This window comes from Bacillus sp. 22190 (assembly GCF_052045575.1).
Lineage (GTDB): Bacteria > Bacillota > Bacilli > Bacillales > Bacillaceae > Bacillus > Bacillus altitudinis.
In genome coordinates, this window is record NZ_JBQEPF010000002.1 from 171816 (window position 1) to 285006 (window position 113191).

Here is a 113191-nt window from a genome sequence, read left to right on the forward strand (position 1 = left end):
TGCTTCGTTAAATGGAGTCCACATTATATGTACAGGCTGTACACTAGGTGAAAAAAAGGTGGCAGAAGCTTTTTTAGAAACAGGGGCGATCTCCTATACAGCGCCCGATGACTACATTGATGGAAATGCGTCATTTATTTTTGTTCTCACCATGCTGTATGAGCTGGTGAACAACTCAAAAACAGTCAGAGCAGCTTTTGACCAGGCACGCTCTATTGATGAAGAAACAAAGTTATTCCAACTGTATATGCAAAAATAAGGGCTGAGCGATCAAGCCCTTTTTATATGTCTCTTGTAAAATATGTCGAAAATGTGACAAGTGTGTTTTTCGCAAACTAAAAAGGGGCTGCGAAAAGTCTATCCTACAAACACACGCCATTTAGACATGACGGCATCACGAGAGGAGAATCATTGTGTCAATGAAAGGGAAGGTCAGTCTCGTCCTATGTGTACTTGCGATCGTCATCGGTATCGCTGCGTTTTATCATAACCAGCAAGCAAGCGGGACAGAGAGGAAAAAAGTAGAACAAGATGCGAGCTACAAACAAGTTGAAATTGTCACACTTGTGAATGACGGGAAATTCATGAGATATGCTGTCAACTATCCGCTGTTTCATCAAGAAAAACTAGATCAGGAGATCAAAAGATTTGCAGAGACAGCGTTAGAAAAGTTTAAAACATCATTTAGTCAAGCGAGTGATGTCAATGAAGAAAAACGATACGAATTAAACATCGATTATGAGATCATTCATTATGCCAAGCAAACCGTCGCAATCAAATTCAATACATATGAAGTGAAGGGCGGAAAGCAAGGCGTCAATCAAACGAAGGTGATGAACTTTGATTTCAAGAAACAGACATTTTTATCAATCAACGATATCTTTCTATCAAAGAAGGACAATCTTCAAAAATTATCTCATATGACTTTTGAGGAATTAAAAAAAGATCGAACGCTAGCTGAAAATCAGCCGCTGCTCAAACAGGGAACGTCTCCTGTGGCGAAGAATTATCAGTATTTTGCCATCAAGGATCGCTATATCGAATTCTACTTTCCAAGAGGACAAATCGCTCCAAATCATCAAGGCCCTCAAGTGTTAGCGATTAAGAAAACACTACTGACAGGAATATTAAAACCTGAATATATTAAGAAAGAATTGAACAAAAACGAGAAAAAAGAACCGATTCCAACAAGAAAGATTGTGAAATTGCCAAAACCATCCACATTTCATCCAAATCAAAAAGCCATTGCACTCACATTTGATGATGGGCCCAATCCATCAACGACCTCAAAAATTTTAACAGCATTAAAAGAGAACAAAGGACATGCTACATTTTTTGTATTAGGCAGCAGGGTTCAGTATTATCCCGATATGTTAAGTGAAATCAGAAAGGGTGGAAATGAAATTGGAAACCATTCCTATAACCACCCTTTGCTTACAAGACTTCCTTTAAAACAAGCGGTCAAACAAGTAGAAGACACGCAGCAAATCATTGAAAAAGCGAGCGGGTTCACACCGACTCATTTTAGACCACCATATGGCGGGACAAACGGGCAAATCAACGAAGCTCTTCACATGAAAGTGACCCTTTGGGATGTGGATCCTGAAGACTGGAAATATCGAAACAGCCAATACGTCGCAGACTACATTCTAGCCCATGCATCTAGCGGTGAAACGGTCTTAATGCACGACATCTATGACACTTCAGCCAACGCAGCCGTCACGATTATCAAAGAACTCACCAAACAGGGATATCAATTATTGACGGTATCTGAGCTTGAGCAGTGGAAGGAAGCGCGTGAGAAGAGAAATGAGCCGAATAGGTAATACCCCTTTTGGTGTGAATCTTAGTGGATTCGCATCTTTTTTTAAGCAGGTCATGAAAATAAAGGGAAAATCTGTTAAGGTGAATATGAAGGGGGACTTCAAGTGGTATTGATAAGGTTTATTAGCCTCATTATGCTGACAGTAGTTGGTTTGGCTTTTGTCATAAACAATGTACCTGGTTTGATGCTGCCTATCTATATTCTCGCGATGATCGGGCTTATGTTCTGTCTCGGTCATATTGCGCTCCATTATCTACAGCGGATCAGATATATGTTATGTGATGAGAAACAATTGAAAGAGAATCAAATAAACAAACCTCCCGCTAAATGAAGGAGGTTTTTTACTTGTCGTTTTTCAATGATTTTCTCGTTTGACTCCTTGAATTGTCTCAAAAGAGAGACGATGTTCCTCGTAAAGCTGATTTGGACAATCAGCAAGAGCATAATGATCCACGAGCTAAGCCCTCCAATCTTTCGTAACAAGGATACAGTATAATGAGAAAAGATTGATATGAACAGCTCGTTTTATATTTTCGACAATGGGTGAGGAGGATTCAGTTGAAGAGAGTAGACGTGGTGTCAGCTTTGATTTATGACATGGATGAACATATTCTCATGGTGAAAAATGTGAAAGGTTATTGGGAGTTTCCCGGTGGTGCAGTGGAAAAAGGAGAACATCTGCAGCAAGCTGTGATCCGTGAGGTGAGAGAAGAAACAGGATATGTGATTAAAGTAAATGAACTTCATTCTGTTAGAGAAATACTTTTTCAAGATAACATGCATCATGCACTTATTTTTACGTTTTTTGCGGAAATCATCGGGGGAGAGATGAATATTCTAGATCCTGATCATGATATTGAAGAAGTAAAATGGGTAAGCACCCAAGATGCTGAAAAATTAAATCCACAGTTATTCAGCATGCTAAAATTAAATAAACAGACGCATGCATTTTACACATTTGAAGGAAAGAGAACAAGGGATCAATAAAACAAGGAGAGAATGGAATGTTTTTGTATTATGGACCAACCGGTGCTCCAGTGGAAAATCCGGGAGAAGAATGGATGAAAGAAATCTTCTTCCATAAGGATGAAGACTATTGGAAACAAGGGAATGGAGAATCTTCTATTGAAGTGGATGAAGATTGGGAAACGGAAAGTCTTGTTTTCTTTTATCATAAACCTTATGGCTTTTTTCTCATGAGATATCCAGATTTTTTGGTTCCTTTTAAAAAAGTAGAGAAGATAGAAACGATCAAGCATGTCGTTGCAGGCGCACCATTGTATGTACCTTCATGCAGCTACGTCGATCGACATCAAGCTTATGAAATCGTTCAACATTTTCTAAAAACAAAATCGATACCTGATAGTGTTGAATGGGTGGAGTTGAGGGCGATTGATTTTCAGCAAGGTCTGTAAAGTTTTACGAGGAACGAGAAGGAGAATAAAATGTGTCGTTTAGATGATACCATGCATGTACATGTTGGCTATTACGAACATGGTCTTGATTTTGAAGGGGTGTTTTTTAAGAGTTTAGAAACAGGAAAGTGGCAATTATTTTTTGATCATACATGGTATGGGATCACGCTTTTAAAGCAGTATGAACAATATGAAGATTTAGGGCTGTTGATTGGCGAGTATTCTATTGAAGATGACAAAATTGAAGGTGAAGGAAATCAGTTGTTTGAGCGTTTTTTAAAAGAAAACGGGATATTGAAGTCAATGGAGTGAACAGATATCTCTTAGCCTTTAGAGTATTTTTAAATCTAATAAGGGTCAGTCTTATATAAGAAACAAAGAATGGTCAAAATAAAAAAACAGACCTAATGTGGTCTGTTTTTTTATCAACCCAAAATGAATGGATTTTTTTACATCTTTCAAATCATTTCCCCTTCTCCCGCTTCCGTTTCTCCTTCTCCGCCCGGTAAAACTCATGAAACATCTTCATCAGCGCTCGCTTCTCAATCCGAGAGACATAACTCCGCGATATGCCAAGTTCTTTGGCTATTTCCCGCTGCGTTTTCTCTTTCTTTAAGTCCAAACCGAACCGGCCGACGATGACTTCTTTTTCCCGGCCGTCGAGAATGTCGATATATTCTTTTACTTTTTCAAGCTCCATGTTGAGCTGAATGGTATCAATCACGTCTTCATTTTCTGATTTTAAGACGTCAATTAATGAAATTTCATTACCTTCTTTATCCTGACCGATGGGGTCATGCAGAGAGACGTCCTTTTTTGTTTTTTTAAGTGCGCGTAAATGCATGAGGATTTCATTTTCAATACACCGCGCCGCATAAGTTGCCAGCTTTGTTCCTTTTCCAGAGGAATAGCTTTCGATGGCTTTAATGAGTCCGATCGTCCCGATGGAGATGAGGTCTTCAGCGTCTTCCCCGGTATTTTCAAATTTCTTGACAATATGGGCGACGAGCCGAAGGTTATGTTCAATCAGCATGTTTCTTGCGTGTTCATCGCCCTCTGCCATGAGGGCTAAGTATTTTTTCTCATCATCTCCCGAAAGGGGTTGTGGAAAGGCATTGTTTTTGACATAGGACACTAAAAACACCAATTCTTTGACCATCAATCCCATCGCTGTAAATACTCCTGCCACGATTTTCACCTCCACCATGTTTAGGCCGCTGCCTATATCCTCAAATGTATGTGAAGGAAGGATTGTCTGTGTCTGTACGATGAAAAAATCATCTTATTTGAAAGAAACGTGCTTCTGTGGGTATGTTTTTGCTGCACATCTCATATGTTTGCGGTTTCTTTGCGGTGCTTGGCGGTCTAGAAGCGTGCTAAAATATGTAATATTAGACCGAAAAGGAAGGGGTTTTTTCGGAACATGGGGAAGGTTCTTTCTTCACATGTCGGTATGAAAATTAATGAATGGTATCGAATGATACGGCAGTTCAGTGTTCCAGATGCGGAAATCTTGAAAGCAGAAGTAGAAGCGGAAATTGAACGTATGGAAGAGGACCAGCATTTACTGATTTATTATCAGCTCATGTGTTTTCGACACCAAATTATGCTCGACTATATACACCCTTCAAAATATCAACCTTTCTCAGTATCTAACCTTGTCGATAAAATCGAAAATTCCAATCATGAGTTATCTGATATGCTGCATTATTACCATGCATTTTTTCGTGGCATGCATGAGTTCAGTCAAAAAGAATATTTGGAGGCCGTCAAATATTATCGTATGGCAGAAAAACAGCTGTCTATGGTATTTGATGATATTGAGCAGGCCGAGTTTCATTTTAAAGTAGCAGAAGCCTACTATATAATGAAACAAACGCATGTCTCCATGCACCATATTTTAAAAGCGCTTGAAATATACGATCAGCATGATGCATATTCCATTCGCATTATTCAGTGCCTCTTTGTCATCTCGGGAAATTATCAAGATTTAAAACGTAAAGATCGAGCACTGCCTCACTTGAAAAAGGCGAAACAACTCGCATCCGTAATTGATCACCCGCGCATTTATAGCTCAGCGCTCTATAATTTAGGGAAATGTTATGGGGAGTTAGGTTATCGAGAAGAAGCAGAACGATATTTAACCGAATCGGCTGACCTCGCCAAAAAAGAGCTGCTTCCCACGCTGCCTCATACACTTTATACACTGGCCAAGCTGCTTTTTAGACAAAATGAGCAGACTGAAGCAAGGCGCATATTAGAGGATGGGAAATTGGCCGCAAAGAAGCATGAAGACCAGCTGTTCTGTCATATGTTTGAGTATCTGGATGCTTTATATGTTCAGGAAATCAATGAAGAACAACTGCAAAAAACCATTGATTATTTGGAAAAACTTAGCCTATACTCTTATATAGAGGATATCTCACTAGAAATTGCGACAGCCTTAGAAACCTCTCAACAATACCAGAAATCCAACCAGTATTATCAAAAATTGCTATGGGCTCAAAATCAAATCCAAGAAGGAGAGTGTCTGTATGAATTCTAAGCAACGTTCGACAGTTGAAGAGAGAAACCAAACGTGAGACAAAAAGCGGGCCTAATGGGCCGGCTTTTTTTATGTGAAAAAGAAGCGTAAACGATCACGAAACTTGAATGAATTCATCAGAAAGCGGGCAATTTAATGTGTAATGATGTTCTGTGGAGGCGGTCTGATGAAAGGGTTGCATATCTTGTTATGTATATTGGTATTATGCGCTTTTGTTCCTGATAACATAGAGGCGCGTACATTAAAAAGAATCGACCTAGAAAAAACGGGACGAGCCTTTTGGGACATGAGAGAGGAACGGAAAAAGATTGCGTTAACCTTTGATGATGGGCCTCATCCGGTATACACAAGTCAAATACTAGATGTACTAAGAGAGCATGAAGTGAATGCCAGCTTTTTTGTCATCGGAAGCCGTATTCATGCATATCCCCTCCTCGCAGAGCGGATTGTGAGCGAAGGAAATGAGCTTGGCAATCACACGATGAACCATACGTATTTTGACCTTTTGTCATCGAAAGAAATCAAGCGAGAATTAAAAGAATCAGCGGCTCATATCGCTTCTCTCCAGCCTGGCGGACCCTTATTATTTCGTCCTCCGGGCGGGCGCTTGACGATGAAGTCATTCCGCATTCTTTCTAAGCAAGGATACGATGTCGTGATGTGGTCCTTTACGCAAGATCCGAAGGACTGGTCAAGGCCAGGTGCACACAAAATTGCCAGCCGTATTATTGAGAATATTCAGGGCGGTGATATCATCCTTTTACATGATGGCGGAGGAAATCGTAAGCAGACAGTAGAAGCGCTGAAACAAGTCGTACCTGAACTAAAGAAGAGGGGCTATGAGTTTGTGAAAGTGAGCGAACTGCTGCACCATGACAGAGATTATCTGCCGGTTCAATTACAATAAGAAACAGTCATTCATTGAAACCAAAAGTCTTGTCGTTTACTATATGAAGAGGGCTTTTGGAGGTGAATGTTGTGAAGAAATTTGTTTTCCTTTTTATCCTGATATGTGTTGCTGCTGGGTGCTCGAAGCAGGCGCAGGAAAGTGTCATTGCATTTGGTGACAGTAACACAAGAGGATCGAACTGGGATTTTCGAGATTATCCCACATCTGAAAAATGGGTGAATCTCATGAAAAATGTCGAGCGCGGCCAAATCAAGGTACAGAATGCTGGAATTGGCGGGCAGACAACGGAAGATGCGAAGCTGCGCTTTGAGCAGGATATTTTAAAACCAAAACCAACTTACGTCCTCATCATGTTCGGTACAAATGATGCGGCGATTCTAGACGGGAAACATCCCCGTGTGACCAAAAAACGATTTAAAGAAAACTTATCCTACTTCATTTCTGAAAGTAGAAAAGAGGGAATTACCCCGATCCTCATGACGTGCGTGCCTGTGGTGGAAGGAGGCAAAAAGGGCTTGTATTATTATTCTAGATATAAGTCATCTTATTTTGCTGAGAGAGGCGGGGCGAGAGCTTGGCAAAACTCATACAATGACATCACAAGACAAGTAGCTGAAAAACAGCAAGTGCCGCTTGTCGACAATTGGAAAGCGTTCATCCGAGAAGCAGGTGAAGATAGTGACAACGCCTTGATTCAGTCTGGCCTCATTGACCCTTCTGGCAATCATATGACACCAAAAGGGGCAAGAATCATTTATAACGAAATCAAAGAGCGTGATGTCATTAAACATTTTTAAATGCAGGCCATCTGCCTAAACAAGACGATCCATCCAGCATAGTCTAACAGTATATCTTCTTAGAAGGAGGTAACTGATATGTGGGGATGTCCTTATCCTTACCCTGCGTGTTCGCCTTATCCAGCTCAAGGAGCAGGAATCGGTTACGCTTTTCTTGTTGTGTTCCTTGTCGTCATTTTGGTCGTAGGTGGAGGGTTATGGTTTTGGAATGAACAGCCTTGCAAATAAGACACCTCTTCTTTGATCAGAAGGGGTGTTTTTTACGGAAAATAGTAGTAAGCCTATAGCGCAAGTGATATAATATCAGTCACCTGAGTTTAAAAAAGGAGAGTGCTCGGGAGGCATGGTTCCTGGATATATGGAATTAAGAGGAAACAGAGAGCATATGCCCGAGCGAACGTCTTTTCATTTCTGTCTCAATTAATTCAATGAAGTCGCGATTTAAGTTCATTTCATTTGCTTTATAATACGATTCTATAAGTAAATCATCTGACAGCTTTTTCATACTAGAAACCCATATGATGGGAAAAACACCTCCCCTGAAAAAGTTGGCATAAAACTTGAGGAAAAGACATATCATCATAGGTTGATCGAATGTCTTTGAAGTACCTTTAATCTACCATGAATGGGAAACAAGAACAATCGTTCTGTTATCCACATGGTTAAGTGGATAACTTGTGGGTAGAGTGTTTATAATTGAATGAAAGCGTGATGAAATATAGGTGGATAATGTGTGTAAAATTATCCACACCTGTTGAAGGTCCTCATCATATGTCGAAAACTTTTTCATTGTATTCGATAGACAGACAAATTGTGATTTGATTCGACACAATCGCTGAAAAACCAATGGAAGAAAGGGTGCAAATTGTGCTAAAGAAGTATTTCTTACCGGATGAATTTGTGAAAAGTATTTTCCACATTTCGCCGCAAAAACTAAAAGAACGAAATGTAAAAGGAATTATTACGGATTTAGATAACACACTAGTAGAATGGGATCGTCCAAGTGCGACCCCGCGTTTAATTGAATGGTTTCAAGAGATGAAAGATCACGGGATACAGGTGACGATTGTATCGAACAATAATGAAAAAAGGGTCAAGCTTTTTTCTGAGCCGGTTCATATCCCGTTTATTTATAAAGCGAGAAAACCGATGGGAAGAGCCTTTAATAAGGCCGTCGCTGATATGCAATTGAAGAAAGAAGATGTGGTTGTCATTGGCGATCAGCTTATGACAGATGTGCTTGGCGGAAACAGGCATGGCTTCCATACCATTTTGGTTGTACCTGTTGCGGCATCGGACGGATTTTTCACGAAGTTTAACAGGCAGATTGAACGCAGAATTTTAGGAGCCTTAAAGCGTAAGGGCCACATTCAGTGGGAGGAAGAGTAATAATGGAAAAGGTTGTTTGTATTGGCTGCGGTGTAGCCATTCAGACGGAAGATAAAGATCAATTAGGATATGCGCCGGCAGCATCTCTATTGAAAGAAGATGTGATCTGTCAGCGCTGTTTTAGGTTAAAGAACTACAATGAAATTCAGGATGTATCTTTAACAGAAGACGACTTTTTAAATATTTTACACAGCATTGGCGAGACTGATTCTTTGATCGTCAAGCTCGTTGATATTTTTGACTTTAACGGAAGCTGGATTAATGGACTGAGCCGTATTGTTGGTGGTAATCCCATTTTACTGGTCGGCAACAAGGTAGATATTTTACCGAAATCCGTGAAAAAAGACCGTCTTGTTCAATGGATGAAGCGGGAAGCAAAAGAAAATGGGCTCAATCCGATTGATGTGTTTTTAATCAGTGCGAGCAGAGGACAAGGTGTGCCTGAGGTTATGGAGGCCATTGATCATTACCGTGAGGGCAGAAATGTCTATGTTGTCGGCTGTACAAATGTTGGGAAATCAACATTTATTAACCGCATTATCAAAGAGGTGTCTGGAGAAGAGAATGTGATCACCACATCCCAATACCCAGGGACAACACTTGATGCGATTGAAATCCCGCTTGATGACGGGTCTGCTTTATTCGATACACCGGGGATCATCAACCGCCATCAAATGGCGCACTATGTCGGCAAAAATGACTTAAAGATTTTAACGCCGAAAAAAGAATTGAAACCGAGAACGTTCCAGTTAAATGAAGCTCAAACGCTTTACTTTGGCGGACTGGCTCGATTTGATTATGTAAAAGGCGGCAGAACATCCTTTGTTTGCTACATGCCTAATGAACTCAACATTCACAGGACAAAGTTGGAGAATGCAGATGAGTTATATGAAAAGCATGCAGGTGAGCTGCTTTCACCGCCATCAAAAGAGGGAATGGAAGATTTCCCGCCGCTCGTTCCGCACACTTTCACCATCGATCAGCCAAAAATGGACATTGTCTTTTCAGGATTAGGCTGGGTGACGGCAAATGATGCTGGGAAACAAATCAAAGTGTATGCGCCAAAAGGTGTGCACGTGTTTATGAGACGTTCGTTAATTTAAATGTTCAGAGGGGGAGAGACCTTGAAACCTTTATACGGAGTAATCGGTAACCCTGTTGGCCATTCAATGTCTCCAGATATTCATAATGCAGCATTAAAGGATGCTGGAATTGATGGACATTATCATGGCTTTCAAGTAGAAAATGATGACCTGAAAGATGCGATTAGCGGCATGAAAGCGTTAGGAATCAGCGGCATTAACGTCACTGTTCCGCACAAGGTAGAAATCATGAAGTACCTCGACAAAATTGATGTGACAGCTGAACGCCTTGGTGCCGTCAATACGGTGCGTCTCGAAGGAGATCAGCTCGTTGGGTACAATACAGATGGAGAAGGCTTTCTTCATTCATTGCTTGAAGCGTTGGATCAGCCGTTATCAGAGCTGTCATTTCTCCTGCTTGGTGCTGGTGGAGCAGCAAGAGCGATTTACACGACAATTGCTGAGTATGCACCGAAACAATTTGATATCGCCAACCGCACGATTGAAAAAGCTGAGGCTTTAATTGAAAGTGCCGATGGGAAAATCACATCTCGTGCCATTGCATTAAATACAGCAGAAGAGCGGCTTGGGGAATATGATGTCATCATCCATACGACCTCAATTGGTATGTATCCGAATGTTGAAGAAACCCCCATTTCTTTAGCGAACGCAAAAAAAACAGCGGTCGTTTGTGATATTGTGTATAATCCAATAGAAACAAAGCTGCTAAGCGAAGCAGCCGGGTTAGGTTTGAAAACAGTCGATGGCGTCGGCATGTTTGTTGGTCAGGCGGTAAGAGCCTTTGAACTGTGGACGGGCATTACACCTGACGCCCGAAAAATGAAGTCAATTGTCATAGAGAAATTAGGAGGAACACCATGTTAAAAGGTAAGCAAAAACGTTTTTTACGTGCGCAAGCACATCATTTATCACCTATTTTTCAAGTTGGAAAAGGCGGGGTAAATGACAATATGGTCAAGCAAATTTCCGAGGCGCTTGAAGCAAGAGAACTTTTGAAAGTCAGCGTATTGCAAAACTGCGACGAGGACAAAACAGAGGTTGCAAAAGCACTTGTAAAAGGTGCAAAAGCTGAACTCGTTCAAACGATCGGAAATGTGATTGTCCTTTATAAGGAATCAAAGGAAAATAAACAAATTAAGCTGCCGTAAAGGTGGATATGATATGAAAAAAATAGGATTGTTCGGCGGTACGTTTGATCCCCCGCACAATGGGCATTTGCTGATGGCAAGTGAGGTGCGTTTCCAAGTAGGGCTTGATGAAATTTGGTTTATCCCAAATCACAAGCCCCCTCATAAAACGGGCCGAAAACGAGCAGAGAGTCATCACCGCATAAAAATGGTGGAAAAAGCGATTCAGACAAATCCTCATTTTCGAGTTGAGCTTATTGAAATGGAGCGGGAGGGCCCATCTTATACAGTAGATACGGTTGAGCTGTTGAAGAAGCGCCATCCTGAAGATGAGTTCTTTTTTATGATTGGAGCGGACATGGTCGAGTATTTGCCGAAATGGCACAGAATCGATGATTTGCTTCAGATGATCACCTTTATTGGGATGAAAAGACCAGGTTATGAAGGAAATACGGCGTATCCTCTTTTGTTTGCAGATGTTCCGGCTTTTGATGTATCATCGACATTGATTAGGCAGCGAATGAAGCAGGGGCAACCTGTTGATTATTTGATTCCGAAAGCGGTTGAGTGTTATATAAAGGAGCATCATTTATATGAATCGTGAAGAAGCTTTAAACTGTGTCAAACAGCAGTTAACAGAGCATAGATATACACATACAATTGGGGTAATGGAGACGGCCATTTCATTAGCTGAACGTTTTGGTGCAGATGTGAAAAAAGCAGAGGTCGCGGCTATTTTCCACGATTATGCTAAATTTAGACCGAAAGAAGAAATGAAGGGCATCATCCAGCAAGAACAGATGAACCCTCTATTGCTTAAATATTCACCTGAGCTTTGGCATGCCCCAGTTGGTGCCTATTTGGTCAAAAAAGAAGTTGGAATTGACGACCAAGATATTTTAACAGCCATTGAATTCCATACGTCCGGCAGACCGAACATGACATTGCTTGAAAAAGTTATTTATGTCGCCGACTATATAGAGCCAGGACGCCATTTTCCTGGTGTAGAGGAAGTAAGAGAGTTAGCAGAGCAGGATTTGGACCTTGCCTTGATTCAATCTTTAAAAAACACCGTCAGCTTTTTAATGAAAAAGAATCAGCCAGTTTTCCCAGATACACTTGCTACTTATAACTCACTTGTGCAAAAGAACAACTAAGGAGGAATTTTGATGGATGCATCATCAATTTTAAACATCGCAGCAGGAGCGTGCGATGATAAACGGGCAGAGGACATTATTGCCCTGAATATGCAAGGGATCTCACTTGTTGCAGATTATTTTCTCATTTGTCACGGGAATTCTGACAAACAAGTACAGGCCATTGCAAGAGAAGTGAAAAACCTTGCAGAAGAAGGCGGCATCGAAGTTAAAAAGATGGAAGGCTTTGACGAAGCAAGATGGGTCTTGATTGATTTAGGAGATGTCATTGCTCATGTGTTCCACAAAGAGGAAAGAGGATACTATAACTTAGAGAAGCTTTGGGGAGATGCGCCGAGAGAAACGCTTTCGCTTGGCATTAACTCATGATTTATCAAGGGTTTGCAGGTGTGTATGATGAGCTCATGACACATGCCCCTTATGATGAATGGGTTCAGTGGATACAGCGGCATATCAAGCCGAATAGTGCGATTATCGATGTAGGTTGTGGAACTGGAGAGATCTCTCTTCGGTTAGCTGCAAAAGGCCACATGGTCACAGGAATTGATCTAAGTGAAGAGATGCTGGCATTTGCGCAGCAAAAAGCACAGGCTCATAAGCAGTCTATTCAATTTTTACATCAAGATATGAGAGAACTTGAGGGGTTTGAACAAACTTTTCAAGCAGCGGTTATTTGCTGTGATTCTTTGAATTATCTAAAAAACGAAAATGACGTCAAAAAAACCTTTAAAAACATGTTTCAGCTTTTAGAGACAGGTGGGGTTTTATTGTTTGATGTTCATACCCCTTATAAAATGGAAGAGGTATTTCCTGGTTCTACTTATGCCGATCAAGATGAAGAAATCAGCTATATTTGGCAAAGTGATATAGGAGATCGTCCATTTTCGGTCATTCATGATTTAAGCTTTTTTGTAAAAGACGGAGACGTGTATGAGCGTTATGATGAAACGCACGAACAACGTACATTTCCTTTTGAGACATATGCAGCGTTCCTTGAGTCCGCTGGCTTTGAACAGATTGAAGTGACCGCTGATTTTACAAATGAAGCACCTCAGGAATGTGCAGAAAGATATTTTATTTCAGCGAAGAAACCAAAAACCATCGTTTAATGGACGATGGTTTTTTTAAAACCCTTTTTTCGCTTGTTGCGAAGATGTTTAATTTCTGAGATCATCAGTAAACACACTCGGTGGATATTGATGCGCAACCGCTTCTACATCCTCATCGAACTTGTCATGAGTGTTCTGGAAAAGCTGATGGAACATATCTTGAACACCTGCTTCAAGTGCTTTAATACCCTCGCCGGTGACGCCGCCTTTTACACACACCTTCTCTTGCAGTGTAGGCAGGGTATACACCCTTTTTTCAATCAAACGGCCAAGTCCTACAAGCATATCTTCTGATAAGGTGGTGGCTTCTTCTTTTGAAATATCTGTTTCTTCAACGGCGGCTTCGATCATTTTCTGAACAAGAAAGCTAATAAAGGCAGGACCGCAGCTGACAATATCTGAGGCTGCCCGTGTGATTGAATGATGAATTTCGATTGGTGTTGAAATGCGGGAAGCGAGTTGTCTGAGCGCTGCTTTTGTCGTGACATTGCATGATGAACCAAATGTTAAAAGTGATGCGCCTGATAATGCGCGGTTGGTGATGCTTGGGATCAGTCTGGCTGTTTGACAAGGAACAATATCTTGAAGCTGTTCAGGATGAACCGGACTTGTAATGATGACAATGGTTTGCTGTTCTTTTAAAAGTGGGCTCAGCTCTTTTAAAAGCGGATAAATATCAAGTGGTTTGACACAAACAAAGATGAAATCTTTATCCGTTACAGCTCCTGAAAGCTGTTTCGTCACTTCGACCTCTGGGTGATTCTTTTTTATATTGAACGCTTTTTCGATGGTCCGATTTGTAATGGTGATGGATGAGGGATTGACTGCTTTTGATTCAATAAATGCCTCAGTAAGTATGGTACCCATGTTTCCTGTACCGATTAACCCTATATTCAAACGTTCTCCCTCCTTAGACGCATAGGATCTGTTATCTTCTAAACAGTATGTGAAGCAGCGTGAAAATATGATTGAAAGAAGCGTGAACAAGTGAAGCAGCTCATTTCGTTGAAAAAATACAGTCTCTATCTGATAGCGGGAATCATCATCCTCCTCATCATCTGTTTCTGCTTTTTAGTAGGAAAAGAGAAAGACAGCGCCGAGCCAGGTGTATTGAAAGAACAACATGAAACGCAAGTCACATTAGAAGAAAAACAAGAGAGTGCAGAAAAAGAGCCAACATCCATCGTAGTAGAGGTCAAAGGAGCTGTACGGAAGCCGGGCGTTTATGCATTTATGGCTGAGGACAGAGTTGAAGAAGCCATTAAAAGAGCAGGTGGTTTTACGAGCAAGGCAGATACAGTTGACATCAATCAAGCAGCAAAATTAGAGGACAGTATGATGATTTATGTACGAAAGAAGGGGGAAGCTGACAAGCAGGGACAAACAGCAGCGGCTAATGCGCCGCCGGGAAATGAACAGAGTCAAGGGGTGAATGTCAATCAAGCTGATGCAGCGGAATTGCAGACCATTAACGGAATAGGCCCAGCCAAAGCGGAAGCCATCATTACGTATAGAGAAGAACATGGAGAATTTCAGCAAATTGAAGATTTACGGAATATTTCGGGTTTTGGAGAGAAGACCATTGAACGGCTGAAAAATCAACTGACGGTCAAGTAGAATTGACGGTATAGAAGAAAGGCATGTACACTTAATACCAACCATCATTCTGGAGGGATCAGCTCGTGGAGAGAATTTCATGGAATCAATATTTTATGGCTCAAAGCCATTTGCTTGCCTTGCGAAGCACCTGTGAGCGGCTAGCTGTTGGGGCAACGATCGTAAGAGACAAGCGCATCATCGCAGGTGGATATAATGGATCCATTGCCGGTGACGTGCATTGTGCAGATGTAGGATGCTATGTGATAGATCATCACTGCGTTCGTACAATCCATGCGGAGATGAACGCTATTTTACAATGTGCCAAATTTGGTGCACCAACGGCTGATGCTGAAATATATGTGACGCATTTTCCTTGTTTGCAGTGCTGTAAAGCGATTATTCAAGCAGGTATTCGAACAGTGTATTATGCGAAGGATTATAAAAATCATCCATATGCTGTTGATTTATTCGAACAAGCCGGAGTTCAAATAGAACAGGTTGAACTAGATGAGATGATTATTGACTTAAAAAACCAAGAAAAATTAGCCTTTGTTGCGGATTTAATAGGCAAACTAAGTGAATCAGGACGTAGCGAAACAGAGATTCGTCAAATGCATGAAAAGGCGAATCAATTATTTACTTCCTATGTCTAAGTATTTGCCGTTCGGGGCGATTTCAGCAGCTGCTGGAATTGCTCTGGCCGCATATCATCTTCATTTGTATTTTCTCCTTTTTCTTCTTGTATGTCTTCTTTTCAGTCTGCTGAAAAAAACACCCCAGCTCTTTTTAATGGTCAGTTTGTGTGGAACGATCTATATGCTCATTTTTATGGTGCATCAGTTTTTTGAAACGGATCATCCCATACAAGAAAAAGTATTTTCTCATTCGGTTGTGATTGAAACGATTCCGAAAATAGATGGCAATCGCTTTTCAGCGACTGTTTCATCAGAGAATGGTCGACTAGCGGCATTTTATACGATTCAAACGGAGCGTGAAAAAGAAGCGTTAAAAGATGTTGAGCCAGGTATGAGCTGTCATATGACAGGTGAGGTTCGGTTACCTAAACATGCTACCATACCGAATGGCTTTCAATATGATCAATTTCTAAAAACAAAAGGCATTGATGCTATTTTCTTAACGCAGTCTATGAAAAGCTGCACGAAACATGACAGTCCTTCACATGACCTTTCATCTATTAGGCAGAAGGGGCTGAAATTTCTAGAAGATCATGTCCCGAAGAGTTCTGTTGGGATTGTGCAGGCACTTATTTTTGGCGATCGTGATTTAATAGACCCTGATACATTAAGAGATTATCAAATGCTTGGCATCATTCATTTATTAGCCATTTCAGGACTTCATGTTCAAACATTGCTCGCTTGTCTATTTTGGTGTCTACTTCGCGCTGGCGTGACAAGAGAGACAGCGCGTATTCTTTTATTATCCTTTTTGCCGGTTTATGCTTGTTTAACAGGTGCTGCACCGTCTGTGTTAAGAGCCTGTCTCATGGCTGGAATTTATTTAGTCATCACAAGTCTGCCAAAAGAAATGAAACAGCCTTCTGCGGTCGTGTTAAGTGCAGCGTTCTTGCTTTTATTAGCCATTCAACCACTTTATATATTTGATGTCGGTTTTCAACTGTCATTTGTGGTGACCTTATTTATTTTGCTATCCACTAGTATTTTATCAAAAGCAAAAAGTTCGGTGATGCAGTTATTCCTCATTTCCTTGATTGCACAGCTTGCTTCGCTTCCTGTTCTTTTATATTATTTTCAACAATTTTCCTTGCTGAGTGTTCCTTTAAATATGATGTTTGTTCCTTTTTATACAATGGTTGTCATGCCTCTGTCCTTATTCTTTTTTCTTTTATCTATCATTTATCTTCCGCTTGGACAAACACTGTTTCAGCTGCTTGATTGGGTGATCCAGTTTAGTCATCAATTGTCTGCACACATGGCTGCTTACGATAGTCTTACTCTCATTTTTATGAAATCGACATGGTGGCATGTGCTCCTAGAGGTTTCCTCCATTGTTTTTCTATTCATTGTGATGGAATGTAAAACTTCTATCAAATCTTATCTTGTGCCGATTTTGATTCTCGTTTGTGTGCTGTCTGTACACTATTTCACGCCGAATTTTCTTCAAAAAGGAGAGGTCACGATGTTAGATGTAGGACAAGGGGATAGTTTGTTTATTCAGCTACCTTATCGAACCGGGCATATATTAGTTGATACAGGAGGCAGGCTTTCTTTTGAAGAAGAGCCATGGAAAAAAAGACGTAAAGTATCTACAATTGGGGATCAAACCCTTATTCCATTTCTGCATTCTAAAGGCATAGCAAAACTTGATGTCCTCATCCTTACCCACGCAGATCAAGATCACATGGGAGAAGCGATGCGGTTAATAAAGCGAAATAAAGTCAAACGCCTTGCAATCCCAAAAGGCTTTGCTCGAAATCCAGAGGATGCGCAGCTTTTAAAGGAAGCGGCTGATCAACGGATTCCTGTAGATGAGTTGGAAAGAGGGGATCAGCTGAGAATTGGAGGACAAAAATTTGACGTTCTGCATCCAGCTCGTGACCAGGTGACGAGTAAAAATAATGATTCACTGGTCCTCACCTTTACGCTTGGCGGCAAGCGTTTTATGCTGACTGGGGATCTTGAACAAGAAGGGGAACGAGACATCATTCAAGCTTACCCCAAGCTACGAGCGGATGTCTTGAAGGTTGGGCATCACGGGAGTAAAGGATCAACAAGTGAAGAATGGCTTCAGCATTTGAATCCGTCATATGCACTGATTTCAGCAGGTGAACGAAATCGGTATCTGCATCCTCATCAAGAAGTTTTGAAAAAATTAAATGATCATCAAACAAGGGTGTATCGTACAGATATCGATGGAAGTGTGACCTATGAATTTCTTGAAGAGGATGGAACATTTTACGCTCATCCTCCATATGATATCTTACAAAATCAATAAAAAAACTGCCAAAACGGCAGTCATCTTGCATTCATGTAGTTAAGATCCAACGAGGTGTATCACAGTTGCCAAAATAAACATTGAGGCGAAAAATCCGAATGTGACGATAAAACCAACAGCTGAGTCGGTCACATCATTCCGCTTGCTTTGAACATTCTTTTCAAATTCATTCATTTTCATCCCTCCTGGCTATTTTTAGTATACTTGAACTCATTTGGAATTGCTAGAAGGTAAAGTAACCGTTTTCCATTTTCATGATCATTTTGTGAATATCGTCTGACTGTAAGCTGACCCGGGAGCTTACGTGAGACGTTTACTATAAATGAGGAGGCGGCACTTTCAGCTTCCTCTTTACTAATGTCTCTACACACTTTAGGATAGAGGAGGAAGTGAAAGAGAGGGATTTAAGCGAATGGTCTTTGAAGTATGGAACAATTTAAAAAAAGGGGATATTCACCCCGTTTATTGCTTATATGGAAAAGAAACGTATTTACTTCAAGAGACAGCTGCAAAATTGAGACAAGCTGTCGTCGACGAAGAAACAAAGGATTTTAATTACTCTGTCTTCGATATGGAAGAGGTGCCGCTTGAGCAGGCTGTGACGGACGCAGAAACATTTCCGTTTATGGGAGAGCGGCGTCTCGTTGTGATCAAGAACCCTTATTTCCTCACTGCAGAAAAGAAAAAAGAAAAGATCGAGCATCAGCTTTCTGTGTTAGAAGCTTATTTAGAAAAGCCAGCACCCTACACGATTCTCGTGTTATTGGCCCCATATGAAAAACTGGACGAACGTAAGAAAATCACCAAATTGTTAAAAAAGAAAGCGGCTGTAGTTGAGGCGAAAGAGTTAAATCCGAAAGAAACAACAGATTTCACCATCACGCTGGTGAAAACAGAAGGAAAAACAATCTCGGCTGAAGCGGCAGAACAGCTTGTCATGTTATGTGGCGGGAGCCTGTCCTCACTTTTTCAAGAGGTTCGAAAGCTAAGTACATATATTGGGCAGCGAGAGGAAATTGAGCTGGCGGATGTCAATCAGCTCGTTGCACGAAGTTTGGAGCAGAATATTTTCGAACTGATTAACCAAATCGTGAACAGGCGCCGGTCTGAAGCGATGCAAATGTTTTATGACCTCCTAAAGCAAAATGAGGAACCCATTAAAATATTGGCACTCATTTCAAATCAATTTCGGTTGATATTGCAGACAAAGTACTTTGCTCAGCAGGGATACGGGCAAAAACAAATTGCGTCAAACCTGAAAGTCCACCCTTTTCGGGTCAAACTCGCGATGGATCAGGCAAGACTGTTTTCAGAAGAAGAGCTAAAGTACATCGTCAAAGAGCTCTCCACGATTGATTATGAAATGAAAACGGGTAAAAAGGACAAGCAGCTATTATTAGAATTGTTCCTGCTTCGGTTATTAGGGGCTTGAACATAAAAAAACGACCTTCTCAAAAGAGGGTCGTTTTTGTTTAGATGTATAATTGCCAGTCTGTCCTTATGGCTGAGCCGTTCAGGACGGACGTACAGTTAAACAGGTGCCTCATCACTGAGGCGTTGCAAACATTATGCAGAAAGTCCGTTTACTTGTTTCGCAAGTCTTGATTTGTAACGCGCAGCTGCGTTTTTGTGTACAAGACCAGTTTTAACGGCTTTGTCAATGCGTTTTGCAGCAGAAGAAAGAGCAGCTTTTGCTTGCTCAGCATCGTTGTTAGCTACAGAAACTTCAACTTGTTTAATCGCAGTACGCATCGCAGACTTGATTGTTGCGTTGTGTGCACGGCGTTCGTTATTCGTTTTTGTACGTTTGATCGCTGATTTAATATTTGGCATGTGTTTCACCTCCTAAGATACAACCTAAACACAATTGTCTTAAGGTTAAATCTTCACAATAGAACAAATTGTATTCTATCAAACACACCTTTAGAATGCAATATAAATGTAAAGTATTTTTCATTGATGAAGCGCTCGAATGTTTCTTGAACGAGATGGAAAGACTACTGTTAATTACTTGATGGAAGGAGCCTTTTCATGAAGAAACAGAAACTCGATTTAAGCGCTTATCAAATCCGGACCGATTTGGCCGTTGAAACAAAAGAGATACTAGAACAAGAGAACGATCCGAATGTGGTCAAAAAGGACGGTATTCAAGGAATTGTTGAGAATGAGAAGGAAGAGCACGGCATCCGCATCCGCACTGTGGAGATTACGACAGAAGGAGAAGAGTTGACCGGAAAAAAGGCAGGGACATACTTGACGCTTGAGGCGCAAGGAATTCGTGAGAAAGACTCTGAGATGCAAGAAAAAGTGGTCGAAGTTTTTGCCCATCATTTTGCTCAGTTTTTAAAAGATCACGGCATTCAGGCGGATGCGAGCTGTCTTGTCGTAGGACTCGGAAACTGGAATGTCACGCCGGATGCTTTAGGGCCGCTCACAGTTGAAAATTTGCTGGTGACACGCCACTTATTTGAATTACAGCCTGAGAATGTGCAGGAAGGCTATCGCCCAGTGTCTTCATTATCGCCTGGAGTCATGGGACTGACTGGTATAGAAACAAGTGACATTATACAAGGTGTCATTGAACGATCTAAACCAGATTTTGTGATCGCCATCGATGCACTAGCTGCACGTGCAGTAGAACGGGTGAATACGACAATTCAAATTTCTGATACAGGTATACATCCAGGATCGGGTGTCGGAAATAAACGAAAAGAATTAAGCAAAGAGACCTTGGGGATTCCAGTCATTGCCATTGGTGTACCGACAGTGGTCGATGCAGTCACGATCGCAAGTGACACGATTGATTACGTGTTAAAGCATTTTGGTAGAGAACTGAAAGATGATAGACCTTCCCGATCTTTAGTACCAGCGGGTCTGACATTTGGGAAGAAAAAAGTGCTGAATGAAGAGGATTTACCAGATGATGAAACGCGTCAATCCTTTTTAGGAATCGTCGGAACGCTTCCTGAAGAAGAAAAAAGACAGTTGATCCATGAGGTGCTTGCACCGCTTGGACAAAATCTAATGGTCACACCGAAGGAAGTGGATACATTCATTGATGACATGGCGAACGTACTCGCCAATGGGTTAAATACAGCACTTCATCAAAAAATCTCTCAAGACAACATGGGTTCCTATAATCATTAAACAGTTCTACTTTCTCTAGCTCGCTCATAGTGTAATTACTAGAAAGCGTGCTGGAGGGAGTAAATCATGAAAAAAAGACCTCGCCGTCCTCGACAGTTGGTCGTTGCGATTAATGGAACAAAAGTAGTGAAGAGTATTTTTTTGTTTATTGTCTCTCTGGTGGTTGTGTTTGTCATGTCAGGGGCTTTGACGTCTTTAAAACCTGAGCTTAGGCCTCAAGCATCATTATATGGTGTGGCAGATGAGCTGTCAGGGGCATTCTTTGCAACTCTAATGGGGATGGAAAATCAATATTTTTCCTCAGCAGTCCCTGAAGATCAAAAAGGATTTCATTTCTCCGGGCTGTCACTCAAACTTGCCACAAGTATCAATTTAGAAGACCCCCGCAGTTTTCTAGGAAGAGAGCTGCCAGGCTTTGAACATTTTGATACAAAAATCATCCTAGCAGGTGAAGGTACAGACTATACGAATATGCCAATGGAATCGCCGCCTCCAAGTGAAGTCATCAAAGATGAAAAAGAAGCAAATCTAGCTGAGCTGGACAAGCTTGATGAAGATGAACCGAAAACGCCTGCAAAAGAGCCGGACCAGTCGACAGGAAAACGAAAAGCTGTATACATTTATCACACACATAATACGGAATCATATTTACCATTTTTAAAAGGAGAAACAAACCCAAACAATGCGCGCCACTCAAAAGTGAACGTCACCCTTGTCGGGGAGATGTTTGGTAAAGCGCTCGATCAGCAAGGAATCGGCAACACAGTGGATAAAACAGAAATTGAAAAAAGACTGCTGAAAAAAGGGTTGAAGTATCCTCAATCATATAATGAATCCAGATTGGTTGTAAAAGAGGCTCTCGCTAAAAATGATGACCTAGATTACTTAATCGATATTCACCGGGATTCAAGAAGAAAGAAAGATACGACAGTAGAAATCAAAGGCAAGAAATATGCGAGAATCGCGTTTGTTGTAGGGAAGAAGAATCAAAGCTATGAGAAAAACTTAAAGCTGGCGACAGAGTTCCACCATTTGATGGAGAAAAAATATAAAGGACTTAGTGTCGGTGTGTTTGCCAAAGGAGAAATTGGTGATAATGGAATCTATAATCAAGATTTATCTGACAAAGCCCTCCTATTAGAATTTGGCGGTGTGGATAATAATATGGAAGAACTGAAAAACGCATCCAATGCAGCAGCTGATGTGTTCAGTGAAATTTTCTGGGACGCAGAAAAGGTAGACGGCAAAGCAAAGGATGAGAAAAAACGGTCTTAAGGTGGTGGAGGACATGGGCTCATTTATCGGAAAAACCATTATTTTATCGCTCGTATTGCTATTCGGTGTCTTTTTAGGAATGCAGCAAGCTAATAATGGCATGCTTCAAATGAAAGGGTATCATGATCCGCAATTAAAAGGGGCCTTCACTGTCCAAACGAATGATGATCAAGAAAAAGAAGCTTCTATCCTCGGAACAGCTGTCACACAAAAAGACTTAGCAGAAAAACAAAAGCAGCTAGAAGAAATGGAGAGCTTTAATGCCTTCTCTAAGGCCGGAAAAGCATTATCAGAAGGTATGACGCATGCAGCCCGTACACTTTATGATTGGGTGAATGGTAAATAAACTGTTGTAAGCATCATGTTGGATGTTATTTCATAAGATATCACACCTTTTCGTGAAAGCCGCTAACCGATGAGCGGCTTTTCTTGATTTCGATTGAATCTTTACAGCCCTATTGATATAATCTAACCTAGCGCAACCCGCGTTTTATAGTAGGAGTGATAGATTGTGACAGATAAAGAAAAACGATTAGAACGGCAATCAAGAATTCGAAATTTCTCCATTATCGCCCATATTGACCATGGGAAATCCACATTGGCTGACCGTATTTTGGAAAAAACAGCGGCGATTACGCAACGAGAAATGAAAGAACAATTACTTGATTCCATGGACTTAGAGCGTGAACGCGGCATTACGATCAAATTAAACTCTGTCCAGCTGAAATATCAGGCGAAGGATGGAGAAGAATATATTATGCACCTGATTGATACACCAGGGCATGTCGACTTCACCTATGAGGTATCTCGAAGCCTAGCTGCCTGTGAAGGTGCAATTCTTGTGGTGGATGCAGCACAAGGCATTGAAGCACAGACACTAGCGAACGTTTATTTAGCTCTTGATAACAACTTAGAAATCCTGCCGATCATTAACAAAATTGATCTGCCGAGTGCAGAACCTGAACGTGTAAGACAAGAAATTGAAGATGTCATCGGGTTGGATGCATCTGAAGCTGTTCTTACCTCTGCTAAGGCGGGCATCGGGATCGAGGATATTTTAGAACAAATCGTCGAAAAGGTGCCGGCACCAGCTGGAGATCCGGAAGCACCACTTCAAGCCCTCATTTTTGATTCTCTCTACGATGCGTATCGTGGCGTCATTGCTTACATACGAATTGTCGAAGGAACCGTCAAACCGGGTCAAAAAATCAAGATGATGGCGACAGGCAAAGAATTTGAAGTGCTTGAAGTCGGCGTATTTACACCGAAAGCAATGCCAACAGACGAACTCACTGTTGGAGATGTTGGCTATTTAACAGCTGCCATTAAAAACGTTGGTGATACACGAGTAGGGGATACGATCACAAGTGCGGTAAACCCTGCGAAAGAAGCTCTGCCTGGATATAGAAAGCTGAACCCAATGGTGTACTGCGGCCTTTATCCAATTGACACAGCGAAATATAACGACTTGCGTGAAGCGTTAGAAAAGCTTGAATTAAATGATTCTTCACTTCAATATGAGGCAGAGACATCCCAAGCACTTGGCTTCGGCTTCCGCTGCGGCTTCCTTGGCATGCTTCATATGGAAATCATCCAAGAACGGATTGAACGTGAATTTAAAATCGACCTTATTACGACAGCGCCAAGTGTTATTTACGATGTGTATATGACAGACGGAGAAAAAATCGTCGTAGATAACCCATCCAATTTGCCTGATCCGCAAAAGATTGAGCGAATTGAAGAGCCATACGTGAAGGCAACAATGATGGTGCCAAATGATTATGTTGGTTCTGTGATGGAGCTTTGCCAAGGAAAGCGCGGCAATTTCATTGATATGCAATATCTTGATGCAAACCGCGTAAGTATTGTGTACGAAATTCCTCTGGCAGAGATCGTATACGAATTCTTTGATCAATTAAAGTCCAATACAAAAGGGTATGCATCCTTTGATTACGAGCTGATCGGCTATCGCCCATCCACTCTAGTGAAAATGGATATCATGCTTAATGGCGAAAAAATCGATGCGCTTTCCTTTATTGTTCACCGCGATTATGCATATGAACGCGGAAAGATCATTGTAGAAAAGCTGAAAGAACTGATTCCGCGCCAGCACTTTGAAGTACCAGTTCAGGCAGCGATCGGTCAAAAGATTGTTGCACGGTCTACCATTAAAGCAATGCGCAAGAACGTACTAGCGAAGTGTTATGGTGGAGATATTTCCCGGAAAAGAAAGCTTCTTGAGAAGCAAAAAGAAGGGAAAAAGCGCATGAAGCAAGTGGGTTCTGTAGAAGTCCCACAAGAAGCATTTATGGCCGTGCTGAAAATGGACGACAGCACACCGAAAAAATAACATCCTCAAGGCAACCTGCTTTACAATGCTCGCCTTGACGTTTATAGTCGAAAACAAACGAAGAGGCCGCAGCGATAAACTGCGGCTCTTTACCTGTAAAGAAGGTGTCAATAATTGAAAGCAGCATACATTCACATTCCATTTTGTGAGCACATTTGTCACTATTGTGATTTTAATAAATTTTTCATTAAAACCCAGCCGGTCGATGAATACTTAGCCGCTCTTGAAAAAGAAATGCAGCACACGATCGATCAAAAAGGGGAGCAAGAACTAAAGACGATCTTTATTGGCGGAGGAACCCCGACATCACTCACAACCAGCCAGTTAGATCAGCTTATGGACAGTATTCACCGCGTATTAAAACCAACCAAAAACTTAATCGAGTTTGCAGTAGAAGCAAACCCAGACGAACTATCGCTTGAGAAATTGAATGTCTTAAAATCAGCAGGCGTTAATCGGCTGAGCTTTGGTGTTCAAACATTTGAAGATGACCTGCTCAAAAAAATCGGACGGGTTCATCAAAAGAAAGATGTTCTCACATCTTTCGAGCGAGCAAGAGCAGTTGGGTTTGACAACATTAGTCTTGATCTTATGTTTGGTTTGCCTCATCAAGAGAAGCATCATGTCATGCATTCACTACAGACCGCTTTTTCATTAGGTGCAGAACATTATTCGGTTTATTCGCTGATTGTCGAGCCAAAGACGGTCTTTTACAATTTGATGCAAAAAGGGAAACTGCATTTACCACCGCAAGAACGTGAGGCTGAAATGTATGAGCTCGTCATGGATGAAATGGAGCGGCATGGACTCAAACAATATGAGATTAGCAATTACGCCAAACCAGGTTTTGAAAGCCAGCATAACCTCACCTATTGGAGCAACGAAGATTACTTTGGTTTTGGCGCAGGAGCGCACGGGTATGTAGATGGCGTCCGTAATGTGAACGCTGGACCAGTGAAGCACTACTTAGAGCTCATTGAACAAACAGGGTTTCCATATAAGGAAACGCATCAGGTGACAAAAGCAGAACAGATTGAAGAAGAAATGTTCTTAGGTTTGCGGAAAATTGAAGGCGTGAAAAGTGCTCACTTTCAAGCGAAATTTGGAGCATCACCAGTAGCACTCTTTCCCGCCATTCTTGAAGAATTAGCAGAAAAAGGTCTCATTGAACAGGATGAGATTGGCATTCGTTTAACAAGAAAAGGAAAATTGTTAGGGAATGAAGTATTTCAAGCGTTTCTCGGTGAGTTATAATTGACATTTTAATTTGAGTTTGGTAATTTTGTTTATACAATTAGCACTCGTTGAAAGAGAGTGCTAACAGGGGTGATGATGATGTTAACAAATCGTCAGCTTTTGATTCTACAAGTCATTATTAATGACTTTATTCGTTCGGCGCAGCCAGTTGGATCAAGGACTCTTTCCAAAAAAGAAGACATTACATTCAGCTCTGCGACGATTAGAAACGAAATGGCTGATTTGGAGGAACTCGGTTTTATTGAAAAGACCCATTCTTCATCAGGAAGAATTCCTTCCGAAAAAGGATATCGTTATTATGTAGATCATTTGCTCTCTCCGCGAAAACTGTCATCTAAAGAGCTTGTGCTCATCCAGTCAGTATTTCAGGAGAAAATTTTTGAGCTGGAAAAAACAGTTCAAAAATCGGCGGAAATTTTATCAGATCTCACAAACTACACATCGATTGTCCTTGGTCCAAAGCTAAGTGAAAATCGATTGAAGCAAATTCAGCTTGTCCCTGTCCAGCCTAATAAAGCAGTAGCGATTATGATTACAGACAGCGGGCATGTTGAAAACAAAACCATTACCTTCTCTGAGCATCTTGATGTCTCCGATATTGAGAAGCTAATGAATATTTTAAACAGCCGCTTAGCCGGAGTCCCGATGGATCAGCTGAAGGACAGGATGTATAAAGAAGTAGTGATGCTCCTTCGCACGCATTTAAAAGACTATGATCATATTTTAGATGCACTTGGTAACACATTCACTTCAACACAAAATGAATCAAAACTTTTCTTTGGCGGGAAGATTAATATGTTGAACCAGCCAGAGTTTCATGACATTGACCGCATTCGTTCACTCATGATGCTGATTGAACAAAAGAACGATGTCATGCAGCTGTTTCATCCAAATCAGCAAGGAATCACCATTAAAATCGGTTCAGAAAACAATTTGGAAGCAATGGAGAACTGCAGTTTAATCACAGCAACTTATGCGATTGATCAAAAATCACTCGGCTCCATCGCTGTCATTGGTCCAACCCGTATGGATTACGGGCGAGTCGTTAGTCTTTTGCATCATGTATCAAAAGACTTGTCAAACGCACTTTCCAATTTGTATGATGAGTAGGGTGATAAAAGGTGGGGGCACAGCCCCTTCGTATAATTGAATCTTTTGAGGGAGGTGAACACAATGTCAGAAGAAAAACAGACACCTGAGCAAGCAGCAGAGGTTGAAGCACAAGAAGAAGCAGTTCAAGCAGAAACTGAGGAAGTAAAGCACGATGAACAGTCTGCCTTCCAAGAGAAGATTGATGAATTGCAGCAGCTTCTAGATGAAAAAGAAAACAAAATTCTGCGTGTTCAAGCAGATTTTGAAAACTATAAACGCCGTGCTCGAACTGAAGTGGAGACCGTGCAAAAATATCGTTCTCAACATGTTGTCAGCGACCTTCTCCCAGCTCTCGACAACTTTGAAAGAGCGCTTGGAATCGATCCAGACAATGAGCAGACGAAAAGTTTGTTAGAAGGTATGCAAATGGTTTACCGCCAGCTGGTAGAAGCGTTGAAAAATGAAGGCGTTGAACCAATTGAAGCTGTCGGCAAAGAGTTCGATCCAAACCTTCATCAAGCCGTCATGCAAGTTGAAGATGAAAACTACGATTCAAACATCGTTGTAGAAGAATTGCAAAAGGGCTATAAACTCAAAGACCGAGTTATTCGTCCATCAATGGTAAAAGTAAATCAATAACTACATAATGGGAGGTCATCGAATATGAGTAAAATCATTGGTATTGACTTAGGAACAACAAACTCATGTGTTGCAGTACTCGAAGGCGGCGAGCCAAAAGTTATTGCAAACGCTGAAGGAGCACGTACAACACCATCTGTTGTCGCTTTTAAAAATGGAGAGCGCCAAGTAGGTGAAGTAGCGAAACGTCAATCAATTACAAACCCGAACACCATCATGTCTGTTAAAAGACATATGGGTACAGATTATAAAGTAGAAGTTGAAGGCAAGAACTACACGCCGCAGGAAATCTCTGCAATCATCCTTCAACACCTTAAATCTTACGCTGAAGCTTATCTTGGCGAAGAAGTAACAAAAGCGGTTATTACAGTTCCTGCTTACTTCAACGATGCAGAGCGCCAAGCAACAAAAGATGCTGGTAAAATTGCTGGTCTTGAAGTAGAACGTATCATCAACGAACCAACAGCAGCTGCACTTGCTTATGGTTTAGATAAAACAGATGAAGATCAAACGATCCTTGTATATGACCTTGGTGGCGGTACATTTGACGTATCGGTCCTTGAACTTGGAGACGGCGTCTTTGAAGTACGCTCAACTGCTGGGGACAACCGTCTAGGTGGAGACGATTTTGACCAAGTCATCATCGATCATCTAGTGGCTGAATTCAAAAAAGAAAACGGCATTGATCTTTCTAAAGATAAAATGGCGCTTCAGCGTTTAAAAGATGCTGCTGAAAAAGCGAAAAAAGATCTTTCTGGTGTATCATCTACACAAATCTCACTGCCATTTATCACAGCTGGAGATGCAGGTCCTCTTCACCTAGAATTAACGCTAACGCGAGCTAAATTCGAAGAGCTTTCTGCAGACCTTGTAGAGCGTACAATGACACCTGTACGTCAATCACTGAAAGATGCTGGTCTATCTGCTAGCGAGATTGATAAAGTCATCCTTGTTGGTGGATCAACTCGTATTCCTGCAGTACAAGAAGCAATCAAAAAAGAAACAGGTAAAGAGCCTCATAAAGGCGTAAACCCTGATGAAGTAGTTGCACTTGGTGCGGCAATTCAAGGTGGAGTTATCACTGGAGATGTCAAAGACGTTGTTCTTCTTGACGTCACACCACTTTCTTTAGGAATTGAAACAATGGGCGGCGTATTCACAAAGCTGATTGAACGTAATACAACCATTCCAACAAGTAAATCTCAAGTATTCTCAACGGCTGCTGACAACCAAACTGCTGTAGACATTCACGTCTTACAAGGTGAGCGTCCAATGGCAGCAGACAACAAAACATTAGGTCGTTTCCAATTGACTGATATCCCGCCAGCACCACGCGGCGTACCACAAATCGAAGTATCTTTTGATATCGATAAAAACGGTATTGTCAACGTACGTGCGAAAGATATGGGTACAGGCAAAGAGCAAAACATCACAATCAAATCTTCTTCAGGTCTTTCTGATGATGAGATCGAAAAAATGGTCAAAGAAGCAGAAGAAAATGCTGAAGCAGATGCAAAGAAAAAAGAAGAAATCGAAGTGCGCAATGAAGCAGATCAATTAGTGTTTACAACAGAAAAAACATTAAAAGATCTTGAAGGCAAAATCGATGAAGAGCAAGTGAAAAAAGCGAATGATGCAAAAGATGCACTAAAAGCTGCGATCGAAAAAGGCGAGCTTGAAGACATCAAAGCGAAAAAAGATGAGCTACAAACAATCGTTCAAGAACTAACGACAAAGCTCTATGAAGAAGCTGCAAAACAAGCACAAGCTCAGCAAGAAGGCGCTGAAGGTGCTCAAAAAGCAGATGACAATGTAGTGGATGCAGAATACGAAGAAGTAAACGACGATCAAGAGAAAAAATAATCACCTTTACTTTTGAAAAAGACTGCTGAAACGTACTCGTCAGAAAGTCAAAGTCAGGATCTCTTGGCTTTGACTTTTTTCTTTTCAACGATGAAAAGGAATTGAAAAAGATCAATTTAAAATGATACAATCGTATTTATGTGAGAAAATCGGGAGTGTGAAGAGATGAGTAAGCGTGATTACTATGAAGTGCTTGGCGTGAGTAAGAGCGCCTCAAAGGACGAAATCAAAAAGGCATACCGCAAGCTTTCAAAAAAGTATCACCCTGATATTAATAAAGAAGCTGGCTCAGATGATAAATTCAAAGAAGTAAAAGAAGCCTATGAAACCCTTTCTGACGATCAAAAACGTTCACATTATGACCAGTTCGGTCACACCGATCCAAACCAAGGATTTGGTGGCGGCGGATTTGGCGGTGGAGGAGACTTTGGCGGCTTCGGCGGCTTTGATGACATCTTCTCTAGTATTTTTGGCGGCGGAGCCAGAAGAAGAGATCCAAATGCACCGCGTCAAGGAGCGGACCTTCAATATACAATGACCCTTTCATTTGAAGAAGCGGCATTTGGGAAAGAAGCAACGATCGAGATTCCCCGCGAGGAATCATGTGAAACGTGTCATGGATCAGGTGCAAAACCTGGAACACAGGCGAAGACATGCTCACATTGCGGCGGATCAGGTCAACTAAATGTCGAGCAATCCACGCCATTTGGTAAAGTAGTCAACCGCAGAGTATGTAACTACTGTAGCGGAACTGGTAAACAAATTGAACATAAGTGTTCAACATGTGGTGGATCTGGTAAAGTGCGTAAGCGTAAGAAAATCAATGTGACGATCCCAGCAGGTGTGGACGATGGTCAGCAGCTTAGAGTATCTGGTCAAGGTGAACCAGGTGTAAATGGAGGACCTCCAGGCGATCTATTTGTTGTTTTCCATGTGAGGGCGCATGAATTCTTCGAACGAGATGGAGATGACATCTACTGCGAAATGCCGCTTACCTTTGCGCAGGCTGCACTAGGTGATGAAATTGAAGTGCCGACATTACATGGGAAAGTCAAATTAAAAGTTCCCGCGGGCACACAAACGGGTACGAAGTTTAGACTCAAAGGAAAAGGTGTAAAAAATGTACGCGGTTATGGTCAAGGCGATCAGCATATCGTTGTACGCGTCGTAACACCGACGAATTTAACTGAAAATCAAAAAGATATCATTAGAAAATTTGCTGAAGTGAGCGGAAATAAACCGGACGAACAAGAAATGAGCTTTTTCGATAAGGTGAAACGCGCATTTAAAGGCGAGTAAGACGGATAAGGAGTTGGTAGTATTGAAGTGGTCAGAAATTAGCGTCCATACAACAAATGAAGCGGTGGAACCGATCACCAATATTTTGCATGAAGCAGGTGCAAGTGGTGTCGTGATTGAGGACCCGCTTGATTTAGTCAAGGAACGTGAAAATGTATACGGTGAGATCTACCAGCTCGATCCGAATGATTATCCTGAGGAAGGGGTTATCGTCAAAGCCTACCTTCCGATGAATAGCTTTTTGATGGAAACGGTAGATGAGATCAAAGAAGCCATCAACAATCTTCTTCTATACGATATTGACCTTGGACGAAATACACTGTCAATTTGTGAAGTAAACGAAGAAGAATGGGCGACTGCATGGAAGAAATACTATCATCCTGTGAAAATCTCTGAGAAATTTACCATCGTCCCAACATGGGAAGAGTACACACCCGTTCATTCTGATGAATTGATCATCGAAATGGACCCTGGAATGGCATTTGGAACCGGTACACATCCAACAACGGTTCTTTGCATTCAGGCGCTTGAGCGCTATGTGAAGGAAAACGACACGGTGATTGACGTTGGAACAGGATCTGGCATTTTAAGTGTTGCCGCTGCAATGCTCGGTGCAAAAGACATTCATGCATTTGATCTCGACACCGTTGCAGTGGAAAGTGCAAAGCAGAACATCGAATTAAATGGTGTGAGCGACCAAGTAACGGTAAAACAAAACAATTTACTTGATGGGATTTCAGGTGAACGCGATGTGATTGTGGCCAACATCCTTGCAGAGGTCATCTTGCGCTTTACAGATCAAGCGTATGATCTATTGAAGAAAGACGGTTACTTTATTACATCAGGCATTATCGGACAAAAGAAATTACAAGTCAAAACGGCTTTAGAAGAAGCCGGTTTTGAGATTGTTGAAGTGCTGTCAATGGAAGATTGGGTCAGCATTATAGCGAAAAAATAAAGCGAGTAGGTGTCAGGACACGTATGCAACGATATTTTATCGACCTCACAAAAGAAGAAGTGACGGAAAAGGGACACATCGTCATAAAGGGTGAAGATGTTCATCACCTTGCAAACGTCATGCGGATGAAAGCAGGAGAAGACATCCTTTGCTTAACGACAGACGGCTTTGAAGCGCTCAGTAAAATTGATACAATAACAAAGGAAGAAGTGATTTGTCACTTGGAAGGCTGGACGAATCAGAATCGAGAACTTCCGATCAAGGTGACGATTGCAAGCGGTCTGCCAAAAGGGGATAAGCTTGAATGGATTATCCAAAAAGGCACCGAGCTTGGCGCAAGTGCTTTTATTCCGTTTCAAGCGACTCGTTCGATTACAAAACTTGACCAAAAAAAGTCATTAAAAAAACGAGATCGCTGGGAAAAAATTGCGAAAGAAGCTGCCGAGCAGTCTTACCGGAATATCATTCCGCGCGTTCATCCAGTATCAACATTTAAAGAGCTGATTCAACTGGCCGGTGAATTCGATAAATGTGTCGTTGCATACGAAGAATCATCGAAAGAAGGCGAGCAAAGCCGGTTTCAAACGGTGCTCCAACAGATGAAGGGCGGACAAACCTTATTAGTGGTTTTTGGTCCAGAAGGCGGTTTAGCAGAAAAGGAGATTGAAGAACTTGAAGCGCATGGTGCAGTCATTTGCGGGCTTGGACCACGCATTTTAAGAACAGAAACAGCTCCTCTTTACGCGCTTTCTGCTATATCTTATCAAACAGAGTTATTAAGAGGTGAATCATGATGGGAACAGTAGCGTTCCATACACTTGGCTGTAAGGTCAATCACTACGAAACAGAAGCCATCTGGCAACTGTTTAAAGAAGCTGGCTATGAAAGAAAAGATTATGAATCAAAAGCAGACGTATATGTCATTAATACATGTACTGTCACCAATACAGGCGATAAAAAAAGCCGCCAAGTCATTAGAAGAGCCATTCGTCATAATCCGGATGGTGTCATATGTGTAACTGGCTGTTACGCACAAACGTCTCCGGCAGAAATCATGGCGATTCCTGGTGTTGATATTGTGGTTGGCACACAAGACAGACATAAACTGCTTGGTTATATTGAAGAATACAGAAGAGAAAGACAGCCGATCAACGGAGTTGGCAATATCATGAAAGCACGGGTCTTTGAAGAACTAGATGTTCCTGCGTTTACTGACAGAACACGTGCTTCATTAAAAATCCAAGAAGGCTGTAACAATTTCTGTACATTCTGCATTATCCCTTGGGCTCGCGGATTACTGCGTTCTCGCGATCCAGAAGAAGTCATCAATCAAGCGCAGCAGCTTGTCGATGCTGGCTACAAAGAAATTGTATTAACAGGTATTCATACAGGTGGATACGGTGAAGATTTAAAGGATTATAACTTTGCTAAGCTTCTGAAAGAATTAGATGAACGTGTGGCGGGATTAAAACGAATCCGCATTTCATCCATTGAAGCAAGTCAAATTACAGACGAAGTGATTGAAGTGCTCGATCAGTCAGATAAAATTGTGAGACACTTGCACATTCCGCTTCAATCTGGCTCTAATACTGTACTGAAAAGAATGCGCCGTAAATACACAATGGAATTCTTTGCAGAGCGTTTAACGAAGCTCAAAAAAGCATTGCCAGGTCTTGCTGTCACTTCAGATGTGATCGTTGGATTCCCAGGAGAAACAGAAGAAGAATTTATGGAAACTTACAATTTTGTCAAAGACCATCAATTCTCTGAGCTCCATGTGTTCCCTTACAGCAAACGGACAGGTACGCCTGCTGCAAGAATGGAAGATCAAGTAGATGAGAATGTGAAAAACGAACGCGTTCACCGTCTAATCGCTCTTTCTGATCAGCTTGCGAAAGAATATGCATCGGCATATGAAGGCGATGTCTTAGAGATTATTCCAGAAGAATCTTTCAAAGAACAAGACGGAACGCACAATCTGTATGTAGGATATACTGATAACTACATGAAGGTCGTATTTGAAGGAACAGAGGACATGATCGGCCGTTTGGTGAAAGTGAAGATTACGAAAGCAGGTTATCCTTATAACGAAGGACAATTCGTCCGTATAAGTGATGACGTGCAGACGGATCAAGTGAGAATGACCTCATAATGAATGAAAAACCGGCAGCCATTAGGCAAGCCGGTTTCTTTTATGTTGACCGATTCGGAAGAAGGAACAAAATCAAGGCGTAAAAAGGGCGGATGAACGGGAAAAAGAGGAGAGAACTTGCAACATTAAACAGCAGACTAAAGTGCGCAATCTGCTGGGCAGGAGAGCTTGCTAAAAGCGCAACAAACTCTGTGATAAAGGCGAGAAAAGGAAGACATAAAAGAACACCTAGAACATTAAACACGACGTGTGCATACGCGGTTTGGCGGGCTGCATAACCGCCAGAGATAGCAGCCATCACGGCAGTGATACATGTTCCGATATTGGACCCTAAAACAAAGCTAATGCCTTCTTTTAGAGCGACAGTCCCTTCATTCATAAATCCCATCAAAATACCGATACATACAGAGCTTGAATGAACAATCGCGGTGAGAACTGTACCAGAGAGAAGAGCTGTCCAATCGGAGTTCTGCATCATTTCAAGAAAACGCAGTGTCTCTGGCTGACTGGTCATCATACCTGCAATTTTTGAAAAACCTTGAATACAAAAAAAGATCATGCCAAGCCCAAATAAACTTTTTCCTGCATATCGAAAAGACTTCCTGCCCAAAATGATACATAAAAGACCAGCTGCAATCAGAACCCACATAAACACGTCCATCTTAATGGCAATAAATTCTGTCGTAAATGTTGAGCCGATATTCGTTCCAAGAATCATGGGTATGGATTTTTTAAACGTGAGAATGCCTGTACTCACAAAGCCGATAACGATGACCATAAACGCCGAACTGCTTTGAAGAACCCCTGTAAACACAATACTGACCAAGAATGCTTTGACTGGATGATCTGTAAAGAGAAGAAGAGATTTCTCAATACGAGACGACGTGAGCGTCATTAATCCTTTCCTAAGCAAACCCATTGCCCATAAAAAAATGAAAATAAGTGCACAAAAATAAATGATCGCCATCATAGAAAAGTCCTCCTCTTACCAATGAATATATGGACTTGTCTACCTGCTCATGACGAAAATATATTTCCAAATCACTTAGTTGACCTCAACCTAGGCTTATATTATAATGTCTAGGTACATGTTTTGCATGTATATCTTTTTTTAATGCAGTCGATTGGTGTATTCGGAGGGAGGGAAAGAGAATGTCAAAAACGGTCGTTAGAAAAAACGAATCGCTTGAAGATGCTCTTCGTCGCTTTAAACGCAGTGTATCCAAAACTGGAACATTGCAAGAAGCAAGAAAGCGTGAATTTTATGAAAAGCCTAGCGTAAAGCGTAAGAAAAAGTCTGAAGCTGCTAGAAAACGTAAATTCTAAAGAGGGTGGATTTTATGAGTCTTCTTGAGCAATTAAATTCTGATATGAAGCTTTTTATGAAAAACCGAGAGAAAGACAAGCTTCTTGTCATTCGTATGGTAAAGGCTTCACTGCAAAATGAAGCAATAAAGCTTAAGAAAGACAGTTTGACCGGAGATGAGGAACTAACCGTCCTTTCCCGCGAGATTAAGCAACGTAAAGACTCCCTCCATGAATTTTCGAAAGCTAATCGCTTAGATTTAGTAGATAAAGTTCAAAAAGAGATTGACATTTTAGACGTTTATTTACCTGAACAGCTTTCTGAAGAAGAACTGCAGGCGGTTGTGAAAGAAACAATCGCCGAAACCGGTGCTTCATCGAAAGCTGATATGGGTAAAGTGATGAGCGCTATTATGCCAAAAGTAAAAGGTAAAGCTGATGGTGCTGTGATTAACAGACTTGTCAGCGAGCAACTGTCTCAATAAAAAAGTATCCTTCTCATGTTAGAAGGGTACTTTTTTTATGCCTCCATAAACCTGTCATATAAAAATGAAACCTATGATACATTTGTAACGTATGTAAAGGAACGGTAAAATGAAAGAAAGAGAGGGGGGATCACCAAATAGATGAAAAAAATGAAAATTTCTATTGCTCTCTTCAGTTGTTTTATAATATGCTTGTTATTAGGGGTTCAATTGACCGCGAAATCAGCAGATCAGAAAGTTCATGTTATCCCAATTGAAGATACAGTAGAAAAAGGACTTTCTAAATTCATTGAACGATCATTTGAGCAGGCAAAGTCGGAACGGGCGAAGCACATCATTCTCGACATCAATACACCAGGTGGTGCAGTCGATGCGGCGCTTGAAATAGCCGATACCATTCGTGCATCCGATATCCCAGTGACAGCGTTTGTGAATCATAGAGCGCTTTCAGCCGGGGCATTCATTGCCTTAAATGCCGATCAAATTTATATGACCCCAAACGGAAAGATGGGGGCTGCTGCGATTATTGATGGTGAAGGCAACGCTGCCGATCAAAAATCTGAATCTCTATGGCTTGCTGAAATGAGTGACGCTGCTGAAAAGCAGGGGCGTGATCCAAAATATGCTCTTGCGATGGCAGATGTAGATATAGACGCAAAAGAAGCTGGTGCACCAAAAGGAGAATTGCTGACCTTTAACACAGATCGGGCACTTCAGTTCGGTTATGCAGAAGGAGAAGCGAAAAATATGGATGACTTGCTTCAGAAGCTGAACTTAGCAGATGCTTCTGTTCAATACGATGAAGTGAGCTTTGCTGAAAAGGTTGCGCGTTTTCTCACGCATCCGATCGTCATTCCTATCCTTTTATCCATCGCGAGCTTAGGGTTAATTGTTGAATTATATTCTCCCGGCTTTGGGGTCCCAGGCACCATGGGAGTCACAGCGCTTCTTCTATTCTTTTATGGTCATCTCGTGGCAGGTTTTGCAGGATATGAGACATTGTTCCTGTTTTTGGCAGGGATTGTGTTGATCATTCTGGAATTATTTTTGCCAGGGGGAATCGTGGGTGTCATTGGACTAATCTGTGTCGTTGTCAGCTTATTTTTAGCAGCTGGAAGCTTTACAGAAATGGCGATTTCCATCTTGATTGCCACTGCTGTTTCAATCATAGCAGTTATTTTATTGACAAAGGTGTTGGGGAAACGTATGAAATTTTTTAAAAAGTTCATTTTAACCGATTCAACCAATAAAGAAAGTGGTTATGTCTCAAATGAAACAAGAGATGATCTTGTAGGACAAATCGCAGTGACAGCAACAGCACTTCGTCCATCTGGTACGATTGTATTCGGAGACGAGCGCATTGATGTTGTGTCAGAAGGTGCTTTTATCGATAAGGATGAACAAGTAAAAATTGTGAAAGCGGAAGGCTCACGCATTGTCGTGAGGAAAGTATAGATATACTGATTTTATAGGAGGAATAAAATGGATCCATCTACTTTACTATTATTTGTGATTATCGCAGCAGGTTTGATCGTTCTATCGATCTTCTTCACCTTTGTACCGGTGATGCTGTGGATTTCTGCCCTAGCGGCTGGCGTAAGAGTGAGCATTTTTACACTTGTAGGAATGAGGCTTCGCCGAGTGATTCCAAACCGAGTGGTCAACCCGCTCATCAAAGCGCATAAAGCAGGTCTTGATGCGACGATTAACCAATTAGAAAGCCACTATCTTGCAGGTGGTAACGTAGACCGAGTTGTCAACGCACTGATCGCAGCTCAGCGTGCGAATATCGAATTGAACTTTGCTCGCTGTGCGGCAATCGACCTAGCAGGCCGTGACGTACTTGAAGCTGTCCAAATGAGTGTAAACCCTAAAGTCATTGAAACACCATTTATCTCAGGTGTTGCGATGGACGGGATTGAAGTAAAAGCAAAAGCACGTATTACAGTTCGTGCAAACATTGACAGACTTGTCGGTGGTGCAGGGGAAGAAACGATCATTGCTCGTGTAGGTGAAGGGATTGTTTCGACAATCGGTTCATCAGATAATCATAAAAAGGTTCTTGAAAATCCTGATATGATTTCTCAAACGGTTCTTGGTAAAGGATTAGATTCAGGTACAGCATTTGAAATTCTCTCGATTGATATCGCAGATGTTGATATCGGTAAGAATATCGGGGCGATCCTGCAGACAGACCAAGCAGAAGCCGACAAAAACATTGCACAGGCGAAAGCAGAAGAACGCCGCGCGATGGCTGTTGCACAAGAACAAGAAATGCGTGCGAGAGTTGAAGAAATGCGCGCGAAAGTAGTAGAAGCAGAGGCTGAAGTACCACTTGCAATGGCCGAAGCACTACGTGAAGGTAATATTGGAGTTATGGACTACATGAACATTAAGAATATCGATGCTGATACGGATATGAGAGATTCATTTGGCAAAATGACAAAAGGTCCATCTGATAATGAAAACAAATAAGCATCCTCTCACGCTTTAAGGAGGGAGCCCATTGGACATTCTATTTGAAAATCCGTTACTAATAGCGATTATCATCGGTATTATCTCTGCGGTCTTTGGGAAAATCGGTAAACAAGAGGAGAACGAACAAAAGAACCAGCAAAACAAACCGGCTCCTCAGCGTAAACCAGTGCCGCAAAAGCAAACAAAGCAAACGAGTCCAGATTCAGTCGTGACGGATCAGCTGGACGATTTCGGCGATGTACATGATCATGGCGGGATGAAGAAACAAGGTTCACAGTCCTTACAGGATCGTTATACAGCTACACTTGCCGAAATGGAAGAAAGAAAAAGCGAGCTGAATAAAGAGTTTCAATCGCTTGAAAGAGAACTTACAAGGCCAAAGGCAGCATCTGCTGGAATGAAGCCGAAAATGATTGAGAAACTCAACCAAGATACGGTCGTTCAAGGGATGATCCTTGGTGAAGTATTTGGAGAGCCTCGTGCGAAAAAGCCGCATCGAACGATGAAACGACCATATAAAAGATAAAGAAGTAAGCCCCCTCATCCTTAAGGGGGCTTTTTTGTTGTGTAATGGAGACTTTTCTTAGTCAAAATGATGAAACGGCTGTTTTACGGGATTCATTAGCATGATATGAACCGCTGAGGAATAGGATGATATAGAGGCTTTCTCATCAGTCTCACCATCTTTCAGTTTGATCTCATACACATGAGGTGGGAAGGGGTTCTTATTGAATGGGAAAAAGAAAAAATCAACTTAAAGCATGGCTGACAAGAACACTTGAAATCCCTCCGGACGTGATGATGGATCTTCCCCGTATTACGATGGTTGGCAGACTCCATATTTACATAGAGAACCATAAAGGGCTTTTACTTTTCAGTGATCAAGAGGTAAGGCTGATGCTCAAGCAAGGACAGTGCATTATTTCAGGAAAAGACTTTGTGATTAAAACGATTTTGCCAGAAGAGATCTTATTAGAGGGGAAAATCGATGAGGTCCGTTATATTGATTCTTAACTGACGGAGGGGAGAAACGTGAAGAACAAATGGTTTTCCTATTTTATTGGCAGAGTGGAAGTGGAGATAAGAGGAAGCGGTATTGAGCGGCTAATCAATGAGTGCACGAGACAGGGGATCACAATTTTTCAAGTGAGCCGCCGTCAAGACAGCGTGCGCTTATTTATTCGCCTCTCAGATGTACATGCCTTTAGAAAAGTGCGCAGACATCATGAGGTGAAATGTTCGTTTCATCAAAAGAAAGGGTTCCCGTTTCTTCTTCTATGGTCGAGAAGAAATATTGGCTTCACCCTCGGGATGGCTTTTTTCCTAGTGACGATATTGGCTCTTTCAAATATGGTGTGGAAAATTGAGATTAAAGGTGCGAATCCAGAAACAGAACACCAAATGAGAAAGCATCTGGACGAAATAGGGGTACAAAAAGGGCGTTTTCAGTTTCTCATGGGGACACCTGAAAAAATACAAAAGTCATTGACGACCAATATTCAGAGCATTACATGGGTCGGAGTTGAACTGAACGGAACGACGTTTCAAATGAAAGTGGTCGAAAAAAATGAACCTGAAAAGGAGAAATATACAAGTCCTCAGCACATCGTTGCCAAGAAAAAGGCGGTTATCACGAGAATGTATGTAGAAAAGGGAGAACCGCTTGCCCAGGTCGATGAGCATGTGAAAAAAGGGCAGATGCTCGTCTCAGGTTTAATTGGGAGTGAAGATCAGAAAAAAACGGTCGGAGCTAAAGCGAAAATCTATGGTGAAACATGGTACCGATCTGAAGTTTCTGTCCCTCTTCGAACATCTTTTGATGTCTTTACGGGTAAAATGAAGACAAAGCACAAGCTCTCCTTGTTTGGAGGCTCCATCCCATTTTGGGGATTTTCCTTTAAAAAAGATGATTTTCAGCAGCCGAAAATAGAAACAGAAGTTCATCCGCTTCATTTTTTGAATATGCAATTGCCGTTCTCCTATGAAAAGGAAATCACACGAGAAAGTGAAAAAATAAATCGAGAATACACAAATAAAGAAGCGGTTCAAGCAGGGATTAAAATGGGTAAAAAAGAATTAGAAGAAAAGCTAGGTCAAACAGGTGAGGTGAAAAGTGAAAAAGTTTTGCACGAGACAACAGGGAATGGTAAAGTTAAGTTAATCATCCTTTACCAAGTAATAGAAGATATTGTTCAACCAACACCTATTGTTCAGGGAGACTAGAGAATGACAGAACATTTACTTGAGATTCAACAAAAATTGGATAGCCCAAACGAAGCCATTGCTTTATTTGGCAATCAAGATGCTTATCTGAAACTGATGGAAAACGAGCTGAATGTCTCCATTATCACACGTGGAGAGAAAGTGTATGTTTCTGGTCAGGAAGCATCAAGAGATACTGTGAGCCGTTTGATTACATCTCTCTTACATCTCATTCGTAAAGGAATTGAGATTTCTGAGCGGGATGTCGTCTATGCCATTAAAATGGCGCAAAAAGACAAGCTCAATTATTTTGAAAATATGTATGAAGATGAAATTACGAAAAATGCCAAAGGCAAGTCGATCAGAGTCAAAACGATCGGCCAGCGTGAATATGCTGCGGCAATGAAAAAAGATGATCTGGTCTTTGGGATTGGACCTGCTGGTACAGGTAAAACGTATTTAGCAGTGGTCAACGCCGTACATGCCCTGAAAAATGGACATGTCAAACGGATTATCCTGACAAGGCCAGCTGTTGAAGCAGGAGAAAGTCTTGGCTTTTTGCCAGGAGATTTAAAAGAAAAAGTCGATCCTTATTTAAGACCGCTATATGATGCTTTGCACGATGTGCTTGGTAGTGATCATACGGAACGTTTAATTGAGCGCGGAGTGATTGAAATTGCCCCTCTTGCCTATATGAGAGGGCGGACGCTTGATGATGCATTTGTGATTTTAGATGAAGCGCAGAATACAACGCCAGCTCAAATGAAAATGTTTTTGACGAGACTAGGCTTTGGTTCTAAAATGGTCATTACAGGAGATATTACACAAATTGATTTGCCTAAAGGTATGCAGTCAGGCCTTGCAGCTGCAAAGGACATGCTTGCTGAGATCAAGGGTATCTCATTCATTGAATTAGATCAGACAGATGTGGTCAGACACCCGCTTGTGGCGAAGATCATTGGAGCATACGAAAAGCAAAAATGAACTGAGTGACCCGATCGCCTTAATCGGGTCATTTTGTTTCGATCGTGGTTTAAAGTAAAAAAGGAGGTACTTTCCTTGAGAAAGAATCAGAAAGGCAGTAAGCGCAAAAGGCTGCTGTCTAAAAAAGAACCTCAGAAAATGGAGCGCTCACGCTATTTAAACGTACTGCTATACGCTGGTTTAGCGGCCATCCTGTTTGTGGTGCTCTTCTTCCATGTAAAGCCTGAATCGCTCGACCTAGATTTGTTTTCAGTGAGCGAACAGACCATCTATTCTCCGTCTACCGTTGATGACCAAGAAGCAACAGAAGAAAAGAAACAAGAAGCAACGGATCAAGTGGAAGACCAATATACACTCAAAAAAGCGTATTCTGATAATCGTGTTGACCTCATTTCATCCCTCTTTGAAGCCATTAAAGAAGAGAAGAAAGCAGCAGCTGATGACAAAGAGAACCCGCCAACAGATCAAGAGATGGTGAAGCGTGTAAAAGAGAAACTCACAACCGATATGCAGGAAGCTGTTTCGGATCAATCGATTAAAGCGCTGCTCCAAGCAAGTGACGAAAATCTTTCTTTTACAAAAGATTCCATCATCACAGTGGTCAATTCTCTCATGAGTAAAGAAATCACAGCTTCTAAGCTGCAAGATGAAAAGAAACAAGTGAAAGCAGAGCTTGAAAACAATTCGATTCCGTCAAAATATTTAAATGCAGCGAAAGAAATTGGTGAATTTGCGATTATTCCAAACTATGTATTTGACCCGGTCGCAACAGAGAAGAAAAGACAAGAAGCAGCTGATAATATCCAGCCGGTTCAAATTAAGCAAGGGCAAATTTTAGTGGAAGAAGGAGAGCTCATTGACCGCGAAGTGTATCGTAAATTAGAACTGACCGGCCTTTTAAACAGCTCCAATTTGTTTAAGCCTGTAAGCGGTCTTATCATCTTAATTGGTCTCTTCTTAGCGGCGATTGTCCACTCACTGGAATCGAGGAAAAAGTCGCTCGTCCATAAGAATAAATCGTTACTGCTGTACTCGCTTATTTTCACCATTATTTTAATCATCATGGAAGTATTCAGTCTCTTCCAGGAAACCAAATATACAACCATCGGCTACGTCGTGCCTGTGGCACTTGGCACGATGCTGATTAAGCTGCTGATCAATGAGCGGCTGGCGATCTTCTCCGGCCTTGTATTTGCCCTTTGCGGCAGTATGATGTTTAATCAAGGAGTAACAGGCGTCTTTAACTATGTCATCTGTGCTTATTATTTAATAAGCGGGATGGCGGGGATTTTATTTTTGAGAAAACATAATGCGAGATCAAAAATTTTGCAGGCGGGGCTTTGGGTAGCTTTGGTGAATGTACTTGTTGTGCTGTCCATTATGCTGATTCAAAATTCTTCTCCATCAGGGCTTGAAATAGGTGTGAACCTCATCATGGCGATTGTGTCAGGGTTTGCATCGGCTATTTTGGTTATTGGGTTAATGCCAGTCTTTGAGAGCATGTTTGGCATTCTTTCGACCATGAAGCTTATTGAATTATCGAACCCGAATCATCCGCTGCTGAAAAAGATCTTAACAGAGACGCCAGGTACATATCATCATAGTGTCATGGTGGCGAATTTAGCGGATGCTGCATGTGAAGCAGTCGGTGCAAATGGATTGTTAGCAAGGGTTGGAGCTTATTATCATGACATTGGAAAAACGAAAAGACCACAATACTTTATTGAAAACCAAATGAACATTGATAATCCGCACGACAAGCTTTCTCCTCAGCTGAGCAAGAATATTATTATTGCCCATACGACAGATGGTGCTGAAATGCTGAGAGAAAAGAAGTTTCCAGAGGAACTTGTGGACATTGCAGAACAGCATCACGGAAAGTCCTTGCTGAAGTTCTTTTACTATAAGGCAAAAGAACGGGATGATCAGGTGACAGAAGAAGAATTTCGTTATCCTGGTCCAAAACCGCAATCGAAAGAAGCGGCCATTATTTCTGTAGCTGACAGCGTGGAGGCGGCGGTTCGTTCGATGCATAATCCAAACCCTGAGCGGATTGAAAAGCTTGTGAAGGGCATCATTTCAGATAAGATGCAGGATGGACAATTTAGTGAATGTGATCTGACATTTAAAGAATTAAATATTATTAGCCAAACAATTTGTACAACATTAAAGGGGATTTTCCATTCTCGGATTGAATATCCAGATGCCCCGAAGCAGAAGGTGAAGTAAATGACATTGTTAATCGATTTAATAGATGAAACAGGACAAGTATCGAAAGAGCAGCTTGAAGAAGTGGAAAAGCTTCTTCAATTTGCTGCGGATGCTCTTGAAGTAAAAGATCAAGCAGAAGTATCAGTATCGATCGTTTCAAATGAAGAAATTCATCAAATTAATAAAGAATACCGAGGAAAAGATGCACCAACAGATGTGATTTCATTTGCCCTTGAGGAAGAAGGCGAAGGGGAAATTGAAATCATTGGAGCTGATGACATTCCGCCTGTACTTGGTGACATTATCATTAGTGTTGATCGTACGAAAGAGCAAGCAGAGGAATATGGACATTCCTTCATGAGAGAGCTAGGATTTTTAACGATTCATGGTTTTCTTCATTTGCTTGGTTATGATCATATGACAGAAGAAGATGAAAAAGAAATGTTCGCCAAACAGACAAAAATCTTGGATGATTATGGCCTTTCGAGATCATCGTAAGAAGCGAACGCCGCTTGTCCGTTTTTTTCGGAGTTTTTATTATGCATTTAGAGGAATATGGCGAACTTTCTTGAATGAACGGAATTTTCGGTTTCACACAGTCGCAGCCATCATCGTGGTGATTTGCGGCTTTTGGTTTCACATTCATCCGGTTGAATGGATGATCATTCTGCTTTTATGCGGCGGGATGTTTGCGTTAGAACTTGTGAATACAGCGATTGAACATACAGTAGATCTTTTCACAGAAGAGAAGCATCCTCTTGCTGAGAGAGCGAAGGACGCGGCAGCAGGCGCTGTTTGCGTTTACGCCGCCATTTCGGTTATGATTGGGTTGATGATCTTCTTACCGAAGATCATGCAATAGAACAATATTACTATTTATTAACATTTTTAGAAATGGGCGTGAAAATGTCACGTGAATTATGTAAAATATAAATGTGACAGTGGTACCATTTCTTCTGAAAGTGGGAACTAGAATGAACAAACAAGAGTTGATTTCAGAAGCAGTCAAAGCAAGAGATTTTGCATATGTACCCTATTCTAAATTCAAAGTCGGTGCAGCATTATTATCGCATGACGGAAAAGTGTATGGCGGCTGCAATATTGAAAATGCAGCATATGGTATGTGTAATTGTGCGGAAAGAACAGCACTTTTTAAAGCGTACTCAGAGGGCATCACATCTTTTCAAATGCTTGCAGTAGTGGCTGATACAGATCGGCCTGTTTCACCATGCGGCGCATGCAGACAGGTCATTTCAGAGCTATGTGCACCTGATATGCCAGTGATTCTAACGAACTTAAAAGGTCATATATACGAAACGACAGTAAACGAACTATTGCCAGGCGCATTTTCACCGGAGGATTTAAATGACTAACGAAAGCTTCAAATCAGGATTTGTATCAATTATTGGAAGACCAAATGTAGGGAAATCGACCTTTCTTAATCGTGTAATTGGACAAAAGATTGCGATTATGAGTGATAAGCCTCAAACGACTCGAAACAAAGTGCAAGGTGTTCTGACAACGAACACGTCACAAACGATTTTTATCGATACACCAGGAATTCATAAACCGAAGCACAAACTTGGCGATTTTATGATGAGGGTGGCTCAAAATACACTCAAGGAAGTCGACCTGATCTTGTTTATGATCAACGCACAGGAAGGCTATGGAAAAGGTGATGAATTCATCATTGAACGACTAAAGCAAACATCGACACCGGTGTTCCTTGTCGTCAATAAAATTGACCAAATTCATCCGGATGAACTGTTCCTTTTAATTGATGAATACCGTACACGTTACCCATTTAAGGAAATTGTGCCAATTTCAGCACTTGAAGGCAACAACATTGATACGCTTCTTCAGCAAATTGAAGGTTATCTTCCAGAAGGCCCTCAATTTTATCCGGCAGATCAAGTAACAGATCACCCAGAGCGATTTATTATTTCTGAATTAATTCGTGAAAAAGTGCTGCATTTAACGAGAGAAGAGATCCCTCACAGTATTGCGGTTGCAATTGAATCGATCAAGCCAGATGAAAACGGCAAGATTCATGTTGCAGCGACCATCGTCGTAGAACGTGATTCACAAAAAGGGATTGTGATTGGTAAGCGCGGCAGCTTATTAAAAGAAGTGGGACAAAAAGCGCGCAGAGACATTGAAGCACTTTTAGGCTCAAAGGTGTATTTAGAGCTTTGGGTAAAAGTGCAGAAGGACTGGCGTAATAAATCCACACATCTTCGTGATTTCGGATTTAGAGAAGACGAATATTAAAAACCGATACAGTTGTTAGTAGATCTGACAATGGTGCGGTTCGATTAGTAAAAATTGTTTATCATGAAATGGAGGTAGCCTGGTCAAGATAAAATTAATATGTTGGATGTAGCGTTGCTGCTTCTAATAAAGAAAGGTGGGGTTTTTATGTTGAATTTTACATGGAACGTATTTTCACAAACAGGAAGCGTTGACACGTATCTGCTTTTCAAAGAGTTAGAAAAGGAGAACCTGGAAAGACCCGATGTACTTGAAGAAGAAATAGCACGACTTGATTTTCCAATCTTATAATTCTTGACCCCCTCCAATGCTCGGAGTGTAGACAAATGCTCATTAAAAGTGAAGGAATCGTCCTTAGAACAACAGATTATGGCGAAACAAACAAAATTGTCACGCTGCTCACTAGAGAACATGGGAAAATTGGTGTGATGGCAAGAGGCGCTAAGAAATCGAACAGCCGCCTGTCAGCCATAAGCCAGCCGTTTTTATACGGAACCTTCCTGATCCAATCATCAACAGGACTTGGAACGCTCCAGCAAGGTGAAATGATGGAAAGCATGCGAACCATTCGGGAAGATTTATTTCTGACTGCATATGCCGCATATATGACAGAATTACTTGATAAAGGAACAGAAGAAAAGAAGCCAAACCCTTACTTGTTTGAACTTCTTCTTCAATCTTTACGCCATCTCAATGAAGGCACAGATGCTGATATTATTTTATTTATCGTAGAGGTTAAAATGCTGTCAGTGATGGGGTTGAAGCCTGAACTGGACCAATGTGTACACTGCGGTCAAAAAGAAGGGCAGTTCCATTTCTCAATTAGAGATAACGGATTCATCTGTAGGCAATGCTTTTCTAAAGATCCATATAAACTGCCCTTATCCCCAGCAGCAGCAAGACTGCTCCGTTTGTTTCATTATTTTGATTTATCAAGGCTTGGTCAGGTTGACGTGAAACCACAGACGAAACAAGAAATTCGTCAAGTGCTCGATCATTATTATGAAGAGTATTCAGGTCTTTATTTAAAATCAAAAAAATTCATGAATCAAATGGAATCCATGAAAAAGCTAATGGACGGTGAAAACAAAAGTTGACATCTCTCGTGACTTTTTGTAAGATCATCTAAGATCAAATATGTTGCATTGACAGAAAGAAGTACTTACGTATCAGCCATAAAAGCGACCTTAGGGCGGTGTGAGCTAAGGATGGACACGTAACGAAAGGCATTCTTGAGCAACGTAAAACAAAGCGGCTGGGTGCTACGACACCAGCAAATAGGGTGGAACCGCGGGAAAAACTCTCGTCCCTATGTTTGCAAGGAACCTTGTGAGCATAGAGACGGGAGTTTTTGTGTTTTGCAAAAAGGTTCTAGGCCCCACCGCCATACATAGCGGATGGTGTAAAAAAGATGGAGGTGCGATCATTGAATATTCAAGACATGATTTTGACACTGCAAAAGCATTGGTCAAATGAAGGCTGCGTATTAATGCAGGCATATGACACAGAAAAAGGTGCTGGAACGATGAGTCCATACACGTTCCTCAGAAGCATTGGGCCAGAGCCATGGAAGGTAGCTTATGTAGAACCTTCAAGACGCCCGGCTGACGGCAGATATGGAGAAAACCCAAACAGATTGTATCAACATCATCAATTTCAAGTGATCATTAAGCCATCACCTGACAATATTCAAGAACTGTATCTAGAATCATTGAAGGCGCTTGGCATTGACCCGCTGAAACATGATATTCGTTTTGTTGAAGACAACTGGGAAAACCCATCTCTTGGCTGCGCAGGACTTGGCTGGGAAGTTTGGCTTGATGGAATGGAAATTACGCAATTTACGTATTTCCAGCAAGTCGGCGGTTTAGAATGTAAGCCAGTTTCTGTTGAAATCACATACGGAATTGAGCGCCTTGCTTCTTACATTCAGGACAAAGAAAATGTGTTTGACCTTGAATGGACAGATGGCTTTACTGTAAGAGATTTATTCTTAATGGCTGAATACGAGCATTCTGTGTATACGTTTGAAACATCTAATACGGATATGCTGTTCGATTTATTTACAACATATGAAAAAGAAGCACATAGCCAAATGGACAAAGGACTTGTTCACCCGGCATATGATTATGTACTCAAATGTTCTCACACCTTTAACCTGCTTGATGCCAAAGGCGCGATTTCTGTGACTGAGCGAACAGGTTATATCGGAAGAGTACGTCAGTTAGCGAGAAAAGTAGCCAAAACATATTACGAAGAACGAGAAAAACTAGGATTCCCTATGCTAAAAGAGGAGGCGGCTTCTCATGAATAAACAAGATGTATTACTTGAAATCGGCTTAGAAGAGATGCCGGCTCGTTTCATGCCAGAAAGCACAAAGCAGCTAGGTGACAAAGTAAAAGCTTGGTTCGTAGCGCAAAATATTTCATTCGAAGACGTTGCTTTATTTAATTCACCAAGACGTCTAGCTGTACTCGTTAAAGGTGTTGCAGAAAAACAAGAGGACATCAAAGAAGAAGCAAAAGGACCGGCTAAAAAGATTGCTCAAGATGCTGAAGGCAATTGGACAAAAGCTGCCGAAGGTTTTGCCCGCGGACAAGGCGCTTCAACTGATGATCTGTATTTCAAAGACATCAAAGGTGTGGATTATGTCCATGTCCAAAAGTTTCAAGAAGGTAAGCAAGTCAAAGACCTTCTTCCAGCATTGGGGGACATTGCCGCTTCATTGAGTTTTCCAAAGAACATGAGATGGGGAAGCGAGGATTTACGCTATATCCGTCCAATTAAATGGATTGTTTGTTTATTTGGTCAAGAGATCATCCCTGTCGAAATTGCAGGAGTGAAAAGCGGACGGGAGACTAGAGGACATCGTTTCCTAGGAACGACAGCCAGCATTGACACACCAGCTTCTTATGAGCAAACATTAAGAGATCAATTTGTCATTGTAGATTCAGATAAAAGAAAACAATTAATTACTGAGCAATTACATGCCCTTTCTTCCGAAAAAGGCTGGGTCATTCCAGTTGATCCTGAGCTTCTAGAAGAAGTGAACGATCTTGTTGAATATCCAACCGTTCTATTTGGTTCTTTTGAAGAAGAATTTCTTGCGCTGCCAGAAGAAGTGCTTGTCACGACAATGAAAGAGCATCAGCGTTATTTCCCTGTGAAAAATGAACAAGGGGAATTACTGCCGCACTTTATTACGGTCAGAAATGGAAACAGTGAGGCACTTGAAAATGTGGCAAGAGGGAACGAAAAGGTCCTTCGCGCACGTTTATCAGATGCGGCATTTTTCTATAAAGAAGACGAAAAACTCGTCATTGAAGACAACATTCAAAAGCTTGATAAAGTCGTATTCCATGAGAAACTTGGCACGATTGGCGACAAGCTGAAAAGAGTAACAGACATTGCCGTCCGCCTAGCAGATCATGTGGGTGCAGATGAAGAAACGTCTAAACGCGCTGCAAGAGCAGCCAGTATTTCTAAATTTGACCTTGTGACTCAGATGGTCTATGAATTCCCAGAACTGCAAGGAATCATGGGTGAAAAATATGCTAGAGCACTTGGCGAGCATGAAGAAGTGGCAAAGAGTATCAACGAGCACTACATGCCGCGCTTTGCCGGTGACGATGCGCCGTCAACACTTATTGGGGCGATTGTTGCAGTGGCGGATAAGCTAGATTCTATTTGTTCATTCTTCTCAATTGATGTCATTCCAACAGGCTCTCAAGATCCTTATGGATTAAGAAGACAAGCGAGCGGTATCGTTCAAATCCTGCTAGACCGCCAATGGAATCTTTCATTTAAAGAGCTTTTAGCACTAGCTCAAGTAGAGACAAAACATGAAGCGGCTCTCATTGAATTTTTAACACACCGTTTGAAATATGTTCTCCAAGCAGAACATATCCGTCATGACGTGGTGGAAGCAGTCCTTGATGTTGAAAATATTGAACCATATGCGGTTGTGAAAAAAGCGGCTGTTCTTGAAGAGAGCGTGAAACAGGAGAGTTTCAAAGAAACGGCTGAGGCACTAGGCCGCGTCATTTCAATCAGTAAAAAAGGGGAAGACGCACAGATTCAGCCTGAACTGTTTGAAAATGAACACGAACAAAAGCTATTTGAAGCGTATCAGCAAGCGGAAAAAGCCGTCAACGAGTATATGGCAAAAGGTCAGTACCAATCAGCACTTGAAGCGCTAGATACATTAAAAGCACCAATTGTTCATTATTTCGACCATACCATGGTTCATGCCGATGATGAAAAACTGAAACAAAATCGTTTGGCACAAATGGTCAAACTTGCAAAAGTCATTCAATCATTTGCGAATATGAACAATTTAATTGTAAAATAAATACCTAAGAACGGTTGCCTTTTTCGAAGGGCAATCGTTTTTTACTCATTTAATTCACGGTTTTTGAGTGGATTTTTGTTTCATTCGGACGAAGATGCGCTATAATATGATGAGTTATGAAATTGATATACATAAAGTAAGGATTCGCTCTCTCTATTTAAAGGTGGTGAGTACAATCGAGTTAAATAAACGGCAAGAGCAGATTTTACAGATTGTCAAAGAGAATGGTCCGATCACTGGAGAGCATATCGCCGATCGGCTGAACTTAACAAGGGCTACCCTCAGACCGGATTTAGCCATTTTAACGATGTCTGGCTTTTTAGAAGCAAGACCAAGGGTCGGCTACTTTTTTACAGGCAAAACAGGCACGCAGCTTCTGGCAGATAAGCTGAAAAAACTTCAAGTGAAAGATTTTCAGTCCATTCCGGTCGTGATACACGAGAATGTTTCGGTTTATGATGCGATTTGTACGATGTTTTTAGAGGATGTGGGCACATTATTCGTTGTGGACGATCACTCTATTTTAACAGGCGTGTTATCAAGAAAAGACCTCCTTCGAGCAAGTATTGGGAAACAAGAGCTTCCATCTATACCTGTCCATATTATTATGACAAGAATGCCGAACATTACCGTTTGCCGCAAAGAAGATTTTATTATGGATGTGGCCAAGCACTTGATTGAAAAGCAAATAGATGCACTTCCTGTTATAAAAGATACGGATAAAGGCTTTGAAGTGGTCGGCAGAATTACGAAAACAAACATGACGAAAATACTTGTTAGCTTATCAGAGAACGAAATTATCTAATTACAGAAGACTGCGAGGGGATGTTATGAGTAATCGCGTAATTTTTGTTGTATCAGATTCAGTAGGAGAAACGGCAGAGCTCGTGGTCAAAGCGGCACTTAGCCAATTTGATGGCGGCTCATCTGACCATTCAAATATTAGAAGAATCCCATATGTAGAGGATGTTGGTACGATTAAAGAAGTCATTTCACTGGCGAAAGCAGATAATGGGATCGTCTGCTTTACTCTTGTTGTGCCAGAAATGCGCCAATTCTTAATAGAAGAAGCAGAAGCGAATGGCGTCGTGTACTATGACATTATCGGTCCACTTATTGATAAAATGGAGACGGCATATGGAAATGAAGCGAAACATGAGCCAGGTCGTGTACGTCAATTAGATGAGGACTATTTTAAAAAGGTAGAAGCCATTGAGTTCGCTGTGAAATATGATGATGGCCGGGACCCAAGAGGTATTCTAAAGGCTGATATTGTGCTGATTGGTGTATCACGTACGTCTAAGACACCACTTTCTCAATACTTAGCACATAAACGCTTGAAGGTAGCAAACGTTCCGATTGTTCCTGAAGTTGATCCGCCAGAGGAGTTATTCTCAGTTGATCCAAAAAAATGCATCGGCCTGAAAATTAGTCCAGACAAACTAAATCATATCCGTAAAGAACGTTTAAAATCACTCGGTTTAAATGACCGTGCCATTTATGCGAATATCGAGCGGATTAAAGAGGAACTAGAATATTTTGAAAAAGTGGTTGACCGCATTAACTGTCAAGTTGTTGATGTATCGAATAAAGCAGTTGAGGAGACAGCAAATGTCATTCATCAAATGCTGACCAAAAGAGGTTCCGAATAAACTCAGGATGCTCCTCCTGGGTTTTTCCTATGGTGGGAAACGGGTAAACAAAAACAATAGCATATTTGCTGCATTTGTATTATAATAAAAAATTGTGATAAAATGATTGATTTTAGGTTTAAGTTAAGTCAAGAACGAATAAACTAATATTGGCAGAAGTCAAGTGATTCTGAACATAACTTTTCGACAAAATGAGTTTTACTGTTGATTGCTTTATGGGGGAAAAGTATGGTCTTTTTGCTTCTCTAAAGCAGGAATAAGGTGGAGGGATGGAGAATTAGTCACCTGAATGAACGTAAAAAAGAAAGGACGATTTATGTCGATGCAGATGCTTGTCCTGTAAAAGACGAAATCCTTTCTGTCGCATCTCAATTTCAAGTACCTGTGACTTTCATTGCTTCATATGAGCATTTTCAAACCAAACGATCACCACTTGAAGATTGGCGGTTTGTTGATACACATAAGGAAGCAGCAGATTTAGTCATTGCGAACTTAGCTGTCAAGCACGATATTGTTGTCACCCAGGATATTGGTCTGGCCTCCTTACTGCTTCCAAGACAAGTCATTGTTCTGTCTGAAAGAGGACGAATGTACACAAACGAAACAATTGATTTTGATTTGGAACGCAGGCATGTTTCCAGTAAACAGCGAAGAAAAGGTGTATACGGAAAAGGTCCCAAAAAGCTTTTAGAAGAGGATAAAAAGCGATTTATTGCCCAACTACAAAAAATCCTGTCGAATCATGAAGGATTTTTGAATTAAAAGGCGAATAATGTACGACGGAGTGTTATTAGGATGAGCAAACGTATACCAGATGAACTTTTGGAGCAAATCCAAAAAAACGCAGACATTGTCGAAGTGATTGGAGAATACGTACAGCTTAGAAAACAAGGTCGGAATTACTTCGGTCTTTGTCCATTCCATGGTGAAAATACTCCTTCATTCTCTGTTTCAGCAGATAAGCAAATCTTCCATTGTTTTGGCTGTGGTGCAGGAGGCAATGTATTTTCGTTCCTCAGACAAATGGAAGGCTACTCATTTATTGAAGCCGTTTCACATGTTGCTGATAAGTACCATATTGATTTGCCGGATCATGTAGCGAATGCGCAGATCAGTTCCTCACAGCAAGAGGATACAGCAGATCATAAAATGATTGAGGCGCATGAGCTTCTTAAGAAATTTTACCACCATTTGCTGGTAAATACAAAGGAAGGTCAAAACGCACTCGATTATTTAAGGTCCAGGGGCTTTACGGATGAAACAATTGCCAAGTTTGAGATCGGGTATGCTCTCGACTCGTGGGATTTCGTGACCAAGTTTTTAGAAAAACGAGGGTTTGATCCTGCGATGATGGAGAAGGCTGGTCTTTTGATTCAACGAGAAAACGGCACAGGTTTTTTTGACCGCTTTAGAGATCGTGTCATGTTTCCAATTCATGATCATCACGGGACGGTCGTCGCTTTTTCTGGAAGATCACTTGGTGATCAGCAGCCAAAGTATATGAATAGTCCTGAAACGCCACTTTTTCATAAAAGTAAGCTGCTTTATCACTTTCATGACGCGCGTATGCATATTAGAAAACGCGAACGTGCAGTCCTTTTCGAAGGATTTGCTGACGTCATCTCGGCTGTCACAAGTGGTGTTGGCGAAAGTGTTGCAACAATGGGTACGTCTTTAACAGAAGAGCACGTAAAGCTTCTTAGGCGGAACGTTGAAGAGATCATTTTATGTTATGACTCTGACACGGCCGGGTATGAAGCGACCATGAAAGCATCAGATTTGCTTGGAAAAAGAGGATGTAAAGTTCGCGTTGCCATGATACCAGATGGACTTGATCCAGATGATTACATTCGTAAATATGGCGGCGAGAAATTTAGGAATGACATCATAGATGCAAGTGTGACATTAATGACATTTAAGATGAATTTTTTCCGAAGAGGAAAGAATTTGTCTGACGAAGGAGACCGCCTGACTTACATGAAGCAGGTTCTCCGAGAAATCAGCCGATTAAACGGTTCCTTGGAACAAGAGATTTACATGAAGCAGCTGGCCGGGGAGTTCTCCATTTCACTTGACTCATTAAAGGAGCAATTGGAGCTTTTTGAAAAGCAGCAGCGACAAGAGGCCAAGAGCTCGCAAGAAGAAAATGGGCTTGAAAAGCGGCGTGCACATCTGTCAACACAGGTAAGACGAAAACGTCTAAGGCCGGCATATGAAAACGCAGAGCGAATGCTCCTTGCACATATGTTGAAAAATGATGACGTGATCCGAAAAGTGCTTGATAGGATAGGGTTTGAATTTAATATAGATTCGCACAGAGCGCTGGCAACATACATTTATGCATTGTATGAAGAAGGCAAGGAGCCGACCCCGCAGCATCTGATGAACCGTATAGAAGATGATGTGATCAATCAGCTCCTGACGGATATTTTCATGATTCAAGTTGGAGACGAACTAAGTGAAGCTGAATTAAGTGATTATGTAAAAAAAGTGTTGAATCATCGGAATTTGTCAATGATAAAGGAAAAAGAACTAGAACGTGCAGAGGCGGAGAGGCAAAAAGATTTCTTCAAAGCGGCAACACTTGCAAAAGAAATTATTCAGTTGAACCGTTCGCTGAAGTAATACGTCTACTATTTATGACAAGACTTACGGCTGGCAATGAATCCTTTAATGGGAGGAGCATAAGACCGCAAGCATCTTGCCTTCATCATTATTTATTTTATTCCTATTTGCTCATTCTGTTTGATAGAGAGAGAAAGGCAGAGCAGAAGCAAATCGCAAGTTACTTTAGAATTCGTTGCAAGCTTTGGAAGGAGGGATCCATAATGGCTGATAAACAAGCCCACGAAACTGAAACTGAATTAACCTTTGAACAGGTGAGAGATAAGCTCACTGAAACGGGTAAAAAACGGGGCGTTTTAACATACGAAGAAATTGCAGAGCGTATGTCTAGCTTTGAAATTGAATCAGACCAGATGGATGAATACTATGAATACTTAGGCGAACAGGGTGTAGAACTCATCAGTGAAAACGAAGAGACTGAAGACCCAAATGTTCAGCAGCTGGCTAAGGCAGAAGAGGAATTTGACCTGAATGATTTAAGCGTACCACCAGGTGTCAAAATTAATGATCCTGTTCGTATGTACTTAAAAGAGATCGGGCGCGTCAATTTGCTATCTGCGAAAGAAGAGATTACGTATGCTCAAAAGATTGAAGAAGGCGATGAGGAATCAAAAAGAAGATTAGCGGAAGCGAACCTTCGTCTTGTTGTCAGCATTGCGAAACGTTATGTTGGTCGTGGTATGCTGTTCCTTGACTTAATTCAAGAAGGAAACATGGGGCTCATGAAGGCGGTTGAGAAGTTTGATTACCGCAAAGGATACAAATTCTCAACATATGCGACTTGGTGGATTAGACAGGCGATCACACGTGCGATTGCCGATCAGGCGAGAACAATCCGGATCCCGGTTCATATGGTGGAAACCATTAATAAATTAATCCGTGTCCAAAGACAGCTTCTACAAGATCTAGGTAGAGAACCAACGCCAGAAGAAATTGCGGAAGACATGGATTTAACACCAGAGAAAGTAAGAGAAATTCTTAAAATTGCGCAAGAGCCAGTATCTTTAGAAACACCTATTGGTGAGGAAGATGACTCGCATCTTGGTGATTTTATCGAAGACCAAGAGGCGACTTCTCCATCAGACCATGCTGCCTATGAGCTCTTAAAAGAGCAGCTTGAAGATGTATTAGATACGCTAACGGACCGTGAAGAAAATGTGCTGAGACTGCGTTTCGGACTAGATGACGGAAGAACACGCACATTAGAAGAGGTAGGAAAGGTTTTTGGCGTAACAAGAGAGCGTATTCGCCAAATTGAAGCGAAAGCTCTTCGTAAATTAAGACACCCAAGCAGAAGTAAACGATTAAAAGACTTCTTAGAATAGAAACCGGACGGATCTTGAGAGAGATCCGTTCTTTCTTCATCAAAATGAAAACGCTTTTTTGATCTGATTATATTTTACTGAATAACAAATGAATTTGCAACGTTCTTAGAGAAAAGATGTATAAAAAATACATCTAAATGTGCTGAAGGCTTCTTTTCTCATTTTGAATCATTTTTGTCTAATCTGTGAACTTGACCAAAGTTTTGTATCATAATTCGTTTACTTTTTGTAAAATTAAAGTAGAATTAGAATTGTTTGCATAGTCTCAAAGGGGTTTTTCACAAAGGGGAGGATGAAAGAAATGAAACGGAATCCACTTATACCATTCTTATTGATTGCCATTTTAGGTATTGGACTCACTTTTTTCTTATCAATGAAGGGGCTGAAAGATGAAGACAAAATTGCCTCTGGGGGCAAAGAGCAAAAGCAAGAAGAGACCGCAAATGCAACGCCGGAAGAATTGTATAAGCAGAACTGTATTAGCTGTCATGGGGAAAACTACGAAGGTGGCGCTGGTCCTGCATTAAAAGGTGTTGGCGACAAGCTTGAAGTAGCAGACATCAAGAAGAAAATTCAAGAAGGCGGAAATGGGATGCCGGGCGGGCTAATTCCGAATGAAAAGCTCGATGAAATGTCAGAATGGGTATCCAAAATTAAATAATAAAGCGCAAAAAGCTCTTTTTCATCAGAAGAGCTTTTTTCATTTGAAAACGACTTTTAAAAAGTCCATAATTTATATAAGATAGACAAGTATGAACATTAAAGAAAAGTAGTGATATGGATGAATGAAATGAATTTGTCAAAACGATTAAAAAGAGTCGCAGACTTTTTACCAAAAGAGGCGGTCTTTGCTGATATTGGCTCAGATCATGCCTATTTGCCATGTTATGCGATATTACATCATAAAGCATTGAAAGCCATTGCTGGTGAAATTACTGATGGACCACTTCAATCTGCGAAGCAGCAAGTACATAGGCTTGAATTAGATGAGCAGATTTCAGTCAGAAAAGGAAATGGCCTTGAAGTGATTGAAAAAGGCGAGGTAAATGCTGTCACGATTGCAGGGATGGGCGGAGCACTTATTGCAAGCATTCTAAATGAAGGTAAACACAAGCTCACAGGGCAGGAGAGGCTTATTCTTCAGCCTAATATTCATGCCCACCATATTCGTTTATGGCTCTATCAAGAGGGGTATGAATTGATGGATGAAGTGATTTTAGAAGAGGATGGCAAAATATACGAAATCATCATTGCCGAAACTGGCGACAAAGATAAAGCCTATGAAGGCATGTCGATTGAAAAAGGCATGCTCGTTGGTCCGTTTCTTGCCAAAGAGCAAAATGATGTCTTCCGGCGCAAATGGATGAATGAGCTTCAGCACATGGAGCATATAGAAGGCCAGATTCAAAAAGCAGCGCCGACGGAAGAGAACAAAGAACGTCTGAAAGAGCTGAATGCGAAAATAAAAATGCTAAAGGAGGTTTTGACTGTTGGCTAAAACAGTGAACGGGCATGAAATCATCCAATTATTTGAGCAATTCTCACCAAAGGCATATGCGGTGGAAGGTGATAAAATTGGGCTCCAGATTGGAACGCTAAATAAAAAAGTGACCAATGTCATGATCACCTTAGATGTATTAGAAAATGTGGTAGATGAGGCAATTGAGCGGAAGGTGGATCTCATTATTGCCCACCATCCGCCAATTTTCCGTCCATTAAAACATGTGGCGACAGATCAGCCGGCAGGACGGATCATTGAGAAATGCATCAAACATGATATTGCGGTGTATGTAGCACATACAAACCTGGATGTGGCTGATGGAGGAGTCAATGACTTGCTTGCAGAGGCTTTAGAGCTCGGGGAAACAAAAGTGCTAGTTCCAACATACGAAGATCCAATTAAGCAGCTAGCTTTGTATGTCCCAGTGGAATTTGAAGAGGCCATCAGGACGGCTTTAGGAAATGCGGGAGCTGGCCATATTGGCAACTACAGTCATTGCGCTTTTTCAAATGAAGGGACAGGCAGTTTTCTGCCATCAGAAGAAGCTGTGCCATTTATTGGTGAGACGGGTAAATTGGAATTTGTGAAAGAAGTACGAATTGAAACCATTTTCCCAGCGAGTATTGAAAAACAAGTGATTCGTGAAATGATCAAAGCACACCCTTATGAAGAAGTGGCTTACAGTGTACACACGACAGATCTTCCTCCTATTCAAAAAGGCCTTGGCCGTATTGGAGAATTAAAAGAACCTATGACACTTAAAGACTTCACTCAATTTGTGAAAACGAAGTTAGATGTGAATGGAGCGCGTTTTGTAGGAGATCAGGAAGCGGTCGTGAAAAAAGTAGCTGTGCTTGGAGGAGACGGAAATAAATATATCCATCAAGCGAAAAGAATGGGTGCAGATGTGTACGTGACTGGCGACCTTTATTTCCATGTCGCTCACGATGCCATGATGCTCGGACTGAATGTAGTGGACCCAGGTCATTACGCAGAAAAGATCATGAAAGAGGGCGTGAAGACAAAGCTAGAATCGCTATGTACAGATAAAAAACATGATGTGCAATTCTTTGTATCAGAATCAAACACAAATCCGTTTCAATTTGTGTAAATAAAAACGTCAGAGCATAGCAGCTCTGACGTTTTTTTATTTCTTTGTTTTCACGCGAGGTAATATCTTAGAAAGAGGAACCGTCCGTTCAATTTTCCATGTCGATTCATCATCAGGTTCATAGTTTTCTAAGAAACGAATGACTTCTTTTGTAATAGGTGTTGGTGTGGAAGCACCTGCAGTAACGGCAACTGTTTTTACACCTTGGAGCCATTCAAGCTTTAACTCACTGAGATCACCAATTCGGTAAGCCTGCGTTCCTGCAATCTCCATTGACACTTGCGCCAGACGATTTGAGTTATTGCTTTTTGGATCGCCGACCACAATGGTCAGATCGGCTTGGCCTGCTTGCTGTGACACAGCTTCCTGACGTACCTGTGTCGCAAGGCAGATTTCTTGATGGTACTCGACGTGAGGATATTTTTCTTTAATGAGCTCCATCAGATCATGAACATCCCACTGAGACATTGTCGTCTGATTGGTGATGAGTAGTTTATCTGACGTTAAATCGAGCGCTTTAATATCAGCTTCTGTTTCGACAAGGTGCACTTTGTCAGGTGCAACACCGACGGCTCCTTCTGGCTCAGGGTGCCCCTTTTTCCCGATATAAATAATGTCATATCCATCAGCTGTTTTTTCTGAAATGAGTTCATGTGTTTTCGTGACATCTGGACAGGTCGCATCAATGGCGACAAGGCCTTTTTCTTCTGCAATTTGACGGACTTCAGGAGATACGCCGTGAGCGGTGAAAATCACTGTGCCACTTTCAACCTGTTTTAAAATATCTAGACGGTTTGGTCCGTCCAGTGTGTAAATTCCATCTTCTTCGAAGGCATCTGTGACATGTTTGTTGTGCACAATCATACCTAATATATAAATTGGGCGTGGCAAGTTTTTATCAAGTGCGGCATTTTTAGCAATGACCATTGCATCTACAACGCCATAGCAATAGCCACGCGGCGAAATTTTAATTACATTCATTTATTCGTCCTCCTGTAGGGAAGTGCTGCTAGAGAAGAACAATATAAAAAGCCGTGAAAAACGGCTTTTGATCATTCTCTTCCTTCATTATAGCCAAAGTAAGCGCATATATCAAAGATTGTTATACATGGGAAACACTTCGCCTATAAAAGATCACTAGACATATAGTTTTGGAATGGAACTGCCCGATCTTTTTTTCGGTTTTGCTTCAGGAGCAGCTGATGTGTGTACAGTGGTTTTTTTGACAAGGATGTCCTCTGGTTCTTCTTCTTTTCCTTCTTCTATTTCATCATCAACCGGTGCTGCTTGTTCGTGCGGAACGTCTGTTTCTGCAGTGATTTCTTTTGGTTCTTCGTCTGCATCATTCGTATTTGTTTCATCATCATCCGCACTGCCAAGCTGGCTATAGAGTTTAATCATGGCAGGCAAATTTCTGACTAAAGGACCGTATTGCTGAATCATAGGCGTGAATTGCTGCGCCATTCCGAGTACTTTTTGAACATTTCCTAACATGCTTGAAAGGTTCGCAGGGTTTGCGAAGCTCTGGATTCCTTGTAATCCCGCACCACCTCCAGCTCCAGAGATCCCTGCTCCTCCAGCTCCAGGAAGAAATTTTGCCAGCATGCCCTTAATTCCGGCGCCGCCTAGTGCACGGCTTTCGCCTCCAGGAATGCCACCCATCCCGCGTAGACCGCCGCCTTGTACAGACGGAGAGCGAGGCATCATTTGTTGAAATTGGTTGCCTTGCCCTTGAAAAGGCTGTTCGATCGGAGCCTGCTGTCTCCGTTGAAAAATCCCGGGCTGTCCGCCATTTCCAAGGTGCCGGCGTGAGGGGCGATGCGGCTGAAAATCGCCCATAGGCCTTTGCCCTAACATACTTGTACCTCCCTTACTGCATTCTCTTTCTCTTCATAGGTTATGCAGGGAAGTATCATTTGGTTTCCTGTGAGAAAAGCGGACATGGTTTTTTTGCTGAAAATCAGCTATAATGAGGAGATGAGCAAAAAGGCATTGCCTTAAGGAGTGAAAACATGAAAGAAACGAAATTTACGACATATGAATTAAAGTCTTTTATTATAGATGCTATTCATGAACTGGGCTTTTATGAGCCGACTGATATTCAAAAAAGAATTATCCCTGCTGTTTTAAAAGGTGAAAGCGTGATTGGACAGTCTCAAACAGGAACAGGGAAAACCCATGCGTATTTATTGCCGCTTATTCATTCAATTGATCCAAGCAAAGAGCAAGTACAAGTGGTCATTACTGCACCAACACGAGAATTAGCGAATCAAATTTTTAAAGAAGCACAAACGATCTTAAAAAATACGCCTCCAGAAGAAGAAATAAAGGCAAAGCTTTACATTGGCGGAACGGACAAGCAGAAATCCATTCAAAAGCTAAAGAATCAGCCGCACTTAGTGGTCGGCACTCCTGGACGTATTGCTGATCTTATTCATGAGCAAGCGCTGAATGTGTACAAAGCAACATCTCTTGTCATTGATGAAGCAGACCTTATGCTAGATATGGGCTTTTTAGAAGATGTGGATCGTATTGGTTCACAAATGCCAGAACAGTTGCAAATGCTCGTGTTCTCAGCAACTATTCCAGAAAAATTAAAACCTTTCCTCAAAAAATATATGGATAATCCGAAATATGCACATGTTGAACCGAAACGCATTACGGCTGAAAACATTCAGCATATTTTAGTTCCATCTAAACAACGTGATAAATTAAAATTACTTCATGAAATGGTGACGAATGTACAGCCTTATTTAGGGATCATCTTTGCCAATACAAAATCAACTGTTGATGAAATTGCCTCATTCCTACAGGAAAAAGGAATGAAAATTGGGGTGCTTCATGGCGGTTTAACGCCTCGTGAACGTAAAAAAGTGATGAAACAAATTGAAGATTTGGAGTTCACATATATTGTGGCATCTGATCTTGCTGCCCGCGGGATTGATATTAAGGGCGTCAGCCACGTGATTAACTATGAGCTCCCATCCGATCTTGATTTTTATGTTCACCGTGTGGGAAGAACGGCTCGCGCTGGTTCATCTGGCATTGCAATGACCATTTATGATCTCGCTGATGAGGATGCACTCGTTCAAATTGAAAAAATGGGTGTTGTGTTTGAAAACAAAACAATTGTTCATGGCGAATGGCGAGATGCAGATGATCGTTTGAAGCGTCAAAGACGTAAAAAAGCACCAAATGAAATTGAAGAAAAAGCAAAACGCCTTGTCAGAAAACCGAAAGCCGTCAAACCTGGATATAAAAAGAAAATGACACGTGAGATGGATAAGATCAAAAGACAAGAACGTAGAAAGTCAAAGCGTAACGGAAAGTAGGGGGACACATTGTTGAAGATTGGATCACATGTATCCATGAGCGGAAAACATATGCTTCTTGCAGCGAGTGAGGAAGCTGCCTCTTATGGTTCAAATACTTTTATGATTTATACAGGTGCACCGCAAAATACGCGCCGTAAAAAAATTGAAGATCTCAATATTGAAGCTGGACAAGCGCATATGAAAGAGCATGGTATGACAGATATCGTCGTTCATGCACCGTATATTATCAATATTGGGAACACAGTGAATCCAGCGACATTTGAGCTTGGAGTGGACTTCCTTCGCTCTGAGATAGAGCGTACAGAAGCGCTAGGTGCAAGACAAATTGTTCTTCATCCAGGTGCGCATGTCGGAGCAGGTGCAGATGCTGGAATTCAAAAAATCATTGAAGGTCTCAATGAAGTCATTGTGAAGGGGCAGGAGGTTCAAATTGCGCTGGAAACAATGGCGGGAAAAGGATCAGAGTGCGGAAGAAGCTTTGAAGAGCTTGCCCAAATTATTGACGGTGTGACACATAACGAAGCACTTTCTGTTTGCTTTGATACGTGTCACACGCACGATGCAGGTTATCCCATTGTGAGTGATTTTGATGGAGTATTAGAAGAATTTGATCGAATTGTCGGGATCGACCGAATCAAAGTTCTTCATATTAATGATAGTAAAAATGTACAAGGCGCAAGAAAAGACCGACATGAAAATATCGGTTTTGGAGAAATTGGTTTTGATGCCCTGAGCTATATCGTTCATCATCCACAGCTTCAAGATGTGCCGAAGATTCTAGAAACGCCTTATGTAGGTGAAGATAAAAAGAACAAGAAACCACCTTACAAATTCGAAATTGCGATGCTGAAAGAAAAGCAATTTGATGAAGGTTTACTAGATAAGATTACGGGTCAATAAAAAGTGCATGCAATGTGATGAGGTGCCGCTAAATGCGGCCCTTTTTTGCCTAATTTGTGAATTGATTAAACAGATCATTGACGGTCTGTGCTGTCTGTTTAGACGTAATCGCTTCCACTTGCTTAAGCAGCCGGTTGCGCTCTGCATCATTAAAAATATTGACGTTTTTCCCATTCATGAGTTTGGCGACCTCAGCAGCCTGATTGGATGTTAAACTGACCCCGTACTGTTTCGCATACCTTAACAAGTCATTTGCTGTGATCTGATTCAGACGCTGTAACACAATTTTTTGAATTAAAATCAATTCCATTCCTCCCCTCTGTATCAATGTATGGGCGAAAACGGAAAATGTGCAAAAAATTTTATTTTACTCTGTGAAATGATAAAATAGTAAAGTGGATAAAATGTTCATTGAAAACTAAACATGTGTAGAAGGGAGAACGTATGGCAAATAGTAAACAGCATAAAAAGGAATCAGTGCCTCATTTTATTTTGAGAATTTTTCTGATTCTAGTAGGAGCTGCATGTGCAGCAGTCAGCATTGAATTATTTTTAGTGCCAAACAATATTATTGATGGAGGCATCATCGGTATTTCGCTTATTTTGGATTATCTTTTTACGGATAACCCATTCATTAATTTTGCGACGATTGTTGTCATTTTAAATATTCCATTTATGATATCAGGATACAAACATATTGGGAAAACCTTTTTGGTTTCCACTGTGATTGGGATTGTCAGCTTGGCCGTGATTGAATCTTCACTTCATCATGTAGAGGCATTTACGACGCAGCCGATTTTAGCTACTGTATTTGGGGGGCTGTTACTCGGGTTTGGCGTTGGGCTTGTGATACGGAATGGAGGCTCAATGGACGGAACAGAAATCTTAGGAATTCTTCTGACGAAAAAAATTCCTTTCTCCGTCGGTGAGTTTGTCATGATCGTCAATGTGTTCATTTTTATTTGGGCGGGCTTTGTCTTCGGACCGGAGCAAGCTATGTATTCTGTCATGACATATTATTTGGCAATGAAAACAATTGATGCTGTCATTCAAGGACTAGATGAAACAAAAGCTGTCATTATCGTTTCGGATTATTATGATGAAATTTCAGATGCGATCCTTCATCGTCTCGGCAGGGGAACGACCAAGCTTAGAGGAAAAGGCGGTTATACCGATGAAGAAAAAGATGTCATTTACGCCGTCGTGACAAGACTTGAAATTACGAAGCTGAAATCTATTGTGTTTGAAATTGATGGTCAAGCTTTTATTACGATTATGGATACGCATGAAACAAAAGGCGGTAAATTCAAAACAGCCATTCATTAGCTTTTATTTTACTTTTTTATCTTTCTTTTATATAATGAAATGTATGTATGGACAAAGAAAATGGCTTTTGCCATTTTCTTTTTGTTGTATAAATCGTAATCATTCTTTTTATATTGGATTAAAGGTGGAAAGATTTATGGCAAAGCCAATTATTGAAATGAAGGACATTTCGTATTCATATGGACAGCGAAATGTCATCGATCACATTCATTTAACAGTAGAGGAAGGAAACTTTCTAGCACTTGTTGGACCGAATGGATCTGGTAAAACAACCTTATTAAAATGCCTGCTTGGCTTGATTAAACCACAGCAGGGAGAATTGAAGCTCTTTGGCACACCTGCTCAAAAATTTAAAGACTGGGATCAAATTGGATTTGTTTCTCAAAAGGCGAATAGCTTTAATACAGGTTTTCCTGCTTCTGTATACGAGGTCGTGGCAAGTGGTTTAACGGCGAAGATTGGTTTATTCAAACGCATGAGTAAGCAGGATAAGCTTCAAGTAGATGAGGCCATACGTTCAGTTGGCATACAAGACTTAAAACACCAAAACATTGGTGAGCTTTCAGGCGGTCAGCAGCAGCGTACATTTATTGCCCGTGCACTCGTCAGTCAGCCGAAGCTGCTTATTTTAGATGAGCCGACTGTGGGTGTAGACCAAAGAACAGTAGAGGGCTTTTATCAGCTGCTAGAAACATTGAACAAAGAAAAAGGAATGTCTTTAATTCTCGTTACACATGATGTAGGAACCGTTTCTGACAAAGTCACGCATGTGGCTTGTTTAAATCAGACACTTCATTTTCATGGAGATGCGGAAACGTTTGATTCGATGGATGATCAGGCGCTTTCTCAGTTTTACGGGCATGACATTCAAGTGATTCATCACGATCATCACCATCATGGGGGACATGAATAATGCTATTTCCATTTTTTCATTATGAATTTTTACAAAATGCGTTTATCGCAGGTATGCTGATCGGCTTTATTGCGCCCTTACTTGGTGTATTTATTGTCGTGAGAAGGCTCTCTCTCATCGCAGATGCGCTTAGTCACGTATCACTTGCTGGGATAGCGGCAAGTTTATTCCTTGATAAAAAGTTTGGACTTTTGACAGGGGTTAGCCCGCTTTACTTAGGAATGGCTTTTTCTGTGGCTGGCTCGTTGTTTATTGAACGTCTGCGCTCTGTGTATAAACATTATCAGGAGCTGGCGATTCCCATTATTTTATCAGGTGGTATTGGGATCTCTGTTATTTTCATTTCACTTGCAAATGGTTTTAATACAGATTTGTTCAGCTATTTGTTTGGAAGTGTCAGTGCGGTTTCAAGGCTCGATCTTTGGATCATTGTTGGGATCTCACTTGTCGTTGTATTAGTGGTTGTGCTCTTGTATAAAGAATTGTTTTTGCTTTCTTTTGATGAAGAACATGCGAAGGCTTCTGGTATTTCAGCTAAGTGGATTCATTTTATTTTTATTTTAGTCGTTGCACTTGTCATCGCAGCATCGATGCGTATTGTTGGTACACTCCTAGTGTCCGCACTCATGACACTGCCTGTTGCGGCAAGTATTCGGATTGCCAAAGGGTTTAAACAGGCGATTTTCCTTTCCATCTTATTTGGGGAATTGTCTGTCATGGTCGGCTTGATTTTAAGTTATTATCTTGATTTAGCGCCGGGTGGAACCATTGTGATGCTGTCTATCTTGATTTTAATCGGGTGTATTAGTATTGGGAAATTCAGAAGGGGGAATCATCATGAACGTACAAGAAGCGCTTGATTTATTAAAGGAAAAAGGCTATAAATATACAAGCAAACGTGAAGATATGCTTCAATTGTTTTCTGATTCTGATAAATACTTGACCGCTAAAAATGTATTAACAGCATTAAGTGAAGATTACCCAGGGCTTAGTTTTGATACGATTTATCGAAACCTGTCTTTATATGAAGATCTTGGGATATTAGAGACAACGGAATTATCAGGGGAGAAACTGTTCCGTTTTAAATGTTCGTTTTCCCATCATCATCATCACTTTATTTGTTTGACATGCGGTAAAACAAAGGAAATCGACGCTTGCCCTATGGACAAGCTTGATGCTGATCTAGAGGATTATCACATTAGCGGACATAAATTTGAGATTTACGGAACGTGTCCTTCTTGCGAACCGAAGGAAGTTCATTCATGAAAGAAGCCAGCCGATGGGCTGGCTTTTTGTTTTGTCATGTTGAAAACGTTTTACAAAGGATAGCTGTTTCATTAAAATGAGAACAACAGATCATCTATAGAAGCAGATTTGAGTCTTTAGAAATAGGGGGAGGGGTCAAAAGTGGCGTATTATATCGTATTCGATGTAGGCGGGACAAAAACAAAGCACGGGGTCATGAATCGAAATGGTGAGCTGATCACGAGCGGCGACTACGAAACAAACTGCCGGCAGCTTAAGCGGTTTTTAGAGGACATGGAGAACGTGGTGAAAGAGTATCAAAGGACTTGGGATATCAAAGGGATTGCGATGAGTCTTCCGGGGTTTGTTGACAGTCAAACGGGTTATACGGAATTTGCAGGAGCGATTATTGCTTTAAATGGCCAAAATGTCAAAACACTTTTGGAAGAAAAAACATCACTTCGTGTAGAAGTAGAAAATGATGCGAACTGTGCAGCTCTGGCTGAAAAATTTAGTGGTCATGCGAAAGAGTGTGACAGCTTTATATGTATGACGCTTGGGACTGGTGTCGGCGGTGGTATTTTTGCTGGTGGCGAGCTTGTGCGCGGTGCCTCTTTTCGCGGCGGTGAATTTGGCATGATGCTGACAGAAACTGAAAATGGTCAGTTTACCACACTCAACAGCAGTGCTTCGACAGCTGGATTGATACGAAGCTACAAAGAGCAGCAAGGAATTCCACAAAGTCAGCAAATCGACGGTCAAGAAATCTTTGAAAAAGCCAAGCAAGATCCGGCCATTGAGAAGATGATCGATAAGTGGTACAAGCGAATCGCAATTGGCATTTACAATGTGGCAACAGTTCTCAATCCAGAGAAAATCCTCATTGGCGGGGGCGTGAGTGCAAGGCCCGATTTGATTCCAAACATTGAGAAACATTTACATACTTTGCATGCATGGAAAAACATACAGGTGACACTGGAAACGTGCTATTACTTCAATCAGGCAGGTATGATGGGTGCACTTTATCATTTTTTAATAAAAGAAGGACATCATCGTACAACCAAAAAGCCGATACATTAAACGGATCGGCTTCAGCGCGCAGACAAACCCTCGCATTCTTTGTCAGTCCTGCGTTCCGGTGCTCACGAATGTGAAATTCGCTCCGCGCCAGTACTCGTCCTTCCTAGGGCTGCAAAGGTTTTCTATCACGCTGAAACGAAGACAAAGGGCTAAAATAAAGTTCATTTTAGCCCTTTGTCAACAATCTGAAGCCGATACATTAAAAACGTATCGGCTTTTGATCTGTTTTAGTAAGCAGTTTGCAGACGCTTTTCATACTGTTTGATCCATTGGGATGCTTCTTGCCAATTATTCACGCGAATGATCCGTTCATCAATTGGCATTTGATTATACGGTGAGTTAAACAGAATCACTGGAATGTCAGCTTCTTTTGCAATCATTGTGGCATTGCCATGATGATCTTCAAAAAACACATCGATCTTATGTTTTTGAACAGCTTCCACCTTATGATGTCCGCCAACAAGCTCGATATCGTCATAATGGACATGATTCTCCTCAAACCATTTGTAGGTGATGTCTGAGTGATGCTGCCTTCTGGCTGTGATATAAATCAATTGATGATGATGTTTCATTTGATTGAGGATTTCTTTTGCACCCTCGGCAGGCTTTGCCTGTTTATAAATAAGAGGCTCATACTCATTCATCCAGCCCCAAAATTCTTCATTTGAAATCTTTAAAAGCTTCGTCAAATCATATTCCGTCATATCATCTAGTGTGATGTCACATTGAAACGACTCATTTAAGTAGGGGACAAAGGTGTCCTGCGCCGTGACTGTGCCATCGATATCAATTCCTAAACGTAACATGCCCACACTCCTCATATTTATCCTCTTAAAGTGTAACATAATCAATTCACAATTCCAGCAAGTTTTAGCAAACATGAAACAGACATTTTTGCTCATACTAAAAAAGCTCCTTTCTATTAACCAAAAGGGGGAATTGATCATGGAAAGAGACGAAGATTTCAGAAGAAATGATCGTGAAATCGACACACACTTTAGTAATGATGATGGCTATTTAGAGGAAACAGCTGCTGAAATAGCAGAGCCATATCAAGCATCAAGAGATCGTGAAGACAGAAGAGAACGTGACCATGTAGGTGACGATTCAGGCAGTAAGGGGATAGGCTATACAGCACTCGCGATTGCGATTATCTCATTATTTGTCTTGCCGGTGCTATTAGGGGTAGCGGCAATCGTCGTTGGTTATATTGCAAGAAGAAAAGGAGCACATGCGCTTGGCGCGTGGTCAATCGGGATCGGAATCGTTTCCGTCATCCTCGGCATCTTTATCACCCCGTTCTTTTAACAGGACAGGAACAGAAAAACGCCTGACAGTGATGTCAGGCGTTCTTTGTTATGCGTTCGCTTGTTTTGCTTTTTCAGCTTCCATTTTTGCATAATGTTCTTCAGCGATTTTATCGATTTCTTTTTTCAGTTCTTCGACCATTGTTTCTTCTGGCACTTTCCGAACGATTTCACCTTTGCGGAATAAAAGGCCTTCACCTCTAGCGCCAGCGATGCCAATATCAGCTTCACGCGCTTCACCCGGACCGTTTACAGCACATCCGAGAACAGCTACTTTAATTGGTGCTTTAATTTTAGAAATATATTCTTCGACTTCATTTGCAATGCTAATGAGGTCAATTTCAATTCGTCCACAAGTTGGACAAGAGATGAGTGTTGCTGCATTTGATGCAAGGCCAAATGATTTTAATAATTCACGTGCCACTTTGACCTCTTCGACCGGGTCAGCACTTAATGAAATACGGAGTGTGTTACCAATCCCCATATTCAAGATTGCGCCAAGACCAGCTGCACTTTTGACCGTACCTGCAAATAACGTACCTGATTCTGTAATCCCAAGATGAAGAGGGTAATCAAAGGCTTTTGCTGCTTTTTCGTATGCCTCAATCGCAAGGTTTACATCAGATGCTTTCATACTGACAATGATGTCATGAAAGTCTAGGTCTTCTAAAATTTTAATGTGATGCAGTGCACTTTCAACCATACCATCTGCTGTTGGATAGCCGTATTTATCAAGAATCTTTTTCTCGAGTGAACCGGCGTTTACCCCAATACGAATGGGAATGCCTTTTTCTTTTGCCGCTTTCACAACAGCTTCGACTTTTTCTCGTCTTCCGATGTTTCCTGGGTTGATACGAATTTTGTCTGCACCTGCTTCAATCGCTTTCAGTGCAAGCTTGTAGTCAAAATGAATGTCGACAACAAGGGGAATGTTGATTTGTTTTTTAATGTCCGCAATCGCATTTGCTGCACGCTCATCTGGGCATGCGACACGCACGATTTGACAGCCAGCTTCTTCTAAACGTTTAATTTCAGCTACTGTCGCTTCGACATCATGTGTTTTGGTTGTCGCCATACTTTGAATGACGACTTCATTGTTTCCACCTATAGTTAAAGGTCCCACTTTGACGGGACGCGTTTTTGTACGATGTGTGACTTCACTCACTTGTCAATCGCTCCTTAGTGTACATGCAATTCGTTTGCAGTGTACGACGTGTTTTACATCTCATATTGTAACAGTCTCTTCGTATGAATGACAAGGAATTAACGTTTTATCTCTTATAGACCGGAAACTTGTATGTGCTGCCTGCCCGAATTTCGTTCGCTTTGACGCCTTGATTCAGTGCTTCAAAGTCTTCGATCACTTCATCTAATGGCTTACTTGTATGTACGATAGAGACGACGGTTTGTCCTTGTTTAACAGTGACAGTTTTATATGCCTGTTTTTCAGCTGTTTGAAGGGCGCTGGCGGGAACAGCAGGGCCTTCCTGAACGGGGATCGTTCCATTTTTTAAATCAAAAAAGATAATAAAGAGGACAAACAAACTGACTAGTAAAAAAATAATTCGCCGCATTTTACTCACCGCTTTTAAGAGTTTACTTCAGTGTATGTTTGTCCCTGAGTTGATAGAACAAAAAGAGTGAAAAAGCTAGGAAGGGTGGTTCTAGTGAGTTCTATTATGACTTGTAATCGGAAAAATTTTTGATAAGCCAAAGCGCTTTCTTTATTATGATAAAATAAAAAAAGGGGGGAGAGTATATGAAGAAAATCAGTCAGAATATATATGTAAGAACACTAACAGAAAGTGATGCAGAAGCTCTATTAACACTTGAACGAGAAAACCGCACTTATTTTCAGCAATTTACACCTTTGGTTCAGGATGATTTTTTTACTGTACCTCGTCAAAAGGAACGGATTAACCGTAGTATGCAAAGGCGTGCAAAAGATGAAGCCTATATGCACGGTATTTTCTTAAATGAAACAGATGCATTAATTGGAACGATCTCACTCAATTCTGTTGAAAGAGGACCGATTCAAGGGGCTTTGCTTGGATATGTACTTGATGAAAAGCAAGGCGGGAAGGGGTATATGACAGAGGCGATTCGTTTGATTATTGATTATGCCTTTTATGAACTGTACCTTCACCGTATTGAAGCTGGCGTAAAACCATCTAACATTGGTTCCATTCGTGTGCTTGAGAAGACAGGGTTTGAAAATGAGGGACTTCATCGTAAAAAAGTAAAGATCAATGATAAGTGGGAGGATCACTATATGTTTGCGATCATCCATCCAGATGAGTCATAGGGTCAAAACAAATAAAAAAGCTCCCCAAAATGAGGGAGCTTATTTTTTTGCAGGTATTTCTTTAACGACAAGATATAAGAAAATAAAGTTAATCACCCAATTTAATAAAAATGAGTTCGCAACCGGCGTGTTTAATGCACTCATGATGGCGAAAAAGACGGTTGTTAATGTGAGTGAATAGGCAGAGAGCTTCCAAAGCATTTGAAAGGACAGCTCTTTTTGCTGCATTCGTTTAATAAATGTGCCAAGCATGGCTAGGAATGTTGCGCTGATGAACATGAGAGCAGCAGTAGATAGGTACAGCAGGACACAAATGACAGGGATAATGATCGCTTGATTCTGGTTTGTGACGCTGGCAAGTTCATCTTTTGTGAGTGTTCCGCCAAGCAGCTGGTATGGAATATCTGTCATTTGTCCGTCAATGGCAATCACTGCTTTTTCTTTCAATAACGCAATGGCTGTTTGTTTTGATTCAAGCTCACTTGATTTTATTTTTTCAGCGGGATCAAAAATAATCGTGATGCCGTTTTCTTCTTTTTCTATCGGCGTGCTTTGATCCGCTTGAAGCGTTCCTTTTTCAATGGAAAAGTCGGGTAAATCTTTTTTAATCACATGCTGAAATCCTGACATCGCATTTGAAATCTCTTTGCTCATATGATAGCCCTGGGGGACAGCTGCGATGATCGAAAGGATAAAGATGAATAAAATGGCCTTTCCAATCCCAGTAAAACGTGCTCTGGCAATATCTTTTGGTGAATAAATTCCTTTTAACAATAAACTAAATACGTTCAACCGATTCACTTCCTACATTCTTTTCTATTTCTCACATTGTATCAATGTCTATCCATTCAGTACAAGTACGGCCTTCATTGCTGGTTAAGATAGAAGGAATGAGGCATAATGTATACAGCATATAAAAAGGAGGCGGCTGCGGATTGGACGTGCTGTATTGGATTTTGATCGGCTGTGCATTTATCATTGCGTTTGTGGGACTTGTCTATCCAATCATTCCTAGTGTGGTTTTCATGGTTTTTGGGTTTATTTTATATGGGCTCTTTTTTAGCTTTGAGAAATTGACGCTCACCTTTTGGCTCATTCAAGCCATGTTTACAGCTGTGTTATTTGCCGCGGATTATGTCTCCAATCTGATTGGGGTGAAACGCTTTGGCGGCAGCCGGGCGGCCATTTGGGGAAGTACCATTGGGCTTTTAGCCGGTCCTTTTGTGATTCCGATTGCTGGAATTATCATTGGTCCATTTATCGGCAGTGTCATCGCAGAGCTGCTCGTTCATCAAAAAGATCTGAAGACAAGTGTGAAAGTGGGGCTTGGCTCATTAATTGGTTTTGTGTCAGGCGTATTTGCAAAAGGGTTGATTCAAGCACTGATGCTGGGAATCTTTTTGTTTTATGTGCTTCGCTAAATGGAAAATCGGTGTTTAACACTCTTTCAGAAGGGTTAAATACAAAATAAACACTGAAATGTTTCAGATCATGAGCAATAACGTTGAAACAAGCCGTTTCTTTTGATACTCTTTGATTAGGGTGAATTGCTTGCTTACTAAGGAAGCATTTCAGTACATACATTTCTAAGGAGGAATTTAACCATGGCTTTTAAACTTCCAGAATTACCATATGCTTACGATGCATTAGAACCACATATCGACAAGGAAACAATGACGATTCACCACACAAAACACCATAACACTTATGTAACAAACTTAAACAAAGCAATCGAAGGTGTATCAGCTCTTGAAGATCAATCAATTGAAGAGCTAGTGGCTAACTTGAACTCTGTGCCTGAAAACATTCGTACAGCTGTACGTAACAATGGCGGAGGACATGCGAACCACTCATTATTCTGGACGCTTCTTTCACCAAACGGTGGCGGCGCACCAACTGGTGAACTTGCAGATGCGATCGAAAAAGAATTAGGCGGATTTGAAAAATTCAAATCTGATTTCGCTGCAGCAGCTGCAGGACGCTTTGGTTCTGGTTGGGCATGGCTTGTTGTGAACAATGGCAAACTTGAAATCACAAGCACACCAAACCAAGATTCTCCTTTAACTGAAGGAAAAACACCAATCCTAGGACTAGACGTTTGGGAGCATGCTTACTACCTAAACTACCAAAACCGTCGTCCTGATTACATTTCAGCATTCTGGAATGTTGTGAACTGGGATGAAGTGGCTCGCCTTTACAGCGAAGCTAAATAAATGATTTGATTTGATTTGAAAAGACCTGCTTCTCTCTGAGAGCGGGTCTTTTTATATTTTCCCTCCTTTTTTTACATATCTGCCTTTTGATGAGACAGACTATTGTGTAGAAAAGGAGAATGAATGATATGAGCAGATTAAAGAAAATGTTCGGGGACATGGATGTCACAAGAGATTTATTGCTCCTCCTCACGATTGGCGGATTATACGCACTTGCGATTGCGCTTTCGAATACGTTTGTGAACGTGTATTTATGGAAACAGTCTGGGCGATTTACAGACCTTGCGATTTATAACTTGGCGATTGTTGTCCTTCAGCCCATTACCTTTTTATTTGCTGGACGGCTCGCTAAAAAAATAGATCGTGCATTTGTCCTTCGTTTCGGTGTCATCTTCTTAGCCGCTTTTTACTTAATTGTTCTCATGGCAGGAGAGCAAGCGGCAGCTCGGCTCGTGTTATTAGGCAGTGTGCTTGGAATCGGCTATGGTTTTTACTGGCTTGCCTTTAACGTGCTCACTTTTGAGATTACTGAACCTGAAACAAGGGATTTCTTTAATGGATTTTTAGGAGTGCTTACCTCTACAGCCGGTATGATCGGGCCGCTCATTGCAGGAATTGTGATTTCTCAATTAACGGATGATACAGGCTATACAGTGATTTTCACTTTATCGCTTTTTTTGTTTTCACTAGCGGTTGTGATGAGTTTTTTCCTCAAGAGGAGACAATCAAAAGGAAAATTTATCATTAAGCAAATTTGGAAAGAGCGCCATGCGGACGAGAATTGGCGTAAGATCACAACTGCTCACTTTTTTCAGGGGCTCCGTGAAGGCGTGTTTGTCTTTTTAATCAGTGTCTTTGTGTTTATTGCAACAAACAGTGAGCTTGCTTTAGGCACATTTGGTCTAGTCAATTCAGGTGTTGCCTTTTTTGCCTATTTTTTTGCTACTCGTTTGATTAAGAAAAAATGGCGCAAAAAAGCGATTATGTTTGGCGGGCTTATTTTATACGGCGCTTTATTTTTAATCGTCTTTCACTTGTCCTATGTATCACTGCTTATGTACGCAGTAGCCATTGCGATCGGCTACCCGCTTCTGCTAGTTCCGTATGTCTCTTTAACTTACGATGTCATCGGTCATGCTAGATATGCAAGAAAAGCCCGAATTGAATATATTGTCGTCAGAGAACTATTTTTAAATGCAGGGCGTATTTGTTCGATTGTCTTTTTTCTTTTATCTGTCACCTTACTGGGCGATCGGCTTGGGATTCCTGCTTCACTTGTCGTACTGGGAGCGGGGCACACCCTTATTTATTATTTTGTAAAGGACATTCATTTAAAAGAGAAAACAGCTGATATAGAAGAGGCTGACGGTCAAAAGCCTGTTTCTCAAACGAACCTTATGAAGGGAGAAAGGTAAAATTTCTTACCAATGGAACATCAAATTTCTAGATAAATGATAGAAAAACCGCTAAAATGATGATGGCACCTTTTATACACAAAAAGGGGTGCCATTTCTTTCTTGATAGAAAAGGTGATGTGATGAGAAACAAGAAAAACAAAAAAGACGCGAAGGAAGGGCGCAAAACACTTCCGATCCGGCTGAATTTATTATTTTTAGCTGCGTTCATTATTTTTACCGGTGTTGTGGTCAGACTCGGTTTTGTGCAAATTGTGAATGGAGAAGATTATAAAAAGCAGGCAGAAAAACAAGAAGACGTGAATGTCAGCTCATCTGCTCCGCGCGGAAAAATTTATGATCGAAACTATAACACGATTGTCAGCAATAAAGCGCTAAATGCCATTACATATACGAGAACCTCGACGACTTCACAAGAAGAGCGGCTCAAAGTGGCAACAAAATTAGCGGATATGATTCACGTAAGTACGAAGAAAATCACAGATCGTGATAAAAAAGATTTCTGGATCTTAACCCATCCGAATGAAGCGAAAAAGCTTGTTCAAAAGGAAGCCGATTTAAAGGGTGACGATAAGGTCTCTGATGATAAACTATACGAGCTCCAGCTGAAACGCATCACAGACAAAGAATTAAATCAACTGACGAAAAAAGATTTGCAAGTGCTTGCGATTAAAAGACAAATGGATGCAGGCTATGCACTTACGCCTCAATTCATTAAAAATGAAGATGTAAAACCAAGTGAAATTGCTTACGTCTCTGAGCATTTGGACGAGCTGCCAGGTGTAGATGTCACAACAGACTGGTCACGCAGCTATCCTTATAAAGGACTGCTCCGCAGTATGCTCGGCAGTGTGTCTTCAAGTGATGAAGGTCTTCCGTCGTCACTGCTTGAACATTATCTATCACTCGGCTACAGCCGAAATGATCGTGTAGGAAAAAGCTATCTTGAATATCAATATGAAGATGTCCTGCAAGGTCAAAAAGAAAAAGAACAAAGTACAACAGATAAAGAAGGCAATGTCACAAGCTCTAAAGTGTTAACAGAAGGAAAGAGCGGGAAAGACCTTGTGCTGACGATTGATATTCAGCTGCAAAAAGCGGTGGAAAAAATCATCGAAAAGAACTTGAAAAGTGCGAAGCAAAGAGGCGGAACAGAACTTCTTGATCGTGCGTTTGTTGTCATGATGGACCCGAGAAATGGGGAAGTACTCTCGATTGCGGGTAAACAGATTACCAATAAGAATGGGTCATACAAATTTGATGACTATGCACTAGGAACGATGACATCATCATATGCGATGGGATCAGCAGTAAAAGGGGCAACTGTGCTGACAGGTTATAAAACAGGCGTCCTTCATATTGGAAGCACCCAATACGATGAACCGCTCTATATCGCTCAGTCACCGCCGAAAAAATCCTATCAAAATATGGGACTCATTAATGATTTAACCGCACTAGAGCGTTCATCAAACGTGTATATGTTTAAAACAGCGATTGCAATTGGGAAAGGGGAATATCGTAAGAATCAGCCGCTCCCAATTGATACAAAGGCGTTTGATACGTTCCGTTACAATTTTAGTAAATTTGGTCTTGGAGTAGAGACAGGTATTGACCTGCCAAACGAAGCAACTGGCTATCGTGGAACATCTACACAATCTGGTCTGTTACTTGACTATGCGATTGGACAATATGACACGTTTACACCGCTGCAAATGGCGCAATACGTTTCAACGATTGCCAATGGCGGCTATCGTTTACGTCCTCAGCTCGTAAAAGAAGTGAGAGAGCCAGATCCGCAAAGAGGCATTGGGGCTGTAACGGAGTCCGTCAAGCCGGATGTACTGAATAAGCTCGATATGACAAGTGATGAGATCAAACGCGTACAGCAAGGATTCAAGCTTGTGATGCAGAACCCAAGAGGGACAGCTTATTCGAACTTTGGCAACAAAAAATACAATCCAGCTGGCAAAACAGGGACCGCTCAATCATTCTATGACGGCCCGATTAAAAGCAAACGCGGCACACCGACGTATAACACAACACTTGTTGCGTATGCGCCTGCTGATAATCCAGAAGTAGCGATTTCAGTTGTCGTGCCTTGGGTGTATCAAGATTACAACCAGCGCTATCCGATTACAAATGATATTGGTGAACAAGTATTAGACAAGTACTTTGAACTGAAATCAAAACAGGAAAGCAATGATACACAAGCGAAGAACAAAAACAAAATTGAAAATGAAGCAGAAACAAATAACTAGACCTATTCTAGGTAAAAACGCTCACTTTTTGTGGGCGTTTTTTTATATTTTCTTCAAACTTTTCGATATAAATTGACAAAAATCATAAAAAACCCCGCAATTTCTCTACAAATCTTCGACATTTACAAAACCTTAACATTCCATTTAAACGAAATTAATAAAGAACCTTTAATGTATTACTCGTAGGACAAATTATTCAGGGGGTATTCTTGAAATGAAAAAGAACAAATTATGGCTGCTTACTTTCCTTACTATCGCATTGTTAGCATTCGTCACAGCATGCGGAAACAGCAGCTCAAGCGGAGATTCAAAAGACAGTAAAGGAAATGCTTCAAACAAAGATGAGGCATCAGGTTCCATTACCATCTCAGGATCATCTGCGATGCAGCCTTTAGTTCTTGCGGCAGCAGAAAAATTCATGGATAAACATCCAAAAGCCGATATTCAAGTACAAGCCGGCGGTTCAGGAACAGGACTTTCTCAAGTATCAGAAGGATCTGTACAAATTGGGAACTCAGATGTATTCGCAGAAGAGAAAGACGGAATCGACGCAAAAGCTTTAAAAGACCACAAAGTAGCAGTTGTTGGAATGGCTGCAGCTGTTAACCCTGAAGTTGGTGTCAAAGACATCACAAAGGACGAATTGAAAAAAATCTTCACTGGTAAAATCAAAAACTGGAAAGAGCTTGGCGGGAAAGACCAAAAAATCACACTTGTGAACAGACCAGACTCATCAGGAACTCGTGCAACATTTGTGAAATATGCACTTGACGGCGCGACACCTGCAGAAGGAATCACAGAGGATTCTTCAAACACAGTGAAAAAGTTGATTGCAGAAACACCAGGTGCGATTGGGTACCTAGCATTCTCTTATTTAACAGATGACAAAATTACACCGCTTAGCATTGATGGTGTGAAACCAGAAGAAAGCAATGTAGAAAGCGGTAAATATACAATTTGGGCATACGAGCACTCTTATACAAAAGGTGAGCCAGACGGTTTAGCAAAACAATTTTTAGATTACTTGATGAGTGACGAAGTACAAAAAGAAATCGTTAAAGACCAAGGCTACATCTCAGTCTCTAATATGAAAGTAGAAAGAGACGCAACAGGCAAACAAACAGATAAGTAAAAGGTCTTGAATTGATGATGAAGGAAAAGTGGAGCTTTTCACTTTTCCTTTTATGACATTCATAGGAGTGTAGAAAAAGATGAAACAGATAGAACATACAGAAGCGAGCGATCGACTGATCAGCTCGAAAAAAAATAGGCAAATGGATGAAGTAAGAGGAAGTATTTTGGTGAAATTTTGCGCATTCTTAATGATTGCTGTATCAATTGCCATCACAATCTTCCTTGGCATTAAGGGTTTACAATCTTTCATCGTAAATGGTGTAAGCCCAATTGAGTTCTTAACCAGTATCAATTGGAACCCTACAGCGGAAAATCCGCAATACGGCGCATTTCCATTTATCTTTGGATCAATCGCTGTCACGCTTCTATCAGCACTCATAGCAGCACCGCTAGGCATCGCAGGAGCGATCTTCATGACAGAAATTGCACCTGCATGGGGACGGAAAATTCTCCAGCCAGTGATTGAACTGCTTGTAGGGATTCCATCCGTTGTTTACGGATTCATAGGTCTTACAGTATTGGTGCCGTTTATTGGACACTTCAAGTCAAGCGGTTCAGGGCACAGTGTTTTAGCAGGAACGATTGTCCTTTCTATTATGATTCTGCCAACTGTTACATCCATTGCAACTGACGCAATGGCTTCACTTCCAAAAAGTTTACGTGAGGGATCGTATGCATTAGGCGCAACAAGATGGCAAACGATCAGACGTGTTCTTGTACCTGCAGCGCTTCCGACATTAATGACAGCAGTCGTGCTTGGAATGGCAAGAGCATTTGGAGAAGCCCTTGCCGTTCAGATGGTCATTGGAAACACGCGTAATCTACCAGAAAGTATTATGGACACAGCTGGTACATTAACAACCATTATTACGTTAAACATGGGACATACAACGTATGGAAGTGTTGAAAACAATACACTTTGGTCAATGGGACTTGTCCTTCTAGTTGTATCATTTATGTTCATACTCATTATCAGATACTTGTCATCTAGGAGGAAGATTTAATGAATAGCAAAATGACCGATCGTTTTGCCACAATCGTTTTTGGATTATGTGCCGCCATTATCACGGCGATACTTGTTGGCTTGTTTTCTTATATCATCTTCAACGGTGCCAAAGAATTAAATTTTGACTTTTTGACTACCCGCTCAAGTGCGATTGGCTCTGGTGGCGGTATTAGGGATCAGCTGTTTAACTCGTTTTACATTCTATTTATTACGATGCTGTTTACCGTGCCTCTTGGCGTGGGCGGCGGGGTGTACATGGCAGAATATGCACCTCAAAACAAAGTGACTGATTTTATTCGTACATGTATTGAAGTGTTATCTTCTCTGCCATCGATCGTCATCGGTATGTTTGGTTTGCTGATGTTTGTTAATTTAACAGGATGGGGCTATACGATCATCGGAGGAGCCCTTGCGCTGACTGTCTTTAATCTGCCAGTGATGGTCAGGGTGACAGAAGATGCACTTCGATCTGTACCGAAGGATCAAAAGGAAGCATCGCTTGCGCTCGGTGTGACAAAGTGGCATACAGTGAAGACGGTTCTGATCCCAGGTGCGATTCCATCCATTATTACCGGAGCGATTTTAGCATCGGGAAGAGTTTTCGGTGAGGCGGCTGCTCTTCTTTTCACAGCAGGTCTTTCAACACCGCGTCTTGATTTTACAAACTGGAGTCCTTTCTCCGATACATCACCACTGAATATTTTTAGACCGGCAGAAACATTAGCCGTTCATATATGGAACGTCAATACACAGGGGATTATTCCAGATGCAGAGGCCATTGCAAATGGTGCATCAGCCGTACTTGTGCTCTCTGTATTAGTATTCAACTTAGCAGCTAGATGGCTTGGTTCATTTATTCATAAGAAGCTTACGTCAAAATAAATAGTGAGAGGTGTGAAGGGGATATGGTTCAAATGCTAGCAGAAAAAAAAGAGATTGCAGCAAAAAAGGCTCCACTTCAAGCGGAACAGATTCTACAGGTGCAGGATTTAAGTATTTATTATGGTGAAAAAAGAGCAGTCAATCAAATTTCATTTGAAATTGAAAAAAATGCAATTACTGCATTAATCGGCCCATCAGGGTGCGGAAAATCGACTTTTTTACGCAGCATTAACCGCATGAACGACCTAATTCCAGGTGCACGAAGTGAAGGGGCGATCATGTACGAAGGGTTAAATATTTTGGATGACCGTATTAATGTGGTGAATTTAAGAAGAGAAATCGGAATGGTCTTCCAAAAGCCAAACCCATTTCCTAAATCCATCTACAACAACATTACGCATGCGCTAAAATATGCGGGTGAAAAAAGGAAATCAGTGCTTGATGATGCGGTAGAAGAAAGCTTAACAAAGGCAGCGCTATGGGATGAGGTCAAAGATCGTTTGCACCGATCTGCCTTATCATTATCAGGCGGCCAGCAGCAGCGCCTCTGTATTGCACGTACCCTTGCGATGAAACCTAGCGTGCTTTTATTAGATGAACCGGCTTCTGCCTTAGACCCGATCTCAAATGCAAAAATTGAAGAGCTATTATCGGAATTGAAACATGATTATTCGATTGTCATTGTCACACATAATATGCAGCAAGCGTTACGTGTATCTGATCATACAGCCTTTTTCCTGAACGGTGATCTAGTGGAATACGATGCGACTGAACGTATCTTTACACGTCCTGCGCAGCAAAAAACAGAAGACTATATTAATGGTCGATTCGGATAAGGCGGGTGGATTTTGATGAATGCAGTAGCAACTGAAACAGCCAAAAAAGAAGTGTTTCGTGTGAATGATATGAACCTTTGGTACGGACAACATCACGCACTGAAGCATATTGATTTAGACATTAAAGAGCATGAGGTCACAGCGATTATCGGTCCGTCCGGCTGCGGAAAGTCAACATTTATAAAGACCTTAAATCTCATGGTCAAAACAGTGCCAGGTGTGAAAATCACCGGGGATATGATGTATAACGGTGACAATATTTTAAAAGGCCGTGTCGATCTAGTGGAACTGCGTAAAAACGTCGGAATGGTCTTTCAAAAAGGAAACCCATTCCCTCAATCTATCTTTGATAATGTCGTCTACGGGCCAAGAATTCACGGGGTGAAGAGCAAGCAGCAATTGAAAGAAATCGCTGAAAAAGCGCTTCGTGATGTTGCCCTTTGGGATGAAGTGAAAGATCGATTAAGTGCGCCTGCATTAGGTCTTTCCGGCGGTCAGCAGCAGCGTCTTTGTATCGCAAGAGCCATTGCCACAAGCCCGGATATTCTATTAATGGATGAACCAACATCTGCGCTTGATCCTGTTTCAACATTAAAGATTGAAGAATTAATCATGAAATTGAAAGAGAAATATACGATTGCCATTGTGACGCATAATATGCAGCAAGCGGCAAGGGTATCAGACCGAACAGCGTTCTTCTTGATGGGCGAGCTTGTTGAGGTCAATGATACGAATGTGATGTTCTCAGAGCCAAATGATCAAAGAACAAATGATTATATATCAGGACGATTTGGATAATCAAAAACCCCCTGGAGGTCAATGCCGCCAGGGGGTTTTTTGATGTTATTTTGTTAAGGCTTTGACAATTTGTTTGAATGTCATACCTGTTTTTAAATTGAATTTGCCGGCACGAATTTCTTTATGGTAGCCTGCGTCTATCACGTAATCATTAAAATCTTTAGATGAGTTGATGATTCCGTCCTTTTCAAGCATGTCTGAAACATCACTTGTGCTCATACCGTTTTTAATCACGAATTTAACCGTTTTGCCTTTTGGCTTGTCCGTTGTTTGTTTATCGTTCTGAGAATCGCCGTCTTCATTTGCTTTCAGCGCTTTTTCTTTATAATCAAGAAGTTGTTGATATGTTTCACGGCTGACGGAGACTTCTTTTTTAGAGTCTAAGTAATTTTTCACGTCAGTGTCTGTCACTTTTGCTGCGAGGGTTTCTTTTGTTGTAGAATCAGCTGCCGCTTCATCTTTTCCAGTAAGGAAAAAGACGATCGCCAGAACACCAGTTGCAAGAATCATACCTGCTGCAAACGTTTGGATGCTTTTTTTCGTCATACAAGCACCCTCTCGTTGTCTTTAATGATCATGTTCACATCTTCTACAGATACATGCTCAGCGCGCGCAATCGCCTCAGGAGACATGCCATTTTGATGCTTTGAAATGATTTGTCTTGCAATAGATGGATCAATTTCTGAATGCTTGCGGACAACGATGTTTGTTTCAAGCAATTCTTCTTCAAGAACCTTCATTTTCTTTTTCAGTTTATAGATTTCTTGCATTGCAGATAGTTGAAGTGTTTCAAGTTCCTGTTCGACTTCTTTAATCGGCTCTCTTTGAAAATATGAGAATGCGATCAGTACAATACTGACAACAAGCAAACCGATAATTGCAATTTCCATGTTTCATCACCTTTTATTCATATTTTAATGCTGAAAGCCAAAAAAGGCTCTCATGATTGTTTCAGACAGTTTTCGACCCTTCTTTTTTATACCATAAAAAAGCTAGTTTCAAAAGGAATTGCTGAAAAAATCACCTTTTTTTCATCATTTTTCTTTTTATAGGGAAACCAAGTATGAAAACCTTGCCCGCTGTTAAAATAAAAGAAGACGGATCAGATGAAAAAAAGCTGTGGAACAAAGAGGGGTTCTCATGTATACAGTACGACAAAGAACGTGTTTTTATAGGGGAGAAGGCGATTTTTCATCACATGACCAGACAATATGGATCAGGATGCGGGTGGAATGCATTGAAAAATGAAATTGGTGAAAAAACATTCTAGCATTCCTTAGCTAGAAGTGGTATTATAGTTAGGTCTGAATGTGAATTGATTTTAGTTTGGAGGGAAAAACATGCGCGTAAATATTACTCTAGCTTGCACTGAATGCGGTGAGCGTAACTATATTACTAAAAAGAATAAGCGAAACAATCCAGATCGCGTTGAATTCAAAAAGTATTGCTCACGTGATAAAAAACAAACTTTACATCGTGAAACAAAGTAAGCAGCAGGGAATTTTCCTGCTGTTTTTTTATGATGGGAGATGATCTGTGTGAAAAAAGAGCTTCGTCTTCAAACATTAGCTAAGCTTGATCAGATGAGTGCTAAGGAATTCGAGCGAAGCACCGCTTTCCTTCATGAGCACTTGTTTCAGCTGCCAGCATGGAAACATGCAAATACGATTGCGCTCACTATGTCTAGAGGAAAAGAGATACCGACAATGCCTCTGATTGAAAAAGCATGGCAGGAGGGGAAAACAGTATGTGTACCGACCTGTTTCCCGGAAACAAAAGAGATGACGTTTTATGAATATACACCGGAAACGAAGATGATATCCCGCTACTTTGGGCTAACAGAGCCAGACCCTCAGGTGTCGGCTGCTGTACATAAAGAAGAAATCGATTTGATCATTGTTCCTGGGGTATGCTTCGATCAACAAGGCTACCGTATTGGATTTGGGGGCGGCTATTATGACCGCTACTTAGCGGACTATCACGGTGTAACCATTGCCCTTTGTCTGTCATTACAGCAAATCGAGTATGTGCCGGCTGAAGCGCATGACATATCGGTGTCTATGATTGTCAGTGAAAAAGGTCTGTTATATCAAAAGTAAAAGTCCGCTGCTTGCCCATTGAACGGGCTTTTTGGCGTTTCATTAGAGTCATGGCATTTTAGCTGATAGGAGGTTCGTTTTGAAAAAATTTCGTGGAAAGAAAAGATACTTCCGCAATGTGTGGGAGGAAGTGAATACTTGTGACCTAATACTCGATCATGATTCATGGTTTTATTTTTGGCATACGCACCTTGATTTTTCTGGAGTTGGGGAAAATAGCTTAAAAATAAGAAGAGAGCATATAAAAGCTCATATCGCTTTATACAATAGGCTGCTAAAGCAGCTTGAAGCATTTAAAAAGCCATACCAAACATGGATTTGTATTCACGAACATGACCCTGGTTTAGACGCCGTATATGTTCATACGCCAAATCCGAACGACAATTACTTCCCTCATAAGATGGAAAAGTTAGAGGCGAATTGTAAGCTACCTCATACGTTCAAGGATTTAGTGGATCTTCATCAATTTGATGTTTCCTGTTATCAATCAGAGGGTGAAGAGGTTTTTTATATTCAATCAAAAGAACAGGGGATTAGATTGTGAAGGCTGGCTAATGAAAGGAACCATTCAAAGTGATAAAAACGATGGTTCATGCATAAACAAATCCTATTTAAGCCACGATACGAACATAGGAGGGAATATGATGAATAAAATGATTTGGAGCGTTGTGTTCACACTGTTTGCATTCGTACTCGTGCAAAACCGTTATCGGCTGATGAATTTGATTTTAGGTCAAAATCAAGTGCGTCACCTTTTTATTAAATGGCTGATGAAAATCCCATATTTTCGGACGAAATTTATTCGCCAAGCATTCTAATCCCGCAAACGCCGGGATTTTTTTTGTTTAGAAATGCGGATAAGTACGATTCTTGCTATAATAATGTAAAAAATGGAGCGCGAATGAATGAATGTCATAGATAGTCTATTTTGGCGAGTTGTTGATGAACTAAGACAAAAAGGATACGAGATGATTCAAAGTCCGTATCCAGAAGATGAAATATTTTTTGAAGCACCACGAAACTCAGGGTACGATCTCATCCGTCTATATAGAAGAGATGTGAATTTTAGGCAGGAGATCGTTCGAGATATTGAGGAGCAAACGTATCGGATCAATCAGCTGAGAGAAGCTATGCGTAAACGATCTCTTCATCTCTTACAGCTGCAATTTACAGCTGATGTTCCAGTAGATGATTGGGAAGACCTAAGCGGCCAGCCGCAAAAAGAGAAAAAGGTGACAGTTACGCCTGTATTACTAAGCGCAGATGCTCTTCAAAACGATGTAAACGAACTGCAAAAATGGCTGAATACATCGCTTGCAGTTGATGTAGAAGAAGCGAAGAGAGATACATTTGAGGATGCAATGCAGCTTAAAATGAACGTGCTTCAGGCATTTGATGATCAGGAAAAGCAGCGTGAACGAGAACGGGCCGTTTTTCAAAATGGCAGACCGATTTTTACCTATATGTTAATCGCAGTTCAAGTGGTGATGTTTCTTTTACTTGAATTATCTGGTGGAAGTACCAATACAGCCACTTTAACAGCATTTGGTGCGAAAAATAATATGCTGATTTTAGAGGGTGAATGGTGGCGTTTTGTGACACCTATGTTTTTACACATTGGTTTGACGCATTTACTCTTTAATACATTTGCTCTTTGGTCCGTTGGAGCGGCTGTTGAGAGAATTTATGGTTCAGGGAGATTTTTGCTGATTTATTTAGTTTCCGGCATCTTTGGCTCCATAGCGAGCTTTGTGTTTAATACAGCCATCGCAGCAGGAGCATCAGGTGCGATCTTTGGCTGTTTAGGCGCATTGTTATATTTAGCGATTTCTAACCGGAAGCTCTTCTTTCGTACGATGGGGACAAATATTATCGTGATTATCCTCATCAACTTAGGGATAGGTTTCACTGTATCAGGGATTGATAATGCAGGGCATCTTGGGGGGCTCGCTGGGGGATTTTTAGCCGCTTTAGCGGTCCGTCTTCCTAAACAGTTTCAGCCTGTCAAAATGCTTCTTGCTAGTCTTCTTCTCCTCCTTATTGGCGGCTTTGGATTGTATACAGGGTTTCATTCAGACGATCAAAAAGAAGCGGCGGCAACTAGCGAGGCAGCGAGTTTATTTGATGAAAAGCACTATAGCGAAGCAAGTCAGCGTCTAGAGGAATATGTAAAGCAAAAGGATGCCTCAGCTGAAGCACTTCATATATATGCGCTTTCCGAAGCGCAGCTTGGACATCTTGACAAGGCCATTGAGTATTTGCAAAAGTCGCTTGAAAAAGATCCAAATGAGCCGAATAAATTGTATCACTTATCGTTGTTGTATGTAGAAAAAGGCGAGACAGCGGAAGCAGACGAATTCATCAAAAAAGCATTAAAACAAGATCCGCAAAATGACCAATTTTTAAAGTTGAAACAATATATTGAAAACACTCAAACACGTTGAATGACTTGACTGAAAGCGTATTTATGAATACGCTTATCCTATCTGTTGATTTAGAGAAATGGTGAAAATAATGAAAACGTTATATGATGTACAGCAGCTGCTCATGAGATTTGGAAATTACGTGTATTTCGGAGATCGTGAAGTGGAATTAGAATTTATGGCAGATGAATTGAAGGAAATGTACACATCGGGCATCATCGATCGAACTGAATGGTCAAACGCAATGACCATCCTTCAAATGGAACTAGCCAAATTAAATCGAAAAACAATGTGAAGGTGGAGGACATATGACAGGGGATTGGTTTGTAGGAGTTGATCTTGGCGGTACGACAATTAAGCTTGCGTTTATTAATCTTTATGGTGAAATTCAGCATAAGTGGGAGATTCCTACGGATAAATCTGGGCAGACAATTACAGTCGACATTGCCAAGTCAATTGACCATAAACTAGTTGAGATCAGCATGCCGAAATCAGCCCTAATTGGGATCGGTATGGGGGCACCTGGACCAGTGGATAAAGTATCCGGAATTGTCTATAAAACAACGAATCTGGGCTGGACAAACTATCCCTTGAAAGACCATTTAGAGGCAGAGACAGGACTTCCATCTGTCATTGAAAATGATGCAAACATTGCTGCACTCGGTGAAATGTGGAAGGGTGCAGGTGATGGCGCCAAAAACATCCTGATGGTTACACTGGGCACAGGGGTTGGCGGCGGTATTATTGTCAATGGAGAAGTGGTTCAAGGCGAAACAGGTGCTGGTGGAGAAATTGGTCATATTTGTGCCGTTCCATTTCAAGGAGCACCATGTAACTGCGGGAGAACAGGCTGTATTGAAACCATTGCGTCTGCTACAGGTATCGTCCGAATCGCAAAGGATACATTACAAACAAAGAGCCATACATCATCACTTGGCTCACTTACTTCGCTGTCTGCAAAGGATGTATTTGAGGCAGCAGAAAACGGAGACGAACTTGGGATGCGTGTCGTAGATGAAGTAACAACCCATCTTGGTCTGGTCCTTGCGAATCTAGCCAGTGCCTTAAACCCAACAAAAATCGTCATTGGCGGCGGTGTATCTAAAGCGGGCGAGCTTCTTCGCAGTAAAGTAGAGCGTGTCGTCAAACATCATGCCTTCCCGCCATGTGCTGAGGATGTTGAAGTGGTGATTGCCTCACTAGGAAACGATGCAGGCGTGATCGGCGGTGCATGGATGGCAAAAAACAAGTGGCTGTCTTGAACAAAAATGTCATAATGATGTCATTTTTATTAAAATCAGCGATAGATAGGCATGAAATTGAATGTTTAGCATATTCATAAGTTTGTCATGGGGAAAAAGACATTGATTTTCCAGCATAGACAGGATAAGATATACTTTAGTTATTTTTGAAGAAGCACCAATAATTGGGGATGTCCCTAACCTGAGTGCGTTTTTAGCATAAGGAGGTTACAATGCGAAAGAAAAGATTAAAGGCGATTTCATTTTTACTGATTGCGACTTTGTTAATGTGGGTGAAAACCTATGTTATCTATAAATCTAGCTTTAATATCAAAATTGAAAATTTCATGCAGGAATTTATCCTGTTTATTAATCCGCTTAGCTTTCTCTTGTTTATCTTCGGTATCGGTTTATTCTTTAAAGAAAAAAATCGCAATCGATATATCATCGTGACGAGTTTTGTTCTGACATTTATTTTGTTAGCTAACATTGTATTTTATCGATTCTACAGTGATTTTCTAACCATCCCCGTCCTATTTCAAACAAACAATATGGGTGACCTCGGGTCAAGTATTACCTCTTTAATTGAACCAGTTGATTTTCTGATGTTTGTTGATATCATCATTTTAATTTGGCTCTATAAAAAACAGCCTTCCTTTAGAACAGATGTAACGATTTCACGTAAGGGACGTGCAGCTTATTATTTATTTGTGGCAGCCACTTTCTTTTTTAACCTTGGTTTGGCTGAAACAGAAAGACCAGAGCTGTTAACTCGTTCATTTGACCGTGAGATGCTAGTGAAAAACATCAGCTTATATAACTTCCATATTTATGATGGGGTTCTGCAATCGAAGCAATCCGCTCAGCGAGCACTTGCCGACAGCAATAGCTTAACGGAAATTGAAAACTATGTAAGCGCAAATCAAACAGACCGTAATGAAAAGACGTTTGGTCAAGCAAAAGGACGAAATGTCATTTTAGTATCGCTTGAGTCTACCCAGAGCTTTGTGATCAATGAAAAATTAAATGGGAAAGAGATCACGCCGTTCTTAAACAAATTGATCAAGAAAAGCTACAATTTCAGTAATTTCTATCATCAAACGGGTCAAGGAAAAACATCCGACTCCGAGTTTATTGTTGATAATTCACTCTATCCGCTTGGAAGAGGAGCTGTATTTTTCACAAATCCAAGCAACGAGTTCAAAGCCGCACCTGAGTTGTTAAAAGAGGAAGGCTATCATTCTTCTGTTATTCATGCAAATAACAAAAGTTTCTGGAACCGTGACCTGATCTATGACAGCTTTGGCTACGACAAATTTTTTGATATTAAATCATTCGATGTAAATGAAGAAAATTCAGTTGGCTGGGGACTAAAAGATGGTCCGTTTTTTGAGCAGTCAGTGGATTTAATGAAAACGATCCCGCAACCGTTTTATACGAGATTGATTACATTAACGAACCATTTTCCATTTGACTTAGATGAAGAAGATAAGCTCATTGATGAATATGACTCAAAGAGCAAAACGTTGAACAAATACTTCCCTACAGTGCGTTATCAAGATGAGGCACTAAAGCTTTTCTTTAAAAAAATGAAGGAAGCAGGGTTATACGATAACTCCATTTTTGTGTTATATGGTGATCACTACGGAATTTCTGAAAACCATAACGAAGCAATGGGACAATTCTTAAACAAAGACATTACACCTTTTGAAGAAGTTCAGCTTCAAAAAGTACCATTTGTTGTACACATTCCTGGTATCACGGATAAACATCCAAAAGAGATTGATACAGTTGGCGGCCAAGTGGATATCCGTCCAACAGTCATGAACCTTCTAGGAATCGATACAAGCAAGCAAATTCAATTTGGTCATGACCTATTATCAAAAGATACAAATGACTTCACAGTGCTTCGAGATGGAAGTTTTATTACGAAGGACAGTGTTTTCACAGCTGGTGTGTGCTACAACAAAGAAACGGGTGAGCCGAGAGAAGATGAGTCTGGTTGTCAGTCTTATGAAGAAAAGGCAAAACAAGAGCTTCAATTCTCTGATCAAATTATCTATGGAGATCTCCTTAGATTTTATGACCGAAACAACTCGGACCATTCACCATCTAAAAAAGAAGATGACACTGAGCTAAAAAAGGCGTCTTAATTTAAAAGAAAACCTCTGCTATTTACATGCAGAGGTTTTCTTTTTTTACTTACTGGTTCATATAGTGTGAGAGGGGAGGGATGTAAATGAAAAAGTCGTTTGGCACAATTGAATGGCATCTGGATGAGGCAAGGAAGGAGGATGTGGCAAAGCAGCTTGGTATAGGGAAAGAAGCTTTCCGTTTATCCAATCAGTCAAATACGGATCACCTCCTTTTACCGGGGTATAGACTTCCAGAAGGGACCCATTCATTTCAATCGGTAGGTGATGTGCAAAGCTTCATTGCGCCTTACCGGCTCCAGCAATCAGATGAATGGATCAGCGGAACATTTGAATATGATAGCGCTCACTTAGAAGGAGAGCTTCAATATTTGAAAGCTGTTTTTCCTTTTCTTCAGATGAGTGTGATTGGTCAATCAGTGCTTGATACGCCCATTTATGAAATCCGTACGGAGCCTGTACAACATTTACATTCCATACATGTTAATGCCTCTTTTCATGCAAATGAATGGATCACGACCTCTGTTTTATTAAAATGGCTTAAATCACTTTGTTTAGCGGCCTCGGACCCAGTGCAAGCAAGACATCATGAAGCGGTTCGTATATTGCAGACCACTGCTTTGTCTATTGTACCGATGGTAAATCCAGACGGTGTTGATTTGGTTCGCAACGGCCCAGAATCTTTAGGTCTGTGCCGTGAGGAGTTCGCGCCGCTAAATGGTGGATTTTCCAATTATCGAGAATGGAAGGCGAATATTCGAGGAATTGATTTAAACAATCAATTTCCTGCCTATTGGGAAATCGAATATTATCGTAATAAGCCGAAGGCACCGTCTTATAGGGATTTCCCAGGGCATCAGCCGTTAACAGAACCAGAAGCGAAAGCAATGGCACATCTCGCCTTACGAAAACGCTTTGACCGGCTAATTGCCCTTCATACACAAGGAGAAGAGATATACTGGGGGTTTCTTGGCCACGAACCGGCCATTTCAAAAGAGACGGTCGAACGGTTAGAACGGGTGAGCGGTTACAAAGCGATTCAATATCTTGATAGCTATGCAGGTTATCGAGATTGGTTTATTTATCAATGTAAAAGTGAGGGCTATACGGTGGAACTTGGGCGAGGAAAGAACCCGCTTTCTATGAGTCAATTTGATTCGATCTATGAAAAAACAAAGCGGTTATTGTGGGAAGCATGTAAGTATTAAAAGCACCTAATTGGTGCTTTCAGCGTGTAGACAAACCCTCGCATTCTTTGTCAGTCCTGCGTGCCGGTGCTCACGAAGGTAAAAGTCTCTCCGCACCAGTACTCGTCCTTCCTAGGGCTGCAAAGGTTTTCTATCACGCTGAAAAGAAGACAAAGGGCTAAAATTAAGTTCATTTTCGCCCTTTGTCAACAATCTTTTAATACGTTCAAACCAATCAATTTCTTATGGTCAATAAAAACCGTGCTGATGTGATTGACGAGAGCATCCCTGTAAGCTATTGTGAAAGAGTGGTTGTAAAAAAAAGGATATGAATTAGGGAGATGTCGATGATTGAATGCTCAAAGCCTGTGGAAACGGAATTTTACTTATCTATTTGTTTCTAAAATGTGTAAAATTACTGCTGATAGTTTATCTTTTAACACCATTTTGTGGCTTTTAGTGCTAGGGGGAAAAGGAGCAATTGGAACAGCATTTTTTATTGCCGTTAGTTTTGTCCCTCAAGCCATTATTGGGCCGTTTATTACCCCAATGATGAAGCCGCATCAATTGAAATTTTGGATGTGCTTTGCTGATTTAACTCGGGCGGCGATTATACTTGTGATTGTGGTGAGTTACTTTTATGATTTTTCTCCTTTGGCACTCATCATTGGCGGTATGTTGCTGCATTCAGCGACTGGTGGTTCCTATGAACCAGCTTCGGTGTCCATTATTCCAAAGCTTGTGCATGAAGATGTGATACAAAAGGCGAATGCAACCATTCAATCAGCCAGTCATGTGGTCAGGCTTGTGACTGTGACGATTTGTGGTGTCATGATTGCATTTGTAGGGGTAGGATATACAATGCTTGTCATTATTCCTCTTTACCTCATGTCTGCTTTGCTGGTTTTGCTGATTACATATAAAACGGAAGCGATCATGGATAAAGGAAAAAAAGGATTATCATACGGAAAACGATTAATAAGAGGATTTTCACTTGTGAAAAGTCATCATATTTTGTTTCCATTAGCCATTTTTTGTGTCTGCTCCAATTTTGCTGCGGCACCGTGGGAGGCATTGTCGGTTATTTATTTAACAGAAGATTTACATAGTGGACCAGTAGTATATTCATTCATCAAAGTGACCACGGCATTAGGTGCATTTTTGATGGGATTCGTTTTAACAAAGGTGAAAGTGAATCGATACGGTCTGTTGTTTATCGGGGCAGGGATCGTTGATGGAATTGCATTTTTCATTACAGGGATGAATGCTTTATTACCACTTGTGTTTATATCTGCATTTGCCTTAGGTGCAGCCATCAGTGCAGTCAATGTACCTGAACATACGATGATTCAATTGTCGGTAAAAGCGGAGGATCAGCCGCAAGTGTATGCGATTATTAACATGATCTCGTATTTAATGATACCGTTAGGCGCTCTCATTGGTGGTTATATGGCGACGTTATTCGGTTCAGGTTATGTCATTGCAGCAGGAGGACTGATCGAAGCTATTTCAGGTATATGCTTGCTCCTTTTCACAAATATTGGGAAGGTAGAGAGAGCAGATTTGACGATAGAACGGGACAAACCAAGCTTAAACGCCACATGATCATGGCATTTTTGAATCACGATGGGTTACAATGAGAACGAGAAAGAAATAGGATGTCATTGAAAGGAGCAAGAACCATGGCAATAGCAGATGTCACCATCATTCCAATAGGCACTGAGACACCAAGCGTGAGTGCATATGTAGCAGACGTACAAAGATTGTTAGAAGGCTTTCAACAAGAAGGGAAAATCAAATATCAGCTCACACCAATGAATACATTAATTGAAGGGGAGCTATCCGTTTTATTTGAGGTCATTCAGCGTATTCATGAAGCTCCATTTGAAAAGGGTTTACACCGAGTAGCAACCAATATCCGCATAGATGACAGAAGAGATCAAACGACCACCCTTTCAAGCAAATTAGAAAGCGTGAATAAACATTTGAATCAATAGAAAAAGCCTGCTGATTGCAGGCTTTTAGCGTGTAGACAAACCCTCGCATTCTTTGTCAGTCCTGCGTGCTGGTGCTCACGAATATCAAATTCGCTCCGCGCCAGTACTCGTCCTTCCTAGACTGCAAAGGTTTTCTATCACGCTAAAAAGAAGACAAAGGGCTAAAATCAAGTTCATTTTAGCCCTTTGTCAACAATCTGAAAGCCTGCTTATTGCAGGCTCTTAATGTGCAGTTGGATAACCGCTATAGATGATGGTCATGACGGTAAACCATCCAAAAACCAAAAATGTGGCGCCAGCGAAAGCAATGGCCAGTACGTTCACTTTTTTGAGTGAGCGATAGATGCCGAGAGCGGCTAAAATCGTGACTAGACCAAAAATAATGACGAGCATCATATGAAAGTCCCCCTTTGTCATCAATCCCCTTGATTTCCTTTCTTTTCATTTTAACCGTTTTCATAAAGCTTGTCGAGTACATTCAAGTTGACGATTGTTTGAATTTTTATTGAATAGCCTTCATAATAAAAAAGAATGAAAAAAGTAGTAGGTGATGAAAATGAATTGGAGAAGAATGCCGCTAGGCTATGTGCAAGCGAACGCATATATTTGGAAAAATGAACAGGGAGAATGTTTAATTTTTGATCCAGGCGGCGAAGCGCAAAAGCTAATTTCTTATGTGAAAGAAAAACAGCTGCAACCACTTGCTGTCTTATTGACACATGCCCATTTTGATCATATTGGTGCAGCAGATGAGGTGCGTCAAGAATGGGGAATTCCGCTTTATGTCCATGAAAAGGAAAAAGAATGGCTGACAAATGCTCAGCTAAACGGTTCAGCTCGACTAATTGGTAACGGAATTACGGTCAAAGAAGCGGAACAATTGATTACGTCAGAAGGACCTCTTCAAATTGGATCGTTTACATTAGAAATGTTCCACACACCAGGTCATTCACCTGGCAGTGTGTCTTACTATTCAGCGGAAGAGGGATTTGTGATTTCTGGTGATACTTTATTCCAAGGCGGTATCGGGAGAACTGATTTAACGGGTGGTAATCAAGACGTGCTACTTCAATCGATACATGACAAATTGTTGGCATTGCCAGAATCAACTCTTGTGTTAAGTGGACATGGCGAGGAAACAACTGTGCTTACAGAACAGGAGCAAAATCCGTTTATCAATGGGTTTTCTTTATAATAGCACGCACGAAAAAAGCATCTCTTTCAAAAGAGATGCTTTTTTCTATTAATGTCCGGTACCGGGAACCATGATGAAAATCGAATAATATGTAAATCCGGCAAAGAAAATCGTCAAGTACGCTCCGAAAATGTAAATATACATTCTTTCGGATAAATTCAAGTAGGATAAAAATACAAAAAGAACGGTTTGACCGAAGAACAGCAAGGATGCATCTTTCATATGTCCTAAATAGAACATGACAGCAAAAATACCCGTCCAAAACCCAAGAACGCGGAACATGCGATTCATTTCTTTCCCTCCCCTTAAAAAACCCCTTTGATTCATATTATAGCTGATGATCACTTGTTATGTAAACATTTACATTTTTGACAACGTGTGAACATTCATTCTTTCGCTAGAAAAAATTTTTTTGAAAAAGTGATGAAAAAGTGTTTATGCCTAAATGCATGAGGGTACTTAGTCCATAAGAGAAAAGGTTAACGACCTAAGGAGGAAGACTAATGAGTGACATTACTTTTTATTCATACCCAAGCTGCACGTCTTGCCGCAAAACAAAACATTGGTTAAAGGCGAATCAAATTGATTTTAAAGAGCGTCACCTTTTTAGAGAAACGCCAACACTAGACGAATTAAAAAAAATCCTATCCTTAACAACAGAAGGAATGGATGAAATTTTAGCTACTCGAAGCCAAGCTTTTAAAAGCTTAAATTTAAATATTAATGATCTAAAAGTAAATGAGGTACTTCAACTTCTCATTGAAAAGCCAAAGCTGCTTCGGAGACCTATTATCATTGATGGAAATAAATTAGTGGTCGGCTATAATCCAGGAGAACTCATGAAAATTTCAAAAAAGAAAGCGATTCATCAATCGGTTTCCTAATCAAAAACGAAGATCAGCTGAATGATGTTTCAGCCGTCTTCGTTTTTGTGCTGAACTGGGCTAGCTGGGTTCGAACCAACGATCACGGAGTCAAAGTCCATTGCCTTACCACTTGGCTATAGCCCAATATGAAACGTGTAATGCTATTGTTCACCATCTGCGGTCATTTATACATAAAAAGTTGGTTGTCACTAGTTGTAAGTGAAAAAGGAGCGAACGACAGAAATGAAAAATGAAAAATCTGAGCAATTATATGAATTTATTCTTAAAGAAGCCCCTGTCATGACCGAAGAATGGCTGAAAACAAGAACAGAAGAAGGCTCATTATATTCCAAACATGCTTCAGAGGAGACAGAAAAGAAGCTGAAAGAACAAAACACAGCATTTATTCAAACGATTGCAGCAACGTTAGTCACGCTATCAGATAAAGTAGAAGACCATCTAAAAAAGTGGTCAGTTGATATTGCCCGTGATCGAGCTGTTCATGAAGTACCTTTATATGAAATCATCGGACAATTTAAGGTGTTCCGCCACATTTTTTGTTCCAGAATTGAGACCTTTACACAACAAACAGAGCTTGAAGTGACACTAAAAGATGTGTGCGATTGGAATCAGCATTTTCACGCCACATTTGATGACATGATTGCGCGTTTATCAGAAGAGTATGACCGCGTGACAATCAATCAGCTTAATGCACAAAGAGAAATGATTCAAGAGCTTAGTGCGCCTGTTATTCCAGTTTCAAAAGAGATCGGTATTTTGCCGCTAATTGGCGAAATTGATACGTACCGGGCAAAAATCATTTTGGAATCAGTACTAGAACAGGCATCTAGACTGCGTCTAACGCATTTATTTATTGATATATCTGGCGTTCCCGTTGTTGATACGATGGTTGCTTATCAGTTGTTTAAAGTGGTCGATAGTGCGAAGCTGCTTGGAATTGAGACGATTATATCAGGCATTCGCCCAGAGATCGCTCAAACTGTAGTGAAACTCGGCATTGATTTCTCAAAAGTAAATACTGAACACAGCCTTGCAAAAGCTTTAGAAAAAAGAGGCTTTCGTATCTTTGAAGAGCAGCAAGAAGCAACGTGAACCAAAAAATGTTACTAGTAAAAGTAACGGGTACGTTGACAAGGAGAAACAATATAATGAGCATATGAATGAGATGACCAATTCGCATACAGATTTGGTCTCTTTTTTTATCCATAAATCAGACACGAAAGGATATTCTTTATCTTCAAATCAGTAACCTATTAAGGAGGATTAAATTTGGAGACACCTCCTTGTAACAGATCATCCATAATGAAAGAACAAAATGAAATAATGATGATCATCAAAAAAGAGGTGCCAGTAGCACTTCTTTTTTATTTTCTCCTCTGAACGGAACCCGTTGTTGTAAAAGTCAAATTTTTTGATATGTCTTTCTGTTATTTATAGATGAAATACACCTCAAATTGAACATTTTTAACCCTCTTCAGTCATGAAAATCATGAAATACGTTTTTGTCAGGCACGTTCCACCATCATACAATATGGTCACTGAAAGGAGTGAACACACTTGTATGGTATTGAATATTTGGGGCAAGAGCTGCTAGAAGAGGCGTGCCGCATGAGAGCATCTGATGTGCATATTGTTCCGAGAGAAAAGGAAGCTTCAGTCTCTTTTCGTGTAGACGCTGACCTCATTCAGCAGCGGATCATTGACAAAAAGAGCGGAGAGCGGCTCATTGCTCATTTCAAATTTTTATCTTCTATGGATATTGGTGAAAGAAGGAGACCACAAAATGGATCATTGGCTGTGATGTTAAGACGCGGTCAAGTGTTTGTTCGGCTTTCTACATTACCGACTGTAAATGATGAAAGTTTAGTGATTCGGATTTTACCGCAGGATCATGTGCCGAAAACAAAGTATTTGTCACTGTTCCCGAAGGCTTCAGCGAGATTATTATCGTTTCTGAATCATTCGCATGGGCTCATTTTATTTACTGGACCAACAAATTCAGGGAAAACGACAACACTTTATTCATTGATCCAGTTTGCCAAAAAACATTTTAATCGAAATATTATTACCCTTGAAGATCCTGTGGAAACAAGAAATGAAGAAGTGCTGCAGGTTCAAGTAAATGAAAAAGCTGGTATCACGTATGCGGCAGGTTTACGCGCTATTTTAAGACATGATCCAGATATGATTGTGCTTGGAGAAATAAGAGATGCGGAAACAGCGAGAACAGCTATTAGAGCAGCTTTGACAGGTCATTTAGTCATGAGCACACTGCACGCAAAGAATGCAAAAGGAGCTCTTTATCGAATGCTCGAATTTGGTGTGACGATGAATGAACTCGAACAAACAATGGTTGCCATTGCTGCTCAGCGGTTAATCGAACTCGCATGTCCATTTTGCGGCGAAACGTGTGAGCTTTATTGCAAACTAAATCGGCCAGTCAGACGAACAAATGTATTTGAATTGCTTTACGGAAAGGAGCTTGGTGAGTGTATCAAAGAGGCAAAAGGTGAATACGCTCATTCGTCATACGAAACACTGCAAAGATTAATTCGGAAAGGAGTGGCACTCGGCTATTTATCAAAAAGCACATATCATCGATGGGTTTATGAAGAAGCGAGCCTCTAAAGCCTGGTCTAAAAAAGAACAAGCTGAATTCTTATCGAAACTGGCTCAATTGATTCAAGCCGGATATACATTGGTTGATGCACTAACGATGGTGAATATTCAATTATCAAAAAAACAGCAACAGCGTTTAACGCCAGGCATTCAGTGGCTGCTTGAAGGGGAGCCTTTTTACGTTGTGCTTGAGCGACTTCATTTTCAGCGGGAAGCCGTCGCTATTCTTTGTTTTTCAGAGAAACATGGCAGCCTAGCGCGAGCTCTTGAACAAAGCGCCCGTTTTTTAGAGAGAAAAATTATGCAGATAGACACATTCAAGCGCATGTTACGATATCCAATTTTTCTTATGTTTACGGTTTTTGTTGTGCTCATCATTGTTCAGCAAATGATCGTCCCTCAATTTTCTTTATTATATTCATCTATGAATACAAGCATGTCATGGCTGATTCAAGGAATGTTTGGCCTCTTTCAATTCCTACACGCTTTGCTGCTCATGATCGGTTGTATATGTATCTGTCTTTTTGGATATTATGAGCTTTTTTTTAAGAAAAAATCGACCCTTGAGAAACTGAAAGTCATCAGCAGGCTGCCGGTGGTATTTAAAGGGGTGCAGCTGATGCATACGTATCTTTTTTCCCTTCAGCTAAGCGGACTTCTTCAAGCTGGGTTATCGATTTACGAAAGTTTGCAAGCTTTTAAACAGCAGACCTATTTACCCTTCCTTCAAGAAATGTCTGAACAAATGATAGGAGAGTTAAGAAAAGGTGAGAGTATGGAACATCAAATAAGCCGGTCTCCTTTTTTCGAAAGGCATTTTGCGGCTGTCATTAAGCATGGGGAAGCAAGTGGGATGCTAGCAAGAGAAATGTACACATATAGTCAATTTCTTTTAGAGAATGCAGAATTGAAAATTGAAAAATGGGTTTCATGGCTGCAGCCTGTCATCTATGGCTTAACAGCATTTCTTATACTCATTGTGTATTTATCTATTCTTTTACCAATGTATCAACTAATGGAACAAGTGTGAAAAGGAGGACTAAAGCATGAATGATAAAGGATTTACACTGTTAGAAATGTTAATTGTTATGCTTGTGATCTCCATTCTTTTATTGATCACCATTCCAAATATCACTCGGCATCATCAAAGCATTCAAGCAAAGGGCTGTGAAGGGCTGAAATCAATGGTGAGTACACAGGTAATGGCATATGAATTAGAGCATGACGGCAAGACGCCATCTTTAGCTGAATTAGAAAAAGAAGGCTATGTCAAAAAAGGATTAACTTGTCCAAATGGAAAAGCAATTTTCATTCAAAACGGCGATGTGAAAAATGAATAAATCGCTTTTCCAGGAGAAAGGATTTACACTCATTGAGCAGCTCTTGATCGTCATGATTTTCTCTATCTTATTATCGATAATAGGTGGAAAAGTGCCCAATGTATTAGAAAGTGCTGAAGCAAAAAAGCAAGTGAACTTGCTAAAACAAGATCTTCAATTGGCATCTTATACTGCATTTATTAAAAAAACACGAGTAACTGTTGAGTTTCACCCGCCCAATGTATCTTATCAAGTCATCGAGCAGAATAGTGAGCAGATCATTGCTTCTAATCCACATAAAAAAGGCACCATCAAGCAATCCACATTTCAAAAAGGCCTTCACTTTAATAAAAACGGACATCCAAATAGCGGCGGTTCTCTCATTGTTCAATTTGGCAGTCAAATATATAAACTCACGATTTACTTAGGGAGCGGGCGGATTCATGTTCAGCAACAATAAAGGATTTAGTACGTTTGAGATGCTCTTTTCTTGCCACCTCTTTCTATTTGCTGCTCTTGTGCTCGTGCCATCCTTTGAAAAACTGACAATAGGGAAAGAAGAATTAAGAGCCAAACTGGAAGCTTATCAAATTTTACATGAGTATATGAATAAAGCTTTTATAGAAGGTCAAAAGAAAACAAGTACAAAGAAACGAGGCGAGATCACATATGAATTTATTTGGGGTCAGGAGAAGGGATGTGTTTCATACAAAGTACAAAAAAAGAAGACGATTTGCTTTCGACATTTGGAGCGATGAACAAGGCTTTACACTCGCTCAAGCAATATGGCAATTGCAGCTATTTTTGCTGCTTTCTGTTGGCTGCATGCTGCTTTTATCAATTGTTGAAAAAACTCATCCGTTTGCAGAAATCAACAAATTTTCGCAAATGGAGTGGAAACAAACGGTCCTGCAATTAGAGGAGGATCTAAATTGTGCTGTCGCTGTAAGAGCGGTGAAAAATGGAACAGCTCTGGAGTATATTTCAAGTCAAGGGCGAGTGGTGACGATTGAGCCGTATCAAGAGATGCTTCGTAAACGAACGGATCAGGCAGGCCATCTCCCTTTATTACAAAAGGTGAAACAATTCCATGTAAGAACAAAAGAGCAAACCACCACTCTCCAAGTCACAGATGTATTTGGTCAAGTACATGAAGCTGTTTTTTTCACTTACAAAGGAGTGATTCCTAAAACGTGAAAAGAGAAGACGGGTTTATTTATCCTCACGTATTTGCTGTCATTCTTTTATTTTTATTGATTCTAGGCTCGATGACCATTGGGTTTCAAAAAGAGTTGAAAAGTGCAGAGCTCACGATTTCTTTTTATCAAAAACAGCAGTTATTTCGTTTAGGTCTAAGTGAAGCTGCAAACAAATTAAATCGGATTTGTAATCAGCCATTGAGCCCAATTGTCACAGAAGAAGGCCGAGTGACGTTGAAGCGAATTGGGTGCGATGACAGAAAAAAGCTAGTCCGCCTCTTGGTTAACATCGAGACAAAGGGTGGTGTAACTGACGAGCGGGAACTAGAGATGAATAAGGAGACAGGAGAAATCAATCAATGGATCAGCACTCATTAGCGAGTGTATAAAACGATACTCTTCTTGGTAACACTTTAAGGAAGAAGAGGTGAGTGTTCGATGAAGACAAATGATTATGTAAAATATATGACGCAGGAAATTATTAAATATATGAATACACCACGTGACGAGCGGAAAGAACATAAACAGGAAAAAATGGAGACGAAACCACCATTTTCTCAGCGTTTATTCGGTGTTCTGCCTTTTGGCTTCTCAATGATGCTAAAAAAACGTCAACGTCATCGACAAAAGTAAAAAGCCGCCAGCAGGCGGTTTTTTTAATGCCATTTTAGCTGTATTCTTCCACAACAATGACTTTATTGACCTTGTTCGAGTAAGGGTTATAGGAAATGGTGACATATACCCCAAATTCTTTGGCCTGATCTTTCAACGTAATATGATATTGCTTCACGGATTCTTTCTCCCGGTGCCGATCCCACACTTTTTGTTTGAATAAAACATGTGCTAACGGATACCGTTTTTTTGCTTCTTTGACTGCCCTTGTTTCCCATTGATCTGCGGCAGCAGTGATTCCTTTTGCATCAGCTAGATGGGCGCTTTGTATCAAGGGGCTTAACAGTAAACTGAGCATGATCATGATTCTTCCATATTTCAACTAACATCACCTCACCAATTATTATCCTGACCAAATCCTGCACTTTTATGTAAATTTTTAAGAAGTACAAATGTCACAGAAAAAAATATTGAATATGGCGAAAGAATGAGAAAATGGAAGAATTTTCTCGGTAATGTTCTTGTTTAAGAACAAAATGGACTAATTTGACGTTTTGGATTTTATAGGTAATTCCTTATACTGAGTGTAATCGTTCTTTTTAAAGAACAATTGTTCAAGGAGTTGAAAGATTCAATGAAACAGCTGCTCTTTGTACTATTTTGTGCTATTTGTTTGATTTTCACTTCTTTTTTTATTACGTCTACTAATGCTTCTTTTAACGATGTCGAGCATTCGAACTTTGTCATGAAAACATGTGAAAATTTCGAAGAGACAGATCAGCATTGCCAGCCGAAGAAATGGGATAGAAGCCATTTGAAACTGATCGATCAAACGATCATTGAGGGGACAGTCTGTGCGCCTCAAAAGCTGAGCATGTCACTAAAAAATATTGGACAACCCATCGCGCACTCTGAATGGAAGTGGGAACTACATAAAGTAGAGAGTGTTCAGATGCCATTACAAGATGGCCATGTTATTGAAAAAGGTGCTATACAGTCCCTCTCATCAGAAGAAACGACGACTGTCACGGCAGTTAAAGCAAAAACAAATGGAATTTATGTGTTTAAAATCTATTATCCTAAAGGGTTTGGTGGTTCTGAAAAGCCATTCTTTACGTCTCAACATATGCAGCTTTCGAATTGTCAAGAAAAGGCGTCCTAAATAGGGTTTGCCTGCTGAATGAAACATGATATGTAAAGGGGAGAAAGGTATGAAAAAGTGGATGAAAATGTCTGGGAGTATTCTTTACGCGCTGGTCTTCACGATGATGATTGTGTGTATTATTGTCGTGTTGTCATCAAGGACAACAGGCGGAGATCCTCAGATTTTTGGTTATGAGTTCAAGCAAGTATTATCTGGATCAATGGAACCGGAATTTTCGACTGGTTCATTGATTGTTGTGAAACATGTCACCTCACCTGAAACACTCAAAAAAGGGGATATTATTACGTTTCAAACGAAGCAAGACCAATCCTTTGTGACTCACCGCATTGTTGGGGTAAAAGGAAAAGGAGTAAATAAAGCCTTTGAGACAAAAGGAGACCACAATATGTATCAAGACGGCACGCTCGTCAAAGCGAATCAAGTGACTGCGCAGTATACGGGCGTGAACATTCCTTATGCAGGAAAGCTTCTTTCGTATGCAGGAACTTCTGCTGGGACCGCTCTTTTGCTCATTATTCCAGGGGTGATGCTGCTTGTTTATTCAACCATTCATTTTGTTGGTGCTGCCAAACATCGAAGACATACGGCTGAGTTACATATGTCAGAGGAACAAGCATAAATTTTCGTTTGTAACCTAAATCAGGTTTCAATAAAACAATTTATTAGGGGGTTCAATCATGGCAATGAAAAAATCAATTCGTTTAGGTGTTTTATCGGGAGCGTTAGGTCTTGCTTTAATTGGCGGGGGAACGTGGGCTGCATTTAATGATGTTGAGACGGCAAACGCGGTCTACTCTACAGGAGAGCTGAATCTATCTGCAAAAGAGAATTCCGGCGCCATCAACCTTGCGAACATAAAACCCGGTGACCGTATAAAGAAGGAATTTAATTTTGAAAATAAAGGGTCTCTTGCAATTAATCAAGTGCTGATGAGTCTTGATTATAGCCAGTTTCAAGATGGAACATCAGCGAAAAATGGCGGGAAGAATACAGCTGAAGAATTCCTCAGCCAATTTCAGGTGAGTGTTCTAACGGTTGGAGCCGAAGGTGGGAATGGATACCCGAAAAATATTATTTTAGACCATGCAAACCTGCTTGACCTGCATCTATTAACGTCAAAGCAGGATCAGACCGCATTTGAAAAGCTTCGTCATGCCGTCGATGAGAAGTTTTTACATGAAAGTGGTAAAATTAATGTTGCCACCGTTGATGGATCAACAGCTCCAGAGTATGACGGCATTCCAAAGAATCCGTTTGATTACGATAAAATGGAAATGATCATTGAATTTGTCAATGACCAGACGAAGGATAAAGCGGGTAACTATATCCAAAATAAATACCAAGGCGATGCGATTCAAGTTGATCTTTCCTTCGAAGCAACTCAGTGGAATGGTTTAACGATCAATCCAAAAAAGCATACGGATGAAAAAGGCTACGTGAAAGAAAACGAAAAAGCACACAGCGAAGATAAAAAATAAAGTCAGTCTTTAGTCTGATAACAAGATCTGCATAGCAATTGGAGGAGTATGCGCTAAAATATGCGCATTACTCCTCTTCTTGCTTTTTTTTCCAGATTTGATAATCTAAAAATTCACGAAATTGCTTTTTCGAAACCCCTGATGTCATTGCATCTCGAACTAGTTTTTCCCATTCACTATCTAATTGACCATCGTATTCGGTTTCATCATTTTCGTTTAACAGTGTATGAACCGAGACGTCCAGAACAGCGGAGACTTTTTCAAGAAATTGAATGGAGGGGTTTGTTTGCAAGTTTCTTTCTATTGAACTTAAATAAGACTTCGCTACCCCAGCCTTTTCGGCCAGTTCTGATAGTGAGTAGCCTTTTTCATTGCGGTATTGTTTAATACGCTGGCCAATCAATGTCATCACCTTCCTTTCGATATTATAGCACATTCAGAAAGGTTTGATAGAATGACTTCTTGCCATAGGGGGAGACTCAGAGGACTTTTCGCGTGATTTGAGAAAATGACGGACTTCTTCTACTGTTAGTCCTGCTTTGCGCGCTTCGCGTAATAATTGAACCCATTCACTGTCTAATAACTTCGTTTTCTTTTCCATACAAATACCCTCCTAAAATACTGAATCGTGTATTTCAGGCACTTAACGCATGAAATGGAAAAACACAGGTGATAAGACCTCATAGATTGCTTGCGTCATGTTTCCGCCCAATACAAACAGACAAACGTTGCTTTTGATTGATCGAAAATTTGATATCACATGAAAGGGAGGGAGACATGCTAAGTCAGCCTCCTCTTTTTTGCTGTAAGTAAAAAAGTCCGCCATTTTCAATCGTAAGACTGATTTTTGGTTCGTATAAAGTTTTAAGTGCTTGTCTTTCTATTTCATATTCTACAGATGTGTCTGAAGTCCCTTCATAAAATTGGTTTAAAAGTTCCGAGTCTTCTTTCCACTTTTGAACAGCTCTTACCGCCCAATCATCCGGCTCTTCATTGGCATAACGTTCCATCAGGCTGTAAAGCCGTTTGACGCCGCTCTCTGGCTTAATCATCGTACTCATTGTGAAGCAATAATCAGGAATTTGAGACGATAGCTCACGCGCTTCCAGCTTCTCTTGAAATTGTTCGATGACTTCTCCACGTATTAGATGCAGTCCAAGAGACAGCAGTTTGTCTTTTTTACGGTCTGCCAGATAGGATATTTTGACATTGAGACCAAGCCACGGCTCCAGTGCGATCTGGCTGTTTGTGAGCGGTCTGACTTTTTCGTACAGCCGAATAAAACGGCCTTGCTGTTTCACAACATCGAATATTTGGAATAAACGAGGGGAGCCGAAGTGGACAAATTCTCCTTCGACCGTGTCATCAGCTTTTTTTTGATCGGTGATCAAAGTCAATTGCCGCGGCTCAGGTACGCCTCCCGTTTTTTCGAGCCAATGCCAATAAAAAGGACGGTTCATGATCAATTTATCCATTTCGATTGTCAGTTGTACGGTCATGTGCCCTGCACTTTCTTCAAGTATGTCGCATTGATTTGCCTGAAAGAAACGGAGAAGAAATGTGTGAATCTCGCGCTGCTCCATTGGTCAACTCTCCTTTATGAACCTTGCTGTCTTTCTTCTAAAATCGGTGTTTGTGCTTCTGTTAAATAGGAAGCAAATTGGGTTAATTTCTTTTTCATATCTACGTCAGACTCGTGCTGGAAGAGAATTTGATGCAATTCTGTTTCAGCATCTTGGATATCAATTCGGGTTAAAATATCATCTAGATCGCCAATGACGTTTTCAAACAGCTGAATTTTTTCATATAAAAGTTTTAAAATATGTTCTTCAACTGTCCCGCTGGTTGCCATATTGTAAATGTGAACATCCCGCTCCTGACCGAGCCGGTGAATACGTCCAATTCTTTGTTCCAAGCGCATTGGGTTCCACGGAAGGTCGTAGTTGATGATTTGGTTGCAAAACTGAAGATTGATCCCCTCGCCGCCTGCTTCTGTCGCGATGAGCACTTGCGCCCGCTCTCTAAATAAATCTTTCATCCAGTCTTTTTTACTCCGTTTAAACCCGCCTCGAAAAGGGACCGAACTGATGCCGTTTTGCTGGAGAAACCATTGCAAATAAATTTGTGTCGCACGGTATTCAGTGAAGATAATGACTTTTTCATTTAATTGCTGAATGAGTTTAACGACTTCAAGTGCTTTAGAATTTTGTTCTACCTGGTTGATTTTCTCCATGATTTGCATCATCGCAGAAGCGCCTAGAATGTGTTTTTCCTCTTCTTGCATTTTTTTAATGGTCATATAGACGGCCTCACGGCTCGAACAGCATTCTCGTTCTAAGGTCATAATTGAAAACATGTGCTTCGTATAGGAAGGGTTTTCTTTTAACTTGCAAATTTCATCATATAGTGCTTGTTCTGTCGGGGAGAAATCAATAGAAATTGTCTTCACATGACGCTTTGACCACTCGATGCCAGTGTCTTGTCTCCGGTTCCGAATCATGACTTTATTGACTAACTGTTTTAGCCGGTCATGGTCTTCAAGTTGAAGGTCTTTTTTGGCAAAGAGGTCTTTAAATTGTGTTTCATTACCTAAATGGCCTGGCTTCAACAGAGAGACGAGATTAAAAATTTCTCCTATCCGATTTTGGATAGGTGTGGCTGTGAGCAGTAGGCAGAACTTTTTATTCAAATTTCTCACAAACTCATAGTTTTTCGTTTTATTGTTTTTCAGTTTGTGTGCTTCATCAATAATGACCATATCGTAGGAGATGGATAAGATCGTGTCTCGATGCGGCTGTCTTTTGGCTGTATCAATTGAGGAAACCACAACATCGCACTGCTCCCACACATAGCTCTTCTTTTGCTCGACAGCATCTATGTAAAATTTCGTCCGCAGTTCTTGTACCCATTGAGACACAAGGGATGCGGGTACGAGAATGAGAATCTTCTTGGCAAGTCCCCGAATCATGTATTCTTTGATAATCAGTCCTGCTTCAACGGTTTTTCCAAGACCCACTTCATCTGCTAAAATGGCTTTCCCATTCATCTCTTCTACGACTCTTCTAGCGACTTCGAGCTGGTGTTTTAAAGGAGTAAATGCAGGCAGGTGCGCAGGTGCTTGCAGTCCTTCAAATGAATCAATGGCTGTCACTTTTTGTACCTGTGCTGCTAAACGGTACATATCCCAATTCGCCCAGGGACCGTCTGCTGTAAGCCGCTTTTGAAATTCACTTGCCCATTTTTGATCAAAGATCGTTTGAATATTCAATGTGACCGCCTGCCTTTCTGATAGAGTGATGATAAAATCGTTCTGTTTTTAAACGCTTCATTTTTTCATAGCGATTTAAAAGATGTTATAAATCAATAAAAGCGAACGATAATGAATGATTATTTTAAAAATGTTAATGATTTTTCTGTTGCTCTTCATCCATTTCTAATGGTAGGATGTTGGTAAGTGATCTAGAGAATAAGTCACCCATTTTGATAGTATGTCCAATAAAGGTGAAGAATATGAGCGGATGATGGTATGGGGAGAGACCTAGCGGTTATTTTGCACTGACAGGCGCCGAAGGAGCAAGCTGAATTGGTTCAGTGAATCTCTCAGGCAAAAGTACTCTTACCGGACGCAACTCTGGAGAGTGTTTGCGCAACGATTTTTAGCAAACCACCAAAGGGGAAAACGCACAATGATATTGTGCTGTAAACTTTCAGGTGCAAGGACAGAGACTTCTTTTTGATAAAAGGGAGCGCTCTGTCCTTTTTTGCTGTGATTTTTTTCTGAAAATTCAGCTTGTAATGTGCACTGTAAGAAAAAAGGGGGAAACGATTGATGTTGAAACGAACACCGCTTTTTCATGCGTATGAAACGTTTGGCGCAAAAACCATTGACTTCGGGGGCTGGGAATTACCTGTCCAATTTTCTTCCATTAAAGAAGAACATGAAGCTGTTCGAACAAAAGCAGGGCTGTTTGACGTGTCTCACATGGGTGAGGTGGAAGTCACAGGTCAGGGAGCCCTTCCTTTTTTACAAAGGTTATTAACCAATGATCTGTCAAAGCTGACAGACGGTAAGGCACTATATACAGCCATGTGTTATGAAGATGGCGGAACGGTGGATGATCTGCTTGTCTACCAAAAAGAAAAGAACAACTATTTGCTTGTGATCAATGCTTCAAATATTGAAAAAGATGTGGATTGGCTGCTGAAACATCAAGGTGGGGAAGATGTTTCGATTAAAAATGTCTCTGATCAAACCGCCTTGTTAGCCCTTCAAGGACCTCATGCTGCTGACATCATCAAAGATGTTGCGGATGAAGAGGTAACATCACTGAAGCCATTTACGTTTTTATCAAAAGCAATCATTGCGCAAAAAGAGGTGCTTGTCTCAAGAACCGGCTACACAGGAGAAGACGGCTTTGAAATCTACTGCCAGTCAGAAGATGCTGTTCACCTTTGGACCGCTTTATTAGAAGCCGGACAGCCGAAAGGACTGATCCCATGTGGACTCGGTGCACGTGACACCTTAAGATTTGAAGCAAGACTCCCGCTTTATGGCCAAGAGCTCACGAAGGATATTTCTCCTTTAGAAGGGGGCATTGGTTTTGCTGTTAAAACGGATAAAGAAGCAGGTTTTATCGGGAAAAATGCACTTAAAAAACAAAAAGAAGAAGGACCGAAGCGAAAGCTTGTCGGGATTGAAATGATAGATAAGGGGATTCCGCGGACAGACTATCCGGTCTTCTCAGGAGATAAGCAGATTGGTGTAGTCACAACCGGTACACAATCTCCAACATTAAAGAAAAATATTGGGCTTGCCTTGATTGAAACATCAGAGGCGCAGCTTGGGACAGAAGTGGAAGTGCAAGTTCGTAAAAAACGTCTAAAAGCCAAAATCGTCGCCACGCCATTTTATAAAAGAGCCAAATAACGAGGAGGAATAGAGGATGAAGCACAGGTATTTGCCGCAAACAGAGCAAGATCAAAAAGAAATGCTGGATGTCATTGGCGTTCAGTCAATTGATGAGCTTTTCTCAGATATCCCAGAGAAAGTCAGATTCAAAGGTGCGTACAACATCAAAGAAGCCGCATCTGAAACAGAGCTAGTGCGGGAATTGTCTCGTCTTGCTGCAAAAAATAAAGATACAGTGGCCTATGCCTCGTTTTTAGGTGCTGGTGTGTATGATCATTACCAGCCTGTGATTGTCGACCATGTGATTTCACGTTCTGAATTTTATACAGCGTACACACCTTATCAGCCTGAAATTTCTCAAGGTGAATTGCAAGCAATCTTTGAATTTCAAACAATGATTGCTGAGCTGACCGGTATGGATCTTGCCAATTCCTCGATGTATGATGGCGGAACGTCATTAGCTGAAGCAGCGATGCTGGCTGCAGGTCATACAAAGAAGAAAAAGATTGTGGTTTCTGAGACGGTTCATCCTGAATCAAGAGCGGTGCTGAAAACATATGCGAAAGGTCAGCATATTGAAGTCGTCGAGGTACCTGCGCGAAAAGGTCAGACCGATCTAGCTGCATTAGAAGAAGCCGTCTGCGACGAAACAGCAGCGGTCCTTGTACAATACCCAAACTTCTTCGGTGTTGTTGAACCGTTAAAAGACATTGAACCGATTGCACATAAAGGGAAAAGTTTATTCATCGTCTCAAGCAACCCGCTTGCACTTGGTTTACTGACACCACCAGGAAAGCTTGGGGCAGATATTGTCGTTGGTGATGCGCAGCCATTTGGCATTCCAGCTGCATTTGGCGGACCTCATTGTGGATATTTCGCTGTGACGAAAAAATTAATGCGGAAAGTGCCGGGGCGTTTAGTCGGGCAAACAGAAGACGAGAACGGTGTGCGAGGATTTGTGCTGACCCTTCAAGCGCGCGAGCAGCATATCCGAAGAGACAAAGCGACTTCAAATATTTGTTCAAACCAAGCATTAAATGCGTTAGCCGCTTCTGTTGCAATGACGGCGCTTGGGAAAACAGGTATCAAAGACATTGCCTATCAAAACGTACAAAAGGCCCATTATGCCAAGACGCAGGCAGAAAAACATGGGTTACAGGCTGAAATAGAGGGCGCTCATTTTAATGAATTTGTGTTGAAACTGAATGAACCTGTGAAAGAAGCGAATGAGCGATTGCTTGAAAAAGGAATCATCGGTGGATATGACTTGGGACGGGATTATCCAGAGCTTCAGCAGCATATGCTCGTCGCTGTGACAGAACTAAGAACAAAAGAAGAAATTGATACGTTCATCAAGGAATTGGGGGATCGTCATGAATAAACAAGATCAGCCGCTTATTTTTGAATTATCCAAAGAAGGAAGAATTGGTTACAGCCTGCCTGATTTAGACGTACCTGAGGAGAAGCTCCCAGATTTATTTGATGAAGCGTATATCCGCCATGAAGATGCGGAGCTGCCAGAGGTTTCTGAACTGGATATTATGCGTCACTACACAGCATTATCTAGGCGTAATCACGGGGTCGATTCTGGCTTTTATCCTCTAGGCTCTTGTACGATGAAATATAATCCAAAGATTAACGAAAAGGTGGCACGTCTTGCAGGCTTCTCGCATGTGCATCCACTTCAAGAGGCAGACACTGTGCAAGGTGCATTGGAGTTGCTTTATGATTTAGGTGACCATTTAGAAGAAATTACAGGAATGGACGCCGTGACATTACAGCCTGCGGCAGGAGCACATGGCGAATGGACGGGGCTCATGATGATTCGTGCATACCATGAAGCAAGAGGAGATCTTAAACGAACAAAAGTCATCGTGCCTGATTCTGCTCATGGAACAAATCCCGCATCTGCAACAGTAGCTGGATTTGAAACGATTACGGTGGCATCTAATGAACATGGGCTTGTCGATTTAGATGACCTGCGCCGTGTTGTCAATGAAGAAACGGCGGCGCTCATGCTCACAAATCCAAATACACTCGGTCTTTTTGAAGAAAATATTTTAGAAATGGCTGAAATCGTCCACGGAGCAGGCGGGAAGCTCTATTATGATGGAGCGAACTTAAATGCCGTATTAAGCAGAGCAAGACCGGGGGATATGGGATTTGATGTGGTTCACTTAAATCTTCATAAAACCTTTACAGGTCCACACGGAGGAGGAGGTCCTGGTTCAGGTCCAGTTGGCGTGAAAAAGGATTTGATTCCATATTTGCCAAAGCCAGTGCTTGTGAAGAAAGAAGGTCGTTATTTCTTTGATTACGATCGTCCAGAATCCATTGGCCGTGTGAAACCGTTCTATGGGAACTTTGGTATCAATGTCAGAGCGTATGCGTATATCCGCTCTATGGGACCAGACGGCTTAAAGGCTGTAACTGATCATGCGGTGTTGAATGCAAACTATATGATGCGCCGCTTATGTGCTCATTATGATTTGCCATTTGACCGTCACTGTAAGCATGAATTTGTCCTTTCAGGTAAACGCCAAAAGAAACTAGGTGTGCGGACACTTGATATTGCCAAACGATTACTTGATTTTGGCTATCATCCGCCAACAATTTACTTCCCGCTAAATGTAGAGGAATGTATCATGATTGAACCAACTGAAACAGAATCAAAAGAAACCCTCGATGCATTTATTGAAGCGATGATTCAAATCGCAAAAGAAGCGGAAGAGAACCCAGAAATCGTACAGGAAGCACCACATACAACCGTTGTGAAACGAATGGATGAAACAAAGGCTGCACGGAATCCAGTGCTGGTTTTTGAAAGAAAATAAAAAGACTCATGGGGGGCAATAGCTCCCAGAGTCTTTTTTGTTAGTTCTTTGTTTTAATGCGGCCGCCCCATTTTTTAAAGCCGCCCTTTAAATTATAAATCTCACGACAGCCATTTTTACGTAACGTTTGAGCAGCCTTTCCGCTTCTCAAATTATTTTGGCAATAGAGATAAACAGGCTTGTCAGGGCGTATTTCATTTTTGCGCTGCTTTAATTGTGAAAGGGGAATGTTTCTTGCGCCTAAAATATGTCCACCTTCAAACTCATTTGGTTCTCTCACATCAATGAGTTGGGCTTTGCGGTAACCTTTGATAAATTCTGCTTCCGTCAGCGTTTTCATAATGCGCTGCTGATAAATGTAACTGCCGATGGAATAAAGAACGAAAAGTCCACAAAGTGAGAGGACGATATAGTTGAATATTGGCAATACGACTCGACTCCTTCTTGAGCATCAGCACAGTCACCTGTCTGATGGTACGTTTTAGACAAATACTATTATAGTAAAGCAAAAGAAACTTGTCATCATAAATGGTAAGAATTATTTTCAATTCCTTCCCTATTTGATAGACTGATGAAGAGAGAAAATCGGTGGTCACCACCATTATCTAACATTGACTACGTAAAAGAGAAGGGATTTTATATGCAAAAAGAGAAATGGTGTTTCATTGATACAGGAAACCAAGACCCTGCCTTTAACATGGCAATGGACGAAGCCTTGCTTTATTGGCATAGCGAGAAGCTGATCCCGCCTGTGATCCGTTTTTATGGTTGGAATCCAGCGACATTATCTGTTGGATATTTTCAACATGTTGAAAAAGAAATCAACATGGAAGCGGTTGAGCGCTATGGTCTTGGATTTGTTCGCAGGCCTACAGGAGGCCGCGGCGTTCTTCATGATCAGGAATTGACCTACAGTGTCATCGTGTCAGAAGAGCACCCAGAGATGCCGGCGACGGTGACAGAGGCATACCGCGTCATTTCAGAAGGGATTTTAGAGGGCTTTAAAGAACTGGGACTCGATGCGTATTTTGCCATTCCTCGTACAGAAAAAGAAAAAGAAAGCTTAAAAAATCCAAGATCGTCTGTATGTTTTGATGCGCCTTCATGGTACGAGCTTGTTGTAGAAGGCAGAAAAGTAGCAGGCAGTGCGCAAACAAGGCAAAAAGGTGTGATCCTCCAGCATGGCTCGATTTTAATTGATCTTGATGAGGATAAATTGTTTGATTTATTTCTGTATCCAAACGACCGGGTGAGAGAGCGGATGCAGCGCAGCTTTAAAAACAAAGCGGTGGCGATCAATGAAATTTCAGATCGAACATGTACAATAGACGATGCGCGTGTTGCATTTAAACGAGGGTTTGAAAAAGGATTAAATATCGAGCTTGTGCCTTATGAGCTGACAGATGAAGAGTTGGCATTTGTTCATCACCTCGCCAAAACGAAATACGCCACAGATGATTGGAATTACAAACGTTAAGACGAAGGACTCTTCTTGTTTTTTAATGGGCGATGGTGTAGAATTGTTATGATTATTAAGTAAAGGTGCATTTTGGAGGGGTTTTATGACTACACCTAGTATGGAAGATTATATTGAACAAATTTATATGCTGATAGAAGAAAAAGGATATGCAAGAGTATCTGATATTGCAGAAGCCCTCACTGTCCATCCCTCCTCTGTAACAAAAATGGTTCAGAAGCTAGATAAAGATGAATACCTCATTTATGAGAAATATCGTGGTCTAATTTTAACCCCGAAAGGCAAAAAAATTGGAAAACGTCTCGTATACAGACATGAACTGCTAGAGCAATTTTTAAGAATCATTGGTGTAGATGAAGAGAAAATTTATGATGATGTAGAAGGTATTGAGCATCATCTCAGCTGGAACAGCATTGACCGCATCGGCGATCTTGTCCAATTCTTTGAAGAAAACGATGAGCGATCCGTTCAGCTGAAAGCGATTCAAAAGAAAAACGAACAAACAAATCAAGAATCTTAAGAAAAAGGACACCTGTCGAAGGGTGTCCTTTTAAATTGTTGACAAAGGGGTAAAATGTACTTTATTTTAGCTCTTTGTCTTCTTTTCAGCGTGAAAGAAAACTTTTGCAGTCTAGGAAGGACGAGCATCGGAGCGGAGCGAATTTGACATTCGTGAGTACCGGAGCGCAGGACTGACACCGAATGCGAGGGTTTGTCTACACGCTGAAAGGACACCTGTCGAAGGGTGTCCTTTTTGAATATAGTTCTAATGAAAGGCAAATGCTCCTACACTATTAATAGTGTGACAGAAAAGGGGGCTCCTTGATGAAGATAGATGGTGTGTTCTCAGGTGGAGGCATTAAGGGTGCAGCGCTTGCAGGCGCCTATGAAGCGCTTGAAGCAAGAGGATTTCAATTTGTCCGTCTCGCTGGAACAAGTGCGGGAGCGATCATTGCTTCAC

131 protein-coding genes, 1 tRNA gene and 2 riboswitches (2 of these 134 only partly in view) are annotated in these 113191 nt (G+C 41.0%); of the genes, 108 read left to right on the forward strand and 24 right to left on the reverse strand.

Features of this window, described 5'->3' with window-relative positions; translation table 11 throughout:
• The 6 genes from ACTJKA_RS03725 to ACTJKA_RS03750 all read left to right on the forward strand — a co-directional run.
• Positions 1-259, forward strand: the end of a protein-coding gene (locus ACTJKA_RS03725; RefSeq protein ID WP_076822260.1) for a delta-aminolevulinic acid dehydratase. The gene continues 296 nt to the left of window position 1, outside the view; 259 of the gene's 555 nt are visible here — the last part of the coding sequence; the start codon falls outside the window, past its left edge; it ends in the stop codon at positions 257-259.
• 154 nt (positions 260-413) lie between these two features.
• Complete coding sequence (locus tag ACTJKA_RS03730) at positions 414-1826, forward strand: polysaccharide deacetylase family protein (RefSeq protein WP_440607631.1); 1413 nt, start codon at positions 414-416, stop codon at positions 1824-1826.
• 102 nt (positions 1827-1928) lie between these two features.
• Complete coding sequence (locus ACTJKA_RS03735) at positions 1929-2156, forward strand: hypothetical protein (protein WP_035390884.1); 228 nt, start codon at positions 1929-1931, stop codon at positions 2154-2156.
• A 227-nt stretch (positions 2157-2383) separates the two neighbouring features.
• Positions 2384-2812, forward strand: a complete 429-nt coding sequence (locus ACTJKA_RS03740; RefSeq protein ID WP_008342538.1) for an NUDIX hydrolase — start codon at positions 2384-2386, stop codon at positions 2810-2812.
• Between the two features lie 17 nt (positions 2813-2829).
• Positions 2830-3240 (forward strand): Imm1 family immunity protein, encoded by a 411-nt coding sequence (locus tag ACTJKA_RS03745; RefSeq protein ID WP_440607632.1) that lies wholly within the window; start codon positions 2830-2832, stop codon positions 3238-3240.
• 30 nt (positions 3241-3270) lie between these two features.
• Entirely contained in the window at positions 3271-3552 is a 282-nt protein-coding gene (locus ACTJKA_RS03750) for a DUF3986 family protein (protein ID WP_336750320.1), read from the forward strand.
• A 151-nt stretch (positions 3553-3703) separates the two neighbouring features.
• Here the strand turns inward: ACTJKA_RS03750 and sigK are convergent, their stop codons facing one another.
• The gene (sigK, locus tag ACTJKA_RS03755) at positions 3704-4432 is read right to left on the reverse strand and encodes an RNA polymerase sporulation sigma factor SigK (RefSeq protein WP_058014952.1); all 729 of its coding nucleotides are present in this window, start codon (positions 4430-4432) and stop codon (positions 3704-3706) included.
• Between the two features lie 231 nt (positions 4433-4663).
• Here sigK and ACTJKA_RS03760 point away from each other — a divergent pair, with 231 nt between their 5' ends.
• The 4 genes from ACTJKA_RS03760 (at position 4664) to ACTJKA_RS03775 (ending at position 7720) form a co-directional block, all read left to right on the forward strand.
• Positions 4664-5785 carry an aspartate phosphatase gene (locus tag ACTJKA_RS03760; protein WP_249668935.1) on the forward strand — a complete coding sequence of 374 codons (1122 nt, stop codon included), beginning with the start codon at positions 4664-4666 and terminating at the stop codon, positions 5783-5785.
• A 166-nt stretch (positions 5786-5951) separates the two neighbouring features.
• On the forward strand, positions 5952-6692 hold the full coding sequence (locus ACTJKA_RS03765) for a polysaccharide deacetylase family protein (protein WP_336749893.1): 741 nt from the start codon (positions 5952-5954) through the stop codon (positions 6690-6692).
• Between the two features lie 71 nt (positions 6693-6763).
• The gene (locus tag ACTJKA_RS03770; RefSeq protein WP_025207653.1) at positions 6764-7492 is read left to right on the forward strand and encodes an SGNH/GDSL hydrolase family protein; all 729 of its coding nucleotides are present in this window, start codon (positions 6764-6766) and stop codon (positions 7490-7492) included.
• Between the two features lie 78 nt (positions 7493-7570).
• The gene (locus ACTJKA_RS03775; RefSeq protein WP_003217499.1) at positions 7571-7720 is read left to right on the forward strand and encodes a hypothetical protein; all 150 of its coding nucleotides are present in this window, start codon (positions 7571-7573) and stop codon (positions 7718-7720) included.
• Positions 7721-7856: 136 nt separating this feature from the next.
• Here the strand turns inward: ACTJKA_RS03775 and ACTJKA_RS03780 are convergent, their stop codons facing one another.
• Positions 7857-7997, reverse strand: a complete 141-nt coding sequence (locus ACTJKA_RS03780) for a sporulation histidine kinase inhibitor Sda (RefSeq protein WP_003217327.1) — start codon at positions 7995-7997, stop codon at positions 7857-7859.
• Between the two features lie 362 nt (positions 7998-8359).
• On the opposite strand from ACTJKA_RS03780, the gene ACTJKA_RS03785 reads away from it, so the two are divergent.
• The 8 genes from ACTJKA_RS03785 to ACTJKA_RS03820 are packed head-to-tail and all read left to right on the forward strand — an operon-like array spanning position 8360 to position 13377.
• Positions 8360-8881 (forward strand): YqeG family HAD IIIA-type phosphatase, encoded by a 522-nt coding sequence (locus tag ACTJKA_RS03785; RefSeq protein ID WP_008356191.1) that lies wholly within the window; start codon positions 8360-8362, stop codon positions 8879-8881.
• A gap of 2 nt (positions 8882-8883) precedes the next feature.
• The gene (gene yqeH, locus ACTJKA_RS03790; protein WP_440607633.1) at positions 8884-9984 is read left to right on the forward strand and encodes a ribosome biogenesis GTPase YqeH; all 1101 of its coding nucleotides are present in this window, start codon (positions 8884-8886) and stop codon (positions 9982-9984) included.
• Between the two features lie 21 nt (positions 9985-10005).
• Positions 10006-10848, forward strand: a complete 843-nt coding sequence (aroE, locus tag ACTJKA_RS03795) for a shikimate dehydrogenase (RefSeq protein ID WP_008342509.1) — start codon at positions 10006-10008, stop codon at positions 10846-10848.
• A complete protein-coding gene (yhbY, locus tag ACTJKA_RS03800) occupies positions 10842-11132 on the forward strand; it encodes a ribosome assembly RNA-binding protein YhbY (protein WP_008342507.1) in 291 nt (96 codons plus the stop codon). Before aroE ends, yhbY begins: the two co-directional genes overlap by 7 nt.
• A 13-nt stretch (positions 11133-11145) precedes the next feature.
• A complete protein-coding gene (locus ACTJKA_RS03805; RefSeq protein ID WP_440607634.1) occupies positions 11146-11715 on the forward strand; it encodes a nicotinate-nucleotide adenylyltransferase in 570 nt (189 codons plus the stop codon).
• On the forward strand, positions 11705-12268 hold the full coding sequence (gene yqeK / locus ACTJKA_RS03810; RefSeq protein ID WP_017358029.1) for a bis(5'-nucleosyl)-tetraphosphatase (symmetrical) YqeK: 564 nt from the start codon (positions 11705-11707) through the stop codon (positions 12266-12268). Before ACTJKA_RS03805 ends, yqeK begins: the two co-directional genes overlap by 11 nt.
• A 12-nt stretch (positions 12269-12280) precedes the next feature.
• Positions 12281-12637, forward strand: coding sequence for a ribosome silencing factor (rsfS, locus tag ACTJKA_RS03815; RefSeq protein ID WP_326115787.1), 357 nt, complete (start codon positions 12281-12283; stop codon positions 12635-12637).
• Positions 12634-13377, forward strand: a complete 744-nt coding sequence (locus tag ACTJKA_RS03820; protein WP_341041945.1) for a class I SAM-dependent DNA methyltransferase — start codon at positions 12634-12636, stop codon at positions 13375-13377. The genes rsfS and ACTJKA_RS03820 overlap by 4 nt, the downstream gene beginning before the upstream one ends.
• Before the next feature lie 48 nt (positions 13378-13425).
• Here the strand turns inward: ACTJKA_RS03820 and comER are convergent, their stop codons facing one another.
• Positions 13426-14274: a late competence protein ComER gene (gene comER, locus ACTJKA_RS03825; protein WP_008342498.1), complete on the reverse strand. Its 849-nt coding sequence runs from the start codon at positions 14272-14274 to the stop codon at positions 13426-13428.
• Positions 14275-14364: 90 nt separating this feature from the next.
• On the opposite strand from comER, the gene ACTJKA_RS03830 reads away from it, so the two are divergent.
• The 3 genes from ACTJKA_RS03830 to ACTJKA_RS03840 all read left to right on the forward strand — a co-directional run bounded on the left by ACTJKA_RS03830 (position 14365) and on the right by ACTJKA_RS03840 (position 17949).
• The gene (locus ACTJKA_RS03830) at positions 14365-14994 is read left to right on the forward strand and encodes a helix-hairpin-helix domain-containing protein (protein WP_440607635.1); all 630 of its coding nucleotides are present in this window, start codon (positions 14365-14367) and stop codon (positions 14992-14994) included.
• Between the two features lie 65 nt (positions 14995-15059).
• Entirely contained in the window at positions 15060-15629 is a 570-nt protein-coding gene (locus tag ACTJKA_RS03835; RefSeq protein WP_099496617.1) for a ComE operon protein 2, read from the forward strand.
• Positions 15622-17949: a DNA internalization-related competence protein ComEC/Rec2 gene (locus tag ACTJKA_RS03840; protein WP_440607643.1), complete on the forward strand. Its 2328-nt coding sequence runs from the start codon at positions 15622-15624 to the stop codon at positions 17947-17949. Before ACTJKA_RS03835 ends, ACTJKA_RS03840 begins: the two co-directional genes overlap by 8 nt.
• 39 nt (positions 17950-17988) lie before the next feature.
• On the opposite strand, the gene ACTJKA_RS03845 is transcribed toward ACTJKA_RS03840, so the two are convergent.
• Entirely contained in the window at positions 17989-18123 is a 135-nt protein-coding gene (locus ACTJKA_RS03845; protein ID WP_008342491.1) for a YqzM family protein, read from the reverse strand.
• 238 nt (positions 18124-18361) lie between these two features.
• On the opposite strand from ACTJKA_RS03845, the gene holA reads away from it, so the two are divergent.
• Complete coding sequence (gene holA / locus ACTJKA_RS03850; protein ID WP_017358025.1) at positions 18362-19381, forward strand: DNA polymerase III subunit delta; 1020 nt, start codon at positions 18362-18364, stop codon at positions 19379-19381.
• Between the two features lie 134 nt (positions 19382-19515).
• Here holA and rpsT read toward each other — a convergent pair whose 3' ends face one another.
• The gene (gene rpsT / locus ACTJKA_RS03855; RefSeq protein WP_008342485.1) at positions 19516-19782 is read right to left on the reverse strand and encodes a 30S ribosomal protein S20; all 267 of its coding nucleotides are present in this window, start codon (positions 19780-19782) and stop codon (positions 19516-19518) included.
• A gap of 198 nt (positions 19783-19980) precedes the next feature.
• Between rpsT and gpr the strand changes: the two genes are divergently transcribed.
• From gpr to mtaB, 12 genes are all read left to right on the forward strand, one after another.
• Complete coding sequence (gene gpr, locus ACTJKA_RS03860; RefSeq protein WP_440607636.1) at positions 19981-21096, forward strand: GPR endopeptidase; 1116 nt, start codon at positions 19981-19983, stop codon at positions 21094-21096.
• A gap of 66 nt (positions 21097-21162) precedes the next feature.
• Positions 21163-22371 (forward strand): stage II sporulation protein P, encoded by a 1209-nt coding sequence (locus ACTJKA_RS03865; RefSeq protein WP_050827433.1) that lies wholly within the window; start codon positions 21163-21165, stop codon positions 22369-22371.
• 13 nt (positions 22372-22384) lie between these two features.
• Complete coding sequence (locus ACTJKA_RS03870) at positions 22385-22717, forward strand: YqxA family protein (RefSeq protein WP_017367631.1); 333 nt, start codon at positions 22385-22387, stop codon at positions 22715-22717.
• Between the two features lie 165 nt (positions 22718-22882).
• Positions 22883-24721 (forward strand): translation elongation factor 4, encoded by a 1839-nt coding sequence (gene lepA / locus ACTJKA_RS03875; RefSeq protein WP_008342476.1) that lies wholly within the window; start codon positions 22883-22885, stop codon positions 24719-24721.
• Between the two features lie 114 nt (positions 24722-24835).
• Positions 24836-25975 carry a radical SAM family heme chaperone HemW gene (gene hemW / locus ACTJKA_RS03880; RefSeq protein WP_440607637.1) on the forward strand — a complete coding sequence of 380 codons (1140 nt, stop codon included), beginning with the start codon at positions 24836-24838 and terminating at the stop codon, positions 25973-25975.
• Positions 25976-26056: 81 nt separating this feature from the next.
• Positions 26057-27088, forward strand: coding sequence for a heat-inducible transcriptional repressor HrcA (hrcA, locus tag ACTJKA_RS03885; protein ID WP_008342473.1), 1032 nt, complete (start codon positions 26057-26059; stop codon positions 27086-27088).
• 63 nt (positions 27089-27151) lie between these two features.
• Positions 27152-27709, forward strand: coding sequence for a nucleotide exchange factor GrpE (grpE, locus tag ACTJKA_RS03890; protein WP_008342471.1), 558 nt, complete (start codon positions 27152-27154; stop codon positions 27707-27709).
• A 24-nt stretch (positions 27710-27733) separates the two neighbouring features.
• A complete protein-coding gene (gene dnaK / locus ACTJKA_RS03895; RefSeq protein WP_008342469.1) occupies positions 27734-29572 on the forward strand; it encodes a molecular chaperone DnaK in 1839 nt (612 codons plus the stop codon).
• A gap of 165 nt (positions 29573-29737) precedes the next feature.
• A complete protein-coding gene (dnaJ, locus tag ACTJKA_RS03900) occupies positions 29738-30871 on the forward strand; it encodes a molecular chaperone DnaJ (RefSeq protein ID WP_008342467.1) in 1134 nt (377 codons plus the stop codon).
• A gap of 22 nt (positions 30872-30893) precedes the next feature.
• The gene (gene prmA / locus ACTJKA_RS03905; RefSeq protein WP_019743216.1) at positions 30894-31829 is read left to right on the forward strand and encodes a 50S ribosomal protein L11 methyltransferase; all 936 of its coding nucleotides are present in this window, start codon (positions 30894-30896) and stop codon (positions 31827-31829) included.
• A gap of 23 nt (positions 31830-31852) precedes the next feature.
• On the forward strand, positions 31853-32623 hold the full coding sequence (locus ACTJKA_RS03910; RefSeq protein WP_046344016.1) for a 16S rRNA (uracil(1498)-N(3))-methyltransferase: 771 nt from the start codon (positions 31853-31855) through the stop codon (positions 32621-32623).
• Complete coding sequence (mtaB, locus tag ACTJKA_RS03915; RefSeq protein ID WP_017367626.1) at positions 32623-33981, forward strand: tRNA (N(6)-L-threonylcarbamoyladenosine(37)-C(2))-methylthiotransferase MtaB; 1359 nt, start codon at positions 32623-32625, stop codon at positions 33979-33981. Before ACTJKA_RS03910 ends, mtaB begins: the two co-directional genes overlap by 1 nt.
• Before the next feature lie 40 nt (positions 33982-34021).
• On the opposite strand, the gene ACTJKA_RS03920 is transcribed toward mtaB, so the two are convergent.
• Positions 34022-34951 carry a Na/Pi symporter gene (locus ACTJKA_RS03920; RefSeq protein ID WP_113747176.1) on the reverse strand — a complete coding sequence of 310 codons (930 nt, stop codon included), beginning with the start codon at positions 34949-34951 and terminating at the stop codon, positions 34022-34024.
• 182 nt (positions 34952-35133) lie between these two features.
• Between ACTJKA_RS03920 and rpsU the strand changes: the two genes are divergently transcribed.
• From rpsU to ACTJKA_RS04045, 25 genes are all read left to right on the forward strand, one after another.
• Positions 35134-35307 (forward strand): 30S ribosomal protein S21, encoded by a 174-nt coding sequence (gene rpsU / locus ACTJKA_RS03925; protein WP_003152957.1) that lies wholly within the window; start codon positions 35134-35136, stop codon positions 35305-35307.
• 14 nt (positions 35308-35321) lie between these two features.
• Positions 35322-35771 (forward strand): GatB/YqeY domain-containing protein, encoded by a 450-nt coding sequence (locus ACTJKA_RS03930; RefSeq protein ID WP_017358018.1) that lies wholly within the window; start codon positions 35322-35324, stop codon positions 35769-35771.
• Between the two features lie 141 nt (positions 35772-35912).
• Positions 35913-37226, forward strand: coding sequence for an NfeD family protein (locus tag ACTJKA_RS03935; RefSeq protein WP_007501318.1), 1314 nt, complete (start codon positions 35913-35915; stop codon positions 37224-37226).
• A 27-nt stretch (positions 37227-37253) separates the two neighbouring features.
• Entirely contained in the window at positions 37254-38246 is a 993-nt protein-coding gene (gene floA / locus ACTJKA_RS03940) for a flotillin-like protein FloA (RefSeq protein WP_007501317.1), read from the forward strand.
• Positions 38247-38277: 31 nt separating this feature from the next.
• On the forward strand, positions 38278-38775 hold the full coding sequence (locus ACTJKA_RS03945) for a hypothetical protein (RefSeq protein WP_113747177.1): 498 nt from the start codon (positions 38278-38280) through the stop codon (positions 38773-38775).
• 206 nt (positions 38776-38981) lie between these two features.
• Positions 38982-39263 (forward strand): sporulation protein YqfC, encoded by a 282-nt coding sequence (yqfC, locus tag ACTJKA_RS03950; RefSeq protein WP_003217398.1) that lies wholly within the window; start codon positions 38982-38984, stop codon positions 39261-39263.
• Between the two features lie 18 nt (positions 39264-39281).
• Positions 39282-40472: a sporulation protein YqfD gene (gene yqfD / locus ACTJKA_RS03955; RefSeq protein WP_217609011.1), complete on the forward strand. Its 1191-nt coding sequence runs from the start codon at positions 39282-39284 to the stop codon at positions 40470-40472.
• A gap of 3 nt (positions 40473-40475) precedes the next feature.
• On the forward strand, positions 40476-41435 hold the full coding sequence (locus tag ACTJKA_RS03960) for a PhoH family protein (RefSeq protein ID WP_008342419.1): 960 nt from the start codon (positions 40476-40478) through the stop codon (positions 41433-41435).
• Positions 41436-41549: 114 nt separating this feature from the next.
• Positions 41550-43664: an HD family phosphohydrolase gene (locus ACTJKA_RS03965; protein ID WP_370648338.1), complete on the forward strand. Its 2115-nt coding sequence runs from the start codon at positions 41550-41552 to the stop codon at positions 43662-43664.
• Positions 43665-44144: an rRNA maturation RNase YbeY gene (gene ybeY / locus ACTJKA_RS03970; RefSeq protein ID WP_007501310.1), complete on the forward strand. Its 480-nt coding sequence runs from the start codon at positions 43665-43667 to the stop codon at positions 44142-44144.
• Positions 44122-44508 carry a diacylglycerol kinase family protein gene (locus ACTJKA_RS03975; RefSeq protein WP_024718818.1) on the forward strand — a complete coding sequence of 129 codons (387 nt, stop codon included), beginning with the start codon at positions 44122-44124 and terminating at the stop codon, positions 44506-44508. Before ybeY ends, ACTJKA_RS03975 begins: the two co-directional genes overlap by 23 nt.
• 112 nt (positions 44509-44620) lie before the next feature.
• Positions 44621-45019 carry a cytidine deaminase gene (locus tag ACTJKA_RS03980; RefSeq protein WP_008342410.1) on the forward strand — a complete coding sequence of 133 codons (399 nt, stop codon included), beginning with the start codon at positions 44621-44623 and terminating at the stop codon, positions 45017-45019.
• Positions 45012-45917 carry a GTPase Era gene (era, locus tag ACTJKA_RS03985; protein ID WP_007501305.1) on the forward strand — a complete coding sequence of 302 codons (906 nt, stop codon included), beginning with the start codon at positions 45012-45014 and terminating at the stop codon, positions 45915-45917. Before ACTJKA_RS03980 ends, era begins: the two co-directional genes overlap by 8 nt.
• Positions 45918-46064: 147 nt before the next feature.
• A complete protein-coding gene (locus ACTJKA_RS03990) occupies positions 46065-46208 on the forward strand; it encodes a YqzL family protein (RefSeq protein ID WP_008342408.1) in 144 nt (47 codons plus the stop codon).
• A gap of 35 nt (positions 46209-46243) precedes the next feature.
• Positions 46244-47014 carry a DNA repair protein RecO gene (gene recO / locus ACTJKA_RS03995; protein WP_007501304.1) on the forward strand — a complete coding sequence of 257 codons (771 nt, stop codon included), beginning with the start codon at positions 46244-46246 and terminating at the stop codon, positions 47012-47014.
• Positions 47015-47343: 329 nt separating this feature from the next.
• Complete coding sequence (gene glyQ, locus ACTJKA_RS04000; protein ID WP_003217487.1) at positions 47344-48231, forward strand: glycine--tRNA ligase subunit alpha; 888 nt, start codon at positions 47344-47346, stop codon at positions 48229-48231.
• Entirely contained in the window at positions 48224-50269 is a 2046-nt protein-coding gene (gene glyS / locus ACTJKA_RS04005; RefSeq protein WP_171465586.1) for a glycine--tRNA ligase subunit beta, read from the forward strand. Before glyQ ends, glyS begins: the two co-directional genes overlap by 8 nt.
• A 166-nt stretch (positions 50270-50435) precedes the next feature.
• On the forward strand, positions 50436-51074 hold the full coding sequence (locus ACTJKA_RS04010; protein WP_024423017.1) for a helix-turn-helix transcriptional regulator: 639 nt from the start codon (positions 50436-50438) through the stop codon (positions 51072-51074).
• A gap of 25 nt (positions 51075-51099) precedes the next feature.
• Positions 51100-51921, forward strand: a complete 822-nt coding sequence (locus tag ACTJKA_RS04015; protein ID WP_008342399.1) for a pyruvate, water dikinase regulatory protein — start codon at positions 51100-51102, stop codon at positions 51919-51921.
• A 261-nt stretch (positions 51922-52182) separates the two neighbouring features.
• Complete coding sequence (locus ACTJKA_RS04020) at positions 52183-52683, forward strand: YaiI/YqxD family protein (protein WP_008342395.1); 501 nt, start codon at positions 52183-52185, stop codon at positions 52681-52683.
• 33 nt (positions 52684-52716) lie between these two features.
• Positions 52717-54546, forward strand: a complete 1830-nt coding sequence (gene dnaG / locus ACTJKA_RS04025; RefSeq protein ID WP_008342393.1) for a DNA primase — start codon at positions 52717-52719, stop codon at positions 54544-54546.
• Positions 54547-54749: 203 nt separating this feature from the next.
• The gene (gene rpoD / locus ACTJKA_RS04030; RefSeq protein ID WP_008342392.1) at positions 54750-55871 is read left to right on the forward strand and encodes an RNA polymerase sigma factor RpoD; all 1122 of its coding nucleotides are present in this window, start codon (positions 54750-54752) and stop codon (positions 55869-55871) included.
• 301 nt (positions 55872-56172) lie between these two features.
• A complete protein-coding gene (gene cccA, locus ACTJKA_RS04035; protein ID WP_008342390.1) occupies positions 56173-56532 on the forward strand; it encodes a cytochrome c550 in 360 nt (119 codons plus the stop codon).
• Between the two features lie 120 nt (positions 56533-56652).
• Positions 56653-57369, forward strand: coding sequence for a tRNA (adenine(22)-N(1))-methyltransferase (locus ACTJKA_RS04040; RefSeq protein ID WP_017367620.1), 717 nt, complete (start codon positions 56653-56655; stop codon positions 57367-57369).
• On the forward strand, positions 57362-58483 hold the full coding sequence (locus ACTJKA_RS04045; protein WP_171465585.1) for a Nif3-like dinuclear metal center hexameric protein: 1122 nt from the start codon (positions 57362-57364) through the stop codon (positions 58481-58483). The genes ACTJKA_RS04040 and ACTJKA_RS04045 overlap by 8 nt, the downstream gene beginning before the upstream one ends.
• A gap of 36 nt (positions 58484-58519) precedes the next feature.
• Here ACTJKA_RS04045 and ACTJKA_RS04050 read toward each other — a convergent pair whose 3' ends face one another.
• Positions 58520-59464 (reverse strand): 4-hydroxy-3-methylbut-2-enyl diphosphate reductase, encoded by a 945-nt coding sequence (locus ACTJKA_RS04050; RefSeq protein ID WP_007501283.1) that lies wholly within the window; start codon positions 59462-59464, stop codon positions 58520-58522.
• A gap of 156 nt (positions 59465-59620) precedes the next feature.
• Positions 59621-60340 (reverse strand): VrrA/YqfQ family protein, encoded by a 720-nt coding sequence (gene vrrA, locus ACTJKA_RS04055; protein WP_035390838.1) that lies wholly within the window; start codon positions 60338-60340, stop codon positions 59621-59623.
• A gap of 155 nt (positions 60341-60495) precedes the next feature.
• Between vrrA and ACTJKA_RS04060 the strand changes: the two genes are divergently transcribed.
• Both ACTJKA_RS04060 and ACTJKA_RS04065 read left to right on the forward strand, forming a co-directional pair.
• Complete coding sequence (locus ACTJKA_RS04060) at positions 60496-61815, forward strand: DEAD/DEAH box helicase (protein ID WP_024718822.1); 1320 nt, start codon at positions 60496-60498, stop codon at positions 61813-61815.
• 9 nt (positions 61816-61824) lie between these two features.
• Positions 61825-62718 carry a deoxyribonuclease IV gene (locus ACTJKA_RS04065; protein WP_017358005.1) on the forward strand — a complete coding sequence of 298 codons (894 nt, stop codon included), beginning with the start codon at positions 61825-61827 and terminating at the stop codon, positions 62716-62718.
• Between the two features lie 49 nt (positions 62719-62767).
• Here the strand turns inward: ACTJKA_RS04065 and ACTJKA_RS04070 are convergent, their stop codons facing one another.
• Positions 62768-63022 carry a DUF2624 domain-containing protein gene (locus tag ACTJKA_RS04070; protein ID WP_008342377.1) on the reverse strand — a complete coding sequence of 85 codons (255 nt, stop codon included), beginning with the start codon at positions 63020-63022 and terminating at the stop codon, positions 62768-62770.
• A gap of 140 nt (positions 63023-63162) precedes the next feature.
• On the opposite strand from ACTJKA_RS04070, the gene ACTJKA_RS04075 reads away from it, so the two are divergent.
• The 5 genes from ACTJKA_RS04075 (at position 63163) to ACTJKA_RS04095 (ending at position 67282) form a co-directional block, all read left to right on the forward strand.
• Positions 63163-64044 (forward strand): YitT family protein, encoded by an 882-nt coding sequence (locus ACTJKA_RS04075; protein WP_017367617.1) that lies wholly within the window; start codon positions 63163-63165, stop codon positions 64042-64044.
• Between the two features lie 136 nt (positions 64045-64180).
• Positions 64181-64957, forward strand: a complete 777-nt coding sequence (locus ACTJKA_RS04080; protein ID WP_008342368.1) for a metal ABC transporter ATP-binding protein — start codon at positions 64181-64183, stop codon at positions 64955-64957.
• The gene (locus tag ACTJKA_RS04085; protein ID WP_007501274.1) at positions 64957-65817 is read left to right on the forward strand and encodes a metal ABC transporter permease; all 861 of its coding nucleotides are present in this window, start codon (positions 64957-64959) and stop codon (positions 65815-65817) included. The genes ACTJKA_RS04080 and ACTJKA_RS04085 overlap by 1 nt, the downstream gene beginning before the upstream one ends.
• Positions 65795-66223, forward strand: a complete 429-nt coding sequence (locus ACTJKA_RS04090; RefSeq protein ID WP_003217433.1) for a Fur family transcriptional regulator — start codon at positions 65795-65797, stop codon at positions 66221-66223. The genes ACTJKA_RS04085 and ACTJKA_RS04090 overlap by 23 nt, the downstream gene beginning before the upstream one ends.
• Before the next feature lie 141 nt (positions 66224-66364).
• On the forward strand, positions 66365-67282 hold the full coding sequence (locus ACTJKA_RS04095) for an ROK family protein (protein WP_171465584.1): 918 nt from the start codon (positions 66365-66367) through the stop codon (positions 67280-67282).
• A gap of 227 nt (positions 67283-67509) precedes the next feature.
• Here the strand turns inward: ACTJKA_RS04095 and ACTJKA_RS04100 are convergent, their stop codons facing one another.
• A complete protein-coding gene (locus tag ACTJKA_RS04100; protein WP_008342361.1) occupies positions 67510-68088 on the reverse strand; it encodes a 5' nucleotidase, NT5C type in 579 nt (192 codons plus the stop codon).
• Between the two features lie 139 nt (positions 68089-68227).
• On the opposite strand from ACTJKA_RS04100, the gene ACTJKA_RS04105 reads away from it, so the two are divergent.
• Positions 68228-68590, forward strand: a complete 363-nt coding sequence (locus ACTJKA_RS04105; protein ID WP_008342359.1) for a DUF308 domain-containing protein — start codon at positions 68228-68230, stop codon at positions 68588-68590.
• A 48-nt stretch (positions 68591-68638) separates the two neighbouring features.
• Here ACTJKA_RS04105 and ispG read toward each other — a convergent pair whose 3' ends face one another.
• A complete protein-coding gene (gene ispG / locus ACTJKA_RS04110) occupies positions 68639-69754 on the reverse strand; it encodes a flavodoxin-dependent (E)-4-hydroxy-3-methylbut-2-enyl-diphosphate synthase (protein WP_008342357.1) in 1116 nt (371 codons plus the stop codon).
• 106 nt (positions 69755-69860) lie between these two features.
• Positions 69861-70163, reverse strand: a complete 303-nt coding sequence (locus ACTJKA_RS04115; RefSeq protein WP_079919855.1) for a hypothetical protein — start codon at positions 70161-70163, stop codon at positions 69861-69863.
• A 185-nt stretch (positions 70164-70348) separates the two neighbouring features.
• Here ACTJKA_RS04115 and ACTJKA_RS04120 point away from each other — a divergent pair, with 185 nt between their 5' ends.
• A complete protein-coding gene (locus ACTJKA_RS04120) occupies positions 70349-70894 on the forward strand; it encodes a GNAT family N-acetyltransferase (RefSeq protein ID WP_046527055.1) in 546 nt (181 codons plus the stop codon).
• Between the two features lie 39 nt (positions 70895-70933).
• Here ACTJKA_RS04120 and ACTJKA_RS04125 read toward each other — a convergent pair whose 3' ends face one another.
• Entirely contained in the window at positions 70934-71686 is a 753-nt protein-coding gene (locus ACTJKA_RS04125; protein ID WP_035390831.1) for a DUF1189 domain-containing protein, read from the reverse strand.
• A 143-nt stretch (positions 71687-71829) separates the two neighbouring features.
• On the opposite strand from ACTJKA_RS04125, the gene ACTJKA_RS04130 reads away from it, so the two are divergent.
• From ACTJKA_RS04130 to pstB (ACTJKA_RS04170), 9 genes are all read left to right on the forward strand, one after another.
• Positions 71830-72315: a DUF456 domain-containing protein gene (locus tag ACTJKA_RS04130; RefSeq protein ID WP_160757519.1), complete on the forward strand. Its 486-nt coding sequence runs from the start codon at positions 71830-71832 to the stop codon at positions 72313-72315.
• A gap of 183 nt (positions 72316-72498) precedes the next feature.
• Positions 72499-73107 carry a superoxide dismutase SodA gene (gene sodA, locus ACTJKA_RS04135; RefSeq protein WP_007501264.1) on the forward strand — a complete coding sequence of 203 codons (609 nt, stop codon included), beginning with the start codon at positions 72499-72501 and terminating at the stop codon, positions 73105-73107.
• Positions 73108-73235: 128 nt separating this feature from the next.
• Positions 73236-74522, forward strand: coding sequence for an MFS transporter (locus ACTJKA_RS04140; RefSeq protein WP_008342348.1), 1287 nt, complete (start codon positions 73236-73238; stop codon positions 74520-74522).
• Positions 74523-74644: 122 nt separating this feature from the next.
• Complete coding sequence (locus ACTJKA_RS04145; protein ID WP_039964027.1) at positions 74645-76780, forward strand: peptidoglycan D,D-transpeptidase FtsI family protein; 2136 nt, start codon at positions 74645-74647, stop codon at positions 76778-76780.
• Between the two features lie 214 nt (positions 76781-76994).
• Positions 76995-77912: a phosphate ABC transporter substrate-binding protein gene (locus ACTJKA_RS04150; protein WP_007501261.1), complete on the forward strand. Its 918-nt coding sequence runs from the start codon at positions 76995-76997 to the stop codon at positions 77910-77912.
• A gap of 79 nt (positions 77913-77991) precedes the next feature.
• Positions 77992-78918, forward strand: coding sequence for a phosphate ABC transporter permease subunit PstC (gene pstC, locus ACTJKA_RS04155; RefSeq protein ID WP_017357999.1), 927 nt, complete (start codon positions 77992-77994; stop codon positions 78916-78918).
• Positions 78918-79802 carry a phosphate ABC transporter permease PstA gene (gene pstA / locus ACTJKA_RS04160; RefSeq protein ID WP_007501259.1) on the forward strand — a complete coding sequence of 295 codons (885 nt, stop codon included), beginning with the start codon at positions 78918-78920 and terminating at the stop codon, positions 79800-79802. The genes pstC and pstA overlap by 1 nt, the downstream gene beginning before the upstream one ends.
• Before the next feature lie 23 nt (positions 79803-79825).
• Positions 79826-80638, forward strand: a complete 813-nt coding sequence (gene pstB / locus ACTJKA_RS04165) for a phosphate ABC transporter ATP-binding protein PstB (RefSeq protein WP_007501258.1) — start codon at positions 79826-79828, stop codon at positions 80636-80638.
• Positions 80639-80653: 15 nt separating this feature from the next.
• Positions 80654-81436, forward strand: coding sequence for a phosphate ABC transporter ATP-binding protein PstB (pstB, locus tag ACTJKA_RS04170; protein WP_017367606.1), 783 nt, complete (start codon positions 80654-80656; stop codon positions 81434-81436).
• A gap of 45 nt (positions 81437-81481) precedes the next feature.
• Here the strand turns inward: pstB (ACTJKA_RS04170) and ACTJKA_RS04175 are convergent, their stop codons facing one another.
• Together ACTJKA_RS04175 and ACTJKA_RS04180 are read right to left on the reverse strand one after the other, a co-directional pair.
• The gene (locus ACTJKA_RS04175; RefSeq protein WP_008342335.1) at positions 81482-81982 is read right to left on the reverse strand and encodes an endolytic transglycosylase MltG; all 501 of its coding nucleotides are present in this window, start codon (positions 81980-81982) and stop codon (positions 81482-81484) included.
• Positions 81979-82326, reverse strand: a complete 348-nt coding sequence (locus tag ACTJKA_RS04180; RefSeq protein ID WP_003217285.1) for a hypothetical protein — start codon at positions 82324-82326, stop codon at positions 81979-81981. The genes ACTJKA_RS04175 and ACTJKA_RS04180 overlap by 4 nt, the downstream gene beginning before the upstream one ends.
• A gap of 450 nt (positions 82327-82776) precedes the next feature.
• On the opposite strand from ACTJKA_RS04180, the gene rpmG reads away from it, so the two are divergent.
• From rpmG to ACTJKA_RS04235, 11 genes are all read left to right on the forward strand, one after another.
• Positions 82777-82926, forward strand: a complete 150-nt coding sequence (gene rpmG, locus ACTJKA_RS04185; RefSeq protein WP_008360061.1) for a 50S ribosomal protein L33 — start codon at positions 82777-82779, stop codon at positions 82924-82926.
• A gap of 48 nt (positions 82927-82974) precedes the next feature.
• A complete protein-coding gene (locus ACTJKA_RS04190; RefSeq protein WP_035702759.1) occupies positions 82975-83535 on the forward strand; it encodes a 5-formyltetrahydrofolate cyclo-ligase in 561 nt (186 codons plus the stop codon).
• Positions 83536-83614: 79 nt separating this feature from the next.
• A complete protein-coding gene (locus ACTJKA_RS04195) occupies positions 83615-84079 on the forward strand; it encodes a hypothetical protein (protein WP_007501250.1) in 465 nt (154 codons plus the stop codon).
• A gap of 100 nt (positions 84080-84179) precedes the next feature.
• Positions 84180-84353: a hypothetical protein gene (locus tag ACTJKA_RS04200; protein WP_181362754.1), complete on the forward strand. Its 174-nt coding sequence runs from the start codon at positions 84180-84182 to the stop codon at positions 84351-84353.
• 87 nt (positions 84354-84440) lie between these two features.
• Entirely contained in the window at positions 84441-85979 is a 1539-nt protein-coding gene (locus ACTJKA_RS04205) for a rhomboid family protein (protein ID WP_108611169.1), read from the forward strand.
• Positions 85980-86049: 70 nt separating this feature from the next.
• Entirely contained in the window at positions 86050-86253 is a 204-nt protein-coding gene (locus ACTJKA_RS04210; RefSeq protein ID WP_008342322.1) for a YqgQ family protein, read from the forward strand.
• Between the two features lie 13 nt (positions 86254-86266).
• Positions 86267-87220 carry an ROK family glucokinase gene (locus ACTJKA_RS04215; RefSeq protein ID WP_007501244.1) on the forward strand — a complete coding sequence of 318 codons (954 nt, stop codon included), beginning with the start codon at positions 86267-86269 and terminating at the stop codon, positions 87218-87220.
• A 212-nt stretch (positions 87221-87432) separates the two neighbouring features.
• On the forward strand, positions 87433-89352 hold the full coding sequence (locus ACTJKA_RS04220) for an LTA synthase family protein (protein ID WP_025207626.1): 1920 nt from the start codon (positions 87433-87435) through the stop codon (positions 89350-89352).
• A gap of 86 nt (positions 89353-89438) precedes the next feature.
• The gene (locus tag ACTJKA_RS04225) at positions 89439-90560 is read left to right on the forward strand and encodes a M14 family metallopeptidase (RefSeq protein ID WP_268359755.1); all 1122 of its coding nucleotides are present in this window, start codon (positions 89439-89441) and stop codon (positions 90558-90560) included.
• 330 nt (positions 90561-90890) lie between these two features.
• Entirely contained in the window at positions 90891-92144 is a 1254-nt protein-coding gene (locus ACTJKA_RS04230; RefSeq protein WP_039170371.1) for an MFS transporter, read from the forward strand.
• A 77-nt stretch (positions 92145-92221) separates the two neighbouring features.
• On the forward strand, positions 92222-92536 hold the full coding sequence (locus tag ACTJKA_RS04235) for an MTH1187 family thiamine-binding protein (protein ID WP_017367597.1): 315 nt from the start codon (positions 92222-92224) through the stop codon (positions 92534-92536).
• Between the two features lie 222 nt (positions 92537-92758).
• Here ACTJKA_RS04235 and ACTJKA_RS04240 read toward each other — a convergent pair whose 3' ends face one another.
• Positions 92759-92932, reverse strand: a complete 174-nt coding sequence (locus ACTJKA_RS04240; RefSeq protein ID WP_003217333.1) for a DUF2759 domain-containing protein — start codon at positions 92930-92932, stop codon at positions 92759-92761.
• Positions 92933-93092: 160 nt separating this feature from the next.
• Between ACTJKA_RS04240 and ACTJKA_RS04245 the strand changes: the two genes are divergently transcribed.
• Positions 93093-93731, forward strand: coding sequence for an MBL fold metallo-hydrolase (locus ACTJKA_RS04245; RefSeq protein WP_138826073.1), 639 nt, complete (start codon positions 93093-93095; stop codon positions 93729-93731).
• A gap of 48 nt (positions 93732-93779) precedes the next feature.
• On the opposite strand, the gene ACTJKA_RS04250 is transcribed toward ACTJKA_RS04245, so the two are convergent.
• On the reverse strand, positions 93780-94022 hold the full coding sequence (locus ACTJKA_RS04250; protein WP_003217440.1) for a DUF2626 domain-containing protein: 243 nt from the start codon (positions 94020-94022) through the stop codon (positions 93780-93782).
• 212 nt (positions 94023-94234) lie between these two features.
• Between ACTJKA_RS04250 and ACTJKA_RS04255 the strand changes: the two genes are divergently transcribed.
• Positions 94235-94615 (forward strand): Spx/MgsR family RNA polymerase-binding regulatory protein, encoded by a 381-nt coding sequence (locus ACTJKA_RS04255; RefSeq protein WP_007501232.1) that lies wholly within the window; start codon positions 94235-94237, stop codon positions 94613-94615.
• A gap of 55 nt (positions 94616-94670) precedes the next feature.
• On the opposite strand, the gene ACTJKA_RS04260 is transcribed toward ACTJKA_RS04255, so the two are convergent.
• A tRNA-Gln gene (locus tag ACTJKA_RS04260) sits at positions 94671-94741 on the reverse strand.
• 99 nt (positions 94742-94840) lie between these two features.
• On the opposite strand from ACTJKA_RS04260, the gene ACTJKA_RS04265 reads away from it, so the two are divergent.
• The 9 genes from ACTJKA_RS04265 (at position 94841) to ACTJKA_RS04305 (ending at position 100388) form a co-directional block, all read left to right on the forward strand.
• Entirely contained in the window at positions 94841-95710 is an 870-nt protein-coding gene (locus ACTJKA_RS04265) for an STAS domain-containing protein (RefSeq protein ID WP_007501231.1), read from the forward strand.
• 465 nt (positions 95711-96175) lie between these two features.
• Positions 96176-97246, forward strand: coding sequence for a competence type IV pilus ATPase ComGA (gene comGA, locus ACTJKA_RS04270; RefSeq protein ID WP_017357987.1), 1071 nt, complete (start codon positions 96176-96178; stop codon positions 97244-97246).
• Positions 97227-98267 (forward strand): competence type IV pilus assembly protein ComGB, encoded by a 1041-nt coding sequence (gene comGB / locus ACTJKA_RS04275; protein ID WP_017357986.1) that lies wholly within the window; start codon positions 97227-97229, stop codon positions 98265-98267. Before comGA ends, comGB begins: the two co-directional genes overlap by 20 nt.
• Positions 98268-98283: 16 nt before the next feature.
• Entirely contained in the window at positions 98284-98577 is a 294-nt protein-coding gene (gene comGC, locus ACTJKA_RS04280) for a competence type IV pilus major pilin ComGC (protein WP_008342186.1), read from the forward strand.
• Positions 98570-99016 (forward strand): competence type IV pilus minor pilin ComGD, encoded by a 447-nt coding sequence (comGD, locus tag ACTJKA_RS04285; protein ID WP_017357985.1) that lies wholly within the window; start codon positions 98570-98572, stop codon positions 99014-99016. Before comGC ends, comGD begins: the two co-directional genes overlap by 8 nt.
• Positions 99000-99314, forward strand: coding sequence for a competence type IV pilus minor pilin ComGE (comGE, locus tag ACTJKA_RS04290; RefSeq protein ID WP_017357984.1), 315 nt, complete (start codon positions 99000-99002; stop codon positions 99312-99314). Before comGD ends, comGE begins: the two co-directional genes overlap by 17 nt.
• On the forward strand, positions 99256-99753 hold the full coding sequence (comGF, locus tag ACTJKA_RS04295; protein ID WP_041091745.1) for a competence type IV pilus minor pilin ComGF: 498 nt from the start codon (positions 99256-99258) through the stop codon (positions 99751-99753). Before comGE ends, comGF begins: the two co-directional genes overlap by 59 nt.
• A complete protein-coding gene (locus ACTJKA_RS04300) occupies positions 99750-100133 on the forward strand; it encodes a competence type IV pilus minor pilin ComGG (RefSeq protein ID WP_035702776.1) in 384 nt (127 codons plus the stop codon). The genes comGF and ACTJKA_RS04300 overlap by 4 nt, the downstream gene beginning before the upstream one ends.
• 60 nt (positions 100134-100193) lie before the next feature.
• Positions 100194-100388: a YqzE family protein gene (locus ACTJKA_RS04305; protein WP_008342191.1), complete on the forward strand. Its 195-nt coding sequence runs from the start codon at positions 100194-100196 to the stop codon at positions 100386-100388.
• 34 nt (positions 100389-100422) lie between these two features.
• Here the strand turns inward: ACTJKA_RS04305 and ACTJKA_RS04310 are convergent, their stop codons facing one another.
• Positions 100423-100749 (reverse strand): DUF3889 domain-containing protein, encoded by a 327-nt coding sequence (locus ACTJKA_RS04310; protein ID WP_056705243.1) that lies wholly within the window; start codon positions 100747-100749, stop codon positions 100423-100425.
• Between the two features lie 252 nt (positions 100750-101001).
• Here ACTJKA_RS04310 and tapA point away from each other — a divergent pair, with 252 nt between their 5' ends.
• The 3 genes from tapA to tasA are packed head-to-tail and all read left to right on the forward strand — an operon-like array spanning position 101002 to position 103010.
• A complete protein-coding gene (tapA, locus tag ACTJKA_RS04315) occupies positions 101002-101529 on the forward strand; it encodes an amyloid fiber anchoring/assembly protein TapA (protein ID WP_073413951.1) in 528 nt (175 codons plus the stop codon).
• 49 nt (positions 101530-101578) lie between these two features.
• Positions 101579-102151, forward strand: a complete 573-nt coding sequence (gene sipW, locus ACTJKA_RS04320; RefSeq protein ID WP_017357979.1) for a signal peptidase I SipW — start codon at positions 101579-101581, stop codon at positions 102149-102151.
• Between the two features lie 58 nt (positions 102152-102209).
• A complete protein-coding gene (gene tasA, locus ACTJKA_RS04325; RefSeq protein ID WP_008342195.1) occupies positions 102210-103010 on the forward strand; it encodes a biofilm matrix protein TasA in 801 nt (266 codons plus the stop codon).
• A 67-nt stretch (positions 103011-103077) separates the two neighbouring features.
• Here the strand turns inward: tasA and sinR are convergent, their stop codons facing one another.
• The 4 genes from sinR to ACTJKA_RS04345 all read right to left on the reverse strand — a co-directional run bounded on the left by sinR (position 103078) and on the right by ACTJKA_RS04345 (position 106278).
• Entirely contained in the window at positions 103078-103413 is a 336-nt protein-coding gene (gene sinR, locus ACTJKA_RS04330) for a transcriptional regulator SinR (RefSeq protein WP_017357978.1), read from the reverse strand.
• A 33-nt stretch (positions 103414-103446) separates the two neighbouring features.
• Entirely contained in the window at positions 103447-103611 is a 165-nt protein-coding gene (locus ACTJKA_RS04335; protein ID WP_008342197.1) for an anti-repressor SinI family protein, read from the reverse strand.
• A gap of 184 nt (positions 103612-103795) precedes the next feature.
• Positions 103796-104593, reverse strand: coding sequence for a YqhG family protein (locus ACTJKA_RS04340; protein WP_171465575.1), 798 nt, complete (start codon positions 104591-104593; stop codon positions 103796-103798).
• 14 nt (positions 104594-104607) lie between these two features.
• Complete coding sequence (locus tag ACTJKA_RS04345; RefSeq protein ID WP_249476733.1) at positions 104608-106278, reverse strand: DEAD/DEAH box helicase; 1671 nt, start codon at positions 106276-106278, stop codon at positions 104608-104610.
• 250 nt (positions 106279-106528) lie between these two features.
• A riboswitch (glycine riboswitch) is annotated at positions 106529-106636 on the forward strand.
• A gap of 3 nt (positions 106637-106639) precedes the next feature.
• A riboswitch (glycine riboswitch) is annotated at positions 106640-106735 on the forward strand.
• A 104-nt stretch (positions 106736-106839) separates the two neighbouring features.
• Here ACTJKA_RS04345 and gcvT point away from each other — a divergent pair.
• From gcvT to gcvPB, 3 genes are read left to right on the forward strand one after another with little or no spacing between them, the layout of a single operon-like run.
• Positions 106840-107937, forward strand: coding sequence for a glycine cleavage system aminomethyltransferase GcvT (gene gcvT / locus ACTJKA_RS04350; protein ID WP_254505595.1), 1098 nt, complete (start codon positions 106840-106842; stop codon positions 107935-107937).
• Positions 107938-107953: 16 nt separating this feature from the next.
• Complete coding sequence (gene gcvPA, locus ACTJKA_RS04355; RefSeq protein WP_008342202.1) at positions 107954-109300, forward strand: aminomethyl-transferring glycine dehydrogenase subunit GcvPA; 1347 nt, start codon at positions 107954-107956, stop codon at positions 109298-109300.
• The gene (gene gcvPB, locus ACTJKA_RS04360) at positions 109293-110753 is read left to right on the forward strand and encodes an aminomethyl-transferring glycine dehydrogenase subunit GcvPB (protein WP_039166001.1); all 1461 of its coding nucleotides are present in this window, start codon (positions 109293-109295) and stop codon (positions 110751-110753) included. Before gcvPA ends, gcvPB begins: the two co-directional genes overlap by 8 nt.
• Positions 110754-110793: 40 nt before the next feature.
• Here gcvPB and ACTJKA_RS04365 read toward each other — a convergent pair whose 3' ends face one another.
• Positions 110794-111174, reverse strand: a complete 381-nt coding sequence (locus ACTJKA_RS04365) for a rhodanese-like domain-containing protein (protein WP_024718853.1) — start codon at positions 111172-111174, stop codon at positions 110794-110796.
• A 219-nt stretch (positions 111175-111393) separates the two neighbouring features.
• Between ACTJKA_RS04365 and ACTJKA_RS04370 the strand changes: the two genes are divergently transcribed.
• From ACTJKA_RS04370 to ACTJKA_RS04380, 3 genes are all read left to right on the forward strand, one after another.
• Positions 111394-112230: a lipoate--protein ligase family protein gene (locus ACTJKA_RS04370; protein ID WP_017357972.1), complete on the forward strand. Its 837-nt coding sequence runs from the start codon at positions 111394-111396 to the stop codon at positions 112228-112230.
• 85 nt (positions 112231-112315) lie between these two features.
• Positions 112316-112750, forward strand: a complete 435-nt coding sequence (gene mntR / locus ACTJKA_RS04375) for a transcriptional regulator MntR (protein WP_017367584.1) — start codon at positions 112316-112318, stop codon at positions 112748-112750.
• 305 nt (positions 112751-113055) lie between these two features.
• Positions 113056-113191 carry the 5' end (the start) of a patatin-like phospholipase family protein gene (locus ACTJKA_RS04380; RefSeq protein WP_017357971.1) on the forward strand. 740 nt of this gene lie beyond the right edge of the window, so 136 of the gene's 876 nt are visible here — the first part of the coding sequence; it begins with the start codon at positions 113056-113058; the stop codon falls past the right edge of the window.

What these genes read in the sequence shown, in the direction of transcription:
- ACTJKA_RS03745 (WP_440607632.1), top strand. Translation starts at nt 2,830, where the DNA reads ATGTTTTTGTATTATGGACCAACCGGTGCTCCAGTGGAAAATCCGGGA.
- ACTJKA_RS03750 (WP_336750320.1), top strand. Translation starts at nt 3,271, where the DNA reads ATGTGTCGTTTAGATGATACCATGCATGTACATGTTGGCTATTACGAA.
- ACTJKA_RS03760 (WP_249668935.1), top strand. Translation starts at nt 4,664, where the DNA reads ATGGGGAAGGTTCTTTCTTCACATGTCGGTATGAAAATTAATGAATGG.
- ACTJKA_RS03765 (WP_336749893.1), top strand. Translation starts at nt 5,952, where the DNA reads ATGAAAGGGTTGCATATCTTGTTATGTATATTGGTATTATGCGCTTTT.
- ACTJKA_RS03775 (WP_003217499.1), top strand. Translation starts at nt 7,571, where the DNA reads ATGTGGGGATGTCCTTATCCTTACCCTGCGTGTTCGCCTTATCCAGCT.
- ACTJKA_RS03780 (WP_003217327.1), bottom strand. Translation starts at nt 7,997, where the DNA reads ATGAAAAAGCTGTCAGATGATTTACTTATAGAATCGTATTATAAAGCA.
- yqeH (WP_440607633.1), top strand. Translation starts at nt 8,884, where the DNA reads ATGGAAAAGGTTGTTTGTATTGGCTGCGGTGTAGCCATTCAGACGGAA.
- yhbY (WP_008342507.1), top strand. Translation starts at nt 10,842, where the DNA reads ATGTTAAAAGGTAAGCAAAAACGTTTTTTACGTGCGCAAGCACATCAT.
- ACTJKA_RS03805 (WP_440607634.1), top strand. Translation starts at nt 11,146, where the DNA reads ATGAAAAAAATAGGATTGTTCGGCGGTACGTTTGATCCCCCGCACAAT.
- yqeK (WP_017358029.1), top strand. Translation starts at nt 11,705, where the DNA reads ATGAATCGTGAAGAAGCTTTAAACTGTGTCAAACAGCAGTTAACAGAG.
- rsfS (WP_326115787.1), top strand. Translation starts at nt 12,281, where the DNA reads ATGGATGCATCATCAATTTTAAACATCGCAGCAGGAGCGTGCGATGAT.
- ACTJKA_RS03820 (WP_341041945.1), top strand. Translation starts at nt 12,634, where the DNA reads ATGATTTATCAAGGGTTTGCAGGTGTGTATGATGAGCTCATGACACAT.
- ACTJKA_RS03840 (WP_440607643.1), top strand. Translation starts at nt 15,622, where the DNA reads ATGTCTAAGTATTTGCCGTTCGGGGCGATTTCAGCAGCTGCTGGAATT.
- ACTJKA_RS03845 (WP_008342491.1), bottom strand. Translation starts at nt 18,123, where the DNA reads ATGAATGAATTTGAAAAGAATGTTCAAAGCAAGCGGAATGATGTGACC.
- holA (WP_017358025.1), top strand. Translation starts at nt 18,362, where the DNA reads ATGGTCTTTGAAGTATGGAACAATTTAAAAAAAGGGGATATTCACCCC.
- rpsT (WP_008342485.1), bottom strand. Translation starts at nt 19,782, where the DNA reads ATGCCAAATATTAAATCAGCGATCAAACGTACAAAAACGAATAACGAA.
- gpr (WP_440607636.1), top strand. Translation starts at nt 19,981, where the DNA reads ATGAAGAAACAGAAACTCGATTTAAGCGCTTATCAAATCCGGACCGAT.
- ACTJKA_RS03865 (WP_050827433.1), top strand. Translation starts at nt 21,163, where the DNA reads ATGAAAAAAAGACCTCGCCGTCCTCGACAGTTGGTCGTTGCGATTAAT.
- ACTJKA_RS03870 (WP_017367631.1), top strand. Translation starts at nt 22,385, where the DNA reads ATGGGCTCATTTATCGGAAAAACCATTATTTTATCGCTCGTATTGCTA.
- hrcA (WP_008342473.1), top strand. Translation starts at nt 26,057, where the DNA reads ATGTTAACAAATCGTCAGCTTTTGATTCTACAAGTCATTATTAATGAC.
- grpE (WP_008342471.1), top strand. Translation starts at nt 27,152, where the DNA reads ATGTCAGAAGAAAAACAGACACCTGAGCAAGCAGCAGAGGTTGAAGCA.
- dnaK (WP_008342469.1), top strand. Translation starts at nt 27,734, where the DNA reads ATGAGTAAAATCATTGGTATTGACTTAGGAACAACAAACTCATGTGTT.
- dnaJ (WP_008342467.1), top strand. Translation starts at nt 29,738, where the DNA reads ATGAGTAAGCGTGATTACTATGAAGTGCTTGGCGTGAGTAAGAGCGCC.
- ACTJKA_RS03910 (WP_046344016.1), top strand. Translation starts at nt 31,853, where the DNA reads ATGCAACGATATTTTATCGACCTCACAAAAGAAGAAGTGACGGAAAAG.
- mtaB (WP_017367626.1), top strand. Translation starts at nt 32,623, where the DNA reads ATGGGAACAGTAGCGTTCCATACACTTGGCTGTAAGGTCAATCACTAC.
- ACTJKA_RS03920 (WP_113747176.1), bottom strand. Translation starts at nt 34,951, where the DNA reads ATGATGGCGATCATTTATTTTTGTGCACTTATTTTCATTTTTTTATGG.
- rpsU (WP_003152957.1), top strand. Translation starts at nt 35,134, where the DNA reads ATGTCAAAAACGGTCGTTAGAAAAAACGAATCGCTTGAAGATGCTCTT.
- ACTJKA_RS03930 (WP_017358018.1), top strand. Translation starts at nt 35,322, where the DNA reads ATGAGTCTTCTTGAGCAATTAAATTCTGATATGAAGCTTTTTATGAAA.
- ACTJKA_RS03935 (WP_007501318.1), top strand. Translation starts at nt 35,913, where the DNA reads ATGAAAAAAATGAAAATTTCTATTGCTCTCTTCAGTTGTTTTATAATA.
- floA (WP_007501317.1), top strand. Translation starts at nt 37,254, where the DNA reads ATGGATCCATCTACTTTACTATTATTTGTGATTATCGCAGCAGGTTTG.
- yqfC (WP_003217398.1), top strand. Translation starts at nt 38,982, where the DNA reads ATGGGAAAAAGAAAAAATCAACTTAAAGCATGGCTGACAAGAACACTT.
- ACTJKA_RS03960 (WP_008342419.1), top strand. Translation starts at nt 40,476, where the DNA reads ATGACAGAACATTTACTTGAGATTCAACAAAAATTGGATAGCCCAAAC.
- ybeY (WP_007501310.1), top strand. Translation starts at nt 43,665, where the DNA reads ATGACATTGTTAATCGATTTAATAGATGAAACAGGACAAGTATCGAAA.
- ACTJKA_RS03975 (WP_024718818.1), top strand. Translation starts at nt 44,122, where the DNA reads ATGGCCTTTCGAGATCATCGTAAGAAGCGAACGCCGCTTGTCCGTTTT.
- ACTJKA_RS03980 (WP_008342410.1), top strand. Translation starts at nt 44,621, where the DNA reads ATGAACAAACAAGAGTTGATTTCAGAAGCAGTCAAAGCAAGAGATTTT.
- era (WP_007501305.1), top strand. Translation starts at nt 45,012, where the DNA reads ATGACTAACGAAAGCTTCAAATCAGGATTTGTATCAATTATTGGAAGA.
- ACTJKA_RS03990 (WP_008342408.1), top strand. Translation starts at nt 46,065, where the DNA reads ATGTTGAATTTTACATGGAACGTATTTTCACAAACAGGAAGCGTTGAC.
- recO (WP_007501304.1), top strand. Translation starts at nt 46,244, where the DNA reads ATGCTCATTAAAAGTGAAGGAATCGTCCTTAGAACAACAGATTATGGC.
- glyS (WP_171465586.1), top strand. Translation starts at nt 48,224, where the DNA reads ATGAATAAACAAGATGTATTACTTGAAATCGGCTTAGAAGAGATGCCG.
- ACTJKA_RS04015 (WP_008342399.1), top strand. Translation starts at nt 51,100, where the DNA reads ATGAGTAATCGCGTAATTTTTGTTGTATCAGATTCAGTAGGAGAAACG.
- dnaG (WP_008342393.1), top strand. Translation starts at nt 52,717, where the DNA reads ATGAGCAAACGTATACCAGATGAACTTTTGGAGCAAATCCAAAAAAAC.
- rpoD (WP_008342392.1), top strand. Translation starts at nt 54,750, where the DNA reads ATGGCTGATAAACAAGCCCACGAAACTGAAACTGAATTAACCTTTGAA.
- cccA (WP_008342390.1), top strand. Translation starts at nt 56,173, where the DNA reads ATGAAACGGAATCCACTTATACCATTCTTATTGATTGCCATTTTAGGT.
- ACTJKA_RS04040 (WP_017367620.1), top strand. Translation starts at nt 56,653, where the DNA reads ATGAATGAAATGAATTTGTCAAAACGATTAAAAAGAGTCGCAGACTTT.
- ACTJKA_RS04050 (WP_007501283.1), bottom strand. Translation starts at nt 59,464, where the DNA reads ATGAATGTAATTAAAATTTCGCCGCGTGGCTATTGCTATGGCGTTGTA.
- vrrA (WP_035390838.1), bottom strand. Translation starts at nt 60,340, where the DNA reads ATGTTAGGGCAAAGGCCTATGGGCGATTTTCAGCCGCATCGCCCCTCA.
- ACTJKA_RS04060 (WP_024718822.1), top strand. Translation starts at nt 60,496, where the DNA reads ATGAAAGAAACGAAATTTACGACATATGAATTAAAGTCTTTTATTATA.
- ACTJKA_RS04075 (WP_017367617.1), top strand. Translation starts at nt 63,163, where the DNA reads ATGGCAAATAGTAAACAGCATAAAAAGGAATCAGTGCCTCATTTTATT.
- ACTJKA_RS04080 (WP_008342368.1), top strand. Translation starts at nt 64,181, where the DNA reads ATGGCAAAGCCAATTATTGAAATGAAGGACATTTCGTATTCATATGGA.
- ACTJKA_RS04085 (WP_007501274.1), top strand. Translation starts at nt 64,957, where the DNA reads ATGCTATTTCCATTTTTTCATTATGAATTTTTACAAAATGCGTTTATC.
- ACTJKA_RS04090 (WP_003217433.1), top strand. Translation starts at nt 65,795, where the DNA reads ATGAACGTACAAGAAGCGCTTGATTTATTAAAGGAAAAAGGCTATAAA.
- ACTJKA_RS04100 (WP_008342361.1), bottom strand. Translation starts at nt 68,088, where the DNA reads ATGTTACGTTTAGGAATTGATATCGATGGCACAGTCACGGCGCAGGAC.
- ACTJKA_RS04105 (WP_008342359.1), top strand. Translation starts at nt 68,228, where the DNA reads ATGGAAAGAGACGAAGATTTCAGAAGAAATGATCGTGAAATCGACACA.
- ACTJKA_RS04115 (WP_079919855.1), bottom strand. Translation starts at nt 70,163, where the DNA reads ATGCGGCGAATTATTTTTTTACTAGTCAGTTTGTTTGTCCTCTTTATT.
- ACTJKA_RS04120 (WP_046527055.1), top strand. Translation starts at nt 70,349, where the DNA reads ATGAAGAAAATCAGTCAGAATATATATGTAAGAACACTAACAGAAAGT.
- sodA (WP_007501264.1), top strand. Translation starts at nt 72,499, where the DNA reads ATGGCTTTTAAACTTCCAGAATTACCATATGCTTACGATGCATTAGAA.
- ACTJKA_RS04140 (WP_008342348.1), top strand. Translation starts at nt 73,236, where the DNA reads ATGAGCAGATTAAAGAAAATGTTCGGGGACATGGATGTCACAAGAGAT.
- ACTJKA_RS04145 (WP_039964027.1), top strand. Translation starts at nt 74,645, where the DNA reads ATGAGAAACAAGAAAAACAAAAAAGACGCGAAGGAAGGGCGCAAAACA.
- ACTJKA_RS04150 (WP_007501261.1), top strand. Translation starts at nt 76,995, where the DNA reads ATGAAAAAGAACAAATTATGGCTGCTTACTTTCCTTACTATCGCATTG.
- pstC (WP_017357999.1), top strand. Translation starts at nt 77,992, where the DNA reads ATGAAACAGATAGAACATACAGAAGCGAGCGATCGACTGATCAGCTCG.
- pstA (WP_007501259.1), top strand. Translation starts at nt 78,918, where the DNA reads ATGAATAGCAAAATGACCGATCGTTTTGCCACAATCGTTTTTGGATTA.
- pstB (WP_007501258.1), top strand. Translation starts at nt 79,826, where the DNA reads ATGGTTCAAATGCTAGCAGAAAAAAAAGAGATTGCAGCAAAAAAGGCT.
- pstB (WP_017367606.1), top strand. Translation starts at nt 80,654, where the DNA reads ATGAATGCAGTAGCAACTGAAACAGCCAAAAAAGAAGTGTTTCGTGTG.
- ACTJKA_RS04175 (WP_008342335.1), bottom strand. Translation starts at nt 81,982, where the DNA reads ATGACGAAAAAAAGCATCCAAACGTTTGCAGCAGGTATGATTCTTGCA.
- ACTJKA_RS04180 (WP_003217285.1), bottom strand. Translation starts at nt 82,326, where the DNA reads ATGGAAATTGCAATTATCGGTTTGCTTGTTGTCAGTATTGTACTGATC.
- rpmG (WP_008360061.1), top strand. Translation starts at nt 82,777, where the DNA reads ATGCGCGTAAATATTACTCTAGCTTGCACTGAATGCGGTGAGCGTAAC.
- ACTJKA_RS04200 (WP_181362754.1), top strand. Translation starts at nt 84,180, where the DNA reads ATGAATAAAATGATTTGGAGCGTTGTGTTCACACTGTTTGCATTCGTA.
- ACTJKA_RS04205 (WP_108611169.1), top strand. Translation starts at nt 84,441, where the DNA reads ATGAATGTCATAGATAGTCTATTTTGGCGAGTTGTTGATGAACTAAGA.
- ACTJKA_RS04210 (WP_008342322.1), top strand. Translation starts at nt 86,050, where the DNA reads ATGAAAACGTTATATGATGTACAGCAGCTGCTCATGAGATTTGGAAAT.
- ACTJKA_RS04215 (WP_007501244.1), top strand. Translation starts at nt 86,267, where the DNA reads ATGACAGGGGATTGGTTTGTAGGAGTTGATCTTGGCGGTACGACAATT.
- ACTJKA_RS04220 (WP_025207626.1), top strand. Translation starts at nt 87,433, where the DNA reads ATGCGAAAGAAAAGATTAAAGGCGATTTCATTTTTACTGATTGCGACT.
- ACTJKA_RS04225 (WP_268359755.1), top strand. Translation starts at nt 89,439, where the DNA reads ATGAAAAAGTCGTTTGGCACAATTGAATGGCATCTGGATGAGGCAAGG.
- ACTJKA_RS04235 (WP_017367597.1), top strand. Translation starts at nt 92,222, where the DNA reads ATGGCAATAGCAGATGTCACCATCATTCCAATAGGCACTGAGACACCA.
- ACTJKA_RS04240 (WP_003217333.1), bottom strand. Translation starts at nt 92,932, where the DNA reads ATGATGCTCGTCATTATTTTTGGTCTAGTCACGATTTTAGCCGCTCTC.
- ACTJKA_RS04245 (WP_138826073.1), top strand. Translation starts at nt 93,093, where the DNA reads ATGAATTGGAGAAGAATGCCGCTAGGCTATGTGCAAGCGAACGCATAT.
- ACTJKA_RS04250 (WP_003217440.1), bottom strand. Translation starts at nt 94,022, where the DNA reads ATGAATCGCATGTTCCGCGTTCTTGGGTTTTGGACGGGTATTTTTGCT.
- ACTJKA_RS04255 (WP_007501232.1), top strand. Translation starts at nt 94,235, where the DNA reads ATGAGTGACATTACTTTTTATTCATACCCAAGCTGCACGTCTTGCCGC.
- ACTJKA_RS04265 (WP_007501231.1), top strand. Translation starts at nt 94,841, where the DNA reads ATGAAAAATGAAAAATCTGAGCAATTATATGAATTTATTCTTAAAGAA.
- comGB (WP_017357986.1), top strand. Translation starts at nt 97,227, where the DNA reads ATGAAGAAGCGAGCCTCTAAAGCCTGGTCTAAAAAAGAACAAGCTGAA.
- comGC (WP_008342186.1), top strand. Translation starts at nt 98,284, where the DNA reads ATGAATGATAAAGGATTTACACTGTTAGAAATGTTAATTGTTATGCTT.
- comGD (WP_017357985.1), top strand. Translation starts at nt 98,570, where the DNA reads ATGAATAAATCGCTTTTCCAGGAGAAAGGATTTACACTCATTGAGCAG.
- comGE (WP_017357984.1), top strand. Translation starts at nt 99,000, where the DNA reads ATGTTCAGCAACAATAAAGGATTTAGTACGTTTGAGATGCTCTTTTCT.
- ACTJKA_RS04305 (WP_008342191.1), top strand. Translation starts at nt 100,194, where the DNA reads ATGAAGACAAATGATTATGTAAAATATATGACGCAGGAAATTATTAAA.
- tapA (WP_073413951.1), top strand. Translation starts at nt 101,002, where the DNA reads ATGAAACAGCTGCTCTTTGTACTATTTTGTGCTATTTGTTTGATTTTC.
- sipW (WP_017357979.1), top strand. Translation starts at nt 101,579, where the DNA reads ATGAAAAAGTGGATGAAAATGTCTGGGAGTATTCTTTACGCGCTGGTC.
- tasA (WP_008342195.1), top strand. Translation starts at nt 102,210, where the DNA reads ATGGCAATGAAAAAATCAATTCGTTTAGGTGTTTTATCGGGAGCGTTA.
- ACTJKA_RS04335 (WP_008342197.1), bottom strand. Translation starts at nt 103,611, where the DNA reads ATGGAAAAGAAAACGAAGTTATTAGACAGTGAATGGGTTCAATTATTA.
- ACTJKA_RS04340 (WP_171465575.1), bottom strand. Translation starts at nt 104,593, where the DNA reads ATGGAGCAGCGCGAGATTCACACATTTCTTCTCCGTTTCTTTCAGGCA.
- gcvT (WP_254505595.1), top strand. Translation starts at nt 106,840, where the DNA reads ATGTTGAAACGAACACCGCTTTTTCATGCGTATGAAACGTTTGGCGCA.
- gcvPA (WP_008342202.1), top strand. Translation starts at nt 107,954, where the DNA reads ATGAAGCACAGGTATTTGCCGCAAACAGAGCAAGATCAAAAAGAAATG.
- gcvPB (WP_039166001.1), top strand. Translation starts at nt 109,293, where the DNA reads ATGAATAAACAAGATCAGCCGCTTATTTTTGAATTATCCAAAGAAGGA.
- ACTJKA_RS04370 (WP_017357972.1), top strand. Translation starts at nt 111,394, where the DNA reads ATGCAAAAAGAGAAATGGTGTTTCATTGATACAGGAAACCAAGACCCT.
- mntR (WP_017367584.1), top strand. Translation starts at nt 112,316, where the DNA reads ATGACTACACCTAGTATGGAAGATTATATTGAACAAATTTATATGCTG.